The sequence below is a fragment of the Croceitalea sp. W27 genome (genome assembly GCF_055693185.1).
In genome coordinates this window covers 57,282-172,624 of record NZ_CM146327.1, presented here as the reverse complement: position 1 = coordinate 172,624, position 115,343 = coordinate 57,282, and the positions used below count along the sequence as shown (strand labels likewise).

Sequence of the window (115,343 nt, the reverse complement as noted above, 5' to 3'; positions counted from 1 at the left end):
TTAGGTAAATCTGTTAAAAGACTATTTTTATCGGTAAAATGCATATTTTATCGTTGAAATTACTTACTTTTGTAATGAATGAATTCATTTATTAACCAAAATTTTTAGTTACGATGAACACTAGAAAATTATTTTTTGGATTTTTGGCTGTTGCTGTATTAGCAGTAGTTTCTTTATCTACAACTATTACGATTGGCGACAATCAAGAAGTAGGCGTAAAGAAGAGTACAATTAAAATTTAATTATTTTAATCAAAGGGCAATACTATTATTGCCCTTTTTTCGTTTTGTTAGCTGATAACTACTTAACAATGCCTGGGAAAACCAAATTTAATCAGCTTGCAAAAAAAAGAATTATCTTAGAATCTTTTTTGGCATTTCTAATATTATGTGCTCCTTTCATAATTAAAAGTCATGACTACTTTCCGCAAGACTCAATAGAACCGATAGATTTTTTCTTTTTTAAACTAGGCGCAAATGGGTTTGAAAATATCGAAACACATGTGTGGTTCATTTTGAATAAATTTGTCCCTTTCTACTTACTTATACTTTGGTTTTTGACCTGCAAACATTGGTGGTATCATATTATTCTTATACCAATAACTATGTATGCCTTTCAACTATTTGAATTGTATTATTCTGAGGATGATGTCATAGATAGTGAAAATATTCTCTGGATTTTACCTGTGTGTATGGTGGTAATCCCCTTTGTGTATTTTATTAGGGTGAAACTTTACGACAAGCATGTGCATGGTATAGACCTAAAAGCTATGGATGAAGAACTGCAAATACTCAAAGCCAAAGAAGAATTACGTAAAGAACGCGAGAAACTAGAGCAACGTAAAGAGACACTCTCAAAAAAGATTTAGTTAGAGGCCTGTTTTACAGTTTGTAATTTATAGGTTCCAAAAACCGTCATGTCGACAGAGCTCAACACATACTGTCATTTCGAACGGAATGAAGTGAATGTGGTAAATCTAAAAACACCTCACCTATAAGTAATTGTTTATATGGGATTCCTTAATCGCAGCAGGACTGCTCATTTCGAAATGACTCGAAAAGCAACTCCTCTTCATTTCGAGTTTTTTAATAGTTATGAGTTAACCTATTTCGACAATACTTCGACGGGCTCAGTATGACATTATTTTATACTTTTTATACAGGCTCAAATAATTATAATTTTTTGAATAGCTTTACAGTAAGGTATAAATCAAATTTTCAGTTTAACAACTAATGGCGCAACCATCCTCACCGTTTAGCAAACAGCAACTATTACCTCAAGAAGAAACTTTAGAAGTCCTTAAACAAAAGGGAGAACTTTTTATTGGGCTGCCCAAAGAAAACCAATTTCAAGAAAAACGTATCTGTCTTACCCCTGATGCTGTTAATGCGATAACCGCACATGGGCATCGCGTTCTTATAGAGGCTGGTGCAGGTGAAGGTGCCAATTATTCAGACTTAGATTACACCAATGCAGGTGCCGAAATTTCGAAAGACATGAAAAAGGTTTTTGCCTGCCCTATTGTTTTAAAAGTAGAGCCCCCTACCCTTGCGGAGATTAGCATGTTGAATCCGCAGACGATTATGATATCCGCGCTCCAAATAAAAACTCAAAACAAAAAATATTTTGAGGAGCTTGCCAAAAAACGAATCACGGCCATTGCTTTTGAGTACATCCGTGATGAAGACGGTAAATACCCTGCGGTGCGCTCGCTGAGTGAAATAGCCGGTATATCTTCTATTCTAGTGGCGTCAGAACTTATGGCAACCACCAATAAGGGCAATGGTCTTATGTTCGGTAATATTAGCGGTGTGCCACCGGTAGAGGTCGTTATTATCGGTGCTGGTACCGTTGGAGAATTTGCCGCACGTTCTGCACTCGGGCTCGGTGCAAACATTAAAGTGTTCGATAATTCTATTACCAAGCTTAGAAATATTCAGACCAACCTCAATAGAACAATTTATACTTCTACCATACAACCAAAGAATTTACTTAAGGCACTAAAACGTTGCGATGTCGCTATTGGTGCCACAAGGGGTCAAGATAGATCTCCCGTGGTAGTATCTACTTCTATGGTAGAAAACATGAAAAAAGGTGCGGTTATCATTGATGTGAGTATCGATACCGGTGGTTGTTTTGAATCTTCAGAAGTTACTACACATGCAGAACCTACTGTAGAAAAATATGGCGTACTCCATTACGGAGTGCCCAATATTCCTTCAAGATATCCAAGAACTTCTACTATTTCTATAAGTAATATCTTTACGCCCTATTTGCTTAAGTTAGGCGAAGATGGTGGTTTAGAACATTCCCTTCGATTTGATAAAGGTTTGCGTAATGGGCTCTATATGTACCATGGCATTCTTACCAACAAATCTGTAGGTGACTGGTTTAACCTCTCTTATAACGATATCAACTTTTTAATTTTTTAATTTTAATGGCTTTTATAAAACGTTTGGGATGGTACCTCGTTGGGGTTTCAATAGGGCTTGTCTTTTTGGCATTTATTCTAAAAAAGAAATCTGGTGAAGAAGGTATCGATTTTTGTTACCTGCCCAATTGTAGAACTTTAAAAGATTTTCGTTCTAAATCCATCTCTTACTCCGATTTGGCACAAGAGCAAATAGAAACTATTGGTTTAGATAGTTTATTTATTTCACAGGCTTTTACCGATGGTAATGTTGACTTTGGCAAAAGTGATACCAAGGCACAATCTTGCAAAACATATTTCGTAAATTTTGAAGAAAAGGAAATCGAATTAAAAAATTGCGAAACCAACATCATAATCGAAAAAATCACACTAGACCAATAAGACTATATCTTTCTACGTTCCCGCTCCCTTTTTAAAAGTCCGAGTTCTCGTGTCGTTTGTCCGGCCACCGAAGTGTTTTCTTCTGCCCTACGTATTAAATATGGCATTACATCCTTTACAGGGCCAAAAGGTAAATACTTGGCAACATTATACCCATGATCTGCCAGATTAAATGAAATATGGTCGCTCATTCCAAAAAGCTGCCCAAACCACACCCTTGAATCTTCATTGGCAACCTGCGCATTTTTCATCAATTCCATCAAGCGATAAGAGCTTTCTTCATTATGCGTACCAGCAAATAGGGAAATAACATCAAGGTGCTCTAGCATATATGCAAGGGCAGCATCAAAATTTTCATCGGTTGCTTGTTTAGAAGCGCAAATTGGGGTGGGATAACCAAGTTCGTTGGCTCTTTCATTTTCCTTTTCCATATAGGCGCCACGCACCACTTTCATTCCTATTTTAAATCCATCGGCCAAGGCTTTTTGATGCAGTTCTTTTAGATAATCCAATCTATCCCAGCGATACATTTGTAGCGTATTAAAAACAATGGCTTTCTTTTTATTGTACTTGCGCATCAAGTCTTCTACCACCTGGTCCGCGGCATCTTGCATCCAGCTTTCTTCACCATCGATCAATAACGAAACATCTAAATCATAGGCTTTTTGGCACACCTTATCAAACCGATTTATTACCCGTTGCCACTCTTGAGATTCCTCCTCAGAAAGCTCTTTTCCCTCTCCTATTTTTTGATAAAGCGCAAATCGACCAAACCCTGTAGGCTTAAATACTGCAAAAGGAATCGCATCTTTCTCTTTTACAAAATCAAGAATCTTTAAAATAGTTTCCAACGCACTGTCAAAAGGATCATCGCCTTCTTGCCCTTCGACAGAATAATCCAATACGGAGCAAACTCCTTTTTCATACATTTTGTCAACCACTGGTAGACAATCTTCTTCATTGACTCCCCCACAGAAATGGTCAAATACGGTTGCCCGAATAAGACCTTCAACCGGCAGATGTGCTTTAATGGCAAAATTGGTCATTGCCGTACCGATTCGCACCAAAGGCTCGTTGGCAATCATTTTAAAAAGGAAATAGGCACGCTCTAATTCTGAATCTGTTTTTAATTGAAAAGCTGTTGCTGTATTCTCAAAAATTCGCTGCATATTTTGCAAATTGATAAAGAATCAAAGATAAGCACGCCTTTCTTATTATTATCAATAAAATAAGTCTTTATTTTATAGCATATTTGAGTTCATGGAGACCGTATCAGCATCAACATATGATGTTCATTTTACCGAAGTAGCAAAGGCAACTATTCGTCAGCATGCAAGAAACACTACTTATTCAAAGGTTTTTCTTTTAGTCGATACAAATACCAGAAAACTTTGCTTGGACAAATTTGAAGCGATTGTCGATTTTAAGATTGATGCCATTATTGAGATCAAACCTGGTGAAGAACATAAAACCATAGCTACTTGCTTAGAAGTCTGGCAACAGTTATCAGATTTAGGGGCCGATAGAAAAAGTTTGCTAATAAATCTTGGTGGCGGTGTTGTTACCGATTTAGGAGGTTTTGTAGCTTCCACCTTTAAAAGAGGGATAGATTTTATAAACATACCCACTACTCTTTTGGCAATGGTAGATGCATCAATCGGTGGAAAGACTGGGGTTGATTTGGGTGTTTTAAAAAATCAGGTTGGGGTAATCAACCAACCGGTCATGGTCTTGATTTTTCCGGAATTCTTGGCAACATTAGAAGAAAGACAACTTAAGAGCGGATTTTCTGAAATGCTTAAACACGGTTTAATAAGTGATTCTACATATTGGGAAGAACTTATCAATACAAAAGATTTTTCTTCGACAGATTTTATTCGAAAATCGGTAGCCATAAAAAATAGCGTCGTTCTGCAAGACCCTATCGAAAAAGGGATACGAAAAAAACTGAACTATGGCCATACCATTGGGCATGCGATTGAATCTTATTTTTTAGATAGCCCTCATTTAAAAACGCTCTTGCACGGGGAGGCCATTGCTATCGGGATGATTTTAGAAGGATACTTTTCCCATGAACTGTCGGGCCTTTCAAAATTAGACTTGAATGAAATAAAGAAAGCTTTTTTGAGTCACTTTAAAAAAGTTGATTTTACAGATCAGGATATCGAAATCATAATAGATTTACTAAAGCACGACAAGAAAAATACACATGGCAATGTGAACTTCGTACTCTTACAAGAAATAGGAATACCCATTTTAGATGTTAAAGTGCCACTAGAATTATTCAAGAAAGCATTTGCTTACTACAAAGAATAACTGTTACGTATACTAAATACTTTAATTGACAACTCTTTAAAAGGCCAGCACCAAAAAATTCATAGCTTAGGTAACCTAAACCTAAAACACCTACTATGAAACGTGTTATTGTAGATTATAAAAGACTTGACCACACCGTTGCAGCATTATTAATAGACCTATATCCGCATGGTTACGGTGATGAAGACATCATTATACTTAGAAAACCCAATGGAGAAGTTGTTGAAGCCGTAGAGATTAAAACCGATGATACAATTTACCTTGTAAAAATTAGTAATAGCCTTTCTAACTTCATAGCGACCTTTGAAGATACCATTGAAAAAGAACTTGAGAACAAACCTGCTGAAGGAGTTCTTGAAAACAACCAAGAATCGCAGCTAGAAGCAGAAACTGATTCTGATCTTGATATCTCAGAAGATTTATATTAGTTATGACCTAGGTATCGGTCCTCTATAATTTTTCTATGGTGTTTTAAATGCCCACACATAAGAAACCCAAGTGCGCGCACACTCATTTTACTATCACTGGCAACTCCGAAACGCATTAACTCCTCATCGTTCAAAGATTCAAATAATGTAATGGTTGCCATCCTCACAGCTTTAAATTCGTTTGTAATTACCATTTTACCTTTAGAGTTCGCTCTACTCTGCGGAACAAATAAATCTTGATCAAAACCGGGTAATGGGGTTTTATCGTTTCTAGAAAAACGTAAAGCGCGGTATTGAAAAATCCGTTCGGTATCGATTAAATGAACAAGGGCTTCAGCTATCGACCACTTTTTTGGAGCATATGCAAAGTCCATTTTATCATCAGGAAGAGCAGCAATGAAATCAACTAAGGAGGCCAAGCCAGTCTTTAAACCATCCATTAAATCAGTTTCACCCAATATATCAATGTACGGTTGGTAATAACTGTTATACTCAGAAACATCTAAATCTCTACTATTCATCAAACCTTTTATAGCTCATTAAAAATAGTATGCATTAAGCGCTTTTTATCATTGATGCTTTCCTCTAAAGAAATCATGGTTTCGGTTCTACTTATTCCATCAATATCATCAATTTTAAAAATGATGTTTTTGGCATGTGTAGTATCCTTAGCTCTAATTTTACAGAAAATATTGAACTTACCCGTCGTAATATGAGCAACGGTTACATTAGGTATTTGGGCCAAACGCTCTAATACGAACTTTGTTTGATGGGTCTTTTCAAGAAAAATACCAACATATGCTATAAAAGAGTATCCCAGTTTAACATAATCCAATGTTAAAGAAGAACCTCTAATTATACCGGCTTCCTCCATTTTTTTAACCCTAACATGCACTGTTCCCGCTGATATCAATAACTTTTTGGCAATATCGGTAAACGGTGTTCTGGTGTTGTCGATTAACATATCCAGAATCTGATGATCTATTTCGTCAAGCTTTACTTTGTTCATTTCAATATTATTTTCAACAAAATTAATGAATTAGAGAATAAAACGTAAGAAAACATTATTTTTTTTGAATATTATGTAAGAAAAAGATGGTTTTTAACTTTTCCGGTACGAGAATTAAACTTTTATAACATTAAATACCCAAAAAAATATGTCTTTTTTACTAACGAACCCTGGCATTTCAATTTAGCTTATTTACAATCATGAACCCAAATAGGCATTTACACTCCAAATTTTGCAGACGAAAATTCACATTTTCATCCCACTAACCGTGTTTTGAATTATTAATTTTTATTACATTGAAAATCAGATGTTTATTATTCCTTACCTATACTTAAAATCATGCTAAATTTTATTTAAGACAATATTAGCACTTCTTCTAAATTCAATATTCTAATTTTACGATAAAGAATTATTTACAATTGTGAATTCAGAAATTTCAAATAGACTTCAAAAAGTAATTTCCCATTTCGAACTGACATCTGCTAAATTCGCAGACGCCATAGCTGTGCCCCGTTCTAGTGTATCACATATACTTAATAATAGAAATAAACCAAGTCTTGACTTTATCCTTAAAGTTATTAAGGTGTATCCTGAGATTGATTTGTATTGGTTATTGGAAGGTAAAGGTGACTTCCCCTCCCCCAGCCAAAGAAAAAACCAGTCTCTTCCTTCCAAAATCGAGACCCTATCAAACAAAAGTTCAAATACCACAAAAGAACCTGAAAAGCTCTCAAGTAATTCGCAAAAAGAAATTAATAAGGTGGTGATTTTTTACAAAGACGGTACTTTTGAATCGTATAATCCTAATAAATAGGTTTTATATGGATAAGTATTTTAGTACTTTTCGGCCATGAAAAAACCCCTACTCCAGTTATTGATACTGTACCTTATGTTTTCTTGCCAAGAAGCCCCCGAGAGAAATTGCAAAGACTTTAAAAATGGTGCTTTTAGCTTTACCAGCGTTGTTGAGGGGGATAGCCTTACCACTACTTTCGTTAGAAAAGATGGTATCGAAATCGATTATTTTAGAAATCAAATCGATACTTCAAGTGTTAGATGGATCAACGATTGCGAATATATCTTAAAGCAATTGAACCCGAAAAACAAGCAAGAAGAAAAGTCTATTCATATAAAAATCTTGACAACTACCGATAGTTCTTATACATTTGAATTTAATACTGTGGGAGATTCTAAAAAACTAAGAGGAACTGCCATTAAAAATGACTAACCATGTTTGAAATTTTTACTAGTCCAGATGCATGGATTGCACTGCTCACACTAACTTTTCTTGAAATTGTTTTAGGTATTGATAATATTATTTTTATCTCAATTGCAGCGGGCAAACTAGAGAAAAAAGATAGAAAGAAGGCCACCAATATTGGGCTTGTTCTCGCTATGGCCATGCGTATAGTGCTCCTCTTCGGAATCACGTGGCTTACATCGCTAAAGAAGCCATTTTTGGTACTTAGCGAGTCTTGGATTCATGGTGGAATAAGTTGGCAAGCCCTAATTCTCTTTCTAGGTGGTCTTTTTCTGCTTTATAAGAGCACTAAGGAGATACGCGAGAAAATTGAGGACAAAGGTCATGACGAAAGAGAAGTAAAAAAAGGGCAATCTAACTCTTTGACAAAGGCCATCATACAAATAACCATAATTAATATTGTCTTTTCATTTGACTCTATTCTTACGGCCATCGGAATGACAAATGGCATTTCCCCCAATCCAAATGACGCATTAATCTTGATGATTATAGCGGTTGTTGTCTCTGTTTTAATAATGATGTTGTTCGCAAACCCGGTCGGGGAATTTGTAACTAAACACCCATCTATACAAGTTTTAGGATTGTCTTTTCTAATATTGATCGGCTTTATGCTTATTGCAGAAGCGGCCCACTTATCGCATTTGGTGGTTTTTGACCAAGAAGTTGGCACGATTCCGAAAGGTTACCTGTACTTCTCCATCGCATTCTCATTAATGGTAGAGTTCTTTGATATGCGGATGAAGAAAAATAAGAAACCTGCCGAAGAAAAAATATTGGAAGATTAGACACAAATGAAAACTCAAGTTTTATGATATAAAAAGCCCGCTTAGACGCGGGCTTTTTATTTAATTTGAATTTTGTTTAGTGAACTAGTTTGGCCTACTGAAAGCAACCTCAGGATTTTCACTTTTCTGTTTTTCAAACAATCGCTGCTGTTGTTTTACCGTCATGGTACTACCGTCATGACTCCATCCTGGAGGTCCAAAAACATACATAAGCTTGTGGGAAAGTTTTGGAGATTTTTTCATATCCATCCAGATATCCTTGAATTCATGGGTTAGTATTACAATGGGGTTGTTAGAGTTTGGGGCATGAATAACACCGTACTTAACATCAATAGAATCATCTAGCGGCAGCCAAGTTCCAAATAGCTTATCGAATATGTTTAAAAATCCACCATGGTTTTTATCTAAATACTCGACATTTTGGGCATGATGGACCTGATGCATTGTATGTGTATTCATGAATTTTTCAAAAATACCAAGCTTAGGGAGCAACACCGTATGCAACTGAAATTGCCATAAGGCCTCGATACCTAAACAGAATACGACCATTTCAGGAGAGAAACCGATTGCCGGCATCCACATATAAAATAAAGGCTTATACAAAAGGGTAAACCAACCGTTACGCACTGCTGTTCCTAAATTGAAGTTATCTGATGAATGGTGCACAATATGAGCTGCCCAAAGAATACGAATTTCGTGATTGGCCCTGTGAAACCAGTAATAGGTGAAATCATCAGCTAATTGGCATAAAAGCCAAATATACCAGGCATAACCAAAAGATTTATACCCCATAATATTGGTTCGCACCCCGTCTATTAAAGGATTGAACAGCTCATACACGTAAGTAAATATTACAATTGCAGATACTACTTTTAACAAAGCCGCTAAAATAGCGGAGCCAAGACCCATAAAACCACTTGCGAAAAGATCGTTCCAGTCATACAAATCATGATGTTCGTCATGATTTTTACTATATGTTAATTCCAATAAGATGAAAATGATAAAACAAGGACCTCCGTAAACAAGAGGATTGGTAAAATCCATAAAAAAGCTATTTTAATTCAAATATAAACATCTTAAATGCCCATTCATAAACTGTTGAATATTTAGATGGCAAACACATACTATTACTCGTTATTTGCTAAACAAAGATGTGTAAAACAGGTATGTTCATATTAGAATAAAGTTGTTTGCGATTCTTCATCACTATCTGGTTTGTTTGTATTTTCTCCATCTACATTTTCTTCTTCAACAACTTCTATCTCATTAGGTGACTGTACTTGGGGTTCTTCATAAGGGAGCGATTCCAGAGCGTTTATATTTTTAACCTTATCACTGGTAAGTTGATTGCCAAGGGCTTTAATTCCTTTGATAGCAATAAAATCTTCAACGTCTACTTCATGATTGGCCTTAGCTTCTTTACCTCGTGGTTTCACAAATTCTAGTTCTACAACTGGCCTCCAATCCGTAGATATCAATTCGAGTTGCGATTTGGGATGTTCGGTAATTATCAAATCTTCTCTATTGGCATTTTCAATCAAGAAGCGTTTTATGTAGTAGCGCTCTTTCTCACCATCGTAATAAATGGCAGAAATTGGTTTGTCCGGATTCCATTTTTCAAGAACGATCATATCGTCGTCAAAACGAGCATTTAAATCAGGAACAATTGTTTTTACAAACCCTTTCTGATTTACGACCAGTAATAAGTCATCTGGTCGAAACTCTCCGAGCAGCTCTCCTCTTTCATCCACATTCAAGCGCTGTACAATATCATCGAACCAAATTTTACGCGGTTTTAAGGTAGAAAGTCCTTTTTCTTTTAATTCGATTCGCTTAACAGGATATTTTGTGACAATATTTCCTTTGGAAGTTCTCCCTTTTATTAGAACATCAGCGAAGTCGATATCCCATTTTAGCTTTTTGATACTCCCTGATTGCCTAAGGTGCACTGTGATTACTTCTGCCTCGCCGTTGGGGTTTGCTGAAAAATAAAGCACATCAGAATTCGCATTACCATTGGTGAGGTCATACATTTTGTCTCGCGTAATACTCGTAACATTGAAACGCTTGATATAACTAGGACCTCCCCTGCCATCTTTATAAATCATGTTGAATGTAGTGCGTTTATCCTTTTTCTTAAACACGGCTACATGAATAATATTCTTATCAACAAAAATTTTGGAGTCCACCTTAGTGACCATCATCTCACCTTTTTTGGTAAAAACAATAATATCATCAATGTCACTACAGTCAGTAACATATTCATCGCGCCTTAAGGATGTACCTACAAAGCCTTCTTCGCGATTTACATAGAGTTTTGTATTCCGGATGACCACTTTTGTGGCCTCGATATCGTCGAATATTCTGATTTCGGACTTACGCTCACGCCCCTGTGCATATTTCTTTTTGAGTTCCTGAAAATAGTCGATGGCGAAATCTACCAAATTGGCCAGAAAATTCTTCGTTTCCGCTATTCTATCCTCTAAACTATCTAAATGCTGCTTGGCCTTGTCTAAATCGAATTTAGAGATTCTTTTAATTCGTATCTCCGTCAGTCGAACGATATCCTCTTCGGTAACAGCACGTCGTAAATGCTTGGTGTGCGGTTTAAGGCCTTTATCGATAGCGGCAATAACACCCTCCCAAGTCTCTTCTTCTTCAATTTCACGATAAATACGGTTCTCGATGAATATTCGCTCAAGAGAAGCAAAATGCCACTGTTCTTCCAGTTCGTTGAGTTGAATCTCTAGCTCTGCCTTAAGAAGTTCTACCGTACTATCCGTTGACCTGCGTAACATTTCAGTAACGCCCATGAAAATAGGCTTGTTGTCTTCTATGATACACCCAAGTGGCGAAATAGAAGATTCACACGCAGTGAAGGCATACAAAGCATCTATGGTTTTGTCTGGGGAAATTCCTGAGGGCAAGTGCACCAAAATTTCAACTTCAGCCGCAGTATTATCCTCAATTTTTTTGATTTTTATTTTGCCTTTGTCATTGGCCTTAAGTATAGAATCTATTAAAGAAGAAGTATTGGTTCCGTAGGGTATCTCTTTAATAACCAATGTATTCTTATCAATATTTTCTATTCTTGCTCGAACTCTTATTTTTCCACCGCGAAGACCATCGTTGTAGTTGGTAACGTCTATAATTCCGGAGGTAGGGAAATCAGGATATATCTTAAAACTTTTTCCTTTTAGATGCTTTATGGATGCATCTATCAATTCAACAAAATTATGGGGTAACACTTTTGTCGAAAGACCGACCGCAATACCTTCTGCACCTTGAGCCAACAGCAAGGGAAACTTAACGGGTAAATTAACCGGCTCCTTTTTTCGGCCATCATATGAAAGTTGCCATTCTGTAATCTTAGGACTAAAAATAACCTCCAGAGCAAACTTAGAAAGTCTAGCTTCGATATACCTTGAAGCGGCCGCCCTGTCTCCGGTAAGAATGTTACCCCAGTTGCCTTGGGTGTCAATCAATAAGTCTTTTTGGCCAATTTGCACCATTGCGTCTGCAATACTGGCATCTCCATGAGGATGATATTGCATCGTATGTCCAACAACATTGGCTACTTTATTATAACGCCCATCATCGAGTTCTTTAAGCGAATGCATAATTCTTCGTTGCACAGGCTTAAATCCGTCTTCTATGGCAGGTACCGCTCGTTCAAGAATTACATAAGAAGCATAGTCTAAAAACCAATCTTTATACATGCCCGTTACCCGGGTCAGCGCATCGTCAGGGGCTCCCTCGTTATTCGAAAAGCCTTCTGTCAATTCTTCATTTTCATCCATGTATTAAACAAATCTTATTATTATGATTTACAGTTGATTTTCTTCAACCAAATCAAGTTCTACTTTAAGGTTTTTAATTATAAATTCTTGACGGTCGGGTGTATTTTTACCCATGTAGAATTTCAATAATTCTTCAATGGACATCGCTTTATCTAACATTACAGGTTCTAATCTAATATCGTCACCGATAAAATGCTTGAACTCATCAGGAGAGATTTCGCCCAATCCTTTAAATCGTGTTATTTCGGGTTTGCCTGTAAGTTTCTCAATTGCGTTTTTTCGTTCTTCTTCGCTATAACAATAAATCGTTTCCTTTTTATTTCTTACCCTAAAAAGTGGAGTTTGCAAAATGTATAAATGATTCTCTTTGATTAGTTCAGGAAAAAACTGCAGAAAAAATGTAATCAATAGCAAGCGAATATGCATTCCATCAACATCAGCATCAGTTGCTATCACAATATTATTGTACCGAAGGTCTTCCATAGAATCTTCGATATTGAGTGCAGCCTGTAGTAAATTAAACTCTTCGTTCTCATAAACAATCTTCTTAGACATGCCGTAAGAATTCAGAGGTTTACCTCTAAGACTAAAGACCGCCTGCGTATTTACATCCCTAGATTTGGTTATAGACCCAGAAGCAGAATCTCCCTCGGTTATAAAGAGCGTGCTTTCCAATCGTCTGTCCTTCTTCATATCTTGCAAATGCACCCGACAATCACGTAATTTTTTATTATGTAAACTTGCTTTTTTTGCGCGGTCTCGGGCCAATTTTCGAATACCCGATAGCTCTTTACGTTCTTTTTCGGCCTGCACAATTTTTCGTTGCAAAGCCTCAGCAGTTGTCGTATTCTTATGAAGAAAATTGTCTAAGTATTTCCCTATAAAATCGTTGATGTAGGTCCGTACGGTAGGCAAATCGCCTCCCATGTCCGTAGAACCTAATTTTGTTTTTGTCTGGCTCTCAAACACGGGCTCCATTACTTTTATGGCGATAGCAGAAATAATAGATTTTCTAATATCCGAGGCGTCATAATTTTTGCCATAAAAATCGCGAATGGTTTTTACAATAGCCTCTCTAAAAGCCGCTTGATGCGTTCCGCCCTGTGTGGTATGTTGTCCGTTTACAAAAGAATGGTACTCTTCGCTATATTGCGTTTTACTATGTGTGATAGCAACTTCAATGTCATCTCCCTTTAAATGAACTATCGGATAAAGAAAGTCTTCTTGATTGTTATTGTCTTCTAGTAAATCTTTAAGGCCATTTTCTGAGTGAAACTTCTCGCCATTAAAGACAATGGTCAATCCCGGATTTAAGTACACATAATTTTTGAGCATGCGTTCTACATACTCGTTTCGATATTTGAACTTTTTAAAAATAGCCTCATCAGGAATAAAACTTACATGGGTACCCCTTCGCTTTGTAGAATCTGTCAACTCTTCGTTAACTAGGTTACCCGCTTTAAACTCTGCTGATTTAGATTGTCCATCCCTTATCGATTCAACCCTAAAGTAATTGGAAAGTGCATTGACCGCTTTTGTACCGACACCATTTAACCCAACGGATTTTTTAAACGCCCGGGAATCATACTTGCCGCCCGTGTTCATTTTAGAAACCACATCAACCACTTTACCTAACGGAATACCACGGCCATAGTCTCGAACCCTTACTTCACTGTCTTTTATTACAATTTCAATGGTCTTACCCGCACCCATCACAAACTCATCGATACAATTGTCTAAAACTTCTTTTAAAAGAATATAGATTCCATCATCAGCGGATGAACCATCACCAAGCTTACCAATATACATTCCTGGGCGCATACGAATATGCTCTTTCCAGTCGAGGGAACGGATATTGTCTTCGGTATAATTGGTGTTTGCCATTAAAAATGGGATTATCCCAGCTAATATAGAATTTAGGAGGAAAAATCAAAATGTTACCTCGGGAAAGTAATCAACAAAAGCAAAAAGGATTGTTGATAGCTTATTCCGAACAAAGTCCTGATGCAATTTCTTCCGCTGTTGGGTTAAAAGCATTATCAGAAATATCAGTTTCAATTTCCATATCAGTTGCGAATAATTGCTGAAGGCCACAAAAGTCATTCAATTTTGGGTTAATTCTAGCCGAAATAAATTCAACCTCTATTAAATTAGTAAAACCACTGATGCTTTCTAATGAAGCATTGCCAAAAATACTGACGCCAGTGTTCGCCTTTTCCAAACTTAAAAATCCATTAATATTAGTTATGTTTGAATTACGTTCTATACTTATTCTACCTGCTTCTTTTAAACTATCAAAATTATTCAATGTAGTGGTTCCAGTATTATCTGTAAAATAAAAATTTTCAATTTTTTCTAATTTAGAAAACCCACTCATTTCATTTAAATTCGTATCATTTAATCTTAAAGAATTTAATTCTTTAACTTCATCAAATCCTGTAATAACTGATAAACTATTACAGTCCATTATATCTACGACTGAGGCTATAGTCAATTTTTCAAATCCAATTATACTCTGCATATTTGGATTATTTAAAATAGAAAAATGAGTGTCAATTGAATTCAGTTCGTGAAAAGAGTCTAAAGCAAAAGAACCTTCGTTATCAATAATAAGAAGGCGATTCATTATTTCTAAAAGGGAGAAACCGCCTATGTATTCGATTTGTGGATTTTCTATAAAAACAAAACTTTCAATTTCCAAAACATTGTTAAAAGTGTCTACATTTTTTAATGAGTTATTGTCAGCAATTTGAATAAACTCTACTTCAGAAAGGGCATCGAATTGATTTATTGATTGTAAATTCTCATTATTGTTAATACTCAAAAATTCACTCATTCGAGAAAGATTACGCAACCCCCCCAAATCATTTAGAATCAAATTATCTGAAATAATTACAACTCCATTAACTTCAATTAGTGTTTCTAATCCACCTAAGTTTTCTAACTGATCTGCATTATTAATCCATAATGAGCCTACTTTTTCAATTGTAGACAGTGGATTTAAATTTGATATGTTCGAAGCTGTAGATTGATTTCCACCACAAAAAAGTCTACCAGTTATTTCTGTATATCCTAATGCTCCAAAATCATTAACCTCTTGTTGAGATGTTAAACCAATATCACCTTCAAATACCTTAGCAATAGGCGCTGGCTCTAAAGTGGCAAACTGTTGTTGGTTACCATAAGCAATTCCTTTACTATTAATTGCGTAGGTTCGAATAAAATATGTGGTATTTCCTTCTAAACTTGAAAGTGTCGTTGTAAATGCTCCATCACCAGAACCAACAGCTTGTTTATTATCATTTACTGTAGGGTTTGCTATTGTGTTCCACACAACTCCTCTTTCTGTTACATTTGCTCCGCCATCATTTAAAATTGTACCACCTACTATTGCCGAAGTTTCTTCAATTTCTGTTATTACTGACGTTGATAAACTTGGAAGGTTTATTATAGGCTCTTCAATCTCTTCGTTAGAATCTGAAGAACATCCTATAAAAAGAAATAAGACAATTGTTATGTAAAAAGTATTTTTCATGTTTTTGAGCTAGCAAAGTTTGGTTTAGAAATTTAATAATTACTAGACGAAGAATATATTGTATTCGATATAAATTAAAAAAATCAGACTAAACATTAAACCTAAAATGCATTACATCACCATCTTTAACGATATACTCTTTGCCTTCAACGCGCATTTTACCCGCTTCTTTTACTTTTGCTTCACTACCAAAAGAAATATAATCTGCAAATGAAATCACCTCTGCTCTAATAAACCCTTTCTCAAAATCTGTATGGATTACTCCCGCCGCTTGCGGTGCTGTAGCCCCCACAGGAATTGTCCACGCTCGCACTTCTTTAACCCCTGCCGTAAAATATGTTTCAAGATCCAATAATTTATAGGCACCACGAATCAACTTTGCCGAACCCGGTTCTGAAAGACCGAGGTCTTCTAAAAACAGTTGTCTCTCGTCAAAGGTTTCTAATTCCGTAATGTCCGCTTCGGTTCCTACCGCTAAGAAAATAACTTCAGCATTTTCATTGGCAACTGCCGCTTTTACTTTATCGACATAGGCATTGCCATTTACGGCGCCATCTTCATCTACATTACAAACATACATTACGGGCTTGTCGGTAATTAATTGCAATGGTTTTACAAATTCAATCTTATCATCGTTACTAATTTCAATGGCCCGAACAGATTTACCTGCCTCTAAACCTTCTTTTAATAAAGTGAGCACCGTAGCTTCTTTTTGAGCTTCTTTATTTCCGGTCTTAGCCGCTCTTTTTACTTTATCCAGCTTTTTCTCTACACTTTCTAAATCTTTAAGTTGAAGTTCCATATCAATCGTTTCCTTATCCCTAATAGGGTCCACAGAACCATCTACATGTACAATATTGTCATTGTCAAAACAGCGCAAGACATGAAGTATAGCATCTGTCTCCCTGATATTGCCCAAGAATTGATTGCCCAATCCTTCACCTTTACTGGCCCCTTTTACCAAGCCGGCGATATCTACAATCTCAACCGTTGCAGGAATTACCTTTTCAGGGTTCACCAAATACTCTAATTGCTGTAATCTGGTGTCCGGTACATTCACTACTCCAATATTAGGTTCAATAGTGCAAAAAGGAAAATTAGCACTTTGCGCCTTGGCATTCGATAAACAATTAAAAAGGGTTGATTTACCAACATTTGGCAATCCGACAATTCCAGCTTTCATCTTAAAGTTTTAAGGCTGCAAATATATATTGAAGTTTTGTTTTTTGAGGTGAAAATGTGGCCGTTAGTCGATTTGCCTTGAAATTTTAAGTTCTTTCTATACTAAAACCAATGTTTGTAGGTTTAATTATAAGCCTCAACCAAATCGCATGTATAAAAATTACTTCGATGTAGCCTATATTGTTGATGACAGTAAGCTCATGGCAAAACTGCATTCCAAGATCATCAACAAACTAAATATTTCTCAAGAAGTCAAGGACTATTGCAATCCCATCGACGCGTTGAAAGGTTTGGTTAAAGACATTACTCAAAAGAAAACAGCGCTTTTATTATTGGATTTAGATATGCCTAATGTTGATGGCGCTAATTTTTTAGAAATACTATCACAATTAGATGTAGACCCAAGAAAACTTAGTGTTTACATAATTAGTTCCACTTTAAAAGACCATTTACACAAAGAAATTCTTTACCATAACTTCGTGCGCAGGCATATTGTAAAACCGCTTAAGAAAGAAGACTTGGTGATACTACAACTAAAAAAGCTACATGAAAGAAATCGGCAGATTGCAAGCTGATGATTATGTATTCTAAATTCCTTTGATTAGAGAATAAAGCAAAATAACAATCACCGTTAGGATACCGAAAATCGCAATTGCAGACAGTAGGCATCCGATGTTTTTCCAAACACCTTTGTATTCTTTTTCTTCTTCTTGCATAAAAAAACCCGAACCATAGCGATTCGGGCAAAATTAATCGTTTTTAATACTACCCATCAGGGTGCATAAACTTTTGCTTTCCTAAAAGTTGCTCCTCTGTTTCTACCCTACCTTCATCGGGCACACAACAATCAACTGGGCAAACAGCGGCACATTGTGGTTCTTCATGAAAACCCATACACTCCGTACACTTATCAGGTGCAATATAATAGACTTCATCACTTATCGGTTCTTGAACCTCCTCGGCATTTACCGCTTTACCATCTGGCAACACTACATCTCCTTCTAAAGAAGTACCATCGCTGTAGCGCCACTCGTCCGCTCCTTCGTAAATTGCCGTGTTTGGACATTCAGGTTCGCAAGCACCACAATTTATACATTCATCTGTTATAATAATCGCCATAATTTTCTTTTCTTTTGCTGAACTAGATTCAGCATCGCTTACTTTTGCACAAAAATAAACCCCACTAATTTAGTGTACAAATATAATGACAGTAGACAGTGCTATATTGCAAGCTTTTGTTAAACTCGGTAACTTTCTTGTTGATTTTTGTGATAATAAAAGTGATACCGATTCTCCCTGGAACAAACGTCTTCAAGAAACAATCATAACTGCTGGCCACCAAAACGGATGGTTTACCGAAGATAATGTGCTGCATGCCCTGAAACAATGGGGTAGCTTACTAAGCCAAGAGAATTTACAAAAATGGTTGTCTAAATACCCCGAAAATGATAAAAGTGTCGCTAAAACCGTGGCTATAATAATGGCGGGCAATATTCCGCTTGTTGGTTTCCATGATTTTATTTGTGTGTTATTGACTGGAAATAAAGTGCAAGCAAAGTTATCTTCAAATGATAAAGCTTTACTTCCCTTTTTGGCAGATTATCTAATTAATAAAAACAGCACGCTAAAAGACAGGGTTCTTTTCACGAACGAGAGATTACAAGATTTTGATGCGGTAATTGCTACCGGAAGTAACAATACGGGGCGTTATTTTGAATACTATTTCGAAAAGCACCCCAATATTATTAGAAAAAATCGTAATTCCATTGGCATCTTATCTGGCTCTGAAACTAAAGAAGAACTAGCACTACTTGGCGAAGATATTTTCAGGTATTTTGGTTTAGGGTGTAGAAGTGTTTCTAAGTTATTTGTTCCTAAATCATATGACTTTACCGGTTTCTTTGAGGCCATTTTTGAATTTGAATGGGTGCTCAATAGTAGTAAATACATGAATAATTATGACTACAATAAAGCCGTTTACCTCATGTCAGATTTCAAATTATTCGATAATAACTTTATACTTTTAAAAGAAGATGAGGGTTATGGCTCACCAATAGGAACTTTATTTTACGAATATTATGACACTGAAACAGAATTGAACGCAAAACTTAGAACCCAAAAAGACCAATTGCAGTGTGTTGTTTCAAATGGGTCGGTCGAAGGTTCTATTTCTTTCGGAGCTACACAGCGACCAAGTCTAAACGATTACGCAGATGGCGAAGACACCATCAAATTTATTTTAGAATTATAAATCATGGTTTCCTATTTTTCATTCTCTTAAATTTTAAGACCTTTACGGCTCAAATTTTAAGACAAGGCAACTACACCGATCACCCAAATATTAAAGACAACATAGATGAAAAAACATAATTTTAGCGCAGGACCCTGTATTCTTCCGCAAGAAGTAATGAAAAAAGCCGCAGAGGCCGTAATAGATTTAAATGGAAGTGGTCTTTCATTGATAGAAATATCACATCGAAGTCCAGCTTTTGTTGAAATTATGGAAACCGCACGTTCTTTAGCTTTAGAACTGTTAGGCTTATCGGAGAAAGGATATACGGCGTTATTTCTTCAAGGTGGAGCGAGTACCCAATTTTTAGCCGTTGCTTATAATTTGTTGGAAAAGAAAGCGGGCTATTTAAATACAGGCACATGGAGTTTAAAGGCCATAAAAGAAGCGCGTTTGTTCGGCGATGTTGTTGAAGTAGCTTCTTCGCAAGAGAAAAACTTCAACTATATTCCAAAGGGGTATGACATTCCGAAGGGGTTGGATTATTTTCATCTCACTTCTAACAACACTATATTCGGAACGCAACTAAAAGAATTCCCAACAGTTGACTGTCCGCTGATATGTGATATGAGTTCCGATATTTTTTCCCGCCAGCTAGATTTTTCAAAATTCGATTTGATTTACGCCGGAGCCCAAAAAAATATGGGTCCTGCCGGTACGACTTTAGTGGTTGTAAAAGATGCTATTTTGGGTAAGGTTTCAAGAAAAATCCCTTCCATGTTAGACTACAAAACCCATATTAGTAAAGACAGTATGTTCAATACGCCACCTGTGTTTCCAGTCTATGTATCTATGCTAACAATGCAATGGTTAAAAGATTTGGGCGGTATCTCAGCTATTGAAGAAACCAATGAAAAGAAAGCAAATCTTATTTATTCTGAAATTGATTTAAACCCGGTATTCTCAGGTTTTGCTGCCAAAGAAGATCGTTCAAATATGAATGCTACTTTTAATATAACCGATGATACCTTAAAAGAAACTTTTGACAAAAATTGTAAAGAGGCAGGCATCAATGGCTTAAATGGTCACAGATCAGTAGGTGGTTATCGCGCATCTATGTATAATGCGCTGTCCTTAGAAAGTGTGGGCATTTTGGTAGATATTATGAGTGAATTAGAACGTAAAGGGTAATTAAATGATGAAGGTTTTAGCCAACGACGGAATATCTGCTTCTGGAGTTCAAAAATTAGAACAAGGTGGTTTTGAGGTATTGACCACCAAAGTAGCACAAGAACAGCTAGTTAATTTTATTAATGAAAATAATGTCAATGCACTATTAGTACGGAGTGCTACCGAGGTTAGAAAAGAATTGATCGATGCTTGTACTTCATTGCAATTGATTGGTCGTGGCGGGGTTGGAATGGATAACATTGATGTAGCCCATGCAAAATCGAAGGGAATTCATGTTATTAATACCCCAGCGGCATCTTCAGAGTCCGTCGCCGAATTGGTTTTCGCACATTTGTTCAGTGGGGTTCGCTACTTGCACGATTCTAATAGAAATATGCCACTTGAAGGAGATAGTAAGTTTAAACAATTGAAAAAGTCATATGGTGGTGGTTCTGAATTAAGAGGTAAAACTATCGGAATTATAGGCTTCGGAAGAATTGGCCAAGCTACTGCGAAAATCGCCTTGGGCATTGGCATGAAAGTTCTTTTTACAGACAGTAATATTAAGGAGTTGGATTTGAGTTTAGATTTTTACAATGGTCAATCCTTAACGTTTCATCTAAAAAGCAATAGCTTGGATGACGTTTTAAAGCATTCTGATTTTTTGACCTTACATGTTCCCGCTCAGAAGGAATATATAATTGGCGCTCAGGAATTTTCTAAAATGAAGGATGGTGTTGGTATCATAAACGCTTCTAGAGGTGGCACTGTTGATGAAGTTGCCCTTGTAGATGCCTTAGAGACAGGTAAAGTTGCTTTTGCCGGCTTAGATGTTTATGAATCTGAACCTAATCCAGAGATAAAAATTTTAATGCATCCCAAAATTTCGCTTACACCACATATTGGTGCGGCTACCAATGAAGCTCAAGATAGAATAGGTTTAGAACTTGCAGACCAAATTATCGAATTGCTTCAATAAAGTCGATTTTACCACCTTTTCTTTGTAAAGTGGTTCTTTTTTGTACATTGTAACCTTTATTCTAAACACTATAAAAATGTCAGGATTATTAGATTTAATAAATAGCCCAATAGGCAAACAACTAATTAGCGGTGTTGCCGGTCAAACCGGTCAGCCAGAAAACAAAACAGCGGATGTGCTTGCAATGGCCATGCCTTTGATTATGGGCGCCATGAAAAAAAACACCTCTACCCCTGGTGGAGCGCAAGGACTCATGAATGCCCTTTCTTCTAAGCATGATGGAAGCATCTTGGATAACCTTGGAGGTTTATTCGGTGGTGGTGTAGACCAATCGGTAATGGATGACGGTGCAGGAATTTTAGGTCATGTTTTTGGTTCTAAACAGCCTCAAGTTGAAAACGCTTTAAGTAGTAAGGCGGGTATTGATGCAGGTTCCGTAGCACAAATATTAAAAATTGCTGCCCCTATACTTTTAGGTTATCTAGGAAAACAGACGAGGCAACAAAACGTATCTAGCCCAGATGCTTTAAGTGGTCTTTTAGGTGGTCTAATGGGCGGAACAAAAACTGCAAACAAACAGCAATCTTTAATTGAGTCGTTTTTAGACTCTGACGGCGATGGCAGTGTAATCGATGACCTAGCTGGTATGGTACTCTCTGGCGGAAACCAAAAGAAAAGCGGACTTGGAGGCCTTTTAGGAGGTTTGTTCGGAAAATAACATCAAACTATAGTATTTAACAAGCCGTTTAGACATTCTAAGCGGCTTTTTTTATATTTTAAGGGTATGAAAAAGAATATTTTAAATCTATTTACTGCACTCTTATTACTTAGTACATCTTTAAGTTCTTGTGGTACCCAAAAAGAAGCTTTGGCCATTTCTGATAAGGAAAAAGAAATCTTTGCTTCGCAATCAGAGGAACCTGTTGAAATTTCAGATGAAAAAACGGAATATGAAATCATTATTATTGAACCGGGTTTTAACATTTGGCTGCAAAGTGTGGCCAGACCAGAAGGTTACTATTCGAAATCTTTTTTAGAAAATCGTAATCAAATACTGGTACTCAATTGGAATCAAAGAGTTTTACAACCAAATAGATTCAATCCAAATTTATACGAACTACAAATAAATTATGACCCCCAAATAGATTACGGCTACGAAGTGAATTATAAACTCTATAATTATTTTGTATTCTTTCAAAGAAGATACAATCAACGCCTAGGCCCTTTTTTACCTCGAATATAATCTTGTAAATTTGCCATCGAAAATCTAATGATGGAGAAACTTAAAAAGCGTTGGGGTATAGACTCCAACTTTCAAATAATCATAATTTTTATTGTTTTTGCTATTACTGGTAGTGTTTCGGCAAAACTTGCCGCTCCCGTTACAGAGTTTATTGGTATTACAAAAGAAAATATATCTGGCTGGATCTATTGGCCAATCAGAATTCTGCTTATTTTTCCGATTTACCAAGTGTTATTGGTGTTTTTTGGATGGCTCTTTGGGCAATACAAGTTCTTTTGGGCTTTTGAAAAGAAAATGTTGAAACGTCTCGGTCTAGGGTCGTTCATATCTTAGTTTTGTGATTTAATTAACACTCTTGCACTCTGAATTTTAACTAGCTTTGTCGAGTGAAACCGATTGTTCGAACATTAGGTCTATTTCTATTTGCAGCCTTATTACTCTTTAAGGTTGCCGGTTTACATTCCTTTACACATATAGAAAACACTGACGAAATCAGTGATTGTGTGGTTTGTCATATGGCCACTGAAGAACAAGAAGATGTTTCCTTTTTACCAATAGATTTAAATCTGGAATTTTCAAACTTCTATTACCTCACAGAGGGAAATGTTTTTGCATACCAGTTTTTAAATGGAAAAACATACCTTACATTTCAATACAGTAGGCCCCCACCTTTTCTAAGCCTCATTTCCTAGATTAATTCTTCAGCCCTTTTGGGTTAATTCTCTTATTAATGTCCTTTTATGATGAAAGTGCTTTTTATAGCATTGTTCTGTTTTACAGTATCCTTTGCACTTGCGCAAGATTGCAAGAGTAGCTTGTCGGGTGTCGTTATAGACTATCACGATAAAACTCCATTAATGAATGCCAACATTCAGACTTTGGATGGAGGTATCAAAATAATCACCGACATAAACGGTGAATTTACAATTTCAAACTTATGTGATAAGACTTACACTTTTGAGATCAGTCATCCAGAATGTAGCACTACCCTACTGAATGTTAACATAAAAGGCAAGACAAATATTGATATAAAACTTGAGCATCATTTAGAAGAGCTCGAAGAGGTGAAGGTTATAGGAAGTTCTATAAAACAGACAAATTCTGCCCAGGAGGTTTCTTTAGACGTTCAAAAACTAGAAGAATTCAGTAGTGGTACCTTAGGTGATGCCTTAAGCCAGATCTCAGGCGTATCCATTTTAAGTACCGGTGCAAATATTGTTAAGCCGGCTATTCATGGTCTTAATGGTAGTAGGGTCTTGTTGTTGAACAATGGGGTACGAATGCAAGATATGGAATGGGGCGATGAACATGCTCCTAATGTAGATCTCAATGCTGCCGGTTCTGTCTCTGTAATAAAGGGAGCCTCAGCTTTGCAGTATGGCGGTGATGCTATTGGTGGTGTTATTTTAATGGAGCAATTGCCTTTTACCAAAACCGATTCTTTGTATGGCAAAACAATTTTAAATGGAGTTTCAAATGGCCGTGGTGGTTCAGCTAGCACCGAGTTGGTTCGTACCTATGAGAATGGTTGGTTTTTAAAAGGTCAGGCTTCTTATAAACGTATTGGAGATAGAGAGGCACCTGACTATATACTTTCAAACACAGGAATTCAAGAAATAGGAGCTTCGTTGGCAACTGGTAAAAATCTCTTTGAATGGGGTTGGAATCTAAATTATTCATTCTACGATGCTGAAATAGCAATTTTACGTTCTTCGCATGTCGGTAATGTTGATGATTTGATTCGATCTATTAACACGCAACAGCCCTTGTTTATACGTCCGTTCACTTATGATTTAAACAATCCAAGGCAAAAAGTTACCCACCATTTGGCCAAACTGAGTTTTTACAAACGTTTTGAAGGTCTGGGAAAATGGAATCTACAATATGATTTTCAAAGTAATAATCGCCTTGAATTTGATGTTCGTAGAGGAGAATCAGATGACAGACAGTCCCTGGACTTAGCGTTGACAACCCATAGTTTAACAACGGATTTTAAATGGGACGCCAATAAAAACTATGAATTTAAGACCGGACTATTACTCCGCTATCAGAATAATTTTGCGGATCCTGCCACGGGAATCAGAAGATTGATACCTGATTATGACAAGTATGATGCGGGAGCGTTCATCATTGGAGAATTCAATGTTGATGACAACATTACCTTGGATGCTGGGCTACGTTACGATTTTAGTAAAATAGATGCCAAGAAATTTTATCAAACCTCTCGATGGGAGGAGCGCGGTTATGATCAAGATTTTCAAGATTTAGTAATTGATGATTTTGGAAATCAATTATTGGTCAATCCTATTTTTGATTATCATAATTTTTCAGGCTCAGTAGGGCTTCAGTACCGTAAAAATAATTTTTCAACGCTAAGGGTAAACTATGCCCTTGCACAACGCGCACCGAACCCTGCAGAGTTGTTTAGTGATGGATTGCATCAGTCTGCCGCTCGTATAGAACTTGGCGACCTGAGACTTGCTAGTGAAACATCCCATAAATTTTCAGTTGCCAAAGAACGTGACTATGGTTCTTGGGGTTATTCCATAGAACCCTATATCAACTTGGTATCAGATTTTATGCTCTTGGAGCCGACCGGGGTGGAGTTTACCATTCGAGGTGCGTTTCCTGTTTGGTCGTATAGGCAAACAAGGGCACGTCTACTAGGTATAGATGCAAATATCTATACGGAGTTAACCAATAACTGGAAAACGGACCATTCTTTTTCAATTGTAAAGGGAAAAGACATTTCTAAAGAGACTGCTTTAATAAACATACCCTCAGCGAATTTTAGAAACAGCCTAAGCTTTAACAAAGAAAACTGGAAAAATTTAGAACTTCGATTAAGCAGTGAATATGTTTTTAGACAGAATGAGGTTCCTGATAATTTAATCGTTTTCTCCCCTGAGCAGCAGCAAGAAGTTTTATTGGAAATTAACACGGCGCCTGAGGCGTATCATTTGCTCAATTTTTATTCGAAAGCTGAATTTGATTTAGGTAAGAAAAATAGGCTGACAACGAGTCTTATAGTAAACAATTTACTCAATACAAATTTTAGAAACTATTTAAACAGGCAGCGATTTTTTGCTGATGATTTAGGTAGAAATATCATATTACAATTAAAATTCAATTATTAAGATGAAAACAATTAAATCCCAATTATTAAAAATGAAAACTATGAAAACAACTAAATTTTTAGCATTATTTGTACTCGGAGGAGTATTATTAAGTTCTTGCTCCAATGATGACGAAGGCAATCCGGAACCTGTAAATGAGGAGGAAACAATAACCACGATCATTGTGACCTTGAGCGGCGGTATGAATGGAGATATTATATTACGAAGTCAAGATTTAGATGGTGATGGACCAGATGCTCCTGTAATTACTGTTTCAAACGACCTAGAAGGTAATACAACCTATACCGGAACTATTCAGTTTTTAAACGAAACGGAAAGTCCTGTTGAAGATATCACCGAAGAAGTCGAAGAAGAAGATGAGGAACATCAAGTTATTTACAGTTCAACAGGTTCTATTGCTAGTGTGGCCACTACTGATGTTGACGGCAATGGAAATGCGTTAGGACTTACTTTTCAATTGGCTACAAATACTGCCGGTGCTGCTTCTTTAACCGCGACATTAAGGCATGAGCCTACCAAACCAAATGACGGTACTTTAGCCGGGGCTGGTGGAGAAACCGATGCAACGGCAACATTTGATCTATTAATAACTAACTAAAGCCTATAAAAAGAGCCGCTAAAAGCGGCTCTTTTTATATATCGATTATTTTTTTTGCTTTTTTTCCACTCAGCAAATAGGTATATACCCACATAATCGTAAAAGTGGGAACTACATCTAGACCCGGTATCAATTCTTCTACAAAGGTCACAACACCAGCTGCTTGACCGAGTTTTCCTTTATACATTCGTGTCATTAACCAACCTGCAAGAGGTGCCCAAATCACATCAGAGAACTCACCTATACCCGGTAAAACAAAAGAGAGCATACCTAAAGCGTCAAACAATAGTCCGAGGAAAAGATTCCTGATTTTTTTATCCTTTAATTTTGACATACGTGAAAAATAGTAATTCTTATGTAAATTAAAACAAAAGGAGTGCCAAAGTTATTAATGCAAACGAGACGTAACCAATTTTAAAAACTCATTACGTGTTTCTATTTTTTCAAATTGTCCTCTGAAACCAGATGTAGTGGTCACTGAGTTTTGTTTTTGAACACCGCGCATCATCATACACATATGAGAAGCTTCAATTACAACAGCAACCCCTTTAGGCTTTAGAGTAGTATTTATACATTCTAAAATATCATGGGTCAATCGCTCTTGAACCTGCAATCTTCTGGCAAAAACGTCAACAATTCGCGGTATTTTGCTCAAGCCGACGATATGTCCGTTAGGAATATATGCAATATGCGCTTTCCCAAAAAAGGGTAACATATGATGCTCGCAAAGCGAGTACAACTCGATATCTTTAATGATAACCATGTCATCATAATCCTCCTTGAACATGGCACCTTTTAATATTTCAGCGGCATCTTGTAGATAGCCTTGGGTAAGAAAAAGCATTGCTTTTGCTGCTCTTTCAGGGGTTTTTACCAAACCCTCCCTTGAAACATCCTCCCCTATTTCATCGATTATTTTTGAAAAACGGTCTTTTACTTCGTTGGTAACTTCAATGTTGTATTCTTCTAAATTTTTATATGGTGCCATATTAGGTTTTAAGTGTATTCAATTTATTTGAGTAGTACTTATTTAACTTGTCTATCTTAGGGTTAATAATAACCTGACAATAACGTTGGTTTTTATTGACGTTATAGTAATTCTGATGCTCTTCTTCCGCATTATAGAAAGGTTTTTCTTCCGATACGGCAGTAACTATGGGCGAATTAAAAACATTTTCTTTTTCAAGTAAAGCGATAAAACTTTCCGCTGCCTGTTTTTGCTCCTCAGTGGTATAAAATATCTCACTTCTGTACTGTGTGCCAATATCGTAGCCTTGTCTATTCAAAGTCGTGGGGTCGTGTGTGGCAAAAAATATTTCCAGCAATTCATCATAAGTTACCTCCGAAGAATCAAAAGTAATCTTTATCGCCTCGGCATGACCCGTACGTCCTGTGGTAATTTCTCTGTAAGCAGGATTTTTAATCGTTCCGCCCGTAAAGCCTGAAACAACTTCTTTTACCCCTTTCAATCTCTGAAAAACGGCCTCTGTACACCAAAAACATCCGTTGGCGAAAATGGCTACTTCTCTTCTATTTCTATTTTGTTCACTCATTTTATGTAAATGTTAAACAATATTATTAATTATACAACAGCTTTCACGGTTTTAACTTTTGCTTAATAGTCGTAAAAAAAATTATTTATCTTTTCGATTAAGTTTTTTTTACCAATTGCAACTTATGCTTACTTTCATCTTTTGATTTTAATTCTATGATACAGGCATCAAATATCCAAAAATTCTATGGAAACCTTCAGGTTTTAAAGGGTGTGGATATTGAAATAAAGAAAGGAGAGGTTGTATCAATTGTGGGTGCGTCAGGAGCCGGAAAAACAACCTTATTACAGATTTTAGGTACTTTGGATATTCCAACGAATAAGGCCGAAAGCAGTATCAAAATAAACGATGTCAACACCAATACCTTAACAGATAAGGCCTTGGCAAAATTCAGAAATGAACACATTGGTTTCATTTTTCAATTTCATCAGTTATTGCCCGAGTTCACAGCTTTAGAAAATGTTTGCCTACCAGCTTTTATTAAAAAAACGGCTAAAACAGAAGCTGAAAAAAGAGCAAAAGAGCTCCTTAATTTTTTAGGTCTATCAGAACGAATACACCACAAACCAAATGAACTTTCTGGTGGAGAGCAGCAACGGGTAGCAGTCGCACGGTCTTTAATAAATAATCCATCTGTAATTTTTGCCGATGAACCAAGCGGTAACCTTGACTCTGAAAGTGCCGACAACCTACATCAGCTATTCTTCGATTTAAGAAAAGAGTTCGGTCAGACTTTTGTTATTGTGACCCATAATGAAGAACTAGCGAATATGGCCGATAGAAAATTGGTAATGGTAGATGGCTTAATTCAAGGTTAATATGTTAAATGAAATTTTTGAGTTTTTTAAAAACCCAGAATATACAGAGCTTAACAAAGATAACAAGACGAAAACAAAAATGTTTTTTACCCTGACCGCTATAACAGTGACTTTCAGCCTACTACTAGGCATGCTGGCAGGCCTTATTACAAGTATTGTTGGTTATGATTATGAGGGTCACGCAGTAATGGACATGTTTGAGGCTTATTCCCCCTTATTGCTATTTTTTCTTGTTGTAATTGTAGCTCCGGTAATAGAGGAGTTCATATTTCGAGGCCCGCTAGGCTTTTTTAAAAACTCAAAATACTTTAAGTATGCGTTTTATAGTTCAGTTTTGTTATTTGGGGTAATCCATATCGGTAATTTTCAAAATATTGATGGCTATTATTGGTTGATTCCCGTTTTAGTGGCCCCACAAATCTCTGCGGGTATTTTTTTAGGTTTTATCCGAACCAAACTCGGCCTACTATGGTCAATGCTCTTACATGCTGCACATAATCTAATTCTAATCGGTCCCTTCATTATAATGAAACTTTTAGATATCCCTTTTGAATGAACAGTTCTGAATTAAAATCTTTCTTAGATGAAAAAGCGGAACAATATGAGCACCCTAAATTTTTAGAAAGTGACCCTTTGCAAATACCACACCGGTTTACTAAAAAAGAAGATATTGAAATAAGTGCCTTTCTAACGGCAACAATAGCCTGGGGAAATAGAAAAAGTATCATAAACAATGCATTAAAATTGATGCAGCTATTGGATAATTCACCTCACGATTTTGTTTTAAATCATACAGAATCAGATTTAGACAACTTATCAAATTTTGTTCATCGCACTTTTAATGGGGATGATTTAAAGTATTTCATCAAAGCCTTGCGGCATATTTATTGTAATCATGGAGGGCTTGAATCCGTTTTCACCGAACATCAAGAAGCGCAATCAGTTCAAGGAACCATAAGCAAGTATAAGGAATGTTTTTTCGAGTTGGAGCACCTGCAGCGTACACAAAAACATGTTTCTAACCCATTAAAAGGTTCCGCTGCAAAACGCATCAATATGTTTTTAAGGTGGATGGTACGTCCATCGAACAAAGGTGTTGATTTTGGTTTGTGGAAAGCTATTTCACCTTCAAAGCTGTCTTGCCCATTAGACGTTCACTCAGGAAATGTTGCCAGGAAGTTAAAGCTATTGAAGCGTGGACAGAATGATGCCAAAGCACTTGCGGAATTGGACAACAACCTACGAAAACTAGACCCTAACGACCCTGTCAAATATGATTTTGCCCTGTTTGGGTTAGGCGTTTTTGAAAAATTTTAAGGATTATAATACTAAATCATCCTCCAAAGCCGAACTCGGACTCGAAATTTAAAGCCTGCTTCTTTCCACCTTCAGAAATGGATTTGTAAATGGCTTCTACAATCATCATATCTCTCTTGCCCATTTCACCAGGAACCAAATTTGGGGCATCAAAAAGAATATGTTTCGCAAAATCATCCATTTGTAGTTTTTGTTGACTTTCTTGTTTAAAGTTTAGCTCGCCTTTTGAGGTTCTTCCTGCTAGCGGAATATAAGTGCTCGCCGGATCCAATTCGAACCAACCCCTTTCACATTTTGCATGTAACCTATTTGCACTTATGTTATGTGATGTCATGATAGTACCCACTACCCCACTTTTAAATTCGAATTGTGCCGTTATCGTTTCATCTGTATCTTTAAAATATTCTGGTCTGGTACTGAATTCTTGTGCAGAAACGGAAACTGGATTTTCTCCTGTACTATAAACTATGGTCTGAATAGCATACACCCCCATATTCATTAAAGCCCCTCCACCAGAAAGCTTCTTATTTAAACGCCATTGCTCTGGGTTACTGCCAGAATAATAGCCTGCATCCGCAGAAATATACCTGACATTACCAAAGGTTTTTTCTCTTACAAATCGTTTTACTTCTTGTGTGTAAGGTTCGGAATGTAAACGATAACCAATTCCCAACTTAACATTGTTTTCGCTGCACGCATTTATGATGGCATCACATTCTTCAACATTCATTGCCATTGGCTTTTCGCATATCACATGTTTACCGGCTTTTGCTGCCCTTATAGAAAAATCGGCATGCATAGAATTGGGTAGTACTACATAAACTACATCAATTTCTTTGTTATCCTTTATGGCATCAAAATTATCATAGTTATAGATGTTTCCCTCAGGTATATTATACTTCGACCCCCATATTTTTTCTTTATCCGGGCTTCCTGTAACTATTCCGGCCAGATAACAATGTTTCGTATTTAACAAGGCTGGTGCCAATTGGTACGTGCTATAGCTACCAAGCCCTACAAGGGCAATTCCTAATTTCTTTTTATCTGGCTTACTGCCCATTGCACAGGCCAATGGCATATGAGCGGTCAGTGCTGAGCCCCCCAATCCTTTTGCTAAAGTAGTATTAAACTTTCGTCGTGTTATTTTTCTCATGATGATGAATTTCTTCTCTTAAAGATATAAAATTGATATACAGCTGAGCTACTAAGATGTTTCTGGCTCAAAATCCTTATTTTTAGAATTCAACTAACGCACTTATTTAAATGAATAAACCAGTTTTATTTACGTTATGCCTTTGCTTTACATTATTGGCATTTTCTCAAGAACGTAAACTACCGATTGATACCACTGTCACTACACAACATAGTGCCACTATCAACGGTATAAGTTTTACGTATACAGCAACTACAGGCACACAACCCGTTTGGGACGAAGTGGGTAAACCAATAGCTTCGCTTCACTATACCTACTACACCAGAAATAATATTAAAAATAGAGCTGACAGACCTTTATTGATTTCTTTTAATGGTGGCCCAGGTTCGGGTTCGGTATGGATGCATTTGGCGTATACAGGACCGAAAGTCCTAAAGATTGATGATGAGGGATATCCTGTTCAACCTTACGGTGTGAAGTCAAATCCATTTTCTGTACTTGATGTGACCGATATCGTTTATGTAAATCCCGCCAATACCGGATATTCAAGAACAATTCCAGAAACTGGTAAAGAGGTTGATCGCGATAAGTTTTTTGGCATAAATGCGGATATTAAATACTTGGCCGAATGGCTAAATACATTTGTTACAAGAAATAATAGATGGCGTTCCCCAAAATATATTGTAGGGGAAAGCTATGGTGGTACCCGGGTTATGGGTCTTTCATTGGCTTTGCAAAATCAACAATGGATGTATCTCAATGGGGTTATCATGGTTTCACCGGCCGACTATAAAGTTATCAGGGTGGGCGGCCCCGTTTCGAGTGCTTTAAACCTCCCCTACTTTACGGCTGCGGCATGGCATCATAAAATGTTACCGACAGAACTGCAGAATAAAGATTTGTTAGAAGTGCTGCCCGAATCTGAGTCCTATACTATAAATAGCCTTATACCTGCTATTGCAAAAGGTGGTTTTATCTCTGATGCTGAAAGAAAAGAAGCCGCTCAAAAAATGGCCTATTATTCCGGATTGAACCAAGAAGATATTTTAGACCACAACTTAGATGTGCCAACCTCTTTCTTTTGGAAAAATCTTTTGAAAAATAAAGGAGATTTTACCGTTGGCCGTTTGGATAGTCGTTATAAAGGAATCGATAAAAAGTCAATCGGATCGCGACCCGATTACAATTCTGAACTTACCTCTTGGCTGCATAGTTTTACACCTGCCATAAATTATTACTTGCAGGAAGAGTTAAATTTTAAAACGGATATCAAATACAATATGTTTGGTCCGGTGCGGCCATGGAACAATGAAAATGATGAAACGCGCGATAATTTGCGACAGGCTATGGCTCAGAATCCTTACCTAAACGTTCTGGTGCAATCGGGCTATTATGATGGGGCAACGACTTATTTTAATGCAAAATATACCATGTGGCAGGTTGACCCAAGTGGTCGTATGAAAGATCGCTTTGAGTTTAAAGGGTACCGCTCAGGGCACATGATGTATTTAAGGCGAGAAGATTTACAAAAAGCAAATGACGACATCAGGGCTTTTATAAAACGTACTACCAATACAGGCAAAAGTGCCAAATATTAATAAAATGAAAACTAAGCTATTAATAACCGTAGTCCTATTTACAACCATTCTTATAGGGCAAACAATACCATCTAAAGAATGGCAAATAAAAACGGCTCTTATGGCTGTGCCGGCAGATTATAAACAGGGTGCAAAAGTTTATGGCTATGATGCTTCAGGTAATTTTACGACTTTAAGAGAAGGTACCAACGATTATATTGCCTTGGCCTCTGACCCTAAAAAAAACAATTTCTCAACAGCTGCGTATCACAAAGATTTAGACGAATTTATGGCTCGAGGCAGGGCTTTAAGAGCTGAAGGAAAAGAATTTCAAGAGATCTTTGATATTCGGGAAAAAGAAGTAAAATTGGGCAAACTGAGATTGCCCGATAAAACAACGCTTTGCGTTTTTACCGGGGTCGTCAACAAAGAAACCAAAGAAATCGAAGATGGTTACCTAAGGTATGTTTTTTATGTTCCGTTCGCCACAGGAGCATCTACTGGCCTGCCTACCTCACCTGCGCCTCCAGGTCATGCGTGGCTAATGAATCCAGGTACGCACAGGGCACATATTATGATTAGTCCTCCAAAAAACTAAGTTTTTGCTACAATCGACAATTATGTTCAAAATAAAAATACTCGTGCTACTAAGCTTCTTTTCTTTTTTAAAAAAATCAAACGCTCAAGATTGGGCAAACTTGGCTAAGTATAAATCAGCAAATGAAAAATTGCTGGCCGAACCAGCCGATGAAAATCGTGTTGTATTTATGGGGAATTCCATTACCGAGGGTTGGACATCGTCTTTTTTCGAAAATCCCTCTTATATCAATAGGGGAATCAGTGGTCAGACCACCCCTCAAATGTTACTTCGCTTTCGGCAAGATGTAATCGCATTACAACCAAAAGTGGTTCTCATACTGGCAGGCACGAATGATATTGCGGGTAATACGGGTCCGATGACCTTAGAAGAGATTAGAGATAACATCCTTTCAATGGTAGAATTAGCAGAAGCTAACAGCATTTGGCCTATTGTATGCTCCGTGCTTCCAGCATATGATTACCCTTGGAGACCGGGCTTAGCGCCGAATATCAAGATTCCGAAACTAAATACAATGCTAAAAAATATAGCCGATCAAAAAGGAGTCCAATACTTAGACTATTTTAGTGCAATGGCAGATGATAGAAATGGTTTGCCTTCAGCACTTACAACAGACGAAGTTCATTTAACAAAAGAAGGCTATGAGGTTTTAAGTAAAATGGCTAACGAAGCAATAGGGAAAGCTTTAAAAGAATAAGCTCTAAATGAACCGAAGCTTAGTCAGTATTGTTATTCCATTTAGAAATACAGATCAATATTTATCGGAATGTCTTGATTCTATTTTAGCACAGACTTATCAGAATTGGGAGGTTATTGCCATAAATGATCATTCTACCGACAATAGTTTAGTACTGGTTAACAGTTATGCGGAGAAAGATAATAGGATTAAAGTTTTTGCTAATACAGGTCAAGGTATCATTCCTGCACTGCAGCTAGCCTATTCTAAAAGTTCGGGGAATTTTATTACCCGAATGGATTCAGATGATATCATGCAACCTAATAGACTCCAAGTGATGGTGGAATCTTTATTACAATATGGCAAAGGAAACGTGTCGGTAGGGCAAGTACACTATTTCTCTGACCTAGGTATTAGTGATGGGTACTCAAGATATGAGAAATGGCTTAACGGATTAACCGAATTGGGAACCAATTACGCTGAAATTTATAAAGAATGTGTTATTCCGTCACCGTGTTGGATGGTATATCGAGAAGATTTTGATATTTGCGGAGGCTTTCAGTCTAACCGTTACCCTGAAGATTACGACTTAACCTTTAGGTTTTATCAGCATAACCTAAAAATAATTCCTTGTAATGAAGTCCTCTTGCTTTGGCGTGATTACGATACGCGTACCTCAAGAACACATGAGCACTATGCCCAAAACTATTTTTTAGATATTAAACTGCATTATTTTCTGCACTTAGACTATAATGAGAAAAGACCTTTGGTTGTTTGGGGCGCTGGTTTTAAAGGTAAGAAAATTGCAAACGGGCTTATTGAAAAAAATATTGATTTTTTCTGGTTATGCGACAATCCAAAAAAAATAGACAAAAAAATATATGGCCAAGAATTGCATCACTTTTCGAAATTAGAGTCTTTGACCGATCCTCAGAGTCTAATTACGGTTGCTAATACTTCCGCCCAATCAGACATTAAAGAATATTTAAAAAGCCTACATCACCAACAGGCATTTGACTATTTCTTTTTCTGCTAAATAACGAATATTACCAAACTCTTAACAAGCAATCCTTAATTGGTAAACTTATTAAAACTGTATATTTACGCAATTAAATAGCGGAATGCAGTTTAAACATCCAGAAATTCTTTGGGCTCTTTTTTTACTTCTGATTCCTATAATCATTCATCTTTTTCAACTAAGACGGTTTAAGAAAACACCTTTTACCAATGTAGCTATGCTGCAAAAAGTTGTTTCAGAATCTAGAAAAAGCAATAGTCTAAAAAAATGGTTGCTTTTACTCACCAGACTATTCCTTCTCGCGTGCCTTATTCTTGCATTTGCGCAACCATTCTTTGCAAAAAGTATTGCCCTTAAAGAAAAAGAAATGGTTATTTACTTGGACGATTCTTTTAGCATGCAGGCAAAGAAAGATAGGTTTACGTTATTGGAACAAGCTGTTCAAGAGCTGCTAAAACACATTCCACCAACATCTAAATTCAGCCTCTTCACGAACAATAAAACTTTTAAGGATATTGAACTGAAGAATGTTCAAAATAAATTATTGACTTTAGATTACGGCTCAAAACAGCTTACCTACAATGAAGTTGTACTCAAGGCAAAGACGCTTTATAGTAAAAATTCAAACACCCAAAAAAAACTAATTTTTATTTCAGATTTTCAAGAAAAAGCGATAAACCAAGCTACCGATTCCATTCAAGATATTTCGGTGCATCTCGTAGATTTTAAACCAGATTCTTTTGAAAACATTTCAATTGACTCGCTATACCTCAAGAACACTTCAAAAGAACAAATAGAACTCAACATTAAAGTTACTGGAATACCTAAGGATGAAAGTATACCTATATCTATTTTCAACGATGCTAAGCTCATTGCAAAAACTGCGGCAACTTACAGCCCTAATGGAGTTTCGGTCACTACTTTTTCACTTCCAAAAAACGAACTTATTAAAGGTCGCGTGTCACTATCTGATAATGGACTGGCATATGACAACAACTTCTATTTTAATATAGATGAAAAGGATAAAATAGAAGTATTGGCCATAAGTGAATCAAAAGCTACCTTTTTGGAAAGAATTTTTTCTGAGGAGGAATTTAACTTTCTAAATTTTGAGCTTAAAGACTTGAATTATAGTGCAGTAAACAATAAAAATCTAATCATACTTAATGGGCTCAATGCCATACCAACTAGTTTACAAACCGTATTAAGTGCCTTCTATGAAAAAGGAGGAAGCTTAGTGATAATACCATCAATAGATTCAGATATTACAACCTACAACCCATTTTTATCCAATCAATTTACTACTAGGTTTACTTCAAAGATCGAACAAAAGCAAGATATTACAACTATCGCCTTTGACCATCCTTTATTTCAAAGCGTATTTGAAAAAAAGGTCACCAATTTTGAGTATCCCCAAGTAAGTACGTATTGGCAGGTTAGTTCGAATAGTCCCAAAGCTTTATCCTTCGCAAATGGAGCTCCATTTTTACTGGCGAACAAAAATGTGTACATTTTTACTGCTTCATTGGATAACGAAAATTCAAATTTTATTAATGCCCCGCTAATCGTTCCCACTTTTTACAATATTGGAATTAATAGTCTAAAAATACCCTCATTATATTATACGATCGGGGCTTCAAGCACGATTGAAATCTCAGAGAAAATTGAAAAAGATAGAGTGCTAAAAGTGGCCAAACCGGGTATAGAATTTATTCCCTTACAACAATCATTTTCAAACAAAGTGAGACTCACCTTCAATGATAACCCAAAAGAAGATGGAACATACAGTTTGTTGGGTGCTCAGGACACCCTTAAAAACCTAAGTTTTAATTTTAGTCGTGATGAAAGTGTACTTCGCTACCGTGATATCACAGTATTAAATGCTTCAACGATACAAAAGAGCGTTACTAACCTATTTGAAAAATTAGCTAAAGACAACTCCATTACCCAATATTGGAAATGGTTTATTATTTTTGCACTGGTCTTCGCATTGGTAGAAGTGCTGATACAAAAATTTCTTGCATGAATATACTTCTAAGGTCTGCAACAATTATCGATTCAAACAGCCCTTCCATTCATCTAAAAAAGCGAGATATTCATATTAAAGATGGTGTAATACAGACGATTGCATCGAAAATTGATTCCCCAAAAGGAGCAAAAGAAATTAAATTAGATAACCTTCACATATCGCTTGGGTGGTTCGATAGCAGTGTAAGTTTTGGTGAACCAGGTTTTGAAGAACGTGAAACTATCGCAAACGGATTACAAGTCGCCGCATCTAGCGGTTTTACCAATGTCGTATTGAACCCCAATACCAACCCAACACCAGATTCCAGCTCTGATATTATATTTTTAAAGGAACGCAGTAAAGGGTACGCAACCACGCTGCATCCTATGGGCAATTTTACTGCTAATGGAGATGGCGCGCATTTAGCAGAATTATACGATATGCAGAATGCTGGAGCGGTCGCCTTTTATGATTATAAAAGTTCTTTAAAAGATGCAAATCTTTTGAAAATAGGGTTATTGTATGCCCAAAATTTTGATGGTTTAGTATTATCATACCCTGAAGAACTTCAAATAAAGGGAAAAGGAACCGTTAACGAAGGAGAGATTTCAACAAGATTAGGTTTAAAGGGAATTCCTTCGCTTTCTGAAGAATTGCAGCTGGTAAGGGATCTTTACATTTTAGAATATGCTGGCGGTAAGCTACATATACCAACGGTTTCTACATCAAATGCCGTCAAACTTATTGCCGATGCCAAAAAGAAAGATCTAAATGTTACAGCAAGTGTAGCAATTCACAATCTTATGCTGTCGGATAATGAATTGGAAACCTTTGATTCGAACTATAAGGTAAGACCACCTTTACGAAGTCAAAAAGACTGTAAGGCCTTATTAAAAGGACTTCAAACAGGAACTATAGATTTTGTTACTTCAGACCATACTCCGATAGATATCGAACAAAAACGTGTCGAGTTTGATAATGCCGAATTTGGCAGTATTGGTCTAGAAAGTGCCTTTGGCACCTTAAATACACTGTTTTCCATAGAAGAAACTATCGCCCTATTGACTAAAGGAAAAGAGCGATTTGGAATTGAAAGTTCAAAATTAAAAGAAGGTGAAATCGCCTGCCTAACCCTTTTTAATCCGGATGGGGAATTTACTTTTGAAAAGGCCCACATTAAATCCACCTCAAAGAACAGTATATTTTTAGGGAAATCCTTAAAAGGCAATGTATACGGCTGCGTTAACAACAAAAAAATCACACTCAATTAATCTTGGAAGAAGAAGCATCCAAAGGAAAAACAGCGGCCTTAGTAGCACACTTCACCTTAGTGGGTTGCCTTATCGCAATCACAATGAACCTTGAGCCAAAAAATGATTTTGCCCGTTTTTACATTAGGCAAACTTTTGGTTTGTATATTACGTTTCACACCCTAGTGATCTTTTTAAATTATACCGCTATCCCTTTCGCCTGGGAGGTACTTTTTATAATTTACTTTGGGCTTTGGGTTTTTAGTTTTGCAGGAGTATTAAAAAACAAGAAAAGTCAAATTCCCATAGTTGGGGAATACTTTCAAAAATGGTTTACTTTTATTCAATAAATATAACCAATGACCCCCACCAACTTATCTTTAGAACATTTAATACGACCGGCCACACAATCATCAACTGAAACTCCAGTGCTTTTTATGTTGCATGGCTACGGAAGTAACGAAGAAGATTTGTTCTCTTTCGCAAGCGAATTGCCCGAAGAACTTTTTATAATTTCCGTACGTGCACCTTATGACTTAGAGCCTTACGGGCACGCGTGGTATGCCATCAATTTTGATGCGGACCAAGGCAAATGGAGCGATGATGAACAAGCTATAACATCTCGAGATAAAATTATCGCCTTTATTGAAGAAGCCTGCAAAGCTTATAAGCTTAATACGGAAAATGTAAGTCTTCTTGGTTTTAGTCAAGGCACCATTTTGAGTTATGCCGTAGCACTCTCCTACCCTGAAAAAATTAAAAACGTTGTGGCGCTTAGTGGTTATATCAATGAAAAGATTCTATTGGAAGGGTTTCAAGCCAAAGACCACTCAAAACTTAACTTCTATTGCTCTCATGGTCAAGTGGACGCCGTCATTCCGGTTGAATGGGCCCAGCTTGCACCAGAGTTTCTATCAAATCTTGGTATCGAAAATACGTATGAAGAATTTCCTGTAGGGCACGGCGTAGCCCCTCAAAATTTCTATGCCTTCAAAGACTGGTTAAAAAATAAAATCTAATTGCTTCGCGAATAAAGCAAGTGGTCTACCAAAGTAAAATCGATACCTAAATCATCTTTAAGTTCGTATTTTATTATAAGGTCGCCCCAATATTGACCGTCCGAAAAATCGGCTACTATCCACTTATGGTTCAATACCTTTATTTTGTTGATTTTAAAATCACTGTTCATGCCTTCATACGGAATTAGAGGATTATCCCCCTTTTTCTCATTGGTTTCGAGTAATTTATCTTCTATGTAACGCGTAGGGTTCTCAAGTTCTAAATGATCAAGATATGCCAGTGCATCATCATTATTTTCCAAAGAAAAATACTGCATGTCCAGAACCTTTAATTGTGAAGTTTTTACAGAATCTTTTAACTGTTCCACTTCTGTTCTCAGCTTATTTATCTCGTTCAGATTTATCCGCTCCATTTTTCCACTATTCACAATCATATATAGTGCAATTAATGCGGCAAAGACAAATAGATATAAAAAAATATTCTTTTTCATTAAATCGTAATTTTTAAATTATCATAGGCCAAATGTACATTATCTGGTAGGTTCTCTTCAACTTCATCATGAAAACCTAGCAAATGGCTGATATGGGTAAAATAGGTTTCAACCGCGCCCACTTCTTTTGCAAAGGCCAGAGCTTCTTCTAAATTTAAGTGTGAAATATGGGGTTCTAAACGTAATGCATTTACCACCAGAACCTTGCATCCTTTTAGTTTTTCAAGTTCGGTTTTTGAAACAGTCTTTACATCCGTTAGGTATACAAAATCACCTAAACGATATCCCAAAATGGGCAATTTGTTGTGAAGTACTTCTATTGGGGTCACTTTGAGTCCATTCAAATCAATAGTATCTTCTTTGCTTACGAGGTTTATGGCCACAGCAGGGGCTCCAGGATATCTGTTTTCTTTTGCAAAAATGTAATCAAAGCGCCTTTTTAACGAATCAACCACCCTTGAATGCGCATAAATAGGAATGTCACCCTGTCGAAAAAAAAGGGACGAATATCATCAATACCGGCAGTATGGTCAGCATGTTCATGGGTAAATAAAATGGCATCTAATTGATCAATGGGGTTTGCCAATAACTGCTGCCTAAAATCTGGGCCACAATCGATGACGTAATTATAATTTTTCCATTGCACCAACACAGAGACACGCAGCCTTTTATCTTTTGGGTTATCACTTAAGCAAACAGGGTGTTTACTCCCAATTATCGGGATTCCCTGAGAAGTACCTGTACCTAAAAATGTGACTTTTAATGCCTCACTCATTTAAATCAAAATTATAACTTATTTGGCTAAAAGAATTTACTAACTTCTTAACTTTGTTAACAACAAAAAACGAAACATGGCTACGGTTCCTAATAAGGTAAATGAGTTTGAGAATATTCCTTCCATCAAGGCAAAGACCCTTCGAATAAATTTAAATCGGGACATTTATGGCACTTTTGCCGAGATAGGTGCGGGACAGGAAACTGCTAGACATTTTTTTAGAGCAGGTGGTGCTTCAGGTACCATCGCCAAGGCGATGAGCGCCTATGACAAATCTTTTAGTGATGCTATTTATGGTGTTGAAGAAGATGGTCGCTATGTAACCCAAGCCCGTCTAAAAACAATGCTTAAGCATGAGATGCAATTGGTCGAGGAGCGAATTGATAGAAAAAGTAATCCTGATTACCTGTTCTTTTCTTATGCGAATACCGTTGCTACCATTGATTTTTCGAAACGGTACAAAGGGCATGGTTGGATCGGGTTGCGCTTTCAGTTAGACCCTAACCAAAAAGAGCACGACGAAATTATCTTGCATATTCGTTTCAAGCAAAATGAGGCGCGCTTACAGCAAGAAACGCTTGGTATTTTAGGGGTTAACCTTATTTATGGGGCCTTCTTTAAATACAATAGACCCAAGAAACTACTTAAATACCTTTACGATCATATTGATAAGGATACCATAGAAATCGATATGGTAAACTTTACGGGACCTAACTTTAGGGATGTTGATAACCGATTGATGAGCCTTCAATTGATCAGAAACGATATGACCGATGCGGTTATGTTCGGGCCTGATGGAAACAACCTCTTGCCAGCAGCTGTGTTATACAAGAAAAACATTTTGGCCCTACGCGGTAGTTTTAGGCCCGTTACCAAGGTAAATATGGACATGTTTCAAAAATCGTATGATATATTCATACGAGAGCAAACTGTCGATATTGAAAAGTCTATCGTAATTTTTGAAATTACTCTGTCGAACCTAAAAGCATCCGGTGAAATCGATGAACAAGATTTTATGGATCGGGCAGAATTACTCTCTTCCTTGGGCCATACGGTAATGATTTCAAAATTTCAAGAATATTATAAACTGGTAGAGTACTTTAACAACTATACCAAAGCGCGTATCGGCTTGACCATGGGTGTCAACAACTTGGTAGATGTTTTTGATGAAAAATATTACCGTCATTTAAGTGGTGGTATCTTGGAAGCATTTGGGAAGCTGTTCTTTAAAGATTTAAAGGTTTACCTCTACCCCATGAAGAATGCACAGACCGGACAGATTATGACAAGTAATAATGTGAAGGTGCACCCTAGAATGAAGGAGCTGTACAAGTTCTTTAAATACAATGGCAAGGTGATGGATATTATTGATTATGATCCGGATATCATGCATATTTTCTCAAGGGATGTTCTAAAAAGAATTACCAATAATGAAGAAGGCTGGGAAGAAATGCTACCAGAAGGAATTGCCGAAATGATTCAAAAAAAGAACCTTTTTGTACGGAAAGATGCCCCAGAAACAGAAGAAGTAGAAGAAGAATAAAAAAAGCCTGACCGATTGGTCAGGCTTTTTTCTTTAGTTATTTTCTTCTTCAAGTATTTGTTCGGCATGTTGCTTTGCTTTTACCTTGCTTATTACTCTTGAAACCACTCCATTCTCATCAATGATAAAAGTGGTTCTATGAATACCATCGAACTCACGTCCCATAAATTTTTTAGGTCCCCATACCCCAAAAGCATCAATCACCGTATGATCTTCATCGGCCAAAAGAGGATACTCAAACCCAAATTTTTCTCTAAAATTGGCTTGTTTCCGTTGCGAATCTTCACTGACTCCCAAAATTTCATGCCCAGCTTTTTTTAGATACTTTATATTTTCGTTCAAATTACAAGCTTCATTGGTACATGTAGGTGTATTTGCCCTTGGATAGAAAAACACAATAAGTTTTTTACCAACGTAATCAGATAAACTAATCGTGTTTCCGTCTTGGTCTTTTGCTGAAAATTCAGGTACTTTATCGCCAACTTTTAAAGTGTTCATATCGAATTTAATTTTGTTTAAATTATTTTTGATAAAATTAAACAAAAATGACCAAACAGGAAAAAGTAAACTTCACAATTAAGACTTTAGACGAACTTTATCCTACTATACCTATACCATTAGACCACAAAGACCCCTATACTTTACTTATCGCAGTGCTATTATCGGCCCAAAGTACCGATGTTCGTGTCAACAAAATTACTCCCCTACTCTTTGAACGAGCTGATAATCCGTTTGATATGGTCAAAATGTCTGTAGAAGAAATACGGGAAATTATCAAACCAGTGGGGCTTTCACCTATGAAGTCTAAAGGTATTCATGGGCTTTCAGAAATTTTAATCGAAAAATACGACGGTGAGGTACCCAAAGAAATAGCACTTTTAGAAGAATTGCCTGCCGTGGGCCACAAAACGGCCAGTGTAGTAGTGTCCCAAGCCTTTGGTATTCCTGCATTTCCGGTAGACACGCATATTCATCGATTGATGTATCGTTGGGGGTTTACAAATGGTAAAAATGTAGTACAGACAGAAAAAGATGCAAAAAGACTGTTCCCGAAGGAAATATGGAACCGCCTTCATTTACAGATTATTTGGTACGGTCGGGAATACTCACCAGCACGAGGTTGGAATCTGGAAAAAGACGTTATAACTTCTGCAATAGGTAGAAAAACTGTTCTTAACGACTATTATAAAAACAAAAAAACCGCCAAATAGCGGTTTTTTTCCAAAATGTAATGTTCTTTTTAGTTCAAAATAGTTTCGAACTGCGTGTTTTTGTAATCAACGACGTGCATTGATTTCGAAAATCCTAGTAAAAACTGTACCGTTGCTGGTCTAGCCTTTGTGATTTTACAAATTTGTTGTTCTTCAGAGTAAATTTCTTCCATATTCTAGCGTTTTGTTACAATTAGATAACGGCGCTAAAATGGAAATATTGTTGGATTCGTTCTAATGCAAATTAATTCGTTAAAACGATATTATTTCGCTCTACTATCTTTCTTAGGTTAATCAAAGCATAACGCATACGCCCTAAAGCCGTATTTATGCTTACCCCAGTATTCTCAGAAATCTCTTTAAAACTCATATCCTTATAGATACGCATTAGTAAAACTTCTTTTTGATCATCTGGTAACTCTTCGATCAATAAAGTCAAATCAGAATCAATTTGGTCTTTTATCAATTGCTTTTCAGCATTAAGTTTATCATCATGAATAACCGAGAAGATGTTGAAGTCATCGCTGCCTTCAAACTTTGGCATTCTTTTGTTTTTACGAAAGTGGTCAATAATAAGGTTGTGCGCGATACGCATTACCCAAGGTAAAAATTTACCTTCTTCACTATATGAACCTCTTTTTAAAGTTTTAATCACTTTGATGAAGGTATCTTGAAAGATGTCTTCAGTAACATCTCTATCCAATACTTTAGAGTAAATAAAACTTGAAATTCTTTGGTTGTGTCGGTTGATTAAAACTTCTAGAGCCTTTTCGTCTCCAGCAATATAATCTTTTACTAATATCGAGTCTTCGATTTGCAGTTCCATACAAATTACTTTTTGGTTAACATGTAAAGCCTCCTTTTAAAGCTAAAAAGGCTTCTGAGTTATTAGTTATTAAATAAAAAAAGTAATTATTGCTGTATAGGCCTATCAGATTTTAATTACACACCAAATATAGATAGAAGGGGGTCCTTCAAAAAAACTATGTTGTGATATGCGTTATTTTAGATGTCAAAGTTAATAATATAGTCATTAACTACATTCAATCGTATCTTTGAATATTAAATATACGTAAATGCTTTCCCTTAAAGACGTCGACTCAAAGCAAAATATTATCATAAAGGGTGCCAAACTCCATAACCTCAAGAATATAGATGTTGTTATCCCCCGAAATAAACTTGTGGTCATTACCGGATTATCAGGTTCGGGCAAGTCAAGCCTTGCTTTTGACACCTTATATGCAGAAGGTCAAAGGCGTTATGTAGAGAGTCTTTCGTCATATGCACGCCAGTTTTTGGGCAAACTGGATAAACCTAAAGTAGACTATATAAAAGGTATAGCACCCGCAATTGCCATTGAGCAAAAGGTGAACTCTACCAATCCGCGTTCTACGGTAGGCACGACTACCGAAGTATACGACTATTTAAAACTGCTCTTTGCCAGAATCGGCAAGACCATTTCGCCTATCTCAGGTAAGGAAGTCAAAAAAGATGTGGTGACCGATGTGGTGAACCATGTGAAAACGTTTGAGGAAGGAACAAAGCTTTTACTACTTGCACCTATACATATAAAGGAAGATAGGGATAGTTTAAAGTCCTTAGCATTATTTTCCAAACAGGGCTATGCCCGTATAAAATATAAGGGAGAGGTATTACGCATAGACGAAGTTCCCGAAGATATAGGTAAAGACTTTGACCTGGTCGTAGATCGAATTGTAGTCAAAGATGATGAAGACTTTTTAAATAGATTGGGCAATGCCGTGGACAATGCATTTTTTGAAGGTAAAGGAAGATGTGCAATTGAAGTTCTAGAAACTGGAAAACAAATTGTTTTTAGTAATCAGTTTGAGCTCGATGATATGAAGTTCTTAGAACCCAATGTACATCTGTTTAGTTTTAACAACCCCTACGGAGCTTGCCCGCGATGTGAAGGCTATGGAGACGTTATTGGTATCGATGCCGACTTGGTTGTGCCCAACACCGCCTTATCGGTTTATGAGGAAGCTGTTTTTCCGTGGCGTGGTGAAAGTATGGGCTGGTACCGAGAACAATTGGTGAATTCTGCCTACAAGTTCGATTTTCCGATTCATAAGCCTTGGTTTGAATTGTCTGAGGAGCAAAAACAGTTGGTCTGGGATGGTAATGACCATTTTATTGGTATTCATAAATTCTTTGAACAGCTTGAAGAAAAAAGTTATAAAATACAGAATCGCGTTATGCTTTCTCGCTACCGCGGAAAAACCAAGTGTTCCGTTTGTAAAGGGAAAAGACTTCGAAAAGAGGCCGACTATGTAAAAATCAATGGAAAGTCTATCTCCGACATTATTGAACTGCCCATAAAAGATTTGGTCGTTTTCTTTGAAGAACTGCAACTATCGGAACACGATCAGACCATTGCAAAGCGGTTATTAAAAGAAATCAATACCAGACTTGATTTTCTTTCTAAAGTAGGTTTGAGTTATTTGACCCTAAACCGAAAATCGAATTCCCTTTCAGGAGGTGAGAGTCAGCGTATTAACCTAGCAACTTCGTTAGGGAGTAGTTTGGTAGGCTCTATGTATATTTTAGATGAACCAAGTATTGGTTTGCACCCAAAAGACACCGAGAATCTTATTGAAGTTTTAAAATCCCTTCGTGATTTAGGCAATACGGTAATTGTGGTAGAACATGATGAAGATATCATGAAAGCTGCCGATGAAGTTATCGATATTGGCCCAGAAGCTGGAACTTTAGGTGGTGAGGTAGTTGCAACTGGTGCTATGGCCGCCATTTTAAAATCGGATTCCCTAACTGCGCAGTATTTAAACGGTACCAAGGAAATTGAAGTGCCTAAAGAAAGACGTAATTCTCCAAATTACATACAAATTAAAGGTGCACGTGAGAACAATCTTAAAAACATCAATGTCACTTTTCCGCTAAACATGTTAACTGTAGTTACTGGGGTTTCTGGTAGTGGTAAAAGTACTTTGGTAAAAAAGATTTTATACCCTTCTATCTTAAAAGAAACGGGTGGCTATGGCGAAAAAGCAGGGCAGTTTACTAAAATAGAAGGAAAATATACCCAGTTAAAACATGTAGAATTTGTAGACCAAAACCCTATTGGGCGTTCTTCGCGTTCTAACCCAGTTACCTATATAAAAGCCTATGATGATATAAGAGCGCTTTTTGCCTCTCAAAAATTAAGCAAGCTGCGTGGGTACCAAGCAAAACACTTTTCATTTAATGTAGATGGTGGAAGATGCGAAAAATGTAAAGGTGAAGGTGAAATTACGGTAGAAATGCAGTTTATGGCAGATGTACATTTAGAATGTGATGTATGCGAGGGAAAACGCTTTAAAAAAGAAGTGTTAGAAGTTAAGTTTGAAGGTAAAAGCATCAATGACATTCTAATGCTCACCATTGATGACGCAATAGAACATTTTAAAACCTTTAAACAAGATAAAATAATAAAGAAGTTACAACCACTACAAGATGTAGGTTTGGGTTATGTTACTTTGGGGCAAAGCTCTTCTACCCTATCTGGAGGTGAGGCACAACGGATAAAACTTGCCTCCTTTTTGGTAAAAGGAAATACCAAAGAAAAAGCCCTTTTTATTTTTGATGAACCCACTACCGGTCTCCATTTTCATGATATAAAAAAGCTTTTAAAATCTTTTGATGCCTTAATAGACAAAGGCCATTCCGTAATTGTAATAGAGCATAATATAGAACTCATTAAATGTGCTGACTATATTATTGACCTTGGCCCCGAAGGTGGTGCTAATGGTGGTAATTTATTGGCAGAAGGCACACCCGAAGAAGTTATACAAAACAAGGCTTCATTTACAGCTAAGTATTTAGCTGAGAAATTATAGTAAAATATGGTTTCGTTATCGGTTTAGAGCTAAGCCAGCGTTTTAATGTAGCTTAGGTGATGTTATATCATGTTAGTCTAATATTTCTTGAGTCAATATAATTCTACGGATACTCCTTTTATCATCAAATGGTACGATGTCGTCTTCAGATTTAATTTCTTCAAATTCCAAGGTCGGTTGTTTTGAAGTGTTTATTAAATCAACATAAGTTCCATAATCTAGAGTATAGATATTATACCTGACTCCTGGGGTGTCCTTATCCGAATACCCCTTTTTTACTAGGTGTATAACGCGAGCATCGAACAACATTTGAATGATAGGGTGTCTTTCAAGTTCTCTTGACACAAGGAATGACCTGGCTCTTTTATTTCCAATAACCTCATCAATTATTAATCGAATTTTATTGTGCAATAAATCGTTTAGGTTTTTAGATTTATCATTTTCAAACCATTGTCTTCCAGCTTCGATGATTGTTTTTTTGTCAATATTCGTAAGACCTTTCCTTTGCGCATCAAAAAAGGCAATATTAAAAATATTTATAAAATCACGAATTACTCCCTCGGACGCTCTTACTAACTCGTTGAAGGCTGGTTTTCCAGAAAAAGATCCCTGTATAAATTGGTTGACAGTATTTAGTTTCAACTTGTCTTCAAGATAATTTTCTGGTAGCTCAGATTTAATATGCTTATGAAGAACATCGGCAAATGTGCTTGTAATTTCTTCTGGATTTCGGTCAAAGACATAATACTCATCTATGTCCAAATTGGAGCTAATATCGCTGCCAAGTTCAAGACCAATATAGTTGTGCTTATCACGAGGAATAGTAAAATTTGATCGATATTCCAGTGCACCAATTTTCAAAGTAACCATTGGTGCTGGAATAAATGACTTTTTTATGAACTCTGCTAAATATGGTTGTATATCAAAAGGTATTGCAGACCACTCATCAATTATAACAATCAATTCTGTTTCGGCATATTCAAGTACTTTCTTTAGATGGTAATTTAAGTCAGGAAAAACGATTTTTTCATATTCTTCCAAATCAAACTCTACAGTATTTTGTTTGGATGTCCCATAATTACCTCCAGTACCTTGGGAATAACTAGCATCTTTTACACCTATACTAAATCCAGAATTATTTATTACTCCTTCATCTGTTTTGTCAATAGCTACTACCTTTTTGGAACTTTGAATTTCAGATATACTCGAAGTTGATAAATCGGTAAGAGCCTCTAGTGCTAGGTCTGAATTTGAATTTGGATTATGTGCAATATGATTTAGCAAACCATCATAAATTTCGTCTAAAATGTCTTTAAATAATGATGAGCAACGATGCGATAGGCTTAGTTTCGTGTCAGAAAATTGTGGAGAACTTCCAAGTACTCTACAATCTATATAAATTACTGTTTTGTTTAGGTCAGCATCGAACTGATTTTCATAATACTTCAAAATGTGGGTTTTCCCAGTTCCTCTGCGACCAAATAAAATTTGATTGTTATTGTTCATGAGTTGAGGTAAGATTCCAACTTCGACATACGAACTTATCAGTTTATTAATATCTCTTTGCCTTTCTGCTCGTTGAGAGATGCTGGAAACAGCTTGAATTACTTTAATATCTTTTATCATAGTCTATATACTGTAACGCATAGCTGAATAAAGTTTTAATACTTCGACAAGTTTAGAAAAGGTTCCATTTAGCGCATGATAACGAAGTTCGTAGAAAATTCAGACAAAATCTAACGTAAAACCTGTATAGTTCTAAATAGTTTTTAACAGGTAGATTACTCACTTTCTCCTTCGAGACCACTTCAACGGGCCTGCCCGTTCCGCTCAGGCGGGCTCAGTGTGGCATTGAAACTAGTTTACACTTCTATCTTGACTGCGCTTCGACAGAGCCTGTGCTGAGCCTAGTCGAAGTGCTCAGCGTGACAGCTCGAAATGACCAAAACACTGCCCTAAGTCATTTCGAAATGAGAAGCAAAGCTTTGATTGAAAAATCTATAATGTGTACCTATAAATTTCTAATTATCACTTTGCATTTCTGCTATCAACCTAATTATTTCTTTAGTAATAATATCTGCATTCTCTTTTTTTGTAAAAATAGTTTGATGATTTCCATCAACAAAAAATTGTTTTCCATTCGTTGAAAGCTGGGCAAACTCTTTTTGCGCTGCTATGGTCTCGTTTAAGAACTTATCGGGGTCAATACCATTTTTACGGTAAGCCTCTTTATCAATTGCTATCGCGGTGAAAACTCGAATAGGCAATGTACCAAAATCATCTGTCTTGCCCCCCCGCTCTAGTGCAGAATGGTAGCTTTCAATTTCATTCTTATATGCTCTTGTTCGTTTTCCATTAAGTAAAAAGTCTCTTGTTCTAGCATTAATTTCATCTGGTAATCCGTCTCCAGCCAATAATGGCCCTGAAAAACTTTCAAAAAGTCCTACAATACCTAAATCTGCCAAAAACGAAGCCGTACCCAGTAAAAAAAGTGTAGTCTTAAACCTGAATGATGATTTTTTCGCAGCATTTAACCTTTCTACCTGTTCTGGATGTGTGGCATCTATAAAAACTAGCGCTTCAACTTCATCTGGATATAATTCTGCAAAAACGCGTATATATGGTCCTCCCATAGAATGTCCTGCTAAAATGTAAGGCGGTGATTCTCCCGCCTTTTCCAGTAGTTGGTGCAATTCTCTTGCAATTGTTTCTGCACTGCGTGTTACATCACTTTGTTCACTATATCCATTTCCGGCTCGGTCGTAACGCACAACTCGCAAACTATCTTTTAGTCCTTCACTTAACCAATGATAGTATTCTGTTGAAGAACTCGCTCCACCTTCTATTATAACAGTTGGTTTATCATTTTCTATTCCGGTTGGGTGAATATGCAAATCAATCCCATTCACATTAACGAGCTTTCCCATGGGAGGGTGTGCCTCAGGGCCAAATGCTCTAAACGCTAAGCCTGCCAAAACAATTAAACTTATTAGAATACCTATATATTTAAAGGTCTTTTTTAAAATTTTCTTCAGCATTCAAAATTGTTTTTATTGGTCAAATACATTTTCCAACCGCTAATTTCAAAGAAAAACCTTGATAAAACTAGATTATTTAGAAATAAGTTAAAGCCAAACTTCAGATTACGAAATCTATAGTACTTTTAGTGTAATTAAGAAATGTGATGGACATTGAAATACCAAATTGGATTATCATCGCGGGCGGCATTGGTCAAATTTTAACCGCCTTGGTTTATCCGTATATAAGACATAAAGTATTTGATTGGTATACTGATGTAAAACAGCTAAAACCCTTAAACCAAGAAATTGCTAAAACTTACGGTAGGTATATTCAAGGACTAAACTTCTCGTTTGGGCTTATCGCCATCTTAATCCCTTCAGACCTAAAGAACCAAACCAATCTTGCTTTGGCGCTAACAGGTCTTATCGGTGCTTATTGGGTAGGTAAAGTGGCAACACAAATTGCCTATTACCCCATGTATCAAATTCCGCAAAAACCACTCTTTAAATATGGAGGTTATGGTATGAATCTACTGTTCGTTTTCTTCGCAGTAGTCTATACTTTGCTTTTTATTTACAACTTAAATATCTGATTTTAAAGTAGTTAATTTTTTTGGCACGCTGTTTGGTATTACCTAATCGGAAAGTAAATAGTTGCTTTCAGAATTTAAACCTTATAGTATGAAAAAGTTAGTACTTATTATTGCAGCGGTCTTTTTTGGTACAACCATGACCAAAGCTGAAACACTAGAAGATAAGGTTGTTGTTAATGCTTATCGTTATAATAACTCCTTCATCTTCGTAGAAAATGGAGTAACCTTCTCTGTTTATCCAGACGGAGAGTTTGATTTCTACATCGACAATCAAGTAAATGTTGGTGTACGAGGAAGAGTTGGTAATGTCGGCATCACATTCAATTCTGGATTTAATTACAATCCCTTTGTACAGTATGATGACTACGGAGCCATAATTCAAGTAGAAAACGTACCTGTATTTTATGACTACTACGGTCGTGTATCACAAATAGGTGGTGTAGATGTATGGTACAGAAATAATAGGGTTCGTAGAATCGGTGGTCTTAATGTCTTTTACAATGGAGGTGTATTTAGCCACTATACAGGATTCATAAACATTTATAACAGAAACTATGTATACCGTCCGTTTCACAGGTATTTTGCCAGACCGGCCGTTGGGTTCTGTAATGTATGGACAACACCTTATAGAAGATGGTACAACCCAGTTCGTTATACATGGTACAGACCTTATAGAGATAATTTTAGAAGGGCTTATGTAAACAGAGGTAGAGAATACCGATACGACAGGTCTAGAAGAGCTAATATTTACCGTAATGATAATCGCGTAACGGTTAGAGAAAACAGGGGGCGTAGAGGTGATTATGGCAGAAATGACAATAGAATCTCGAAATCTGATAGAAGGTTTGCCGATAACGGACGTAGCTCTAGCAACAGATCTGCGATATCTAGAGGTAAGTCTACAAGACAAGGAGATGTACGAAGAGGAAATGATGTAGTACAACGTTCCAATAGAGGTACAAGCGTAACGAAGCGATCAAATAGAGGTAATAGTGTTACCCAAAGATCGGTAACAAGAACGCCACGTAGTACGTCCATAACAAAAAGGGAAGTTACTAGAACACCTCAAAAGAGAACTGTAAGCAGAAGTACAACAACGTACAGAAAGCCACAGGCTGCGCAGAAGAGAAGTGTTGTAAGCAACAGAAGTACTCAGAAAAGAACGCAAAGTGTTCAAAGAAGTACGCCTCAGAGAAGAACATCGACGGTTAAACGTAGTAGTTCTCCTCAAAGAAAAACAGTAAGTAGAAGTTCTTCTTCAAAAAGAAGTTCAGGTACAAGTTCTAGAAGCAGAAGTTCTAGAATACAATAACAGAATTTGCTCAGCGGAGTTAAAGATGCTTCGACTCCGCTCAGCATTCGAAACACCAACTGTTTTGTTTCTTGCCAAAGCAATTACAAAATAGGGTTAATCGAAGTTTTTAGGTTGGTTAGTTGTTACCCCGTAGTTGGATTTATCCGCTACGGGGTTTTTTATGAGATAGCAAATAAAAGATTTGCGTAATCGAATTAAATCTTGAAAATAATTACAGGTCTTTTGCCTGTTCGAGTGATTTTGAGGAACGAAAAATAATATCGACAACCCGACAAAAGAACTTGACCATTTCTCGTTACATATTTTACGCTTTAGCGTAAAATCCACTCGAAATGACACCGTTTGGTGTTGAGAACATATAACTATGTACGCTTTCTAAAAAGCTTAGAAATGACCCCATTCACATCTTCAGAAATTCTAAGCCGATATACAATGCCTACGTACATCACCACTAGGAGCATAGATTTAAGGATGATATTTAAGATTGGATGAAACGAAAAATACAAATAACTGAACAAGGTGCCCAATACGGCTAAGGTGGCGAAAACTTTACCCGTTGCAATTGTAAACGGTTGAATTTCAAATTTCACGTGCACGTACCAGAGCTTTAAAAGATTAAAAAGACAAATAGCGATAAAGCTTGCCAGAGCAGCACCTTCTAGACCTAATTTGGGAATCAACCATAAGTTTAAAAGAATGGTCAAAACAGCAAGACATACCCCAAACAACAACACGGTTTTATAGTATTTTGAATTGTATAAAATGGCGTTGTTATTACCCAATAACGAATCAAAAACTTTGGCCAAACCAATAAGCAAAACAATATAAAATCCACCTCGGTATGCTTCTGGCAATAATTTATTCAGTTCCTCCAAATTCAAAATAATCAAAAGAAAGAGTATCCCTGAAGCGATGAAAAGCGTTAAAGACGTTTTTTGATATAACTTCTTTAATTCTGAAAAATTAGCCGTATTCAACAGTTCAGCGGTAAGCGGATACGTAATATTGTGCATCGCCCGGGAAGGAACAATAATAACGGTTGCAATAAAAACCGCTACACTGTAATAGGCAACATTTTCAATCTCAATAAATTGATTGATCATTACTTTGTCTATTTCCAATAGAATTAGCGCAGCAGAACCACCAAGAATTATCAATACGCTATAACCCAGTATTTGTCTAGTTTCTTTTGGAAAATTAAAGTCTAGTTTTAAAGTTCTTAAACTATAGGCATAAAATTTAATGATCAAAGTTCTTATAAGGTAAACCCCGACTAGGGCCATTAAAAAGAAGTCAAGTGAAATAATTTCGAAATAATAAAGCCCTAACAAAATCATGATACAGAGCCGCGCGAATACTTCTTTCAAAAAATTACCGAATACCGATTTCAGATGTACTTTACACCAAGCGTAGAACACTTCAAAATAAGCTAGGGCAAAACCTACCAAAAAAATATGCCAAACATAGTTCTTTACGATTGAGTTTTTTTGTGCTAAAAATTCACCGATCTCATTATAAAAAAACCAAGTAGTAAATGCTATCGGAATTAGGGTAATCAAAGGACTCAGCAGCATCATGGTCAGAAAAGCGTCTTTCTCCTCTTCTTTTTGATTGCTGTAGTACTTAACCATAGTATTATGGACTCCGAATGCCAGCAAAGGCATCAAAATTGCACCCGTAGCGAGAATTACACCTACTAAACCATAGTATTCATCAGGTAGTATTTTGGTATATAAAAAGAGGATGTTGATTGCACCAATAGCAAAGCCGATATAAGTTATGGTGGTATTCTTAAGCGACTGTTTTAAGACGATTCCCATCTAATAAAATTGGCGAATTGGCGGGTTAATTCTTTTCTACTATATTTTTCAATTCCTTTCGGATTAAGCTGTAATTTTCCGTTTTGATATAGCTCAAACCATTCTAAAAGTACATTTTTTAAGGCGGACTCATCATTTGAAACCAAACCTACCCCAGAATCTGTCTCTTTTATAATTTCAGCAGCTTCCCATCCTTCCGGACCAATAGCGAGTATTGGCCTTTTAGCATTTAAATATTCAAAGAGTTTACCCGGTAGAATTCCACGTGTTTCAGCTGAATCGATTTCCAATAATAACAATACTTGTGATTTGGGCTGAAGTTCTAAAACCTCAGTATGAGCCAAGTAACCTAATTCGTCCACAAAAGACGCTAAGCCATGTTGTTTTAACGAAGCAAAGACTTCTTTGCCAACTACCCCAACCAATCGAACTTCAAGTGCTTCCTTAAAAGCCTCATTCTCTTTGGTCAATTCACCTAAAACCTTCCAAAGTATTTCAGGGTTTCTATCCGTTAGCAACGAACCAATGTGTGCAATACTGAACTTTTTATCCAATTCAGTTTTGACCACGGCACCATCGTAGCCATTGGTGATAACTTGAATAGGTTTATTGGTTAGTTTTTCAAATTCTTTTTTAGTGTTATTGCTTGTAACCACAATTTTATCTGCCGTACTCAAAACAAGCTTTTCCAATTCTTTGTGTTTCTGACGTGAAGATTTTGTCAATTTTAGCTTCTTATGATAGCCAATAGAGGTCCAAGGATCACGAAAATCAGTAATCCAAGTAATACTTTTTTGCTGTTTTAAACCCAACCCAATTAAATGGATACTGTGTGGAGGCCCAGTAGTAATGACCGTTTTAATGTCCTCTTTTTCGATAAAATCGGACAGAAACTTTATTGATGGTTTTACCCAATATTTTCTGGCGTCGGGTATGAAAAGATTCCCCCTGATCCATAAAAATGTCTTTTCTAAAAACGATTGCTTTTTGTGTTTTTGAATGATACCCGAGCTGATGCGTTGCGTTTTCTTTTTTGAAAATATGGCAGCAAGTTTGTAAGGCTCAAAAATGGGTTGTTTCAGTATTATGATTCCTTCGGGAATTTCAGCTTCTAAAGAAGAATCGTTTATGGGATAATTCGGGTTCTCTGGAACATAAATTATAGGTTCAATATCAAAGTCTCGCAGATATTTTACAAATTTCAACCAACGCTGTACCCCTGGCCCACCAGCCGGAGGCCAATAATATGCTATGATGAGAATTTTTTGCATTATTCCTTCGCTTTACGCTTAGGTTTCCAAACGGTGAATACCAATCCAATTAAAATTACAAGGGCTAGTACAATATTACTTCCTAGTGCCACTTGACTTCCTATTTTAACCACCTCTGGGTTGAATTGAAAAACAATAGTATGTTCACCTGCAGGAACTTTCATCCCCCTTAGGACATAATTGACTTTAATATGTTCTGCTTCTCTACCATCTATTGTGGCAATCCATCCTTTAGGGTAATGCATTTCAGAAAACACAACGAACCCCTCATTCGTATTGGAAGTCTTGTATTCTAAATAATTTGGTCTGTAGTCCACCAATTTTGTTGTAGCCAGGGAATCCACCTCATAAGACAATTTTGTAATTCTTGGGTAGCTTCTTGTGTTGACTATTGCAGTCGTTTTTGAATTTAGTCCTTTTAAACCTTGAATTTCTTCATCGGCATTGTTGACTGGTTCAATTTTTTGGACAAACCAAGCATTGCCATTTCTATCATCATTGACCGCAGGAAAGCTTCTTCCCTCATCGTCTTGCTGAATAATATATTTTACGTTCAGCATATTCAGTACCTCTACATTATTATCATAAAGGTGATACTCAAATAAATCTTCTAGTTTACCCGGTTTGGCCGCATGATAACCGCCAAGAGACTGATGAAAATAAGACGTTCTAGCTCCGTTCACCCCTTCTTGTGGATCAAAAACCCTGAATATTTCTTTATCCTGACGAATGGCATTGTCAAGATCAGAAGCCTGAAAAGGTCTTTCGACAACTCTTGCCCTTACAAAGTCATCTTTATTCACATACCGAAGATTTACCCCGACCAAATCAAACAAAATAAGGGCACCTAAAGCAATAACTACTGCGTTCTTTTTTAGTTTCTCCCTCAAAAATAAAAAGAGGACACCAGCAGTAAGTAACGCATAGATTAAAGAACGTATCGTATCACTAACATAAACAGCTTCTCTATCCCGCTCTATCATGGCCATTAAATCTTCGGGGAAACCTCTTTGTACCATGCTGGCATCTCTAAAGCTTTCAAAATCAAAGAACCCTTTCATTACGAAAATTAAGACAAGTATTCCACCAGTTATGATGCCCGAAAGTTTTAAGGCATTCATTTTTGCCTTCTTTTTTACCGAAGATTTAAACAGCTCCCTCAAACCTAGAATTCCTAAAATAGGAACGCACAATTCAAGTACAATCTGAATTGAAGAGACCGCTCGAAATTTATTATACAGCGGAAAATAATCTATCATAAAATTGGTGAGCGTTGGAAAGTTTTTCCCCCAAGATAAAAACAGGGACAAGATGGTGCCTCCTACAAGCCACAAAACAAACTTTCGCTTTACCAAGAATACGCCCAAAAGAAACAAGAAAAATAGCACGACCCCGATATAAGCCGGGGCGGAAGTACCTGGTTGGTCACCCCAATACAAGGGCAAATCTTTTGAAAACTCTATTGCACGTGTGGGTGGCAGACCTTGCCCAATTAAGAACTCATAAGCTTTAGAATCCTTCCCTAAATCCTCATGATTAGAACCTCCGAACATTCGAGGCACCAACAAATCCAATGATTCCGTTATTCCATAGCTGTAATGGGTAATATAGTCTCTATCCAGGCCATCTTTGATTTCTTTTGCCGAACCATCAGGATTAATGGTAAGTTCCGATTTTCCGCGGGTACTCCAATCCGCATATTCTTTCGTGGCCATCAAAGAGGTTGCATTGGTGGCTATTCCCAATATTACCGCTAAAATTAAAATGCCAACAGAAGTAAAAAAGTGTTTTAGCTGTTTGTCCTTAATTGCGTAAATCAAATACACCAAGCCCAGTATTAACACCAACAGCATAAAATAATAGGTCATTTGGTAGTGATTGGCACTTATTTCCAAGGCCATGGCAATAGCCGTTAAAATAAATCCGAGCAGGTATTTTTTTCTAAAAACAAGCGTAATTCCCCCTAAAACCATGGGCAAATAAGCCAAGGCATGTGCTTTTGCATTATGCCCTACACCTAAAATGATAATAAGATAGGTAGAGAAACCAAAAGCCAGCGCGCCGAGTACTGCAAGGCGATATTCCACTTTCATACAAAGCATAAGAATATAAAAGCCGATAAAATAAAGAAACAGATAGTCTGCCGGGCGTGGTAAAAACCTGATTAAACGATCTAGCTTTTTTACATAGTCATGGGGATAGTTTGCCCCTAATTGATAGGTTGGCATACCACCAAATGCGCTATTGGTCCAATACGACTCAATGCCTGTATTCGCCTTAAAGTTATTACGCTCTTTGGCCATACCCTTGTACTGGGCAATATCTGACTGAAAGATAGCCTTGCCCTGTAAGACCGGATTAAAGTATGCCAGTGCCGTAATTATAAAAAGTGCAATGACAATTAAATTGGTAAAGATTGCTTTAGCGGAAAGCTTCATAGAATGCTGTTGAGTAACCAAAGATCACTCAATTTCTTCAAAATCTATATATTCTCCAACTTTTTTTGACGGATTAGATTTTGGCCTGCTTTTTTTATGGCCAGGAGTCTGTGCTTTTTGTTGCGATTTTGTATGGGTATCGAAATTACCGAATTGTTGTCCAAAACGTTCTTCCGTCTTTTTGACCGCATAGTTAAGAAACTTCGGCGTTAACCACTTTAAAAGTAATTTAACCCCGTAGTATACTAAGATTAGTATTAAAATCGTTTGTAGTAAAACCATATTACTGTTGCTATTGATTCAAAATTACATTGTAAGTATCTCAAACCCACAAAAAGTTTCATAAAATAGTATTAAAATCGGTGCTATGGCCCTTCAAAAAAATATTTTTCTCTTTTTATTTCTACCTCTCTTTTGTGCCGCCCAATATACGGACGTCATAAATTCAAACCGACCAGGGGTATCGGTAAGCGCATATGCTGTTGGCAAAAATGTGGTGCAGGCAGAAATCGGTTTGCTCTATGAAATGCAAGACCATTCGGATATCAATTATGATTCTCAAGTCTTAGGTGGAGATATTTCCCTACGTTACGGACTATTGTTAGAGAAACTTGAATTAAATTATGAAGGTACCTACATAAATCAAAACATCACCTTTAATAATTTGAACCTTGAAGAAACCAGAACGGATTTTAGAAGAAACAGAATTGGTTTGAAATACTTATTGTTCGATCCTTTTAAAAACCCAGAAGCCAATAAGCCTAATTTATATAGTTGGAGGGCCAATAATAAATTTCAATGGAAAAACCTGATTCCGGCGGTTTCGGTTTATGGTGGTGCTACCTTTAATTTGGGTGAAAATCCTTTTTATAGAGAAGATGCCACAATTTCTTATCGTGGTATGGTTGCATTGCAAAGTGCACTTTCGCCAAGGCTGGTCTTAATTTCTAATATCGCTTATGATAGAATCACTACGGACTTCCCTGAATTAAGTTATACCGTTTCATTATCGCATGCCTTTAAAAACCCAAAGTGGAGTGTTTTTGTGGAGCATCAAGGTATTAATAGTGATAGATATAATGATTTATTACTGCGTGGTGGTATTGCGCATTTGTTTAGTCCCAATTTTCAAGTTGATGTTAATTTTGGTGGAAGTTTTAAGACCACTCCTTCTCGCATATTTGCTTCTACAGGACTTTCCTATCGTTTGGATTTTCATAAAGATGAATTGATCCAAACTAAAAGTGACGACAGTAGCGGTAAAATCAAGAAGAAGAGCATGAAGAAGAAAGGTAAAAAGAAAAAGAAGAAAAACGAGCTGGACTTCTAAATCAGAGAAATATTCATTTTTCATCCTTCGCTAATATCCTTAATATTGTAAGGCAATCAAAGTGTCAATTCAAGCGCGGTCGAGAATGGTACCTATTTTATATTAAAAACTTCTCGGCGGCGCTCGATTTGGCATTCACAAACTACAATGCATGGTCACCACCAAAGAAGTACTATCCCCTGCCGATTTTAAGGCTTTTGTAAAATTCCCTTTTTCGCTATACAAAGACAACAAGTATTGGGTACCTCCCATCATTAAAGACGAACTAGAAACTTTTGATAAGACCAAAAATCCAGCATTTAAAAATGCAGAGGCACGATTCTTCCTTGCCTTTCAACAAGGTAAGATAGTAGGTCGGGTCGCAGCAATTGTAAATTGGATAGAGGTCAAAGAACAAAAGCTTAAAAAAATGCGTTTTGGCTGGTTTGATTTTATAGATGATTTTGAAGTTTCGAAAGCCCTACTGCAAAAGGTTAACGAGATTGGGCAAGAGCAGCAACTGGACTATATGGAAGGGCCCGTGGGTTTCTCTAACCTTGATAAAGTAGGCGTTTTGATAGATGGTTTCGACCATATTGGCACTATGATCACTTGGTATAACCACCCCTATTACCAATCTCATTTTGAGGAGCATGGTTTTATAAAAGAAAAGGAGTATTTAGAAAATAAATTTTTGTTTGCCAATGCCGACCCAAAGACTTTTGCCAAGGCAAACATGCTCATTAAAAAGCGTTACGAATTAAGAGAATTGAACTTTACGAATAGTAAAGCTATTATGCCATGGGTAGATAGTATGTTCGATTTATTTAACGACAGTTACTCAAGCTTAGCCTCATTTGTAAAAATTACCGATGTTCAAAAAGAATACTTTAAAAAGAAATACATCAGTTTTATAAATCCTGAATATATCAAGTTCGTTATTGATAAAAATGATAAGCTTGTTGCTTTTGCCATTGTTATGCCCTCATTTTCAGAAGCCCTGCAAAAAGCAAAAGGTAAATTATTCCCTTTTGGTATCTTTCATTTACTACGAGCAAGAAAGCACAGTAAAAATGTTACTTTCTATCTCATTGGTGTTCACCCAGAATATCAAAATAAAGGAGTAACGGCTATAATCTTTAATGAATTTCATAAAACCTTTACAGAAAAAGGTATTGTAGAATGTATACGTACGCCAGAGTTAGAAGAAAATACCGCCATTGCACAAATCTGGAAACATTTTGATCCGTGGACGCATAAACGTAGAAGAACCTATAGAAAAGCTTTGTAGCAAATGGAATCGATATATTGTAAAAATATGTAAAAGCATAAAGATATATTGTATTCGATTTAACAAGGGACTGATTCTTTAAAAAAATACAGAAACTGTAAATTAAACTTAAGGTATCTTGATATTTGAATCGCACCATATAGAACAACCGTTACTAGACTATATTGAGTCTATATTTTACTATAAGGGATATAGGCCTGAACACTCTATTGAGCGCGTTGTACCCACAGGGCATATTTTTCTCATAATTGAGTTAGATGGTATTGAGCGACATACTTATGATAGTAAAACATTAGAACCAAATGGAAGTTTTAAAAATGCATGGGTCTCGGGCATGCAAAAAAAGTTTCTTTCAATTTCGGCGCATCAAAACTCTGAAATGCTTGTAGTACAATTTAAATCTAGCGGAGCCTATCCTTTTTTACATAAGCCTATATATCAACTAAATAATTTGGTAGTAGATGCCAACACACTTTTTGGTGGTAGCATTTTAGAACTAAGAGACCAGGTTTTAGAAACGAAAGCGGTAATCGGTAAATTTAAACTTATTGAAAATTGGTTGGTAGATAAATTTGGTTATGATAAGGTGCCAGATTTAAATCTTGTATCCATCCTCAACCAATTATCGACCAATCCCATATCTGAAGGCAATAACATTGTTAGCACTTACCCTAAAACACAGAAGCATTTGATTAGTCAGTTTAAAAAATATTTTGGATTGACACCTAAAATATTTCATCGTGTTTTCAGGTTTAACGAAATTCTAAAGCAAATACAAAATAAACAGCATTTGCTTTGGTCGCAGATTGCTCATGAATTCGGCTATTCAGACCAATCACATTTTATTAAAGAATTTAAAGAATTTTCTGGATTTAATCCTCAAGAGTTCTTACAATTAGATTACAATAAAGGTGAACCAAATTTTTTTCCTTTAGACCGGCAAGGTTAATTTTTTACTATCACAATTCATTATAACTTTCTTAATTTGTACTTATCTCATTTTAGAAACATGAAGACACATTTACTTCAAATACTATTTCTTTCCTTTTCTGCCATACTATTTGCTCAAAATCCAAATGACAATTCCGCATCACGAATAAAATCGGTTATCGATTCCTCGAAAGCAGATAATATGGTATTGAAACAATCTTTTGAAGTAAACGTTCCCTTAGATTCGGTATGGAATGCCTATGTCACAAAAATAGGATGGGAAAGTTGGGCGGTTCCGATAGCTGAGGTAGATTTTAAAATAAATGGTACCATTAAAACTAATTACAATAGGCTTGGAAAAGTTGGAGATGAATCTACAATTACATTGCATATCATAAATTACATCCCGAAACGGATGTTAACGTTACAAGCCGAACTCACTAAAAATTTCCCGGAATTTATGAAAGAAGATGAAAAAGACTTATTCAATATGATTCTTTTTGAAGAGATGAGTTCATCGAAAACAAAAGTGATTTCTTATGGTATGGGGTATAAAAAAAAGGAAAAATATATGTCGTTGATGAATTTTTTTATTCAAGGGAATGAACAATCATATCTTAACCTGATTTCATATTTAGAAACAGGCAAACCATCTATAAAATACTAAACCTATGGACCAGGCCCTACAAACCATGATTTCTAACATGCCAGAAAAAACTGGTAAATCGTTAGAAGAATGGAAATCAATCCTCAAAACAAAATCATTCACAAAACATTCTGAAGGGGTGAATTTTCTTAAAACAGAGCACAACGTAACCCACGGTTTTGCAAATACTATTGTAACATTATCAAAAGGGGAGAATCAAGCTCCTGTTAATTTGGTAGAAGCGCAATACAAGGGCAAAGAAGCCTTATTTCCTATTTATGAAAAGCTATTAGAAGTAATTAAACCTTTTGGAAACGATATTACCATTACACCCAAAAAAGGAAGCGTGAGCATTATTCGAAAAAGACAATTTGTACTTATAAAACCAGCTACAAAAACCAGAATAGATTTAGGCCTTAAACTAAAAGACAAACCAACCACAGATAGGCTTGGTGATTCTGGCCCTTTCGGTACAATGTGCACACATCGTGTACAATTGACCTCAACAATAGAAATAGATGCTGAATTAATCAATTGGATGAAAGAAGCTTACGAAAAAGCGATGTAACCTACTCCCCCATTGCTGCGGCAACGGCAGCAGACAACCTTTTGTACGTTCCATTTTCCAACCTTTCACGAATACTGGAAAAAGCATCAAGAGTCTCTGAAATGTCTTCCATCGTATGCGTAGCCGTAGGGATTAAACGTAATAGTATCAATCCTTTAGGAATAACCGGATAAACAACTATAGAACAGAAAATACCGTAATTCTCGCGTAAATCCTTTACCAAAGCCATAGCCTCTGGAATACTACCGTTCAAATACACCGGAGTAACACAACTGGATGTAGTACCAATATCAAAACCACGTTCTTTAAGTCCGTTTTGCAATGCATCTACGTTTTCCCACAATTTTGCCTTCAATTGGGGCATTGTGCGCATCATATCCAAACGCTTTAATGCTCCTTTCACGTAAACCATAGGCAATGATTTTGCGAACATTTGGGAACGTAGGTTATATTTTAAATAGTCGATAATTTCTTGGTCTGCAGCTACAAAAGCACCGATACTGGCCATAGACTTGGCAAAAGTGGCCAAATACACATCGATATCGTCTTGTACACCTTGCTCCTCGCCTGCTCCGGCCCCCGTTTTACCTAGTGTGCCAAAACCGTGGGCATCATCGACCAACAACCTAAAGTTGAACTTTTTCTTTAAAGCAACGATTTCCTTCAAAATACCTTGCTCACCACGCATTCCAAAAACCCCTTCGGAGATCACCAAAATACCCCCTCCTGTTTGCTCTGCCATTTTAGTGGCACGCTCCAAGTTTTTTTCTAAACTTTCAACGTCATTATGCATAAAGGTGAATCTTTTTCCCATATGCAGACGTACACCGTCTATAATACAAGCGTGTGCATCAACATCGTAAACAATGATATCATCTTTGGTGACCAAAGCATCCACAACAGACATAAATCCCTGATATCCAAAATTCAATAAGTAAGAAGCTTCTTTGCTTACAAAGGCAGCCAATTCTTTCTCCAATTGTTCATGGAAATCTGTGTGGCCGCTCATCATACGGGCACCCATAGGGTATGCTGAACCATGTTCATGTGCTGCTTCACCATCAACTTTTTTAACCTCAGGTAGATTTGCAAGGCCTAAATAATCATTAATACTCCAAGTGATGACCTCTTTACCTTGGAATTTCATTCGGTTAGATATAGGTCCTTCTAATTTTGGAAATACAAAGTAACCTTCTGCCTGTGAAGCCCATTTTCCTAACGGTCCTTTATTTTCTATAATTCTTTCAAATAAATCTTTCATCTACCTTAAATTGTATGAGTTGCAAAAATATGCAATTTTACTAACGACGCAATGTCTTTATTACAAACAAAAAGCGGCAACTTAAAAGAAGTTACCGCTCTTAAACTTCTTATTTTTTACTTACTTGATATATTGAATTTCTGTTGGAGTTTCTGCATTCTTAGCATCAAAAAACCCTTGATTTTGCATCCACTCATCACTATAGATTTTGCTCATGTAGCGTGACCCATGATCAGGGAAAATTACCACCACATTACTATCTTTTTTAAACTCACCCTCCATACCATATTGCATCACAGCTTGCATTGCGGCACCACTGGTGTACCCAACAAACATACCCTCGGTATGTGCTATTTTACGGGCCATATGCGCACTTTCTGCATCGGTAACCTTGATATAGCGATCTATCGTATTAAAGTCGGTAGCGCTTGGAATTAGGTTTTTACCTAGACCTTCTATTCTGTAAGGATAAATTTCTTCATGATCGAACTCGCCGGTTTCGTGATATTTCTTAAGAACCGAACCATAGGCATCAACTGCTAAAACCTTGATATCTGGATTTTGTTCTTTAAGAAAGCGAGCCGTACCGGAAATCGTTCCACCTGTTCCACTACATACTACCAAATGGGTAATATTACCATTGGTCTGTTTCCAGATTTCAGGCCCCGTGGTTCTATAATGTGCTTCAATATTTAATTCGTTGAAATATTGATTGATATAAATGGAACCTTTAGTCTCTTTATGCAAACGTTTGGCAACCTCATAGTAAGAACGTGGGTCATCGGCACTGACATGGGCAGGACAAACATATACTTGAGCGCCCATAGAGCGCAACATATCAATTTTATCGGGTGACGATTTAGAACTAACCGCTAAAATACATTTGTAACCTTTAACCATGCTTGCCATGGCCAAGCTAAATCCTGTATTGCCAGAAGTGGTCTCGATAATGGTGCTTTCAGCATTCAAAAGGCCTTTTCTTTCAGCTTCTTCAATGATATGAACGGCAATTCTATCCTTAGCTGAATGCCCTGGGTTAAACGCTTCTACTTTAGCGTAGAAGTTACCAGTTAAAGCATCAGCAATACGATTTAGTTTGATAAGAGGGGTATTACCCACTAAATCTAAGACGCTATTATAAGCATTAATGTTATTCTCCATAGTTAAGTAAGGTCTTGTAAATAAAGCCCTAAAGCCTTTATTACAGGTGCAAAAATAACAATTTTTATTTTATCGGATTTTTCCTTCCAAATCTAAAATAAAGGCATATTCCTTCGCTGTCTCCTTTAATGCCTCAAATCTTCCGGAAGCTCCCCCATGCCCTGCTTCCATATTCGTATCCAAGAAAAGTTGATTGTTATCAGTCTTATACTCCCTTAGTTTGGCCACCCACTTGGCTGGCTCCCAATACTGTACCTGAGAATCGTGAAGCCCAGTGGTTACTAAAAGATTGGGGTATTCTTTCGCTTCTACATTATCGTATGGGGAGTAGGCTTTAATATAATCGTAATACGTTTTATCATTAGGATTTCCCCATTCATCATACTCGCCTGTGGTCAAAGGAATACTATCATCTAACATGGTCGTTATAACATCTACAAAAGGCACTGCAGCTATAACCCCATTGTATAGTTCTGGAGCCATATTCACAATTGCTCCCATCAACAAGCCTCCAGCGGAGCCACCCATAGCATATAAATGCTCTGGTGAAGTATACTTTTCTGCTATTAGATGCTTAGATACATCTACAAAATCTGTAAACGTATTCTTTTTGGTGAGTAACTTACCGTCTTCATACCATGGCCTGCCCAAATACTCACCTCCCCTTACATGGGCAATTGCGTAGATAAATCCTCTATCCAATAGACTTAATCGAACCGAAGAAAAATAAGGATCTATTGTTGAGCCATAAGACCCATAGGCATATTGTAATAATGGGCTGCTACCATCTAGCTTAGTATTCTTGTGATACACCATTGATACTGGTACCTTCGTACCATCTGAGGCTGTTGCCCAAATACGTTCTGAACGATAGTTTTCTTTATTAAAATCGCCACCTAACACTTCCTGTTGTTTTAATACTTCACTCTCTTTGGTACGCATATTAAAATCGATAATGGCATAAGGCGAGGTCATGGCATTATAGAAATAGCGCAGCTTTTCAGTATCAAAGTCAAGGTTCGTACTAGCGCCCGCAACATAGGTCTCGCTATCAAAGGGCAAATAGTAACTATCAGAACCATCCCAACGAACAATCTTCATTTTGTTCAAACCATTTTCACGTTCCGATAGCACATAGTAGTCTTTAAAAATATCAATATCCTCTAAAAGAACGTTTTCTCTATGGCCAATAAATTCTGTCCAATTATCAGAAGTTGTGCTGTCTTCGGAGGTCTTCATTAATTTAAAATTGGTGGCATCGTCCTTATTCGTCAAAATATAAAAACTGTCACCATAGTGAGAAATAGAATATTCTAACCCCCTAGTTCGCGGAGAGAAAATTTTAAATTCACTATCTGGAGCATCTGTTGGTATAAATCTGTATTCTGAAGTTAAGGTACTAATAGAGCCAATAACGATATATTTGCGTGATTTCGTCTTATAAACAAAGGTGTTATAGGTATCATCTTCTTCATGGAACACCAATTCATCTTCTTCTGCGTCGGTACCCAATCGATGTTTATAAATTTTATCTGAACGCAGTGTTACCGGATCTTTTTTGGTATAAAATAGGGTTTTGTTATCTGCAGCCCATACAGAGCCTCCTGTTGTATTCTCAATTTTATCTGGATAAATTTCTCCAGTAACAAGGTTCTTGATCTGAATAAAATACTGTCTTCTAGAAACTGTATCGGTACCAAAAGCAGCTAATTTATTATCGGGACTAACTGAAACTCCCCTTAGATTAAAAAAATCATGTGCTGCAGCTAATTCATTGCAATTGAACAAAATTTCTTCCTCAGCATCCAAAGATTCCTTTTTTCGTGAATAAATGGGATATTCTTTTCCTTTTTCATATCGCGTGAGATAATAATACCCATCTCTTTTGTAAGGAACGGACTCGTCATCTTCTTTTATTCTCGATTTCATCTCTAAAAAGAGCTCTTCTTGAAAAGACTTGGTGTGCTTTGTTTGCTCTTGATAATATTTGTTCTCAGCTTCTAAATACGCTATAACTTCATCATTTTCGCGGTCATTTAACCAATAGTAGTTATCCACTCGGGTATCACCATGAATTTCAAGGTTTTTCGGAATTTTCTTTGCTTGTGGTAAAGTCATTGAAGTATTTTCTTTTTTCTCATTTATACAAGAAGCGGCAAAAATAAGGCAGAAAAAAAGAATAGGTAGTTGCTGTATAGCTTGTCTCATTATTTGAATTTTCACCAATTTAGTAATTTTGTCATTGAATTTAATCTTGAAAACTATGTTTGGTGATTTAATGGGTATGATGGGTAAGCTTAAGGACACCCAAGAAAAAGTAAAAGCAACAAAGGCGCGTTTAGATACCGTAATGGTAGATGAAGCCTCATCGGATGGGTTATTAAGAGTTACGCTTACCGCCAATAGACACATAAAGAATATAAGCATTGATGCCAATCTTTTGGAAGACAAAGAGCAATTAGAAGATTATTTAGTGCTTACCCTAAATAAGGCCATTGAAAAAGCAACAGCTATAAACGAGACAGAGCTTGCTGCAGTGGCCAAGGAAGGTATGCCCAATATTCCGGGAATGGATTCGTTATTTAAATAAACGGCAAGCTTTTTGCCCATAGAAAATAAAAAGAAATGAAAACCTTATTATATATTTTTACTTTTCTGTTTTTGGTTCCGAAGGTTTCGGAAACAGAATTGACTTCCGTAGAATGGCAAACAGATTATAAGACTGTTTTAAAACAGGCTAAAAAAAATAAAAAGAATGTATTGGTATATTTTACGGGAAGTGATTGGTGCCCTCCATGTAAGATGCTCAAAAAAGATTTATTTGACACCAATGAATTCCGTGAATTGTCTGCAGAATATGTGCTATTATATGTTGACATTCCAAGGAATAAAGATATCCTTACACCAGAACAATACGCAAAAAATAAGGAGCTACTGCCCAAATACAATAAAAAAGGTGTTTTCCCTTTAATGGCAGTGCTCAGCCCTAATGGGGTATTGCTTGATGATTATTCTGGCTATAGCATGAATGGAGAGGTAAAATACCATCTCGATTTTTTAAAAAAGAATAAATAAAAAAAGCCTCCCGAAAAGGAGGCTTTTTAATGATTGAATAGTAGTGTTTAGTTATTAATCAATCTAAATTCAGTTCTTCTGTTTGCAGAGTGCTCTCTTTCAGTACAAGAAACACCGTCGGCACATCTATTTTTCAATTTTCTTTCTCCGTAACCGTTAGCTACCAATAAGCTAGAGTTAACTCCCTTAGAAATTAAGTAATCGGCAACAGCCTTAGCTCTTCTTTCAGAAAGACTTTGGTTAGATGTTGCGCCACCTCTGGCATCTGTATGAGAAGCGATCTCTAATTTTGTACCAGGATTTTGTTGTAATACAGGCATTAATCTAGAATCGATGATTCTTTTAGCCTCAGCAGTTAAGCTTGCGCTTCCTAAATTCCAGTTGATAGGTAAAGCTTGGTACTCGACCAATGAACATTCAACTTCTTTCCAAGTAGTTAATCCACCTTTAGTTTTTAATACTTCCTTAGTAATCGTCTTAGTTACAGCTGGCACCGTTTCTTCAACAGTGTAGGCGTCTTTATCCAATACCGTTTTAGTAATGGTAGCATATTCAGCAGGAATTACCTCTTCAACAACCTTAGCTGGCTCTAACATTACTCTTTTGGTATATGTAGCATTCTTTACTGAACCGGCAATCTTTTCAGTTGACGCATCATTTGCAAGAACTTGAGTACTTACCGTAGTGTATTCTGCTGGGTAACCTTTATAACACCAGTAGCGACAATCATCAGGATTTCCAGAAGCACAATCTGGGGCTGGCGAACCTAGCTCCCATTGAGCATAGGCTGGTTTAACCTCAATTGTTTCAGAACTGGCTCTAAAACTGGCAGGTGTAATTCTTAAAGAATTTCCTGCTTCTTTAGAAACATAGGATACTGTTTCAGTTCCCCATTTTGCCGGAATTACAGCGAGTCTCTTACCTTCTTCTTTTACCAATACTCTTTCTGTAACTGTCTTGTAAGTTGCAGGAACTGTTTTTAAAACCTTATAAGCGGGCTTTGTTACTACTGTCATTGTTTCATTGGTGTAAACATCAGGGGTAGTACAACGTACATAACATTTACCTGGTTCTGGGTTTGTAGGTAAATCTTGCGCATTAATTGCGGCGGTGGCAAATACTGCCAAAAGAAATAGAACTTTTTTCATAATAGTTAGTGTTACTGTGTTAGTTAATTAAATTTATAGTGATATACAATATATATCCTAATCAATAACTAAGAACCCTATTTCTTAAAAAAGTCACAAAATTTGAAAATAATTTATCAAGTACAAGGAATGCGTTACGAATAATTCAATAAAAATCGCTTAAATCAAAAGTTAGTATCACTTGTAATTATTTAAAATACAATAGTTTATCACTTAACTTCTGATTTTTCGTCGGTAAAAATCAGAATTAAAATAAATTTTCAAGGATTTCTAAAAATTTATGATGCATGGTATTCGTATAATCTAGGTGCGTGACGATTCTTAATTTACCCTGACCCATACTAATGATCGAAATATTATTTTCTTCAAGCTTTTTTACAAACACATCTGCAGAAATTAAAGATTCCTCCACCTCAAAAATGATGATATTCGTTTCTATAGGTTCGACTTTCTTTATTACCTCAAGATTGTTTAGAACAGAACCTATTTCTAGGGCCTTTCGATGATCATCTGCCAATCTTTCAACATGATTATCCAAAGCATAAATGCCTGCAGCGGCTAAGAACCCTGCCTGCCGCATTCCACCTCCCAAAATTTTACGCACCCTTACCGCTTCATGAATAAGTTTTTCGCTACCAACCAAAACGGAGCCTATTGGGCATCCAAGACCTTTGCTCAAACAAACGCTGATTGAATCAAACAATGCACCATATTGCTCAGGTGTTTCACCCTTTGCAACCATCGCATTCCAAAGTCGGGCACCATCCAAATGATATTTAAGATTATTGTCGTCACATACTTTTCTTATTTGTTTTAGCTCATCAAAACTCCAACAAGCGCCACCACCTTTATTGGTTGTGTTTTCAATACAGACCAAACTAGTTAGAGGGCTATGATAAAAATCAGGAGGATTTATACCGGCTTCCACCTGCTCAGCTGTCATCATTCCCCTATTTCCATCTACAAGTTTGCAGGAAACACCACTATTAAAACTAGCACCACCGCCCTCATAATTGTATACATGGGCATACTTATCACAGATCAATTGTTCCCCAGGTTGAGTATGCAATTTTATTGCCGTTTGATTGGTCATACTGCCACTCGGAAAAAATAAGGATGCTTCCATGCCAAACAATTCGGCAACCTTGGCTTCCAATTGATTTACGGTAGGGTCATTTTTAAAGACGTCATCCCCTACTTCCGCATTCATCATCGCATCAAGCATTCCAGCAGTTGGCTTTGTGACCGTGTCACTTATTAAATTTATTTCCATAAAACCGTTTAATTAAAACAGGCCATTCCTATAGGTGAGCCATCAGGAATCGTAGGTGTTGGAATAGCCTGAAACTGCTCAGGATGTGCATAAAAATCACTTATTCTTCGAGACATCTCAGCTTTAATTGGATTTTTTAATCCCGCTAGTGCAATTTTCTGAGAAAGATTTCTAAGCGTTTGATTTGCTATTGCATTTACCTGAGGATGAACTTCTGTATGCGAAGCTAAATTCATTATGTGGAACAACACCCTAAAATTAATGTTTTGCTGAACTTCATTTAAATACGGGTTTTTTATAGACCTATTAATAGTGCTATCAACAAGCGCATCCAAAACCTCCTGCAAGCCCAGATTATCAGTGTCCGTAGCTTTTTGTTGAATAAGTCGAGAAGCACGTTCTGCATGCAGTAATAATCCCAGGGTCATATCTGCGGCAGTTTCTGGCGCAGAAAGTGCATCGAAAGAAACACCAGTCTTTCCTTTCAATGATTCTCTTGACCTGCCATACCCGATTGCCCTTGGTGGAAACAATGCTAACTTTTCACTAGGAATGGCAATCTGTGCAGCATCTAAGGTTTTTAATATACTTTTAAGGGCTTCTTCTTGAGTTGATTTGTTTACCATAGAAACGGTTTTTTGACCATCACCTTTGACTGCATAATTATAATCCAACCCTCCAATTATTTTAGCCACGCCTTCTGTTTGATAGCGATGAAAAAAATAAAGCGGTGCAAAAACATCTTCTAAGACAGAGTTTGGCTCTCCCCTTCTAATATTGTCTATTGAAAAGTTGTTGATAGCTGTTTTCCTGATTTTTAAAACCTCTTCGAGTTCCATGCTTATATTATTTCCATTGTCCCAGAGGTGTGCCAAAGCATGGGCGCCTCCCATTGGCCTTGCGTCTTGGTCAGATATATATCGCAAACCTGCATTTTGAGCATCTTTCAAAATATTCTGCAATCCTTCTTGCTCAGAATTTCTTTGAAAATCGGAATACGAATATGCCACCGTTACTTTGTCCCAATCACCAATATTTACGGCATAAGCCTCCGAAAAGTCAATTTCATCACCATTTAACTTGAATTGAGGGTGAGGATAATCCATAACCGAAGCCCGGCCATTGGTGCTTGCGGCAAAATTGTGGGCAAAACCTAGGGTGTGCCCTATCTCATGGGCAGATAGCTGACGTATTCTAGCCAAGGCCATTTCTAACATAGGCTGGTAGTTATCGTCACGCTCGGCAAAAGGTTTGTTCATCAGCGCCTGGGCTATTAAAAAATCTTGCCGTATTCGTAAACTACCCAAACTCACATGCCCTTTCATGATTTCACCTGTTCTTGGGTCGGTTATACTGCTGCCATAGCTCCAACCTCGTGTGGAACGATGAACCCATTGAATTACATTATACCGCACGTCCATTGGATCTGCATCGTCTGGTAAAATTTTAAGTTGAAAAGCGTCTTTATAGCCGATGGCCTCAAAAGCTTGATTCCACCAACGTCCTCCATCCAATAATGCGGAGCGCACAGGCTCTGGTGTACCATTATCTAAATAATAAATAATCGGGGCAACAGCTTCACTAAGCTCGGCGTTAGGGTTTTTCTTTTCTAAACGATGTCTTGTAATGTAACGCTTTAAAATGGGCTCTTGCACTGGAGTGGCATAATCATAATATGAAAAGGGATAAGATCCACATCTTGGGTCAAATACGCGTTTTTCATACTTCGAATCTGGTAATTCAATTAAGGAATGGTGCTGGGCAACCGTAACCAAATTTGCGTTGGGTGTAACCGATCTGATATAATTTCCTTTGGGTTGTCCCTTAAAAGTTAAAGTGACATCGAATTCTATATTTTTGGGAAAAGCTTTTGTACGTTCTAACGCCAAAGCGCTTTTACTTTTATCAAGGCTATAAGAACCTTGCTTACTACGTTGCAACCTGCCGCTCACGCCATGGGCATCACGCATTAAAAAATCAGTGATATCGATTAAATAGCTTCCTTTCTGTTCCTCAATAATCTTAAATCCATGTAAAATAGATTTTGCGAAGGCCTGTTCAACCGATTTACGTTCTAAGTCATTTTCGGTGAGGGCCCTAAACTTTAGATTCGGCTGAACGAGCATCAATTTTGTTCCTGCTTTTCTAAAAAAAACAACCTGCTCATTACCGAGCTGTCCCCTATCTAAACCAATATCATTGCTGCCGATACCACTACTTAAAGAATATACATAGAGAAATTCCTTTTCTAAATCATCTACTTGTAAATACATCTTATCATTACCATCATCATAGTAAAAGTTGAAATAACCATTAAATTTTTGAAAATTCTTTGTCTTGTCAAAACTTTGGGCAAGTGCAGATGAAATTGAAAATACCACTGCGAAAATAAAAGTCAAGCTGTTTTTCATGTTTGGTTTTATTGGAGTTCTAAATTTATATAAAATTGATTGCCTAGCCATAGAGCAAAGCCTATTTTTGTTCTAAACATTTTATATGGTAACTACAGATCAACATAAAGATCTTATGGATCGCCTTGGCGCGTTAAGGAGGTATCTTTGACATTGATGCCAAGCTTATTCAGATAGAAAACGAAGAGGAGAAAACCTTAGCTCCTGGCTTTTGGGACAATCCGAAAGAGGCCCAAATTCAAATGAAATCTATAAAATCTAAGAAGAATTGGGTTGAAAGTTTTAACTCGGCCAAGACCCTTATCAACGATTTAGAAGTTTTATTGGAATTTCAAGAGGCTGGGGAGGTCGGTGAGGAAGAAGTTTCTGAAAAACACGACAAGGCGGTCGAACTTCTTGAAAATTTGGAATTCAAGAATATGCTTTCGGATGAAGGGGACGAACTTACAGCTGTTCTGCAGATAACTGCAGGTGCCGGAGGTACCGAAAGCTGTGATTGGGCGGCCATGTTGATGCGTATGTATTTGATGTGGAGCGAAAAGAATGGTTATAAAGTAAAAGAGCTAAACTATCAAGAAGGAGATGTAGCCGGAATAAAAACGGTTACCATTGAAATTGAGGGGGATTATGCCTTTGGTTGGTTAAAAGGGGAAAACGGAGTGCATCGTTTGGTCCGAATCTCTCCATTTGACAGTAATGCCAAGCGTCATACTTCATTTGCATCGGTTTATGTTTATCCTTTAGCCGATGATACCATAGAAATTGATATCAATCCTGCTGATATTGAAATTACAACTGCGAGATCTAGTGGAGCTGGTGGACAGAATGTAAATAAAGTCGAAACCAAGGTACAATTGGTTCATAAGCCTACTGGTATTCAGATTTCTTGTTCTGATTCACGTTCGCAACATGACAATAGAGCTACGGCAATGAAAATGTTAAAATCGCAGCTCTACGAAATAGAACTGAGAAAAAAACAAGAAGCTAGACAAGAGATAGAATCCTCAAAAATGAAGATTGAATGGGGTTCACAAATCAGAAATTATGTAATGCACCCTTATAAGTTGGTCAAAGATGTAAGAACAGCTGAGGAAACCGGTAATGTAGATGCCGTAATGGACGGGGATATCGATAGGTTTCTAAAAGCATTTTTAATGATGATGGGGCAAAAAACGGAAGAATAATAAGATTCGGCACAAATATTGTTTTGTACACATCGATTCATTTAACATACATTTAACCAAGCTAGTTTAAACCTTACTCTAATTTTGAAATCCTAATATTATGAAAGCACTACTACAACTTGCTTTTTTATTTTTTCTTTTAAGCATTTATACCGTTGAAGCACAATACGGTTATGGTAATCGCTATGGTAGACAGGGCGGAAGAAGTGCCATACCTCAGGCTCAAACACCTCCAAAAGAACCAGAAGCAAAAACTGCGGACGAAGTAGTTGATGAACAAATGCCCAAAATTTCTGAGTCATTAGAGCTTGACCCTTTTGAAGAAGCTGTGGTTCGTACAACTTTAATAAAGTATGTGCAGAAAAGAATGGAGCTTCAAATACTCAAACTCGAGCCCAAAAAAATGAAAGAAGAATATGAGAAACTTGCAAAGCTTCAAGATGAAGAAATAAAGGCTGGGCTGCCAGAAGAAAAATACAATGCCTACTTGGACTTACAGAAGAACCAATTCAAGGCGAAGAAGAAAAAAAAGAAAAAGAAATCAAAATCCTAATATGAAGAAACTGTTACTTTTAACGCTTGTTTTAAACTTAACAACGTTAATAGCTCAAAGACCCCAAGGCCAGAGACCAAACATAAAAGTAACAGGAAAGGTAATCGAAAAAGGTTCTGGTGCACCATTGGAATATGCCACGCTTGTACTGCAAAGCGTTCGAAACCCACAAGAAGTAACGGGAGGAATCACCAATTTAGATGGTGTATTTGAAGTAGAAGCACCTGCTGGCATGTACAACATATCCGTTGAATTTATTTCATATAAAACATTTAGAAAAGAGAAGCAACTACTCCGTTCAGATACTGATTTAGGTACGATTACCCTTTCCATAGATGTAGAACAACTAGCCGAAGTAGACGTCATTGCCGAACGCACAACAGTAGAATTACGATTAGATAAAAAGATTTATAATGTTGGCAAAGACCTTACCGTTAGTGGTGGTACGGTAAGCGACGTTTTAGACAATGTGCCTTCAGTTTCCGTAGACGTTGAAGGCAATGTTCAACTCAGAGGAAATGATGATGTTCGTATCTTAATCAATGGCAAGCCCTCTGCAATTACCGGTCTAAACAGTACTGATGCTTTGCGCCAACTACCTGCTGAATCTATAGAAAAAGTCGAGGTCATCACCTCTCCTTCCGCTAGGTATGATGCTGAAGGTTCTGGCGGAATCATCAACATTATTTTAAGACGAAGCAAACTACAAGGTTTAAACGGAGCATTGACCACCAATCTAGGATATCCGTACTCCGCTGGCATAAACGGAAATTTAAATTACAGAACCGGAGACCTAAATATTTTTACAAATACAGGGTATAACTATCGACAACGCCCCGGAAATTCTTTTAATTCCACTAATTTTTTCGATACAACGGGTGATTTCACAAATTCCATCAGGGAAGAACGCGACATCGAACGAGAAAGAAAAGGATACAACGTAAATTTTGGAGTTGAATGGTATGTAAATAAAACTTCGTCTATTACGCAGTCCATTTTTCTAAGAAGCTCTAAGAATAGCAGTGAAACAACAAATACCTTTTTTCAAACCGATGCTTTGGGCGATACAAGTTCTGGATTTCGATTTGACCCAGAAACTGAAGATGATAGAACTTTTCAGTATTCTTTGAATTATGATAAACAATTCAATGGCAATTCTGACCACAAATTGACCTTTGCGTTTCAATACGAAACCAGTGATGAATCTGAAGAGTCTTTAATTATTCAAAATGGTTTTGATAGTGAAAGTGTTGCAACCATTGAAGATCAACGCAGGGTGTTTATGCAATCTGATTATGTTGTTCCCATTGGTGAAAACGGCCAGTTTGAACTGGGGTATCGTGGGGACTTTAATAAACTAAATACGGATTATGATGTTGTCTTTATTAGCCCGACCATAGCTGAACTGGGCATTACCAACCCAAGTAATGTACTCGACTATAAAGAGACCATTAATGCAGTATACACCCAATTCGGAACAAAAATTAAAAAATTCTCTTTCTTAAGTGGTCTTCGTTATGAATCTACAAGATTGATTATCAATCAAATTGAAACAGGAGATTTTAATAGAAATAATTTTGATGGTCTTTTCCCCACTTTAAACTTAAACTATGAGTTTAATGAAATGGAAAGCATACAGTTCGGTTATAATAGAAGGATTAGAAGGCCCAGGTCATTCTTTTTAAATCCTTTTCCTTCCAGGTCAAGCCCTACCAATCTTTTCCAAGGGAATCCGAACTTAACCCCATCATTTTCTAATCAGGTGGATTTTGGATACCTAAAACGTTATGAAAAGTTAACCCTCAACAGTTCTATCTACTTCGCAAGAGCTACAGATGTTATTACATTCATTACCGAAGATACGGGAGAGGATACTGTTTTTGACGGCGAACAGGTAAGTATTATTAGAAGAACACCTGTAAATCTTGCAAAGAATGATCGTTATGGTTTTGAAATGAATGCCAATTACCGACCAACAAAAAAATGGAACATTAATGGTAATGTCAATCTTTTCAATCTGATTACTCGAGGTGATTTTAATGGCCAAAACTTTGATGCCGAAAACCTAAGCTGGTTTGTTAGACTTAACAATAAGATTACCTTACCAGGAAAAGTAGATTGGCAAACCAGATTGTTCTACAGGGGACCTTCTGAAACCGCACAAACAAAAATTCAGGGTATATTCTCTATGAGTTTGGCCTTTAGTAAAGACTTATTTAAAGAAAAGGCTTCCCTTGCATTTAATATAAGTGATGTTTTTAATAGCCAAAGAAGAGTTAGTGAGACAGTAACCCCATTTTTCAACAGTGATAGTGAATTTCAATGGAGAGTGCGCAGCTTCAATATTTCTTTCACCTATCGCTTTAACCAAAAGAAGAAACGAAGCCAAGGAAGACAGGGTGACGACGGGGGGGAGAAGAATTTGAAGGATAATAAAACAAAAAAGGAGCCAAATGGCTCCTTTTTTTATTCGTTGCGCTTAGCTCTTTTAGCCTCGCGTCTTTCTTTCCACATTTCCAGTAAATTTCCACCTAACCAATAAGGAACTACAAAAGTTAATAGAAAAATCATTAACCAGAATCCAATCGTAAGTATGGTCAAAAAAGCTAAAAATCCGAGATATTGGTCAAACTCTACCATGAAAATTTAATTTATACTACAAAGATACCTTGAAAAGGTGCAAAATTGCAAATCAGTTGCTAATAAAATTTTAAAACTATACCCAATCTCCAAAAAATAAAAGGACTAAACTTTACCTTTGTTACCATAATTACGGAACTATGAGTTATAGAATTGAAAAAGATACGATGGGCGAAGTAAAGGTGCCATCAGATAAATATTGGGGTGCTCAAACGGAACGCTCAAGAAATAACTTTAAAATTGGTGCGCCGGCCTCAATGCCCTTAGAGGTTGTTTATGGTTTTGCTTATCTAAAAAAAGCCGCCGCTTATACCAATCACGAACTGGGTGTTTTGCAAAAAGATAAGCGCGACCTTATTGCTGCGGTATGCGATGAAATTCTAGAAGGCAAACATGATGACCAATTTCCTTTGGTCATTTGGCAAACTGGTTCAGGTACCCAAAGCAATATGAACGTGAATGAAGTTATTGCCAATCGGGCTCATGAATTAGCGGGTAAAAAGATTGGCGAGGGAGAAAAAACCATACAACCTAATGATGATGTAAACAAATCACAATCATCAAACGACACCTTTCCTACGGGAATGCATATTGCTGCCTACAAAAAGATAATTGAAGTTACCATACCTGGAGTACAACAATTACGGGATACCCTTGCCAAAAAAGTGAACGAATTTAAAGATGTAGTAAAGATTGGGCGTACACATTTGATGGATGCCACTCCCCTAACCTTAGGGCAAGAATTTTCAGGTTATGTTTCGCAACTAGACCATGGTCTAAAGGCGCTCAAGAATACCTTGCCCCATATGAGTGAACTAGCACTTGGTGGAACCGCTGTAGGTACGGGTCTGAACACTCCTGAAGGCTATGCTGTTCTAGTTGCAAAGTATATTGCCGAGTTCAGTGGACTTCCCTTTGTAACTGCAGAAAATAAGTTTGAGGCCTTAGCTGCCCATGATGCCATTGTTGAAAGTCATGGAGCACTAAAACAGTTAGCCGTTTCCTTAAATAAAATTGCCAATGATATTAGAATGATGGCTTCTGGACCGCGTTCGGGAATTGGGGAAATTATAATTCCTGCTAACGAACCTGGTAGTTCGATAATGCCTGGTAAAGTCAACCCTACACAATCTGAGGCATTGACGATGGTCTGCGCACAAGTCATCGGAAACGATGTTGCCATTAGTGTAGGCGGCACCCAAGGGCATTATGAATTAAATGTGTTCAAACCAATGATGGCCGCAAATATTTTACAATCTGCACAACTATTGGGCGATGCCTGCGTAAGTTTTGATGTAAACTGTGCTTCGGGTATAGAACCCAATCATGAAACTATAAAGACATTATTGAATAACTCTTTAATGTTGGTGACTGCATTAAACACAAAGATTGGCTACTACAAAGCTGCTGAAATTGCTAATACCGCTCACAAGAATGGAACAACCTTAAAAGAGGAAGCGGTTAATCTAGGCTATGTTACACCTGAAGAATATGATGAATGGGTAAAACCTGAAAAAATGGTAGGAAGCCTTAAATAGATTTTCAAGAAGTTTTCAAAGAAAAAAGGGACGCTCGTTAGAGACGTCCCTTTTTTATTACGTGGATAGTGTTTACGTAATTTATTTTAACGTGAATTTTGATGTGCCTAATAATTTCAATCCATCGTCATATACATTCACCATATAGTTTCCTTTTTGGAAATCTCCAGCTGGTTTATTTACATAATCACATACGTCTAAGGCCCCATTCTCATAATAGAATTGTGTTCCTTTCGTATAAGAAATTGAAGCACCACTCTCATTAGACTTGCTCAAGCTCTCACCTAAGATATTACCCTGTGGGTCTAATACTTCGATAAAGAATTCTCTATCTCCTGCCTGAGCAATGGTATTTGGAGCTACAGTGAAACATACTCTAAATTTATCGGTTGCTTTGGCTCTAGATGTTGAAACTAATTTCCCACTGCTTCTTTCTTTTACTGCATCAACACTTTGTGTAGTCAAGTTTAAAGCTGAACCTCTTTCTACGGCATCAGCTAATTGTGTATTCTGCACAACTAAAGAATCGTTGAATACGGTTTGCTTCTCCAATTCAACGAATGTACTATCTCTTTGCATAGCCAACATAGTATTAGACTGTGACAACGAATCAACTTGTCTCAATAACTCTTCACGCTCTGCTTTTAAAACACTTACTTGTCTTCTGTATCTAGAAAGTGAAGCAATATCAGCTTTCATACTTTGTACAGAATCAATGTACTGCGCAATGTTATCTCTTGCAGCTACCAACTCTTCGTTTGTAGCATTGCTTTCTAAAATTGCTTTGTCATACTCTGATTTAAGATTATTTAAATCTTCAACTACCAACTCTTTTTCTTGAGTAAGTGCTGCGGTGTTCTTCTTGTTCTCGTTATATTGAGTTACCGCGAAAATGATAGTTCCTAGTAGGATAACCCCTAATAGACCTGCTATCACTTTTAAACTGTTGTTACTTTTAGTGTCTGTCATAATAATTTGATTTTAATATCTTTCTTTTAAACAAACCTATATTGTTTGCTTCTGGTCTATTTACGTGACAAGATTTCTTTTGGATGTTTTAAATAATTAAAATGTTAATTTTTTTTCTCCAACCTAGTCATAATGTACCTTTAAAGAGAATGTTAAACTTTTGTAAAGTGACTAAATCTAATGTCTATATCGTTCTGCTTCTTTTCTTTTTGATTGGATGTAAGGAGAAATCTTCTCGAAAAACAACTCAAAAATCGGTCATGACGGTTGAAGAAGATGTGAAAATACATCCTATAGAACATGCAACTGCAGTCTTAGAGTGGAAGGAATTTACCATTTATATTGATCCAGTTGGCGGTCTTGAAAAGTTTAAGCCTTATGCAGAACCAGACCTTATTTTGATTACTGATATACACGGTGACCACTTTAGTTTGGAAACGCTTCAAGCTTTGAATACCGAGAACGCTAAAATCATAGTCCCCCAAGTTGTTGCCGATAAAATACCTGAAGAATTTACTCCACAGATCGATGTGCTTAACAACGGGGAGTCAAAAGAACGTTTCGGTATTACCGTCGAAGCCATACCAATGTATAATTTGCGAGAAGAAGCCCTAAAGTTTCATACGAAAGGTAGAGGTAATGGTTATGTCTTGAATATGGATGGTAAACGCCTTTATTTTTCCGGCGATACTGAAGACATTGCTGAAATGAGAGCTCTTAAGAATATAGACATGGCCTTTATCTGTATGAACCTTCCCTATACCATGACTGAGGAAAGTGCAGCCGATGCTGTTCTTGAGTTTAAACCAAAGCAGGTTTATCCATACCATTATAGGGGCCGACCAGATGTTAGTGATGTGACCAAGTTCAGAACCCTCGTTCATAAAACCAATCAAAAGATTGAAGTAGTGCAGTTGGATTGGTATCCAAATAACGATTTGTAGTAAGAAATATACTACAATACTATTTTCAGCGTTCGTTATTTGAGCACTCTTTTCAAGTTATGTTAAATGGCCTTTGAAAACATAGAATGGGTATACAGCAATTCTGCCTGCAATACAGTTAGATATGTATTGGGAAAAAAAACCAGTAATACGATTGCCTGTATCGGTATAAATCCCAGTACTGCAAGTCCAAATGATTTAGACAATACACTTAAATCAGTGAAACGTATCGCCGCTTTTAATGGCTATGACGGTTGGGTAATGTATAACCTATATCCACAACGAAGTACCGACCCTAGCCTTTTGGATAAAGAAGTAAACCATCATTTGCGCTTGAAAAATAGTTATGCCATTAAACAATCGATTTTAGAATTAAAAATTGATACCATATGGCTCGCCTTTGGTAATCTCATAGAATCACGCACATACCTTTCTCTTTGTATGCTAAGCATCCATGAAAACTTAAAAGACCTAAACTTAAATTGGAAAATAATCGGTGTTCCAACAAAAAAAGGACATCCTGCTCATCCGTTATATAAAGCAACAAAATCAGAGTTAAAAAAATTTAATGTTGAAAACTACGTTAATACAAAGCTAAAACCAATCATTCATCAAATGAAACAGGATTGAATTCATAAAAACCAACATGCAATACTAGCCTAAACCCCATGAAATATCTTTACATTCTTTTTATCTTTTTAAATCCATTTTTCCATTATTCAAAAGAGTCAAGTGCCTGTGATAACCTATACTCTAAAGTAACTTATGCCCTTTCACATTCTAATAAGGCCCTTAGCGCAACAAATTTTGAACATCAAATGTATTATGCCGAACGAGCACTTATCGCGATGGAAAAAGCGGAAGCGCTACGAAATGATTGCGGATGCAGTGAAGCAGAAGACAAAACCTTTTCTATTTTAAAAAACCTGAATAAAGCTATTGAACCTGTAGATTGGGATGCCGGCAGGTTTTTTACAAAAAAATCAAAGTCCCTAATCAATGAATTAATAACTGCTTTAGACGAATGTAGCATGTCAGAATTACAAAAATCTGATAGTGAGGATGATACTGCTTCTAAGTCTTATTCTGAAGAAGAAAGTTCAAGTGAGGCAATTGAATCTTCTTCAAATCTTGAGAATCAAGATCTGGAAACCTTGCAATTGGCAAAATACATTTCTAAAGTGGATAAAAGCCTTCAAGCGGCAGAACAAGAACTGAATAGATTGCTTAAAACACTAAATGCCGATGAACCTAAATCATCGAGCGCAGTAGAGCTACAAAAGAAAATGTACGTTGACCGAAGCAAAAGACTACTTCAAAAGACTTTAGAAAAATTAAAGACCGAAAATTAACGAATCAGTTTTTTGTACTTGATACGTTTTGGCATTAAATCGCCCCCTAAACGTTTCTTTTTGTTCTCTTCATAATCGGAAAAAGAACCTTCAAAAAAATAGACTTGAGAATCGCCCTCGAAAGCCAAGATATGTGTGCAAATTCGATCTAAAAACCATCTATCGTGCGAAATAACAACTGCACAACCGGCAAAGTTTTCTAGCCCCTCTTCCAAGGCTCGCAATGTATTTACATCTAGGTCATTGGTAGGCTCATCCAATAAAAGTACATTTCCTTCTTCCTTTAAGGTCATCGCTAAATGAAGGCGGTTACGCTCTCCTCCGGACAGCATACTAACTTTTTTATTCTGTTCGCTTCCTGAAAAGTTGAACCGACTTAAATACGCTCTCGAATTCACTTGTCTGCCCCCCATCATGACCAACTCTTGACCATCGCTAAAATTTTCCCAAATCGATTTATCTGGGTCAATGTTAGAATGACTCTGGTCTACGTAGGCCAATTGGGCGGTATCACCGACAACAAATTCGCCCTTATCGGCTTGTTCTTCACCCATTATCATTCTAAATATTGTTGTTTTACCAGCTCCATTCGGGCCAATAATACCAACAATACCGGCTTGGGGAAGGTTAAAGTTTAAATCTTCATAAAGCAATTTATCGTCATATGCCTTGCTCACTCCTTTAGCCTCAATAACATTTGTTCCAAGCCTGGGACCATTAGGAATATAAATTTCTAATTTTTCGTCAAGTTGTTTTTGATCTTGACTCATGAGTTTATCGTAATTCTTCAACCTAGCTTTCTGCTTGGTTTGGCGCCCTTTGGCCCCTTGACGCACCCATTCTAATTCTCTTTCTAAAGTTTTTTGACGTTTTGATGCTTGCTTGCTCTCTTGCGCCAATCGCTTTGATTTTTGGTCTAACCAACTTGAGTAATTTCCTTTCCAAGGAATACCTTCTCCCCTATCCAACTCTAAAATCCAACCGGCAACATTATCCAAAAAATACCTATCGTGAGTAACTGCAATTACGGTTCCTTTATATTGCGCCAAATGATGCTCTAACCAATGAACAGATTCTGCATCTAAATGGTTGGTTGGCTCATCTAATAATAAGATTTCCGGTTCTTGAAGCAATAATCTACATAAAGCCACACGCCTGCGCTCACCACCTGACAACACGCCTATCTTTTTATCTGAATCTGGTGTGCGCAGGGCATCCATTGCTATTTCGAGCTTAGTATCAAGTTCCCATGCATTACTTGCATCAATCTTATCTTGAAGTTCCGCTTGTTTATCCATGAGTTTTTGCATCTTGTCTGCATCCTCATATACCTCGGGCAAGCCAAACATGTCGTTTATTTTGTTGTACTCATCTAGAATCGCAACCGTTTCGGCAGCACCTTCTTTTACGATTTCAAGCACCGTTTTATTCTCGTCTAATTGTGGCTCCTGTTCAAGATAGCCCACTTTATAACCAGGTGAAAAAACCACATCGCCCTGAAAGTTTTTGTCGACCCCAGCTATAATTTTTAATAAGGTGGACTTACCAGAACCATTGAGACCAAGAATACCAATCTTAGCACCATAAAAAAAGCTCAGATAAATGTTTTTTAAAACCGGTGTGTTTGCATTTTTGTATGTCTTGGTTACCCCAGACATTGAGAAAATGACTTTTTTATCGTCTGACATTGTCTATTTTGAAATTAAAATTGGAAGAAAAATTAAAAACTATACACGCCCCTTTAGTGCATTAAAAACCCAAGCGATGGCAAAAAAACCAACGCCCACGGCAGCAAAACCATATCCAGCTACTTCATCATATTTAAAGGCACCTAAGGCAATCATTCCCATTCCCACAAAAATCATTATAAAAACTGCCCAACTCAAAACTGTATTTTTATCCTTCAATTCGCTCTAATTTTATGTGTAAAATCAAATATCGTAAAAAATGAACAACCTTTTGCCATATTTTAATTTTCAAAAGGAAAACTAACACCGGTTTTTTGACGTATCGTATCCAACAAATTAATAAGTTCTAGACTATTCTTATGAGACCATAAGGTGCTTTCAGTCTTGTTTTCCTTTATACAATTATTAACCTCGATAATTTCATAAGTATAGCCTTTGCCATTTGTAGGTAACTCATAGTGCCGAATTTCGTTAGCTGCCTTTAAATGATATCCTTGAGTTTCATGAAATCGTGGGTCTAATGTAATGCTACCTTTTGTTCCTGAAATTTCAGCGCTCATTCTCGATTCATTGGCCAAACTACTATGCAATATGGCCTGCGCATTTTCATATTGAAAAATAACGGAGGTTTGAATTTCGGTTCCGTCATCATTGAAATTTGAGATTGCTTCTATTCTTTTAGGCATGCCCAAAAGCAAATACGAAAGAAAGACCGGATAAATTCCGATATCTAGAATAGACCCCCCCGCCAAATCCAAATTAAGGAGCCTTGATTCCTTCGACTTATCCAAAGCGTAAAAGGCAAAATCAGCATTAATATATCGGAGATCCCCTAGAGTCCCACTTTCTGCAATGCCTTTTACTTTTTGTATCGTAGGGTTAAACCGCGACCATAATGCCTCCATTAAAAACACCTTATTCTCTGAGGCGGAAGCTATCATTTCTTTAACCTCCTTAACATTAATACCTAAAGGCTTTTCGCACAATACGTGCTTACCAGCCTTCATTGCCCTAATGGCTAAATCTTTATGAAAAGTATGTGGGGTAGCAATATAGATTACATCAACATCAGGACAGGCAAATAAATGGTCGTAGTCATCAAAAATGTGAGGTGTCTTGTACACATCTGCAAAAGCAATAGCCCTGTCCATATTTCTAGAACCTACCGCAGTAAGTTCTGCATCAACAACTTGCATTAAATCATCTGCGAACTCTTTTGCAATCTTACCCGGACCGACTATTCCCCATCTTATCTTACTTTTCATAGTGCTATAAACAAATCAGTATTAGTGCTTATCTTTAAGCCATAAACGTAACAAGAATTTCATTTATGGACATCAAGTTCAATAAAAACGAAGACCAAAATAAGCTAAAAGTATCAGAACTAAGAACACGATTTGCCAAGGTCAAACTAGGTGGAGGTAAAAGCCGTATCGAAAAACATCATGCAAAAGGAAAAATGACCGCAAGAGAGCGAATTGATTATCTTTTGGATAATGCTAAAGATGCGATTGAAATTGGGGCCTTTGCCGGTGAAGGAATGTATGAAGAGCATGGTGGTTGCCCATCAGGTGGTGTTGTTATAAAAATCGGTTATGTTCAAGGCAAACAGTGTGTGATAGTTGCCAATGATGCGACCGTTAAGGCCGGGGCTTGGTTTCCCATTACTGGAAAGAAAAATTTACGCGCCCAAGAAATTGCTATCGAGAATAAACTACCGATAATTTATTTGGTTGATAGTGCCGGAGTTTACTTGCCCATGCAAGATGAAATTTTTCCCGATAAAGAACACTTCGGTCGGATTTTTAGAAACAACGCCATTATGAGCAGTATGGGAATTACCCAAATTTCTGCCGTTATGGGAAGTTGCGTTGCTGGGGGAGCTTACTTACCAATTATGAGCGATGAGGCTTTAATTGTAGACAAAACGGGTAGTATTTTCTTAGCAGGAAGTTATTTGGTAAAAGCGGCAATCGGCGAAAGTATTGATAATGAAACTTTGGGCGGCGCTACCACTCATTCTGAAATAAGTGGTGTAATTGATTACAAAACGAAAGACGATGCAGAAGCTTTATCGATCATAAAAAATATAATGGGTAAAATCGGGGACTTTGATAAAGCAGGATATAATCGTACTACATCTAAATTGCCTACCAAGAAGCAAGAAGACATTTATGGTATTTTGCCCGCTTCACGTTCTGACCAGTATGATATGTTAGAAATTATTGAAAGGCTTGTCGATGATTCAAAATTTGACCAGTACAAAGCTGATTACGGAAAGACCATTCTGACCGGCTATGCCAGAATTGATGGATGGGCAGTAGGTATTGTTGCTAATCAAAGAAAAGTAGTGAAAAACGGAAAAGGTGAAATGCAATTTGGCGGTGTTATTTATTCTGATTCTGCAGATAAGGCCACCCGATTTATAGCCAATTGTAATCAAAAGAAAATACCCCTAGTATTTTTACAAGATGTTACCGGATTCATGGTAGGAAGCAAAAGTGAACACGGCGGTATCATTAAAGACGGTGCAAAAATGGTCAATGCTGTAAGTAACTCCGTTGTACCGAAATTCACAATTATTATCGGCAACAGTTATGGAGCGGGCAATTATGCTATGTGCGGAAAAGCTTATGACCCTAGATTAATCGCTGCCTGGCCAAGTGCAGAGCTAGCCGTTATGAGTGGTAATTCAGCAGCTAAAGTATTGTTGCAAATTGAAAAAGCCTCCTTGGAAAAAAAAGGTGAAAAAATTACTCAAGAAAAAGAAGCAGAACTCTTTAAAAGCATAAAAGACCGCTATGATAATCAAGTTTCTCCCTATTACGCTGCGGCTCGTCTATGGACGGACGCCATTATTGACCCCTTGGATACCAGAAAGTGGGTTTCAATGGGTATAGCGGCAGCCAACCATGCTCCAATTGAAAAACAATTTAATTTGGGGGTTTTGCAGGTGTAAATTATCTAGTTGCTAATTTGTCCCCTACATTTATTTTAAAAAGCTTCTGATTGACATTTTTTAAAGAAAGTTTAAAAGTCTTTACCTCTTTCCGCTGTGCCTTAGTTCCATAATTATAGTAAACAGTTGCCTTTAGGTATGTCGGACTCAAACTTTTATTTCCCAAATAATTTACATTTATACTCCAAGTCCCAGGAAGGGCATAATCCAATAAATATTCCGTTGTATTATACCCATAGTCTTTTTCTCTATAAATAGTTTCTGAATTATCTGCTAAACTATGCTTCCAAGTATAATATTGTTTACCAGGATTTACAAATTGCAAATCAAATTCGGCTTCACTGTCATTCCATTCAAATACCAACCTTGTCCCATTAAAGTCTTCCTTTGCAATATACAAGTCCTTAGCTTCTTTCCCCTTAACAATTGAAGTTTTGTCTAAGAATAAAAAATTATTGTACTCACGCTCCAATATTGGTCCAAAACCTAAAGAATCTAATTTCAGCAAATTATTTTCAACTAAATGAATATATCTTGTATAAATAGCGGCTGCTTGAGTAGAGTTTCTTAGCTCTCTATAACTATTTGCCAAATCCAAATATGATTGTGCATAATTGGGTCTCAGCTTAAGCACTTTTTTATAGATTAAATTAGCTTTTTCATATTCACTCTGTTCTTGGAATTGATAAGCCAAAGCTTTTAGTAATACTGGGTTGTCTTCAAAAAGGAATTTGTTAGACGCAACAATATTATCGGCAAAAGAGTTTTCATTCCACTTTTCCCTAAAATATTTTTGCATATCCAAAGAAAAATATGGCAAGCTGCTATATTGTTTTGCATATTTAGTATAGACCTTTTTCGCCTCGTCTAGAGAATTGCTTGCCTCGATTTCTTGAAAATATGTAGGCATATTTCGTTTAAGTTCCTTAGCACTTAAAATAGTGCCGGACAAAAAATTATTTCTTAGTCTGGCCCTATCAAATACTTTATTCGACTTTGGGCTCCCAGCTACTGTATTGATTACAACTACCCCGCCAGCACCAGCGCTGCCGTATTGAGTAGTAGTTGCAAAATTACTTAGAATTGCTAAACGCTTAATATTCTTAACTTCTAACCAAATAGGGGCGTCATTAAAAATTTGTCCATCTACATCGAATATTGCAGCCCTTGGATTAAAAAGAGAATTTCCACCTCTAATAAATACTTTACCACTATTTAAACTACTACTCACACCTGTGCCAGCATTACTTAGTGCAACCACTCCTGGATCATTACTTCTTTGCCCAGTGATATTAGTCAGTTGTGTAGATGTTCCTGCTCCTGGCCCAAAAGCTCCCAAACAAGTTCCCTCAACACGAACACCTGAAAACTCATTTCTCAATAAATCAAGAATACATACCGCTACAGAATTGATTTCATCTTCATATAAAAATCGAATGTTACCTGCAGCGGTTTCTGCATTTAAATATCCAAAAGCAGTTCTTATTAAATTTTGATTAGTTGGGTACTCCAAGGCTAAATCCGATTGAGATTTTCTGTTACTTCCAACAACAACAACCTCATCTAATTCTTCAATATCTGGAACCATCGTAACATTTAATATTCTTGTAACATCTTCTACTTTTATACGTATAGTTTTCATTCCCTGATAGCTATATGTAATTATGGTTCCTACATTTGCTTTGAGACTGTATTTCCCTTCTTTATTGGTGAAAATAGATTCCGATTCGTTTTCTACCGATATTGAAACATTAGCCATTGGTACTAAACCATCGCTTACTTGGCCAGTAATATTTTTAGGAATACTTTGGGCAATACAGAATGATGCGGAAAACAAAAATAGAAGGATTAACTTTTTCATAACCAATTTTTATACCTTGAAAATACAAAATTTGAATTATTTATTTGTCTCTTTCTATAAGTAAATTTAGCTAACTAGTTACCTTGATGTAATTTAACTCTTGGTATAAGCAATAATTCTGTTTGTCTGCCATTCACATATCTAAATCCGTCTTCACCATAAAAACCTGCTTCTTCAAGCATAATTCGAATGTCTCTTTTCCATTCAGGAATGGTAATCGTAGTATTTAGTTCGATGGCATAAACCGTATTTGGATTTAACGGATAGTTTTCACCATCATCTTTCATTACCCCGCCTTGAGAATCCCACATACCAATTGTAGTACCCGCAGAGTGCCCATATGAACCAAGCGGATGCGTATAAATTGCTGGTCTTATACCACTAGCTTTAGCTTCGGCCAAAGATTTTGCCAAAATTTGATTTCCCGTTTTACCTTTAATCATGTTCTTGGTTAAAAAATCCTGAACACGATTTCCATCTTTAAGACCATTAACCAAAAAGTCAGGAGCACTTTTTTCTTCAGGTCTGAGCACATAAGCCAATTCTTGACAATCCGTATTTAGGCGTAAATAAGTAATTCCGAAATCACAGTGTAACAAATCGCCCGGCAGAATTACCATATCATCGGGCCTACCGGAAAATGAATACAAATGACCGACCAATTCTTCACTTGTTCTTTGTACATCTACTGTAGGGTGAAACCAGGTTTTTAAACCCAAGTCCGTTACTTTTTGCCGCATCCACCACTCCACTTTAGTCGTAGTTGTAATACCAGGAGTAATCACTTTTTCGGAAAATGCTTCGGCTATAATATCATGAGTAATAGCTACCAATTGGTTATAGATTATCATTTCACGTTTGGTACGAGTTTCTATCCAACGTACTGCTAACTGCTCTGCTGAAACGACTTTGTTTTTGTACTTGCTTGGAAGATTCTTAATAAACTCATCATAATCGGTTTTATCCAACCCATCTGCAATATTGTGGTCTTTAGAAAAGTTTAATCCAATTTTACTAGGATTCCGTTCTTCTATAAGCTCCATTAATCGTTTCCATTGATTAGGCTCCTTTTCTTTGTCCCAAGCAGATTGAATACTCTTACCAACATTATACCTGGCAACGGCAAGTTTATCAATTGTATTCTTTTCTTTATTTCTATAAAAAACCAAAATAGTTCTGCGCCGTGCATTTAACCACTTGGCTGGGAGCATAGTACGTAATACAGGATCTTCATTATATTCTCTTGAAATTAGAATCCACATATCAATATCCGTCTTATCCATCAATTGTGGCAAAAGGTTATTAAAACGGTCTTCTAAAATTTCATCTACTACCCTAGCCCGTTCATTTTCGGGCAATATCTGTTGTGATGTTAAAAGAAAAGGAAGAATAAAACTAAGTATTAGCAGCGTATTTTTCATTTGGGTTAATTGATAATGAAAAATACGAAATATCAGTTCTTTACCGATGTAGAAAGTGTTTTGAAACGCAATACTTTTCCGTTGGCACTTTCAATAAACTTTTTAATACGTAGAACGACTTTAGGCTTTTCATATTTAGATAGGTACTTTAAACTCTGTATTTTCTCCAATATATTATCGGTGTTAATTTTGCCTTCAACTACTAAAACCAATTTTTCACCTAAAGATTCATCGGGTATTCCGGCAACAAAAAAACGATTATCAATAATTTTTGAGAGTTTTAGTTCTATTTGTTCGGGAATCAATTTAATCCCTCCGGAATTAATTATTGTATCGTATCTACCTAGCCATTTAAATTCGGTATTAGAAATTAATTCTACTACATCATTGGTAATCACTTCTTCAGTGGAAATCTTTGGGGCATTTATAACCAAACATTCTCTTGAATCTTGAACAACGGTTACATCTGGAAGGGTTACGAATTTGTCAGCTTCGAGCTTTCTAACGGCTATATGTGTTATAGTCTCGGTCATACCATAAGTTTCGTAAATAGATGTATTTAAAGGGCTTAGTTGATTTCTCAGTTTTTGATTGAGTGAGGTTCCCCCTAAAATAAGCTTATCAATTAGTTGTAATTTTTTTAGTGAATTTTGAGCTTGAAGCGGAATCATAGCTCCAAAATCATAAGTTTTTATAACTTCTCTTAATGGATTTGAACTCGGTTCAACGCTATCCATTTCCAGACCTAGAACCATAGCTCTTACCAGCATCATTTTACCTGCAATAAAATTACATGGTAAACAAAGCAAAGCAGAATTTCCCGCTTTTAAGTTGAAAAAACTTCCCGTAGCCAATGCAGAATTGACCATCTGTGTTTTTTGAAGCCGAATTTGTTTTGGTGTACCTGTTGACCCAGAAGTAGAAACCGTAAGTGTTTTAGATGTACTCAACCAGTTGAGTAGAAAGTTACCAATAGAAACTTCAAAAGGTTCTCCTTCTTTAACTAAACTATATGCAACTTCTTTAAGTTCTTGAACAGAATACGACTCGCCATTAAGTTTAAACTTCGGATGGATTTCCATTCTCAACAGCTAAAAATTCTTCTTTACTCATGACTTTTCCAAAAAGTCTTTCCTTCCAATCGGTCCATTTATATTTTTTTGAAAAAATGAATAGTAAAATTGGAAATACAATAAAAACTGGAACTAAAACATCCCAACCCAGTACTGGGTCAGAAACATCTCTATATATTGAATCTGTTGTAAAAGCGGTCCAATCTGCAGTTACCAATAGTGCTGCTGTTAAATTATTTGCGGCATGAAAACCTAAAGCAAGTTCGAGTCCCTCATCCATTAATGTCATAATTCCCAGAAAAAAACCAGTACCTATGTAAAAAACAAGTATTCCGTAGCCAAGTTTCTGAACTTCAGGATTAAAAATATGTAACAATCCAAAAACTGATGATGTTACGATTAAAGGTATCCATTTGTTTTTTACAGCGATTCCCAATCCTTGTATTACATAACCTCTCATAAAATATTCTTCCATACTAGTTTGTATCGGAATTAATGCTATCGCAATCGCGGCCAGTATCAAAAACTTTTCAAGCTTAAAGTTTAAAACGTAATCATCCGGAGATAGGTAAATATCCAATAAAATAAATAAAATTGAAACTATAGCCCATAATGAAAATGCGAAAATTATTCTTTTCCAATCTATCTTTTCTCTTGAGGTTGTCAAAGATTTAAAGGATTGCTTATGAACGTATTTAACAAAAATAAATAAGAATAAAATGCCGAAAACAAAAGCTAGTAGCATCAAGAATAGAAAAACATTAGCTCCAAGCAATTCAGACATTCCACTTGGAGTTGTCACTAAAGAATCAAGCCCTGACTTTGATATTAAAGCAATTACTAAAGGAATTCCTCCTATAAACTGCCAACCAAAAACAACTGCAATAATACCTACTACGTATCGCCAGCCTTCATGCAATCCTTTATACCCCTGTTCTATATACATAACTGTTCTATTATATCTGGCTGCCAAGATAAATCTTTTCTATAAAACAACTTGCCTTTTGCTACATGCAAAGGGCTTTCAAAATTGTTGGTAAAGAGACTACCGGTTCCCAATCCTTGTGGTAAATTACTTTTGAGGGTGTATGTCCATTGTGCAATTGCATTTAACCCAATATTACTCTCTAAGGCACTTGTAATCCACCATTTTATATCAAGCGCTTCTGCTAGGTCTATCCATTCTTGTGAACCTTTATAACCGCCAACCAAACTTGGTTTAAGAATAATATATTGGGGCTTTATGGATTCAAGTACTTTTCGTTTTTCCTGTAAACTCGTAACGCCGATTAATTCTTCATCTAGAGCAATAGGTAACGGGCTTGTTTTGCATAAACGGGTCATCTCTTGCAAGTTACCTGGCTTTATTGGCTGTTCAATGGAATGTAATTCAAACTGGGATAAGGTTTTTAACTTAGATAAGGCTTCCGTTGGTTTAAAAGCGCCATTTGCATCAACACGCAGTTCAATTTCTTCTTTGCCATATACCTCTCTTATGGAACTTAGCAACGACAGTTCAGTCTCAAAATCAATGGCCCCTATTTTCATTTTAATACAGGTAAAGCCAGATTCAAGCTTTTCTGAAATCTGTTCGAGCATGAATTCTTTGCTACCCATCCAAATAAGTCCATTTATTTCAATAGGAGACTCATTTAATATGAAATTACTTGGGTAAAGATGAAATGGATTTTTAGCTCGAAGCGATAAAAAAGCCTGCTCTAAACCAAACTGTATTGAAGGAAAATCTATTAGCTCTATTAATAAATTTTTGAGACCTAGATTTATGTTTTCACAGACCCAGATTAACTTTTCTTCATAATGTGGAACATCATCAAAACTTAAACCTCTTAAAAGCCCGCACTCTCCTATTCCATAATTTTGGCCGTTCTTTAAAATTAAAAACCAAGTTTCTTTTTTCTTTAAAACACCTCTTGAAGTTCCACTTGGGCGTTTAAAAATAAGCTCATGACGTTTGTAGAATGCTATCATCTAGTTCAAAATTAGCTATATTTTAAGCCTAAATAAACTCTTATGGCAAGAATTGATGGAAAAACAGTTTGGATTACCGGAGCATCTTCAGGTATTGGAGAGGAACTAGCATATCAACTTGCTTCTAAAAATTGTAGACTCATCTTGTCCGCTAGGCGAAAAGAAGCACTTGAAGAAGTTAGAAATTCTTGTATTAATAAAAGTAATGTCTTTGTACTTCCATTAGATGTCACTGAATTTTCCATCATGGAAAATAAAGTGAAACAAGCCATAGAACTCGTTGGAAAGATCGATATTCTAATCAATAACGCCGGTATTAGCCAACGGTCTTTAATCGCAGAAACCGATTTTAGTGTGTATCAAAAAATGATAGATGTCGATTATTTAGGTACGGTTGCATTGACAAAAGCCATCTTACCCTACTTTGTAGCCCAAAAATCAGGTCACTTTATCACCGTAAGTAGCTTAATGGGTAAATTTTCTTCTCCCTATCGTTCCGGTTATTGTGGGGCCAAACATGCTTTACACGGCTTCTTTGACGCTTTGCGCATGGAACATGAAAAAGACAATATCGATGTAACCATGATATGCCCAGGTTTCGTAAATACCAATATTGCAAAAAGTGCGCTTACCGGTGATGGTTCTGCTCAAGGTGAAAATGACAAGGCCACTGCAAATGGAATTTCGACTACTAAATTAAGTCGCAAAATGATAAGGGCGATCGAGAAAAAGAGTTATGAAGCTTATATAGGTGGAAAAGAAACCAAAGGTGTTTATGTAAAACGTTTTTTTCCAAAACTGCTTCACAAGCTAGTTTTAAAAAGCGAAGTCAAATAAATTATTTAAAGTTGAACCAAAACCGGACACCTTCGCCGGTTTTATCCACATTCAATTTTGACTGTAATTGATTCACCAAACGATTCATTAAACGAATACCCATTGAAGAATTTGCACGTTCATCCGTATCCTCTGGTAAGCCTACCCCATTATCAGTATATTCAAAATACCCCTGATCACCGTTCTTTCTTAAGTGTATATAAATTTTACCATTTTCATCACTTTCCGGAAACGCATATTTAAAAGAATTAGAAACCAATTCGTTTAAAATTAATCCAAAAGGGATGGCTCTATCAATATCTAACTCAGTACCCTCGGCATCGATAGTAATACTGATATTATGACCGCCCTTCTTGTATACCGATTGCACACTATTAATAAGACTTTCAATGTATCCCTGCATTTCAATAACCGAAAGGTCTTCGTTCTGATATAATTTTTGATGGATAAGGGCCATGGCTTTCACCCTACTCTTACCTTCTTCAAGTGCTTCAATCGCAGCTTTACTTCTTGTATTTTTTGTTTGAAGGCTAAGCAGACTCGAAACCATTTGTAAATTGTTCTTAACCCTATGGTGAATCTCTTTAAGTAAAGAATCTTTTTCTTTTAGTGAATCTTCAATAATATGCTTTTGCTGAGCTATTAATCGCTGGTTTTTAATACTCTTTAAATAAGCATAAACTAAACCTGCAAAACCAAGTAAGGTGAAGATTAAAGAGATAATTACAAGATTTGTACGTTCGCTTTGTTGTTGTAATTCGCTTCTGAACTTCTCATTAGAAGCCTTTTGTTCATTTACCAATCTACGCGAATTCTCTAGGTCAGAGGTACCCACAATAGCAACTAATTGCTGCTTTAAAATTGACTGTTCATTAGCTTTTAAAGAGTCTGAAATTCGTTGGTTCTTTTTATAGAAAGTGTTAGCTGTTCTATAATTTTCAGTTTTATCATAATAGCTTGCCAATAAATGATTCAGGTTTAATTGCTGTTGAATGTCCTCAACCTGATAAACCTTGTCAAGGTGTTTTTTGGCCGTTTTGTAATTTCCAAGTTGCAAATGTGCATTGGCAAAACTTAAGGTGTTGTCAACCAATTGATCTGCATATTTGCCATTACTGAATTCTTCGAAAATTTTTAAACTTGCCTGCAAATGCGGTAGGGCCTCTTTGTACTGTTTTAGGCCGACATAACACTTACCAATATTCCCTTCAATTTCTGCATTTAAAAATTCAATATCAAAAAGATCACTTTCCGTTTTTTGGATAGTGATATCATTAACTGCAACCTGTAAAAAACCACTTGCTTTATTTAATTCTCCTATTGCGGTCGGTTCTGATTTCTCTAACCTTAAAAAATTTCCGATCTTATTGTGGTATTTAGCTTTTCCTAAGTGGTCGTTATCTGCAATTGTAGGGCCAACAGTCTGAACATATTTATTCATCGCTCGTCTGTAAAGCCCCATTTTTTCATAAATGTCATAAAATGCAACGCCTTCTGTAAAGCCCAATTCGATTTTTTCTTCCCTGACCTTAATCTGTTCATCGAACATTTTAAGTTCTCTATAGTTTTCATCTAGTAGGGTCAGTAAAATTTCTAGGGGCTTTTGCCCTAATGTGTCTTTACTTTTCGGTAATTCTTTTGCAAAAGCGATACTCTTGTTATAGTCACCGATATCAAAATACAACTGGGCTTTAATAAGTTTGTACAGTCTAATGGCGGAAGAATCATTTATTTTCTCGGCACTATTTAAATACACTTTTACATCGTCTAACCAATCATAAGCTGAATCTTGTGTGTATCTATTAGGGGTTTCAAAAAAGAAATCGAACTTTTCTGAAGCACTTTCGCTATCCCTAAAAGCTTCAAGCAAATCAACCTCTTGTTTTTGAATAGATTGTGCAGCTATGTACCCAAATGAAAAAAGGGTAATTAGAAGATATATTTTAGCTTGCTTTGGCATTATTTGCATTCTATACTTTAGAAAACGTTTCATATTCAAATAACTTGTATTTGGTATGAATCATGTTCAAAATAATCTTGAGCATCATAAAAACGATGTTCTACGTCGAAAATCTCTAAGGTTTAATGCCAAAGGCACTAATGAATAGTTAGTTTGAGGAGATTTTAACAACAACTTAAACATCATATCTAAAAAAAGACCATACAAAAAGTATAGTCCTTTAAATATTATAATGTCGTAAGATTTGGCACATGATAAATTTCTATCAAAATTAGGATGAAACGCATGCCTTGGTTCGAAAATGTTGTGAAAGTGCCAAATTATGTTGTGAAACTAACGCTGTCATATGTGAAAGCGCATTTTATCGATGTTTTATGCATTTTAAAGACTATCCGAGAGCTATACTACAATTTAGAAACAAAAAAAAGCCTTATCGCTTATGATAAGGCCCTTTTACGAGAACACTATATGAAAATGAAAAAATTTACTTTCTTAATTAGTACGTAGTAAATGTATTGTAGCTTGAGAATGAAAAGAAATTATTGTTGTGAACTTGCTATTACATGTGGTTTATACTTCTAAAAAGCATTTCTGTTCAACATCATTAAACAAAAAATGCCCTTGAAAGGGCATTTTAATATCTAAAATATCTTGTTCTTAAGAGTTCATTGAAGAAATAATAAATTCTTTAAAATCTTTAGAAATTGGAATCAAGGTATTATTGATCATAATATCCTTTGAGTTAATAGCATCAATATGATCCACATTAACGATGTACGACTTATGGGCCCTGTAAAACTTTCCCTTAGGTAACTTTTCCAAATAATCCTTTAAAGGAGATCTAACCAAGAATTTCTTGTCAACAGTATTGACCTCTAAATAAACATTATCAGCTTTTATAAACTGAATGTCACCAAACTGTATTCGATAATATAGATGTTGTTTTTTGACGAAGATAGAGTCTTTTAATACTGAATTGGACATAAAACTGTCTCCTTCATCATTGTCAACATCGGTATTATTATTTGTTTTGTTCGAATAATTAAAATTTGATAGGGCAATTTCAATAGAGGTATAAAGGTCTTGTTGCTCAAAAGGTTTTACCAAATAACCATCGGGTTTGACCGTTTTAGCATTTTCTACTGTTGCCTTATCAGAATTGGAAGTAACGAATACAAAAGGTATGTTATATACGTCTCTTATGTGCTTGCCTAAGTCTATTCCGGTTTTGTCGGATGCTAGTATTATATCTATAAGAACCAAATCTATATGATTGTTCTTTAAAACCTCAACTGCCTGTTCGTATACAATCACATTGTCTACAACTTCATAACCTATTTCCTCTAACATGGATTGCATGTCATCTGCAATAATGACATTATCTTCTACAATAAGAATCTTTATGGGGTGTTCCAAAATAAGTTGGTTTACATTATTCTTTAGAATAAAATTACGAAAAATAATTAACTGCTACGTAAAACAGAAAGGATAGCAGGAATGTACTTAACGCAAGTTTCTTTAATTCAGTATCTAGTTGAGCAGGAACTTTGGTTACATGTACTTTTTTTAGATGAAAAATAATAGGAATATAAGCCACAAAATAAAAAAGTTGAGTAGTACTTTTAATACTAATAAAATGGAAGGTTAGCATTGCTGCAAGGCTAATTAAAATTAGTGCGTAGTGGTATTTTTTTCCATTTTGAAAACCCATTTTAACTACCAATGTGTTTTTACCATGATTTCTATCGGAATCAACATCCCTAAGATTATTAAGGTTTAAAACTCCGACACATAAAGACCCGATAGCTATTGCAGGTAATATTGCCAAATAATCTATCGTCTTAGTGTAAAGAAATAAGCAGCCCAAAACGCCTAGCAATCCAAAAAACATAAAAACAAAAATATCTCCTAAACCTCTATATCCATAAGGGCTGTTTCCCATTGTGTAGCGAATTGCAGCCCAAACGCTAAATCCTCCCAAGGCAAGAAAAAGAAGTTGGTTAAGCCAGTTCTCAATACCAAAAGCCCTATAAATTAATAGAAGCGTGAGACAAAGACAAAAAACAACACTAATCACTATTCCAGATTTAAGCTCTCCTTTTTTTAAGGCACCACTTTGTAAAGCTCTTTTAGGGCCTACACGGTCATCTGAATCGGTGCCTTTAACCCCATCGCCATAGTCGTTGGCAAAGTTTGAGGTGATTTGAAAAGCCATGGTCGTTAGCAGTGCTAGGCAAAAAACAACCATGTCAGTATAACCTTGAAGATTCGCAAGGGCCGTTCCCACTAAAATACCTGAAATGGATAAGGGTAAAGTTCTAAGACGAGCAGCGCTTACCCATGCTTTTAATTTATTCAATTAAAACGGGTCTTCAATTTTTACACGCTTTCCATCTTGATAAGAGGCAACAAAGGCATCTTTAAAGCCCATATTTACAAGCTGTTTTCTAAAGCGTCGTGCTTCCTCTAAAGTTTCAAAGTTACCCAAAGAATAGGCATAAAACGGATTTGTTTTTACAAATAAAGTATTCGTAAGTGCCTCAGAGGCCAAAGTAGCGTTATTTTCAACAAAAGACTTTACCTGAACCGAATATATTTTTTCTTTTTCTAAAAATTCCTTTGCCAAGTAAAACTCCTTAACTAGGCTTAATTCTTCATTTCTTTCTTTAAGAAAATTAATTCGGGTTCTGAATGAGTTTATGCTATCTTCGGCTTCGGCCAAGACTTCTTGACCTCTAAATTCATTCGAAGTTCTAAGACCGGAGAAAAATGCCCAAAAACCAAATGTCAACAACAAAAAGACTAAAGTAATACCGGCCAACACATTACGCTGTATTCGAAGTTTTCTAAGGTCTTTATTTTTGAAACCTACTTGATCCAATAATCGCTCATTGATTATTTGTGATTTCTCAATATCCTTGTGTAAATCCAGTAAATCGCTCTCCTCTATAAATGGCATATATAAATGGATATTAATTTTGATTAATAGGCTCTAAACAGATAACTATCAACCACTTAAATGTATAGATTTTTACAAATGTAAAATATTTGACCCAAGAAAAAAATAAAGCCAGATTAAATCTATTTATAACCGTTAAAAAGCAAGTTTTTACCTACAAATAAGGACTGGTAGATTACTCAACCAAACGAATTCCATTAGGTTCTATAAGAATTTTTCGCTCTCGGTAAAGTGTACCTACCCCTTTTTTAAATGCCTTTTTACTAAGCTGAAGTTCTTGTTTTATTTCTTCAGGAGAAGATTTATCGTGCAAGGTTAAAAATCCGTCTGCTTGCTTAATCTTTTCTAGTATTCGTTGTGCAGTGGGTTCTAGCATCTTTTGACCAATGGGGAGTAAGGATACATCCATTTTTTTATCTTCCCTTATATTTTTTATGAAGCCCGTAATGCTATCGCCTATTTGTATTTCTTTAAATACATCGCTAAAGAACAAAAGGCCTTTGTGCTTATTATCTACAACAGCTTCCCATCCCAAATCGGTTTTTCTACTTATTAAAAGTGAAACTTCATCATTTACATTTTTTGTGATGTTTTCGTTATCAAGAAATTTATCCAACTTATTAGATGCCGTTAATCGAAACGATTGTTCGTCTAAATAGCAATGGACTACATATTTTTTTCCTTTCTCCATTTTCAAGCGTTGTTCACGAAAAGGAACCAACAAATGCTTTTCTAGACCCCAATCCATGAATGCCCCATAAGTACTTAACTCCGCTACCTCTAAAAAAGCGAACTCATTTCTAATAATAAAAGGTTTCAGTGTTGTTGATACAGGTCGTTCACTACTATCTAAATAACAAAAGACCGTTAATTTTTGACCAATTTCTATAGGGTCTGGCACGTATTTATTGGGTAATAATATCTCAGTACCCTCGTCGTCGCCTAAAAAAAGCCCTACGCTCGTACTTCTCAATATTTCTAGCGTGTTGAAATTTCCTAACTGTATCATTCGGTAAAAGTAGAAATAAAAAAACCGCCCAAAATTCTGAGCGGTCAAATATCTCTATAAAATTTGTTTCTAGTTATAAACAGATTCCTTTTTAAAATGTCTTGCCAATTGGTAATAGATTACTGCACGGTGTTTGTTCTTTTCAGACTTGCCATACTTTTCTATTACAGTGTTGATAGCATCCATTAGTTTTGGACTATCGGCAAGACCTAGTTTTTTCATTAAAAAATTCTTCTTTACCGTCTCCAGTTCTTTGTCATCACTACCCGAAACTTTTGAGGCATCAAGGTTGTAAATCGCTGGGCCTAATCCAATAGCAACTTTGGTTAGCAAGTCCATGTCAGGGGTTTCGCCAAATTTGCTTTTGATGTCAGCGGCATACTTTTCAATTAATTCGTCTCTTTTACTCATGATTGTTAGTGTTCTTATAGTTTACAATTCTTCTAAGATATAAAATCAAAGTAACCAAGCAAAATTTTGTCATTTAACTCTCGAGGAGTAAAAACCTCCAATACTTTTGGTTGTTCTGAGTTAAGGTAAAAATCTAACAATTTTTCTTTAAGCCGAATTTCATCTTTAGCACTTTCATATTCGAAACCGTACTGCTTACATAAATGCTCCGCATTCATACCATGCCGGGTCTCAAAAAAGGTTGAAAAGTTTTCTGAATCTTCTGCTCCTGGTAAAATCCTAAAAATTCCACCGCCGGAGTTATTGATCAAAATTATTCGAAAATTCTTTTTGACATAACTGTTCCAAAGGGCATTACTGTCATAAAAAAAACTCAGATCACCTGTAATCAAAAGTGTTGGTTCGTTCTCGTAGATAGAAGCTCCTATGGCCGTAGATGTGCTGCCATCGATACCACTTGTACCACGATTACAAAATAATTTTAAGGAAGGGTTAATATCAAAAAGCTGGGCATACCGCACAGTAGAACTGTTCGCTAGATGTACTTGATAAGTATTGGGGATACTATTTAAAACCTGATGAAAAACAGAAAAATCGGTAAACGGAATTTCTTCAAGATACCTACTCCTTTTAGCTTCATATGAATTTTTAACCGAGTTCCATTTATCAAAATAAGTACTATTTACAGTTTTATTATCCAATAATAAAGCCTCTAAAAAAGCGCTCGTATTGGTTTTAAAATGATGTGATAAAGAAAAATAGGTATCATAAGCCTTTACCTCATCTACATGCCAATGGTGCTTAGGAGTGTAGGTTCTTAAAAAAGCCTTGATTTTTTTTGAAACTACTAAGCCCCCAAAGGTCAGCAAGATGTCTGGCTGTAAATCTTTAAACTGTTCGTCGGTATTTTTAGATTTTTCAATAGGAAAAATAATACTATCTATACTTTGAAAACAATTTTGATGATGTAGGTTAGAGGTTGTTTCAGTAAAAACAAGTACCGAGAGATCATTAGCTAGAACTGCCAATTGCTCTTTTTCTATTGCATTAGGATGGTTAACCCCGACAAGTACCATTTTCTTTTTTGAAGAATTCCAAAGGTCACGATACTTTTTGATGTCATTTAAAACACTGTCATTACTTTGTATACCATCGTTTGGGTTTTGGTATGCTTCGCCAACATTTTGAGTATCATACAGCGGTTCTTCAAAAGGTACATTGATATGAACAGGAAGTTGTTTATCTAAAACTACATGAAGCGCTTCGTTTACTTCAGAAGCATTGTAGTTTTCGATTTCTTTCTGTTGCTGCTCCAACAAATGAGGGGCATAGCGCTCTATGCGCTCTTTGGCATGACTAACATCGAGCTTAAGATTTGCCGAATAACCAATATGTCTATGAAAAACATGATCTTGACGAATGGTTTGTCCATCACCTACGTCAATCTTATAGGGTGGTCTATCAGCAGAAATTACCACCAATGGTATCGTGCTATAAAATGCCTCTGCAATTGCGGGATAATAGTTTAACAAAGCGCTTCCAGAAGTACATACAACAGCGACAGGGTTTTGTTGCTGCAGTGCCATACCCAATGCAAAAAATGCGGCACAACGCTCATCTACAATACTAAAACAATTAAAAAAAGGATTTTCGGTGAAACTGATAGTCAGGGGTGCGTTTCGCGATCCTGGGGAAATTACAATATTCTTTATCCCCCTAGCTTGACATGCTGAAACTACAGCTATAGCCGAGGGTATATTTGACTGCTTCATGCCTGACAAAAATACGAACTGAAATAACTAAAACCGAGAAAAAAACCGTTTGGTTACAGCAAACTAAGTATTGTTTTGCTTTTATGCTGGGTTTCCATCCATTCACTTTCGGCATTGGACTCCTCCGTGATACCTCCCCCAATAAAAATGCTCGCTTTTGTGTCTTCGAGTTTCATAGAACGCAAATTCACACATAAATGCGTTTTTCTAGAAACCCCAAGATTAAGTTCGCCTAGAAAACCGGTATAAAACTCCCTATCATAATTTTCGTTCGCAATAAGAAATTCTTTAGCTGCAATCTTGGGCATACCACAAACAGCGGGAGTTGGGTGTAAGGCATCGATAATGCTATTCAAACCAAGTTCTTTTGGCAAAGAGCCGGTTATAAGAGATTTTAAATGCCATAGTTTACCCGCTTTTACTGAAGCTGGCTCAGTTACATTGGTATCAATTAGTTTATCTGAAAGTGCATCTACAATGTAGTCGGTTACCAATTGTTGCTCTTCCACTTCTTTAGAACTCCATTGGGGAGCTTGATTACTTTGTACAGGAAGTGTTCCTGCTAATGAGGTAGTTGTTAAAACGGCTCCATCTATTTTAAGCAAGGTTTCCGGTGTGGCTCCTAACCACATTCCTTTTTTTGGATGATACCATAGGTATTTAAAAGCTTCAGGATAGTAGTTCAACAATGCCTCAAATAACTTAAAAGCATCTTTTTTAGTTTCTGAAATTAACCTACGTGAGACAACCACCTTTTTCAAAGCCCCATTTTTAATAGAAGCCAGCGCCTTATTCACCAAATCTAAATGGAATTCCTTTCCATTATCAGTTGAGCCAATAATCTGATCTGGTACCGCAGGCGTTATTTCATAATCCGCCTGTAGTATTTTTTTACTCGAAAGTAGTATTGCTTTTTCTTTAGAATCGAATGGTGCAAAAACAAAACCAGATTCAGAAAAGTCTGAAGTATACACTAAATTAGAAGTATTGGGGAGTATAGCTTTTACCAAAAGTTCATTGGGCTTCTGATAAATAACAAAAGGGAAGTCTTTCTCTTTTTGAAAACGGGCTTCGGCAAAGAGTTGATGAAAATCTTTATTTTTTTGGGAGGGCAATTGTAGTTAATTTACAGTTAGAAATCAGTTCATCAGCTTCATTGGTCACCTTAATTTCCCAGAGTTGTGTGGTTCTGCCTTTATGGATAATCTGTGCTTTGGCATATACAAAACCCTCACTTATGCTTTTCACATGATTGGCAGAAATTTCTATGCCTCGAACATAAAATTTATTTCCATCTAAAAAGATATAAGAAGCTGCACTACCCACACTTTCGGCCAAAGCTACTGTTGCGCCACCATGCAGCACTCCGTCTGGCTGATGAACTTTAGAATTAACAGGCATTCTTGCAATTAGAAAATTTTCTCCTACATCCACAAACTCAATAGCTAAGGTTTCCATTAAGGTTCCCTTGCAAATTTCGTTACAAACGGAAAGTATTTTTTCTTTATGCTGGTCCATTATTATTTTTTGTAAAATTAAGCATTACCCCTATAATAAAAGAGGCTATTTTTAAGCTATGGAATCTACCAAGAAAACTGTTGCCTATACCAATACGAATTCTTATGAAACTCTTAACAATTTAACCTCACAGACAAAGAACGTTTGGATTGTGTTTCATGGTATTGGTTTTTTAAGTCGTTATTTTCTTAGATTTTTTAAAGAATTAAATCCAAAACAAAACTATATTATTGCACCACAGGCCCCATCAAAGTATTATCTAAATGGGGAATACAAATATGTTGGCGCGAGTTGGCTAACCAAAGAAGATACCCAAACCGAAATGGAGAATGTACTGTCATATTTAGATGCAGTCATGAAATCTGAAAAAATACCAGAAGACAAAAGACTTATTATTTTAGGGTTTTCTCAGGGGGTATCGATAGCCTCAAGATGGATAACAAAAAGAAAGCTAATCTTCGACCGTCTTATTCTATATGCCGGGGGAATACCTTCTGAATTAAAACCCAAAGATTTCAGTTTCATAGATCATAAAAAATCTACAATTCATCTTGTTTATGGTGATACCGATGACTATTTAACCAAGGAACGGCTTAAGCTTGAGAAAGAAAAAAGTGATTATCTTTTTAAGGATAATTACGAAATACGGGTGTTTCATGGCGGGCATGAAATAAAACCCAGTGTATTAAAACAATTTGAATAGCTTATTCTTGAGATTCCTCTATTTCTAATTTTGGATAGTACTCTATTTTTCGTGTAGTATAGGTATTGTCGGGCAATACTATCTTCTTTACCCAGTTTTTTTCCTCATTATCATCAAACTGAAAAACGAATTCTTTGGTAGCTATTGCATTTTTTTGCTTGATGGTTTCTTTTTTCAAAATTCCTTCTTCATCGTATTCGAAAAGATGAATTTCTTGACTAGCAAAGCTGCTTTTAACGAGGTCATTTAAAAACAGTTCTTCATAAATAAGTTTACCACTTTCATCAAAACGCTGTTCAATGGCCTTATTGGGCTCGCCATCTAAGAAATCTTTGGTCAAAACGATTTTCTGGTCTCCCTTCAATTTAGATTTTTTAGTAGATGTTCTAATCGATTTTTCTATGACGCCGTTTGTAAAGCGTGTTTTAGTTCGTTCATTTTTAAAACTTGTATAATCAATCCTTGTTTCATCTACTGCATTTTCGTGAGAAGTGATGATTTTGAAAATTCTGTCCTCTTCCCCGAAAATAAATTCTTGCTGTTCTAAGAATTCTTTATCGTAAGATATAATTTGCTCTTTTATTATTTTTTGCCCTGTAGTATCGATTTCATAAAAATTTGCCATTGAGCTTGCCTCATCCAACACATTGTCTTTATAGCTCTCCATTCGTTTTTCCAATAAAAAACCATTGGCGTATTTATAGGTGGTAATATCTTGATCGGCTTCATTGTATGCAGTGGTAGACTTTATTAAAAAACCCTCTTCGTTAAATTCAAAAACTTCTTTACCGTAAGCCGTAATAACGGTACAGGTTTTTACATTGCCGTTCAAATCAAAATCGGCTAACTTAAAAAGTTTTAAGTCTTGCGCAAAAGATTGAAAACTAAACACTAAGCACATCAAAATGATAGAGGGGTAACTTTTTATCATACTACAAAAATACTCTGATTTAAAACAAATGGAAAGCAAATGAAGTGCCAAACATCGAAATTGTGCTCAATAGAATAAATTCTACTTGAATTTTCGCTCAGGATGCAATGCTTTTATATCTAAAGTAGTTTTAGAGTTAGCAATTAACTGAGCGACTAAACTACCTGTTATGGGCCCTAAACTCCACCCCATCATAGCATGGCCTGTAGCGATAACAAGGTTTCTATATCCAGAAGCCTTACCGATGTAAGGTAGACCATCTGGGCTCACTGGTCGTAACCCACATTGCGCTTCTGCCCTATCATTTTGAGAGATTTGAAGGCCCTTAAAATAGTTTGAAGCATTATTTGCTATTGCTGCTACTCTTTTCTTTCTAATCTTTGAATTTATGCCTGAAAATTCCATAGTACCCGCAAAACGCGTAAAACCTTCCATAGGCGTTACCGCTATTTTTGCTTCCATTAGTATGGCAGACATTGTAATACCCGTTGGTTCTTTTACATCGATTCGATACCCTTTACCTGCCTGAATTGATAGGGAAATTTCTAGTTTTTTGGCCAAGTTCGATGACCATGACCCTGCAGCAAAAACTACGTCATCGGTCTTGTATACATTTTTAGTTGTTTCTATGGTAGCGATTTTTCCATTTGAAGCTGTGACATTTACAACTTCTTCATTCCTGTAGATACGAACTCCTTTCCCCTCAAGATAGTTCTTCATCTTTCGCATAAACTCATTTGGTGTGGTATGCCCATCGCACTCATAATGCACAGCACCTAAGGCGTTTACAGAAATATTTGGTTCTATTTTCCGTATCCCCTCAGCGTCTAATTGCTTAACTTCCAAACCTAAAAATTTAGCTTTCTCGGCTACTAGCATCTCGTGGTCTCCTTCAGCTTGGGTTTGGTAATACATCAGCAAGCCTTTACGTTCAAGGTGGAAGTTTCCTAAATCTCCGGATGCTTTAATATCCATAAACAACTCTCTGCTCAACACATTAAGGTCTTTGATCAAAGGAATTGCTTTTTCAACCTTTTCTTTAGTTGACGACTTCTTAAAATACCAGGCCCATTTAATAAAATCCTTATCTAGCCTTGGCTTCATGTAAAAAGGACTACTTGAATCAAACATATACCGTAATCCTTTCGAAATCATTCCTGGAGATGCCATGGGAATAATATGACTTGGCGTTATATACCCTGCATTTACATAAGATGCCCCAGAATTCATGTCAGATTTATCTATTATGGTAATGTCATGCCCGTCTTTCTCAAGATAATAAGCCGAACACAGCCCGATAATTCCGCCTCCAATAATTATAATTCTTTTGCCCATTCAAATAACTTGAAATCCGTGTGCGTACGGATCATCTTCGGTATCTATCGTAATAGTATTTTCACCATATATTTTTGCCCAGCCTTTTATGCTGGGAACAATAGCTTTGACGCCGTCTAATTGTGTCTCACGCTCTATTTTTCCTATAAAAGTAGAACCTATATAACTCTCATGAATAAACTCCTCTCCTACTTGCAACTTACCTTTTGCATATAGTTGGGCTAGTCTTGCGGAAGTGCCAGTTCCACAAGGCGAACGATCAATTGCCTTATCACCGTAAAAAACTGCGTTTCTACCTGAAGAATTTACATTCAAGGGATCTCCTGTCCAAAGTATATGGGAAACGTCGCGAATTAAATCATTTTCTGGGTGAATAAATTGGTCTGGGTATTTTTCATTTATCAGATTTCTAATATTTTGCGAAAGATGAACCAACTTGCTTGCTGAAAAATCTTGTACTCCGCTAAAACTGGTTTGCGGATCAATAATGGCATAAAAATTTCCGCCATAGGCAACATCAAAAACTAACTCTCCTAATTCAGTACAGTTAACTTCCAATCCTTCATGAGCTAAGTAACTTTTTACATTAGTAAGTTTTACCCATTCAACTTTGTCTTTTGGCTTATGATATTCTATTTCCACTAAACCCGCCGGTGCTTCCATTCTAATTTTCCCAAGAACTTTAGGAACAATTAGACCTCTTTCGATAGCTATTGTAATAGTTCCAATAGTTCCATGCCCACACATAGGCAAACATCCAGATGTTTCGATAAACAATACCGAAACATCATTATCGGGATTATGTGGTGGATATAAAATGCTTCCGCTCATCATATCATGTCCTCGTGGCTCAAACATTAACCCGGTTCGTATCCAATCGAACTCTTTTAAAAAATGTAGTCGCTTTTCATTCATTGAAGAACCAATTAGATTCGGTCCTCCCTCAACAACCAAGCGAACTGGATTTCCACATGTGTGGGCATCTATACATTTAAATTTATGGAGCGTCATTCTTCAATTATCGTTTACTATTGTTTTGAATCAAATCACCATTTAAAGTTCTGTTGATTTCGAGTGGATTATCATCTTGAAGCTCCAGCGGTAGTAATTCATTTGGCCAATTTTGAAAACTTACCGGTCTTACCCACCTGTATATGGCCTGTGAACCAACAGCACCGAACCGACTGTCAGTCGATGCCGGATATGGCCCACCGTGTTGCATAGCCGAACAAACCTCTACTCCGGTAGGAACACCGTTAAAAATTAAACGCCCTACCCTGTTTTGAAGAGCGGCAACTACTTCTTTATAGTCGAAAATTTCATTGCTTTCAGAAACAATAGTTCCTGTTAATTGTCCTTCTAAAACAGTTATTGCACTTTCGAGTTCCTTTATGCTACTGCATTTTACAATCATCGAAAACGGCCCAAAAACTTCATTTTGCAATGATTTATTCGCTATAAATGTAGAACCCGAAACTACTGCCAATGCCTGATTTGCGTAATTATCTGAACTGTCATCTAAACTAGCTTTTATTTGCACACCGGTCTCACTTTGAACTTTAGACTTATTGGCCTGGTAATTCTTCTTTATTTGAGGGTTCAGCATACAAAAAGGCTCTACTTTTACTATTTCCGTGGCCAATTCTTCAATAAATGAGTCCAACTCAGGACCATCTACGGAAAAAAGCAACCCAGGATTAGTGCAGAACTGTCCTGCTCCCAAATTAATCGAACCAGCGTAGGTCTTTGCCCAAGTTTTGCCTTTCTCTTTTAATGCCCGAGGAAGAAATACAACTGGATTTACGCTTCCCATTTCGGCAAAAACAGGTATTGGTTCTTCACGATTAGCTGCCATATCATAGAGTGCTCTTCCTCCTTTAATACTTCCTGTAAAACCGATTGCTTTCGAGAGTGGATGTTCTACCAACTTCTTGCCAACTTCGATACCGCTGCTATTGAGGTTAGAAAAAACACCATTTGGCATTCCTGTTTTCTCTGCTGCCTTTATAATTGCCGAGCCCACTAATTCTCCAGTACCTGCATGCATGGGGTGACTTTTCACCACAACTGGACAGCCAGATGCTAATGCACTTGCCGTATCTCCTCCGGCCGTAGAATAGGCCAAAGGAAAATTACTAGCTCCAAAAACCACTACTGGCCCTAGAGGCAGCATCATTTTTCGTAAATCAGGCTTTGCCATAGGAGCTCTATCGGGCAAAGCTGTATCAATTGTTGCTTGTACCCAAGAACCTTCTTCTATTAAATTCGCAAACATTCTTAATTGACCAACCGTTCTTGCGCGTTCCCCATTTGCCCTACCCTCAGGTAGACCGGTTTCTTCGCAATATACCTTTATCAGTTCATCGCCTAAAGCGTCTATCTCAAGGGCTATTTGGTTTAGAAAATCAGCTTTTCGCTTCCCTGGCATAGTTTTGTACACTTTAAAGGCATCATGAGCTAATCGCATAGCTTCGTCAACTTCAGCATCAGAGGCTTCATAAAACTTCCAATAATTTTCGGTATTCGATTCTGGGTTGAATGTGCCGAAGGTTTTGCTTCCTAAACTGGAAAGCTTATTTCCGATATAATTTTTTCCTGTAATCATAATGATTTGTAATCTGGTAGATCAGGTCTAGTTTTAACTCCTTGTTCGATGATTTCGAGTACTCGTTCTCTTTCAGGTCCTTGTAAAGGAAGCCTTGGTGCCCTTACATTCTCTGTTCCAATACCCGTAGCTACCTCGGCCAGTTTAATATTTTGAACTAATTGCGGATTAATATCTAGCTCTAACAAAGGTAAAAACCAACGGTAAATACGTATCGCCTCATCTATCCTTCCCGCTTTAGCGAGTTCATAAATAGCTACCGTTTCTCTTGGAAACGCGCAAACCAAACCTGCAACCCACCCATCAGCTCCCATTAGAATACTTTCTAAGGCCAAAGTATCTACCCCACAGAGAATTTTCAAACGATTTTTGAACCTATTTTTAATTCGTGTGACGTTAGAAACATCTCGAGTAGATTCTTTAACCGCCTGAATATTGTCAAGCTTTAAAAGTTGATCTAACATATCTAAGGTTACCTCAATTTTATAATCTACTGGGTTATTGTAAATCATAATTGGCAAATCGGTGCTTTTAGCTACCGTTTCAAAATAGGTTACAGTTTCGTAATCAGTTGATTTATATCGCATTGGAGGTAGCATCATTAATCCATCAGCTCCATATTTACTGGCGTTATCAGCCGCCTTGATAGCATCTTTCGTAGACTGTTCCGCTATATTTATAATTACAGGCAACCTTCCATCTGCCAAACCTACAGTTGTTTTAATTAAAACACGTTTTTCGTCATCGGTAAGCGTACTTGCCTCACCCAAGGTTCCGCCAAGTACAAGTCCATGAACACCTGCATCAATTTGCGCCTTTATGTTTACGGCGAACATATCTAAATCCAAGGTATCGTCATCCGTGAATTTGGTAGTCACAGCGGGCATAACACCCTCCCAATTGAAATACATTTTTACAGTTTTAAAATTCTTAACAAGATACATAAAGCTTTGAAAAGTAAATTAACTGAGAATCATCAGTTTATTAATCTTTTAGTTATTTTTGGCCAACTTCATTTTTAAATTTATCTAATGAAAAAAGTATTTTTAATTGCTGTAGGTTTAGTAGCTGCATGCAATTCTTCTCAAAAAACTATTTCTACTAAAGAGAATATTGTTACAGTGCAGCAAGCAGACCCTGTAACATATGCAGCAACCATTACCGAAGATGAATTGAAAGAGCATTTGTATACATATGCATCTGATGAGTTTGAAGGCCGAGAAACAGGCAAACCCGGGCAGAAAAAAGCAATCGCCTATTTAAAGAAACACTATGAAACACTCGGTGTTCCCGCGGCACAAACCAATGGTGATTATTTTCAGAAAGTGCCTTTGGAAATTGGAAAAGTGCCTACAGGCAGCATCAAAATAAATGGAAATATCTATGAGTTAGGTGAAGACCTTTTAACATTTACTTCGGCACAAGGTAATCCTCAAGAAATAGTTTATGTCGGCTATGGAGTTGAAGAAGAAAACTACTCAGATTACAAGAATTTAGATGTTACGGGCAAAATTTTGTTAATAAAGTCTGGTGAACCAATGAATGATGATGGCACCTATGTGCTTTCTGGTTCTGATGAAAAATCGGTCTGGAGCAATATGTCAGAAGCAATGGGTAAAAAATCTGCCCTTGCATTTTCTAAAGGGGCCATTGGAGCCTTGTATTATGATGGTCAAAATTTCAGCCGTTTTAAGCGCTATTTTGATTACATGAAAACCAATGACGCTGGTAGAATGGGCCTTGCCGCTGAGACATCAGAAAACTTTATCGTACTTCTAAACGAAAAAGCGGCATCTGCATTGAAAGATGATATCAATAGCGATAACAAACCCGCTAAGCTACCTGTAGATTTACAATTGGAAGTGCAAAGTGCAAACGATAAAATTGACTCAGAAAATGTTGCTGCAATTATCAAAGGTTCTGAAAAGCCTAACGAATATCTTATCATATCATCTCACTTAGACCATATCGGGGTAACCGCGGACGGACAGATAAATAATGGAGCTGATGATGACGGTTCTGGTAGTGTGGCGCTCTTAGAAATTGCCGAAGCTTTTAAAAAGGCGGTAACAGAAGGTAACGGACCCAAGAGGTCAGTTGTTTTTCTTCACGTCACGGGAGAGGAAAAAGGGCTTTTAGGTTCAAAATATTACACGGATTACAATCCGATTTTTCCGCTTGAGCAAACAGTGGCTAATTTAAATATTGATATGATTGGTCGTATCGATCCGAAAAGAGAAGGTAATAGAAACTATGTTTATCTCATTGGATCAGATAAACTTAGCACCGAACTTCATGAGCTTTCTGAAGAAATTAACGCTAAATACACCAATATAGAATTAGATTACACCTTTAATGATGAAAACGACCCTAATCGTTTTTACTATAGAAGTGACCATTATAACTTTGCTAAGAACAATATTCCGATTATCTTTTATTTTAACGGTACACATGCCGATTATCATAAACCCGGGGATACGCCTGATAAAATAAACTATGACCTGCTAGAAAACAGAACCAGACTAGTATTTCATACTGCTTGGGAAATAGCAAATAGGGATAAAAAACCAGAAGTGGATAAAGCTTCTAAATAAGTAAAAACCTTCGAAAACGAATAAAGCCTCCTAATTAGGAGGCTTTATTTTTGTTGGGGTGGAAGACCGGGTTCGAACCGGCGACCCTCGGTACCACAAACCGATGCTCTAACCAGCTGAGCTACAACCACCATTTTAACGGTTGCAAATGTAATTTTTTTTGTTCTATCATTCAAAATAAAAGTTTGGATTAATAAAAAATTAAGTACAATTATTACTAACTTCCTTACTTAATGTAAAATAGGGAGTTTCATTTAATGATATTATTGTTTGATTTTTATTCAATCGCTAAAAAAAGACTGTTTTTCATCCTGATATTCTTTTTTTGGTCTTTCCACTTAATATCGCAAACCAATACAAGAGACAGTTTACAACTAAAACTCAAGTTATTTTCCGAAAGCGCCGTAGAGACAACAGAATATGTTTCCATTTTAAACAAACTTGCACACTCTTACCGGTTTACAAACCCTGATAGTTTAAAGTTTTACGCCGACAAAGCTCTGAATAGTAGTCAAAGAATATCTTATTTTGATGGGGAAATAGAGGCCAGCATACGACAAGGAGACTATTATTCTGATGTCGGAAATCCTAAAAAAGCCAATGAGGTCTACAAATCAATTCAAAATCAATTACTAATCAACGAGCATCCAAAATTATTGGTGGAACTTTTAAAGAGCATGTCTTTAAACTATTTTTTTAATGAAGACATAAAGAAAGGTTTTGATAGCTCTTATGAGGCGATAAGTATTGCCAAGAATAATAATCTTAAAAGAACAGAAGCAACATTAAGGCATAATCTAGGCTATGTATATTGGTCAAATAATTTGTACGATGAAGCTCAAGAAGAATATATTATTGCCGACAGTCTCTGGAATATATCGGGAGACCCAATGGATCTGGCAATTACAAAATCAAATATTGCTCTAAATGCCTTAGACAAAGGAGACTTGAAAATGGCAAGGGTTTACATAGATAAAAGTATTGACTTTTTGGCAAAAACACAAAATCTTTTATGGATCTCAAGAACTTATAGAGTGAATGCTAGATACTTTGTTGCCAAAAGTATGTTTGATACCGCTCTAAGTTGGAATCTTAAATCAGACAGTATACTTAGACTCATAGATAACCCGAGGGATGAGCTGCAGGCAAACGAGCTCTTTTCCAAAATTTATATCAATAAGAATGAGTTAAAAAAGGCGGAACCATATATCGTTGAAATGCACTCGCTTGCTGAAAAAATAAACGACCAAAGATTTATTAAACAGTCCTATTTTTATTTGAAGGAGCTAGAGTTTCAAAGAGGAAATCTTGTGAAAATGATTACCTATCAAAGGGCCTTTGACAGCCTAAGTCTAAAGATAGATGAAGCTGGTAAAATTAATAATCTAAAATTTTTAAGAGCTAAACAACAATTTGAGAAAGAGCAGCTACGGATAAAACTAGAAAATGAGAAAAAACTCTCACAACAGAAATCGGTTAACCGGGTTATCGTTTTTGCGCTGATCATATCCTTGATCATAACAATGCTCATACGTCAAAATAATAGGAATCAAAAAGAGGCAAATAGAAAACTCAAAGAGATAAATAGCACTAAGGACAGAATATTCTCTATTATCGGCCATGACTTAAAAACACCTCTAAATACATTAAAAGAGCTACTTGAATTATTTAAAGACAAAGCTATTTCACCTAAAGAGATGATAGCCTTAACCCCAAGAATTCAAAATAATGTAGATTACAGTACTTTCACCCTCAACAACCTACTCTATTGGGCTCAAAGCCAAATGGACGGCATAAGGGCCGACCCTTCTAAAATGAACATCACAAAGATAGTAACCGATACCATTGCTGTTTTCAGCAATGAAGCCCTTAAAAAAAATATTCAAATAAGAAATAGAATAACGGGGGAGTCTATTGTAGATTTCGACTGTGAGCATCTTAGAATAATCTTTCGAAACCTTATAAGCAACGCCATTAAATTTACTCCTGATAATGGGGAAATAGAAATTTGTTCTCACAGTACTTCCCTCCATACCACAATTAAAATTTGCGATACGGGCATTGGCATCGATGAAAATACATACTCCAAACTTTTTAATCAAGATAAGATGTATTCGACCAAGGGCACAAACAATGAAAAGGGAACAGGTCTTGGTCTTTCCATATGTAAGGAACTACTTCAAAAAAATAATAGTCTGCTTAAAATTGAACCCAATTCACCGGATGGAAGTTGCTTTATAATTACAATTCCTAAAACCTGAAATATACCAAAAACATCGACGAAATACAGGTTTTTAATGTCAAAACACACAAAATTCGGTAGTTCACAACAATTGTTAGTACCCCAGCGACATGTAAAGTACATTTACTTTTGAAACCTACCATTGGTCAATATGAATACGCTTATTCCAAAAACTGTTTGGAAATTCATTTTAAAGAACATTCTCTTCTGTATGTTCTTTGGTATTGCCCTACCATCTATTCACGCGCAACAGCAACAAATCGATAGTGTTTCCAATATTATCAGAGAATTACGGTTAAAAGAGGGGTTTTCAGAGAAAGATAGTTCTTACATTAAAGCTATTATTAGTCTTGGTCAATATTACCGTTTTTCAAATTCGGATAGCCTTTTAACAATTTCTAAGAAGGCCTTAAACTTAAGCATAGCGACAGATTATAAATATGGTATTATTGAAGGTTACGCCCTTTACGGTAATTACTACTCTGAAAAAGGTAAAAGTGCAATCGCTCTAGAGAACTATGAAAAAGCCCTCTCCATTGATAAAACTGGTATGAAAAAAAGTCAAGAGCTCGACTTAATAAACAATATTGCTAGTGAATATGGGTATCTAGGAGACTATTCTAAAGCTTTAAGTAGTTATCTAAAAGGTATAGATTTGGCCACCGAAATAGATGATAAATTCCTTTTATCAATAATAAATGAAAATATTGCCGGTCTTTATACATCTCAAAAAGACTATGCACAGGCTTTAATGTTCTACGAAAAAACGGTAACCATTAATGAGGAAATTGGCGAGGAGATTCCGTCAGCTCAGACTTTTAGCAATATGGCATGGACCTATTCGCAAATGAAAAGGTTTGACTACGCAATGTTTAACGTAAATAAGGGTATCTCGGTCTTCGAAAAACATCAAATTCTTGATTGGCTGGCTTTTGCCTATGAAGTTAAAGGACGAATTTACCTTGACCAGAAAAAATACAAATGGGCCTTATATTGGTACGAGCAGAGTAATCTTATCCATGATAAAATAGATGATAAAAGGGGTCAAATCGATATGTTAGATGGAATTTCACAAACCTATTTAGGTCTTGAAAAAGATAGCTTAGCAATGGTATATGCTAAAAAAGGGTACGCAGTGGCCAATGCAATAAACTCTATTAATGGTCAAAAAGACTGCGCCAATACCCTCTATAAGATAAGTAAAAAGAATAACGATTATACCAACGCCCTACTATATCATGAGTTACATAAGAAACTATCAGATTCTTTAGCAAGAGATGATAATAAGAAAAGTTTATCACTTTTAAAGGCCAAGTTAAACTATGAAAAACAAAAGGAGTTGCTTATCGAAGAGAATGAAAAAGTTCTTGCCAAGCAGCGTATCATAATCTATTCAACCTTATCGATCGTTCTGATACTT

At 36.5% G+C, this 115,343-nt stretch carries 107 protein-coding genes, 1 tRNA gene and 1 pseudogene (1 of these 109 only partly in view); 55 read left to right on the top strand and 54 right to left on the bottom strand.

The window, feature by feature from the left end; all coding sequences use genetic code 11:
- The first annotated feature begins 113 nt into the window (after positions 1 to 113).
- The 4 genes from ACZ1GR_RS00830 (at position 114) to ACZ1GR_RS00815 (ending at position 2,812) form a co-directional block, all read left to right on the top strand.
- Positions 114 to 242, top strand: a complete 129-nt coding sequence (locus ACZ1GR_RS00830; RefSeq protein WP_472610379.1) for a hypothetical protein — start codon at positions 114 to 116, stop codon at positions 240 to 242.
- Positions 243 to 604: 362 nt separating this feature from the next.
- A complete protein-coding gene (locus ACZ1GR_RS00825) occupies positions 605 to 868 on the top strand; it encodes a hypothetical protein (RefSeq protein ID WP_472610378.1) in 264 nt (87 codons plus the stop codon).
- Positions 869 to 1,232: 364 nt separating this feature from the next.
- Entirely contained in the window at positions 1,233 to 2,432 is a 1,200-nt protein-coding gene (locus ACZ1GR_RS00820) for an alanine dehydrogenase (protein WP_472610377.1), read from the top strand.
- A 5-nt stretch (positions 2,433 to 2,437) separates the two neighbouring features.
- A complete protein-coding gene (locus tag ACZ1GR_RS00815) occupies positions 2,438 to 2,812 on the top strand; it encodes a DUF4258 domain-containing protein (protein ID WP_472610376.1) in 375 nt (124 codons plus the stop codon).
- A gap of 2 nt (positions 2,813 to 2,814) precedes the next feature.
- Here the strand turns inward: ACZ1GR_RS00815 and ACZ1GR_RS00810 are convergent, their stop codons facing one another.
- Positions 2,815 to 3,981, bottom strand: coding sequence for a proline dehydrogenase family protein (locus tag ACZ1GR_RS00810; protein ID WP_472610375.1), 1,167 nt, complete (start codon positions 3,979 to 3,981; stop codon positions 2,815 to 2,817).
- Between the two features lie 91 nt (positions 3,982 to 4,072).
- On the opposite strand from ACZ1GR_RS00810, the gene aroB reads away from it, so the two are divergent.
- Together aroB and ACZ1GR_RS00800 are read left to right on the top strand one after the other, a co-directional pair.
- Positions 4,073 to 5,128: a 3-dehydroquinate synthase gene (gene aroB, locus ACZ1GR_RS00805; protein ID WP_472610374.1), complete on the top strand. Its 1,056-nt coding sequence runs from the start codon at positions 4,073 to 4,075 to the stop codon at positions 5,126 to 5,128.
- A gap of 95 nt (positions 5,129 to 5,223) precedes the next feature.
- On the top strand, positions 5,224 to 5,556 hold the full coding sequence (locus tag ACZ1GR_RS00800) for a hypothetical protein (RefSeq protein ID WP_472610373.1): 333 nt from the start codon (positions 5,224 to 5,226) through the stop codon (positions 5,554 to 5,556).
- Here ACZ1GR_RS00800 and ACZ1GR_RS00795 read toward each other — a convergent pair.
- Positions 5,553 to 6,077 (bottom strand): DinB family protein, encoded by a 525-nt coding sequence (locus ACZ1GR_RS00795; protein WP_472610372.1) that lies wholly within the window; start codon positions 6,075 to 6,077, stop codon positions 5,553 to 5,555. The genes ACZ1GR_RS00800 and ACZ1GR_RS00795 overlap by 4 nt on opposite strands.
- A gap of 8 nt (positions 6,078 to 6,085) precedes the next feature.
- Positions 6,086 to 6,565, bottom strand: a complete 480-nt coding sequence (locus tag ACZ1GR_RS00790) for an Lrp/AsnC family transcriptional regulator (RefSeq protein WP_377765128.1) — start codon at positions 6,563 to 6,565, stop codon at positions 6,086 to 6,088.
- Between the two features lie 421 nt (positions 6,566 to 6,986).
- Between ACZ1GR_RS00790 and ACZ1GR_RS00785 the strand changes: the two genes are divergently transcribed.
- From ACZ1GR_RS00785 to ACZ1GR_RS00775, 3 genes are read left to right on the top strand one after another with little or no spacing between them, the layout of a single operon-like run.
- A complete protein-coding gene (locus ACZ1GR_RS00785) occupies positions 6,987 to 7,379 on the top strand; it encodes a helix-turn-helix transcriptional regulator (RefSeq protein WP_472610371.1) in 393 nt (130 codons plus the stop codon).
- A gap of 36 nt (positions 7,380 to 7,415) precedes the next feature.
- A complete protein-coding gene (locus ACZ1GR_RS00780; RefSeq protein ID WP_472610370.1) occupies positions 7,416 to 7,793 on the top strand; it encodes a DNA topoisomerase IV in 378 nt (125 codons plus the stop codon).
- A gap of 2 nt (positions 7,794 to 7,795) precedes the next feature.
- Entirely contained in the window at positions 7,796 to 8,611 is an 816-nt protein-coding gene (locus ACZ1GR_RS00775) for a TerC family protein (protein ID WP_377765133.1), read from the top strand.
- A gap of 84 nt (positions 8,612 to 8,695) precedes the next feature.
- Here the strand turns inward: ACZ1GR_RS00775 and ACZ1GR_RS00770 are convergent, their stop codons facing one another.
- The 5 genes from ACZ1GR_RS00770 to ychF form a co-directional block, all read right to left on the bottom strand.
- Positions 8,696 to 9,655, bottom strand: a complete 960-nt coding sequence (locus ACZ1GR_RS00770) for a sterol desaturase family protein (protein WP_472610369.1) — start codon at positions 9,653 to 9,655, stop codon at positions 8,696 to 8,698.
- A gap of 131 nt (positions 9,656 to 9,786) precedes the next feature.
- Positions 9,787 to 12,411 (bottom strand): DNA gyrase/topoisomerase IV subunit A, encoded by a 2,625-nt coding sequence (locus ACZ1GR_RS00765; RefSeq protein ID WP_472610368.1) that lies wholly within the window; start codon positions 12,409 to 12,411, stop codon positions 9,787 to 9,789.
- Positions 12,412 to 12,438: 27 nt separating this feature from the next.
- On the bottom strand, positions 12,439 to 14,295 hold the full coding sequence (locus ACZ1GR_RS00760) for a DNA topoisomerase IV subunit B (protein ID WP_377765137.1): 1,857 nt from the start codon (positions 14,293 to 14,295) through the stop codon (positions 12,439 to 12,441).
- Positions 14,296 to 14,395: 100 nt separating this feature from the next.
- Positions 14,396 to 15,946 carry a hypothetical protein gene (locus ACZ1GR_RS00755; protein ID WP_472610367.1) on the bottom strand — a complete coding sequence of 517 codons (1,551 nt, stop codon included), beginning with the start codon at positions 15,944 to 15,946 and terminating at the stop codon, positions 14,396 to 14,398.
- 88 nt (positions 15,947 to 16,034) lie between these two features.
- Complete coding sequence (gene ychF / locus ACZ1GR_RS00750; protein ID WP_472610366.1) at positions 16,035 to 17,129, bottom strand: redox-regulated ATPase YchF; 1,095 nt, start codon at positions 17,127 to 17,129, stop codon at positions 16,035 to 16,037.
- Between the two features lie 148 nt (positions 17,130 to 17,277).
- Here ychF and ACZ1GR_RS00745 point away from each other — a divergent pair, with 148 nt between their 5' ends.
- On the top strand, positions 17,278 to 17,703 hold the full coding sequence (locus tag ACZ1GR_RS00745; RefSeq protein WP_472610365.1) for a response regulator: 426 nt from the start codon (positions 17,278 to 17,280) through the stop codon (positions 17,701 to 17,703).
- Positions 17,704 to 17,893: 190 nt separating this feature from the next.
- Here the strand turns inward: ACZ1GR_RS00745 and ACZ1GR_RS00740 are convergent, their stop codons facing one another.
- Positions 17,894 to 18,247, bottom strand: coding sequence for a 4Fe-4S dicluster domain-containing protein (locus ACZ1GR_RS00740; RefSeq protein ID WP_472610364.1), 354 nt, complete (start codon positions 18,245 to 18,247; stop codon positions 17,894 to 17,896).
- Between the two features lie 85 nt (positions 18,248 to 18,332).
- Here ACZ1GR_RS00740 and ACZ1GR_RS00735 point away from each other — a divergent pair, with 85 nt between their 5' ends.
- From ACZ1GR_RS00735 to ACZ1GR_RS00695, 9 genes are all read left to right on the top strand, one after another.
- Positions 18,333 to 19,379 carry an acyl-CoA reductase gene (locus ACZ1GR_RS00735; protein ID WP_472610363.1) on the top strand — a complete coding sequence of 349 codons (1,047 nt, stop codon included), beginning with the start codon at positions 18,333 to 18,335 and terminating at the stop codon, positions 19,377 to 19,379.
- Positions 19,380 to 19,484: 105 nt separating this feature from the next.
- Positions 19,485 to 20,549, top strand: a complete 1,065-nt coding sequence (gene serC, locus ACZ1GR_RS00730) for a 3-phosphoserine/phosphohydroxythreonine transaminase (protein ID WP_472610362.1) — start codon at positions 19,485 to 19,487, stop codon at positions 20,547 to 20,549.
- Positions 20,550 to 20,556: 7 nt separating this feature from the next.
- Positions 20,557 to 21,507: a D-2-hydroxyacid dehydrogenase gene (locus ACZ1GR_RS00725; protein WP_472611839.1), complete on the top strand. Its 951-nt coding sequence runs from the start codon at positions 20,557 to 20,559 to the stop codon at positions 21,505 to 21,507.
- A gap of 76 nt (positions 21,508 to 21,583) precedes the next feature.
- The gene (locus tag ACZ1GR_RS00720; protein WP_377765150.1) at positions 21,584 to 22,225 is read left to right on the top strand and encodes a DUF937 domain-containing protein; all 642 of its coding nucleotides are present in this window, start codon (positions 21,584 to 21,586) and stop codon (positions 22,223 to 22,225) included.
- 66 nt (positions 22,226 to 22,291) lie between these two features.
- Positions 22,292 to 22,750 (top strand): DUF6146 family protein, encoded by a 459-nt coding sequence (locus ACZ1GR_RS00715; RefSeq protein ID WP_472610361.1) that lies wholly within the window; start codon positions 22,292 to 22,294, stop codon positions 22,748 to 22,750.
- A 30-nt stretch (positions 22,751 to 22,780) separates the two neighbouring features.
- Positions 22,781 to 23,083, top strand: coding sequence for a DUF6787 family protein (locus ACZ1GR_RS00710; RefSeq protein WP_472611838.1), 303 nt, complete (start codon positions 22,781 to 22,783; stop codon positions 23,081 to 23,083).
- 53 nt (positions 23,084 to 23,136) lie between these two features.
- A complete protein-coding gene (locus ACZ1GR_RS00705) occupies positions 23,137 to 23,442 on the top strand; it encodes a hypothetical protein (protein ID WP_472610360.1) in 306 nt (101 codons plus the stop codon).
- 48 nt (positions 23,443 to 23,490) lie between these two features.
- Positions 23,491 to 25,887: a TonB-dependent receptor gene (locus ACZ1GR_RS00700; protein ID WP_472610359.1), complete on the top strand. Its 2,397-nt coding sequence runs from the start codon at positions 23,491 to 23,493 to the stop codon at positions 25,885 to 25,887.
- Between the two features lie 40 nt (positions 25,888 to 25,927).
- Complete coding sequence (locus ACZ1GR_RS00695) at positions 25,928 to 26,485, top strand: type 1 periplasmic binding fold superfamily protein (RefSeq protein WP_472610358.1); 558 nt, start codon at positions 25,928 to 25,930, stop codon at positions 26,483 to 26,485.
- A gap of 34 nt (positions 26,486 to 26,519) precedes the next feature.
- Here ACZ1GR_RS00695 and ACZ1GR_RS00690 read toward each other — a convergent pair whose 3' ends face one another.
- Genes ACZ1GR_RS00690 through msrA form a run of 3 tightly spaced genes read right to left on the bottom strand, consistent with a single transcriptional unit; the run spans position 26,520 to position 28,038 of the window.
- A complete protein-coding gene (locus ACZ1GR_RS00690) occupies positions 26,520 to 26,819 on the bottom strand; it encodes a hypothetical protein (RefSeq protein ID WP_377766783.1) in 300 nt (99 codons plus the stop codon).
- Positions 26,820 to 26,873: 54 nt separating this feature from the next.
- Positions 26,874 to 27,473: a GTP cyclohydrolase I FolE gene (gene folE, locus ACZ1GR_RS00685; RefSeq protein WP_472610357.1), complete on the bottom strand. Its 600-nt coding sequence runs from the start codon at positions 27,471 to 27,473 to the stop codon at positions 26,874 to 26,876.
- 1 nt (position 27,474) lies between these two features.
- On the bottom strand, positions 27,475 to 28,038 hold the full coding sequence (gene msrA / locus ACZ1GR_RS00680) for a peptide-methionine (S)-S-oxide reductase MsrA (protein ID WP_472610356.1): 564 nt from the start codon (positions 28,036 to 28,038) through the stop codon (positions 27,475 to 27,477).
- A 155-nt stretch (positions 28,039 to 28,193) separates the two neighbouring features.
- Here msrA and ACZ1GR_RS00675 point away from each other — a divergent pair, with 155 nt between their 5' ends.
- Genes ACZ1GR_RS00675 through ACZ1GR_RS00665 form a run of 3 tightly spaced genes read left to right on the top strand, consistent with a single transcriptional unit; the run spans position 28,194 to position 30,173 of the window.
- A complete protein-coding gene (locus tag ACZ1GR_RS00675) occupies positions 28,194 to 28,856 on the top strand; it encodes an ABC transporter ATP-binding protein (protein ID WP_472610355.1) in 663 nt (220 codons plus the stop codon).
- A 1-nt stretch (position 28,857) separates the two neighbouring features.
- Positions 28,858 to 29,412, top strand: a complete 555-nt coding sequence (locus ACZ1GR_RS00670; RefSeq protein ID WP_472610354.1) for a CPBP family intramembrane glutamic endopeptidase — start codon at positions 28,858 to 28,860, stop codon at positions 29,410 to 29,412.
- Positions 29,409 to 30,173 (top strand): TIGR02757 family protein, encoded by a 765-nt coding sequence (locus tag ACZ1GR_RS00665; protein WP_472610353.1) that lies wholly within the window; start codon positions 29,409 to 29,411, stop codon positions 30,171 to 30,173. The genes ACZ1GR_RS00670 and ACZ1GR_RS00665 overlap by 4 nt, the downstream gene beginning before the upstream one ends.
- Positions 30,174 to 30,189: 16 nt before the next feature.
- Here ACZ1GR_RS00665 and ACZ1GR_RS00660 read toward each other — a convergent pair whose 3' ends face one another.
- A complete protein-coding gene (locus ACZ1GR_RS00660; protein ID WP_472610352.1) occupies positions 30,190 to 31,326 on the bottom strand; it encodes a Gfo/Idh/MocA family protein in 1,137 nt (378 codons plus the stop codon).
- Positions 31,327 to 31,436: 110 nt separating this feature from the next.
- On the opposite strand from ACZ1GR_RS00660, the gene ACZ1GR_RS00655 reads away from it, so the two are divergent.
- The 8 genes from ACZ1GR_RS00655 to ACZ1GR_RS00620 all read left to right on the top strand — a co-directional run bounded on the left by ACZ1GR_RS00655 (position 31,437) and on the right by ACZ1GR_RS00620 (position 39,472).
- Positions 31,437 to 32,924 (top strand): S10 family peptidase, encoded by a 1,488-nt coding sequence (locus ACZ1GR_RS00655; RefSeq protein ID WP_472610351.1) that lies wholly within the window; start codon positions 31,437 to 31,439, stop codon positions 32,922 to 32,924.
- A gap of 4 nt (positions 32,925 to 32,928) precedes the next feature.
- Entirely contained in the window at positions 32,929 to 33,501 is a 573-nt protein-coding gene (locus tag ACZ1GR_RS00650; protein ID WP_472610350.1) for a hypothetical protein, read from the top strand.
- A 22-nt stretch (positions 33,502 to 33,523) separates the two neighbouring features.
- Entirely contained in the window at positions 33,524 to 34,198 is a 675-nt protein-coding gene (locus ACZ1GR_RS00645; RefSeq protein WP_472610349.1) for an SGNH/GDSL hydrolase family protein, read from the top strand.
- Positions 34,199 to 34,205: 7 nt separating this feature from the next.
- Entirely contained in the window at positions 34,206 to 35,213 is a 1,008-nt protein-coding gene (locus ACZ1GR_RS00640) for a glycosyltransferase family 2 protein (protein ID WP_472610348.1), read from the top strand.
- Between the two features lie 85 nt (positions 35,214 to 35,298).
- On the top strand, positions 35,299 to 37,221 hold the full coding sequence (locus ACZ1GR_RS00635) for a BatA domain-containing protein (protein ID WP_472610347.1): 1,923 nt from the start codon (positions 35,299 to 35,301) through the stop codon (positions 37,219 to 37,221).
- Positions 37,218 to 38,474: a dihydroorotase gene (locus ACZ1GR_RS00630; protein ID WP_472610346.1), complete on the top strand. Its 1,257-nt coding sequence runs from the start codon at positions 37,218 to 37,220 to the stop codon at positions 38,472 to 38,474. The genes ACZ1GR_RS00635 and ACZ1GR_RS00630 overlap by 4 nt, the downstream gene beginning before the upstream one ends.
- Positions 38,475 to 38,476: 2 nt before the next feature.
- Positions 38,477 to 38,803, top strand: a complete 327-nt coding sequence (locus tag ACZ1GR_RS00625) for a hypothetical protein (protein ID WP_472610345.1) — start codon at positions 38,477 to 38,479, stop codon at positions 38,801 to 38,803.
- A 9-nt stretch (positions 38,804 to 38,812) separates the two neighbouring features.
- Entirely contained in the window at positions 38,813 to 39,472 is a 660-nt protein-coding gene (locus ACZ1GR_RS00620) for an alpha/beta hydrolase (RefSeq protein WP_472610344.1), read from the top strand.
- Here the strand turns inward: ACZ1GR_RS00620 and ACZ1GR_RS00615 are convergent.
- Together ACZ1GR_RS00615 and ACZ1GR_RS00610 are read right to left on the bottom strand one after the other, a co-directional pair.
- Positions 39,469 to 39,963, bottom strand: a complete 495-nt coding sequence (locus tag ACZ1GR_RS00615) for a hydrolase (RefSeq protein WP_472610343.1) — start codon at positions 39,961 to 39,963, stop codon at positions 39,469 to 39,471. The two genes, ACZ1GR_RS00620 and ACZ1GR_RS00615, sit on opposite strands and share 4 nt — an antisense overlap.
- Positions 39,963 to 40,738: pseudogene (locus ACZ1GR_RS00610) on the bottom strand (MBL fold metallo-hydrolase). Before ACZ1GR_RS00610 ends, ACZ1GR_RS00615 begins: the two are co-directional and overlap by 1 nt.
- Positions 40,739 to 40,814: 76 nt before the next feature.
- Here ACZ1GR_RS00610 and ACZ1GR_RS00605 point away from each other — a divergent pair.
- Positions 40,815 to 42,281, top strand: a complete 1,467-nt coding sequence (locus ACZ1GR_RS00605; protein ID WP_472610342.1) for a TonB-dependent receptor — start codon at positions 40,815 to 40,817, stop codon at positions 42,279 to 42,281.
- A gap of 33 nt (positions 42,282 to 42,314) precedes the next feature.
- On the opposite strand, the gene bcp is transcribed toward ACZ1GR_RS00605, so the two are convergent.
- Complete coding sequence (bcp, locus tag ACZ1GR_RS00600) at positions 42,315 to 42,779, bottom strand: thioredoxin-dependent thiol peroxidase (protein ID WP_472610341.1); 465 nt, start codon at positions 42,777 to 42,779, stop codon at positions 42,315 to 42,317.
- Positions 42,780 to 42,826: 47 nt separating this feature from the next.
- On the opposite strand from bcp, the gene ACZ1GR_RS00595 reads away from it, so the two are divergent.
- Positions 42,827 to 43,492, top strand: a complete 666-nt coding sequence (locus ACZ1GR_RS00595; RefSeq protein ID WP_472610340.1) for an endonuclease III domain-containing protein — start codon at positions 42,827 to 42,829, stop codon at positions 43,490 to 43,492.
- Between the two features lie 29 nt (positions 43,493 to 43,521).
- Here ACZ1GR_RS00595 and ACZ1GR_RS00590 read toward each other — a convergent pair whose 3' ends face one another.
- Together ACZ1GR_RS00590 and ACZ1GR_RS00585 are read right to left on the bottom strand one after the other, a co-directional pair.
- On the bottom strand, positions 43,522 to 43,665 hold the full coding sequence (locus tag ACZ1GR_RS00590) for a hypothetical protein (protein ID WP_377766763.1): 144 nt from the start codon (positions 43,663 to 43,665) through the stop codon (positions 43,522 to 43,524).
- A 71-nt stretch (positions 43,666 to 43,736) separates the two neighbouring features.
- Positions 43,737 to 44,318 carry an RNA polymerase sigma factor gene (locus ACZ1GR_RS00585; RefSeq protein WP_472610339.1) on the bottom strand — a complete coding sequence of 194 codons (582 nt, stop codon included), beginning with the start codon at positions 44,316 to 44,318 and terminating at the stop codon, positions 43,737 to 43,739.
- A gap of 250 nt (positions 44,319 to 44,568) precedes the next feature.
- On the opposite strand from ACZ1GR_RS00585, the gene uvrA reads away from it, so the two are divergent.
- Positions 44,569 to 47,346, top strand: a complete 2,778-nt coding sequence (gene uvrA / locus ACZ1GR_RS00580; RefSeq protein WP_472610338.1) for an excinuclease ABC subunit UvrA — start codon at positions 44,569 to 44,571, stop codon at positions 47,344 to 47,346.
- Between the two features lie 72 nt (positions 47,347 to 47,418).
- Here the strand turns inward: uvrA and ACZ1GR_RS00575 are convergent, their stop codons facing one another.
- Both ACZ1GR_RS00575 and ACZ1GR_RS00570 read right to left on the bottom strand, forming a co-directional pair.
- A complete protein-coding gene (locus ACZ1GR_RS00575; protein WP_472610337.1) occupies positions 47,419 to 48,972 on the bottom strand; it encodes an ATP-binding protein in 1,554 nt (517 codons plus the stop codon).
- Between the two features lie 395 nt (positions 48,973 to 49,367).
- Positions 49,368 to 50,384 (bottom strand): alpha/beta fold hydrolase, encoded by a 1,017-nt coding sequence (locus ACZ1GR_RS00570; RefSeq protein WP_472610336.1) that lies wholly within the window; start codon positions 50,382 to 50,384, stop codon positions 49,368 to 49,370.
- Positions 50,385 to 50,530: 146 nt separating this feature from the next.
- Here ACZ1GR_RS00570 and ACZ1GR_RS00565 point away from each other — a divergent pair, with 146 nt between their 5' ends.
- Positions 50,531 to 50,959, top strand: a complete 429-nt coding sequence (locus ACZ1GR_RS00565; RefSeq protein WP_472610335.1) for a hypothetical protein — start codon at positions 50,531 to 50,533, stop codon at positions 50,957 to 50,959.
- An 88-nt stretch (positions 50,960 to 51,047) separates the two neighbouring features.
- A complete protein-coding gene (locus ACZ1GR_RS00560; protein ID WP_472610334.1) occupies positions 51,048 to 52,271 on the top strand; it encodes a hypothetical protein in 1,224 nt (407 codons plus the stop codon).
- Between the two features lie 365 nt (positions 52,272 to 52,636).
- On the opposite strand, the gene ACZ1GR_RS00555 is transcribed toward ACZ1GR_RS00560, so the two are convergent.
- The 4 genes from ACZ1GR_RS00555 to ACZ1GR_RS00540 are packed head-to-tail and all read right to left on the bottom strand — an operon-like array spanning position 52,637 to position 58,085.
- Positions 52,637 to 54,094: a lipopolysaccharide biosynthesis protein gene (locus ACZ1GR_RS00555; protein WP_472610333.1), complete on the bottom strand. Its 1,458-nt coding sequence runs from the start codon at positions 54,092 to 54,094 to the stop codon at positions 52,637 to 52,639.
- Positions 54,079 to 55,365 (bottom strand): glycosyltransferase family protein, encoded by a 1,287-nt coding sequence (locus ACZ1GR_RS00550; protein ID WP_472610332.1) that lies wholly within the window; start codon positions 55,363 to 55,365, stop codon positions 54,079 to 54,081. The genes ACZ1GR_RS00555 and ACZ1GR_RS00550 overlap by 16 nt, the downstream gene beginning before the upstream one ends.
- Positions 55,365 to 57,803: a YfhO family protein gene (locus ACZ1GR_RS00545; RefSeq protein WP_472610331.1), complete on the bottom strand. Its 2,439-nt coding sequence runs from the start codon at positions 57,801 to 57,803 to the stop codon at positions 55,365 to 55,367. Before ACZ1GR_RS00545 ends, ACZ1GR_RS00550 begins: the two co-directional genes overlap by 1 nt.
- Positions 57,804 to 57,827: 24 nt before the next feature.
- Positions 57,828 to 58,085 carry a DUF4834 family protein gene (locus ACZ1GR_RS00540; RefSeq protein ID WP_472610330.1) on the bottom strand — a complete coding sequence of 86 codons (258 nt, stop codon included), beginning with the start codon at positions 58,083 to 58,085 and terminating at the stop codon, positions 57,828 to 57,830.
- Between the two features lie 85 nt (positions 58,086 to 58,170).
- Here ACZ1GR_RS00540 and ACZ1GR_RS00535 point away from each other — a divergent pair, with 85 nt between their 5' ends.
- The 5 genes from ACZ1GR_RS00535 to ACZ1GR_RS00515 all read left to right on the top strand — a co-directional run bounded on the left by ACZ1GR_RS00535 (position 58,171) and on the right by ACZ1GR_RS00515 (position 62,547).
- Positions 58,171 to 59,133 carry a transporter gene (locus ACZ1GR_RS00535; protein WP_472610329.1) on the top strand — a complete coding sequence of 321 codons (963 nt, stop codon included), beginning with the start codon at positions 58,171 to 58,173 and terminating at the stop codon, positions 59,131 to 59,133.
- A gap of 151 nt (positions 59,134 to 59,284) precedes the next feature.
- The gene (locus ACZ1GR_RS00530) at positions 59,285 to 60,403 is read left to right on the top strand and encodes a GTP cyclohydrolase (RefSeq protein ID WP_472610328.1); all 1,119 of its coding nucleotides are present in this window, start codon (positions 59,285 to 59,287) and stop codon (positions 60,401 to 60,403) included.
- A 118-nt stretch (positions 60,404 to 60,521) separates the two neighbouring features.
- On the top strand, positions 60,522 to 61,352 hold the full coding sequence (locus tag ACZ1GR_RS00525; RefSeq protein WP_472610327.1) for a helix-turn-helix domain-containing protein: 831 nt from the start codon (positions 60,522 to 60,524) through the stop codon (positions 61,350 to 61,352).
- A 60-nt stretch (positions 61,353 to 61,412) separates the two neighbouring features.
- Positions 61,413 to 62,000, top strand: coding sequence for an SRPBCC domain-containing protein (locus ACZ1GR_RS00520; protein WP_472610326.1), 588 nt, complete (start codon positions 61,413 to 61,415; stop codon positions 61,998 to 62,000).
- A 4-nt stretch (positions 62,001 to 62,004) separates the two neighbouring features.
- Positions 62,005 to 62,547, top strand: a complete 543-nt coding sequence (locus tag ACZ1GR_RS00515) for a DUF5655 domain-containing protein (protein WP_472610325.1) — start codon at positions 62,005 to 62,007, stop codon at positions 62,545 to 62,547.
- A 1-nt stretch (position 62,548) separates the two neighbouring features.
- Here the strand turns inward: ACZ1GR_RS00515 and ACZ1GR_RS00510 are convergent, their stop codons facing one another.
- From ACZ1GR_RS00510 to ACZ1GR_RS00500, 3 genes are all read right to left on the bottom strand, one after another.
- Positions 62,549 to 63,808: an aminotransferase class I/II-fold pyridoxal phosphate-dependent enzyme gene (locus ACZ1GR_RS00510; protein ID WP_472610324.1), complete on the bottom strand. Its 1,260-nt coding sequence runs from the start codon at positions 63,806 to 63,808 to the stop codon at positions 62,549 to 62,551.
- 120 nt (positions 63,809 to 63,928) lie between these two features.
- Positions 63,929 to 64,969, bottom strand: coding sequence for a PLP-dependent cysteine synthase family protein (locus ACZ1GR_RS00505; protein ID WP_472610323.1), 1,041 nt, complete (start codon positions 64,967 to 64,969; stop codon positions 63,929 to 63,931).
- Between the two features lie 69 nt (positions 64,970 to 65,038).
- On the bottom strand, positions 65,039 to 67,177 hold the full coding sequence (locus tag ACZ1GR_RS00500; RefSeq protein ID WP_472610322.1) for a S9 family peptidase: 2,139 nt from the start codon (positions 67,175 to 67,177) through the stop codon (positions 65,039 to 65,041).
- Positions 67,178 to 67,232: 55 nt separating this feature from the next.
- On the opposite strand from ACZ1GR_RS00500, the gene ACZ1GR_RS00495 reads away from it, so the two are divergent.
- Together ACZ1GR_RS00495 and ACZ1GR_RS00490 are read left to right on the top strand one after the other, a co-directional pair.
- Complete coding sequence (locus tag ACZ1GR_RS00495; RefSeq protein ID WP_472610321.1) at positions 67,233 to 67,559, top strand: YbaB/EbfC family nucleoid-associated protein; 327 nt, start codon at positions 67,233 to 67,235, stop codon at positions 67,557 to 67,559.
- Between the two features lie 35 nt (positions 67,560 to 67,594).
- Positions 67,595 to 68,044 (top strand): thioredoxin family protein, encoded by a 450-nt coding sequence (locus ACZ1GR_RS00490; RefSeq protein ID WP_472610320.1) that lies wholly within the window; start codon positions 67,595 to 67,597, stop codon positions 68,042 to 68,044.
- A gap of 47 nt (positions 68,045 to 68,091) precedes the next feature.
- Here the strand turns inward: ACZ1GR_RS00490 and ACZ1GR_RS00485 are convergent, their stop codons facing one another.
- From ACZ1GR_RS00485 to ACZ1GR_RS00475, 3 genes are all read right to left on the bottom strand, one after another.
- Positions 68,092 to 69,192 (bottom strand): OmpA family protein, encoded by a 1,101-nt coding sequence (locus tag ACZ1GR_RS00485; RefSeq protein ID WP_377766740.1) that lies wholly within the window; start codon positions 69,190 to 69,192, stop codon positions 68,092 to 68,094.
- 247 nt (positions 69,193 to 69,439) lie between these two features.
- Positions 69,440 to 70,465, bottom strand: a complete 1,026-nt coding sequence (locus ACZ1GR_RS00480; protein ID WP_472610319.1) for a threonine aldolase family protein — start codon at positions 70,463 to 70,465, stop codon at positions 69,440 to 69,442.
- An 8-nt stretch (positions 70,466 to 70,473) separates the two neighbouring features.
- The gene (locus tag ACZ1GR_RS00475; RefSeq protein ID WP_472610318.1) at positions 70,474 to 72,876 is read right to left on the bottom strand and encodes a zinc-dependent metalloprotease; all 2,403 of its coding nucleotides are present in this window, start codon (positions 72,874 to 72,876) and stop codon (positions 70,474 to 70,476) included.
- 85 nt (positions 72,877 to 72,961) lie between these two features.
- Here ACZ1GR_RS00475 and prfB point away from each other — a divergent pair.
- From prfB to fumC, 4 genes are all read left to right on the top strand, one after another.
- A protein-coding gene (gene prfB, locus ACZ1GR_RS00470) for a peptide chain release factor 2 (protein ID WP_377766737.1) occupies positions 72,962 to 74,060 on the top strand; the annotation gives its coding sequence in 2 pieces (ribosomal slippage) (positions 72,962 to 73,024 and positions 73,026 to 74,060; 1,098 coding nt in all).
- Positions 74,061 to 74,160: 100 nt separating this feature from the next.
- Complete coding sequence (locus tag ACZ1GR_RS00465; RefSeq protein WP_472610317.1) at positions 74,161 to 74,613, top strand: hypothetical protein; 453 nt, start codon at positions 74,161 to 74,163, stop codon at positions 74,611 to 74,613.
- 1 nt (position 74,614) lies between these two features.
- A complete protein-coding gene (locus tag ACZ1GR_RS00460) occupies positions 74,615 to 77,155 on the top strand; it encodes a TonB-dependent receptor (protein ID WP_472610316.1) in 2,541 nt (846 codons plus the stop codon).
- Positions 77,156 to 77,393: 238 nt separating this feature from the next.
- The gene (gene fumC, locus ACZ1GR_RS00455) at positions 77,394 to 78,791 is read left to right on the top strand and encodes a class II fumarate hydratase (protein ID WP_472610315.1); all 1,398 of its coding nucleotides are present in this window, start codon (positions 77,394 to 77,396) and stop codon (positions 78,789 to 78,791) included.
- Positions 78,792 to 78,872: 81 nt separating this feature from the next.
- Here the strand turns inward: fumC and ACZ1GR_RS00450 are convergent, their stop codons facing one another.
- Entirely contained in the window at positions 78,873 to 79,760 is an 888-nt protein-coding gene (locus tag ACZ1GR_RS00450) for a hypothetical protein (protein ID WP_472610314.1), read from the bottom strand.
- Positions 79,761 to 79,927: 167 nt separating this feature from the next.
- Here ACZ1GR_RS00450 and ACZ1GR_RS00445 point away from each other — a divergent pair, with 167 nt between their 5' ends.
- The 3 genes from ACZ1GR_RS00445 (at position 79,928) to ACZ1GR_RS00435 (ending at position 82,056) form a co-directional block, all read left to right on the top strand.
- Entirely contained in the window at positions 79,928 to 80,704 is a 777-nt protein-coding gene (locus ACZ1GR_RS00445) for an MBL fold metallo-hydrolase (RefSeq protein ID WP_472610313.1), read from the top strand.
- 66 nt (positions 80,705 to 80,770) lie between these two features.
- A complete protein-coding gene (locus ACZ1GR_RS00440; RefSeq protein ID WP_472610312.1) occupies positions 80,771 to 81,334 on the top strand; it encodes a DUF1643 domain-containing protein in 564 nt (187 codons plus the stop codon).
- Between the two features lie 38 nt (positions 81,335 to 81,372).
- On the top strand, positions 81,373 to 82,056 hold the full coding sequence (locus ACZ1GR_RS00435; RefSeq protein ID WP_472610311.1) for a hypothetical protein: 684 nt from the start codon (positions 81,373 to 81,375) through the stop codon (positions 82,054 to 82,056).
- On the opposite strand, the gene ettA is transcribed toward ACZ1GR_RS00435, so the two are convergent.
- The 3 genes from ettA to ACZ1GR_RS00420 all read right to left on the bottom strand — a co-directional run bounded on the left by ettA (position 82,053) and on the right by ACZ1GR_RS00420 (position 85,009).
- A complete protein-coding gene (gene ettA / locus ACZ1GR_RS00430; RefSeq protein WP_472610310.1) occupies positions 82,053 to 83,744 on the bottom strand; it encodes an energy-dependent translational throttle protein EttA in 1,692 nt (563 codons plus the stop codon). The two genes, ACZ1GR_RS00435 and ettA, sit on opposite strands and share 4 nt — an antisense overlap.
- A 39-nt stretch (positions 83,745 to 83,783) precedes the next feature.
- Positions 83,784 to 83,963 carry a CAL67264 family membrane protein gene (locus ACZ1GR_RS00425; protein ID WP_377766728.1) on the bottom strand — a complete coding sequence of 60 codons (180 nt, stop codon included), beginning with the start codon at positions 83,961 to 83,963 and terminating at the stop codon, positions 83,784 to 83,786.
- 62 nt (positions 83,964 to 84,025) lie between these two features.
- Entirely contained in the window at positions 84,026 to 85,009 is a 984-nt protein-coding gene (locus ACZ1GR_RS00420; protein WP_472610309.1) for a Gfo/Idh/MocA family protein, read from the bottom strand.
- 65 nt (positions 85,010 to 85,074) lie between these two features.
- On the opposite strand from ACZ1GR_RS00420, the gene ACZ1GR_RS00415 reads away from it, so the two are divergent.
- Positions 85,075 to 86,703, top strand: a complete 1,629-nt coding sequence (locus ACZ1GR_RS00415; RefSeq protein ID WP_472610308.1) for an acyl-CoA carboxylase subunit beta — start codon at positions 85,075 to 85,077, stop codon at positions 86,701 to 86,703.
- A 1-nt stretch (position 86,704) separates the two neighbouring features.
- On the opposite strand, the gene ACZ1GR_RS00410 is transcribed toward ACZ1GR_RS00415, so the two are convergent.
- The 5 genes from ACZ1GR_RS00410 to ACZ1GR_RS00390 form a co-directional block, all read right to left on the bottom strand.
- Positions 86,705 to 88,564: a carboxypeptidase-like regulatory domain-containing protein gene (locus ACZ1GR_RS00410; RefSeq protein WP_472610307.1), complete on the bottom strand. Its 1,860-nt coding sequence runs from the start codon at positions 88,562 to 88,564 to the stop codon at positions 86,705 to 86,707.
- Positions 88,565 to 88,638: 74 nt separating this feature from the next.
- Positions 88,639 to 89,985 (bottom strand): M24 family metallopeptidase, encoded by a 1,347-nt coding sequence (locus tag ACZ1GR_RS00405; RefSeq protein ID WP_472610306.1) that lies wholly within the window; start codon positions 89,983 to 89,985, stop codon positions 88,639 to 88,641.
- A 32-nt stretch (positions 89,986 to 90,017) separates the two neighbouring features.
- The gene (locus ACZ1GR_RS00400; RefSeq protein WP_472610305.1) at positions 90,018 to 91,067 is read right to left on the bottom strand and encodes an AMP-binding protein; all 1,050 of its coding nucleotides are present in this window, start codon (positions 91,065 to 91,067) and stop codon (positions 90,018 to 90,020) included.
- The gene (locus ACZ1GR_RS00395) at positions 91,045 to 92,004 is read right to left on the bottom strand and encodes a lysostaphin resistance A-like protein (protein WP_472610304.1); all 960 of its coding nucleotides are present in this window, start codon (positions 92,002 to 92,004) and stop codon (positions 91,045 to 91,047) included. Before ACZ1GR_RS00395 ends, ACZ1GR_RS00400 begins: the two co-directional genes overlap by 23 nt.
- On the bottom strand, positions 91,995 to 93,047 hold the full coding sequence (locus tag ACZ1GR_RS00390; RefSeq protein ID WP_472610303.1) for an o-succinylbenzoate synthase: 1,053 nt from the start codon (positions 93,045 to 93,047) through the stop codon (positions 91,995 to 91,997). Before ACZ1GR_RS00390 ends, ACZ1GR_RS00395 begins: the two co-directional genes overlap by 10 nt.
- 42 nt (positions 93,048 to 93,089) lie before the next feature.
- On the opposite strand from ACZ1GR_RS00390, the gene ACZ1GR_RS00385 reads away from it, so the two are divergent.
- Entirely contained in the window at positions 93,090 to 93,884 is a 795-nt protein-coding gene (locus tag ACZ1GR_RS00385) for an SDR family oxidoreductase (protein WP_472610302.1), read from the top strand.
- A 1-nt stretch (position 93,885) separates the two neighbouring features.
- On the opposite strand, the gene ACZ1GR_RS00380 is transcribed toward ACZ1GR_RS00385, so the two are convergent.
- The 9 genes from ACZ1GR_RS00380 to ACZ1GR_RS00340 all read right to left on the bottom strand — a co-directional run bounded on the left by ACZ1GR_RS00380 (position 93,886) and on the right by ACZ1GR_RS00340 (position 103,513).
- Positions 93,886 to 95,877, bottom strand: a complete 1,992-nt coding sequence (locus tag ACZ1GR_RS00380) for a histidine kinase dimerization/phosphoacceptor domain -containing protein (RefSeq protein WP_377766717.1) — start codon at positions 95,875 to 95,877, stop codon at positions 93,886 to 93,888.
- A gap of 624 nt (positions 95,878 to 96,501) precedes the next feature.
- Positions 96,502 to 97,260, bottom strand: coding sequence for a LytR/AlgR family response regulator transcription factor (locus ACZ1GR_RS00375; RefSeq protein ID WP_377766716.1), 759 nt, complete (start codon positions 97,258 to 97,260; stop codon positions 96,502 to 96,504).
- 34 nt (positions 97,261 to 97,294) lie between these two features.
- Positions 97,295 to 98,203, bottom strand: coding sequence for a 1,4-dihydroxy-2-naphthoate octaprenyltransferase (menA, locus tag ACZ1GR_RS00370; protein ID WP_472610301.1), 909 nt, complete (start codon positions 98,201 to 98,203; stop codon positions 97,295 to 97,297).
- Positions 98,204 to 98,803, bottom strand: a complete 600-nt coding sequence (locus tag ACZ1GR_RS00365) for an SPOR domain-containing protein (protein ID WP_377766714.1) — start codon at positions 98,801 to 98,803, stop codon at positions 98,204 to 98,206.
- A gap of 175 nt (positions 98,804 to 98,978) precedes the next feature.
- Positions 98,979 to 99,812, bottom strand: coding sequence for a CvfB family protein (locus ACZ1GR_RS00360; protein ID WP_472610300.1), 834 nt, complete (start codon positions 99,810 to 99,812; stop codon positions 98,979 to 98,981).
- A 69-nt stretch (positions 99,813 to 99,881) separates the two neighbouring features.
- Positions 99,882 to 100,223: a DUF2853 family protein gene (locus ACZ1GR_RS00355; protein ID WP_377766712.1), complete on the bottom strand. Its 342-nt coding sequence runs from the start codon at positions 100,221 to 100,223 to the stop codon at positions 99,882 to 99,884.
- A 32-nt stretch (positions 100,224 to 100,255) separates the two neighbouring features.
- Positions 100,256 to 101,995, bottom strand: coding sequence for a 2-succinyl-5-enolpyruvyl-6-hydroxy-3-cyclohexene-1-carboxylic-acid synthase (gene menD, locus ACZ1GR_RS00350; protein WP_472610299.1), 1,740 nt, complete (start codon positions 101,993 to 101,995; stop codon positions 100,256 to 100,258).
- A gap of 53 nt (positions 101,996 to 102,048) precedes the next feature.
- Positions 102,049 to 103,110: a chorismate-binding protein gene (locus ACZ1GR_RS00345; protein WP_472610298.1), complete on the bottom strand. Its 1,062-nt coding sequence runs from the start codon at positions 103,108 to 103,110 to the stop codon at positions 102,049 to 102,051.
- Positions 103,091 to 103,513: a PaaI family thioesterase gene (locus ACZ1GR_RS00340; RefSeq protein WP_377766709.1), complete on the bottom strand. Its 423-nt coding sequence runs from the start codon at positions 103,511 to 103,513 to the stop codon at positions 103,091 to 103,093. The genes ACZ1GR_RS00345 and ACZ1GR_RS00340 overlap by 20 nt, the downstream gene beginning before the upstream one ends.
- 58 nt (positions 103,514 to 103,571) lie before the next feature.
- On the opposite strand from ACZ1GR_RS00340, the gene ACZ1GR_RS00335 reads away from it, so the two are divergent.
- Positions 103,572 to 104,216, top strand: a complete 645-nt coding sequence (locus ACZ1GR_RS00335) for an alpha/beta hydrolase (RefSeq protein WP_472610297.1) — start codon at positions 103,572 to 103,574, stop codon at positions 104,214 to 104,216.
- Position 104,217: 1 nt separating this feature from the next.
- Here the strand turns inward: ACZ1GR_RS00335 and ACZ1GR_RS00330 are convergent, their stop codons facing one another.
- The 5 genes from ACZ1GR_RS00330 to ACZ1GR_RS00310 form a co-directional block, all read right to left on the bottom strand.
- Positions 104,218 to 105,147 (bottom strand): hypothetical protein, encoded by a 930-nt coding sequence (locus ACZ1GR_RS00330; protein WP_472610296.1) that lies wholly within the window; start codon positions 105,145 to 105,147, stop codon positions 104,218 to 104,220.
- 81 nt (positions 105,148 to 105,228) lie between these two features.
- Positions 105,229 to 106,482 carry an NAD(P)/FAD-dependent oxidoreductase gene (locus tag ACZ1GR_RS00325; protein WP_472610295.1) on the bottom strand — a complete coding sequence of 418 codons (1,254 nt, stop codon included), beginning with the start codon at positions 106,480 to 106,482 and terminating at the stop codon, positions 105,229 to 105,231.
- Positions 106,483 to 107,493 carry a 4-hydroxyproline epimerase gene (locus ACZ1GR_RS00320; RefSeq protein WP_472610294.1) on the bottom strand — a complete coding sequence of 337 codons (1,011 nt, stop codon included), beginning with the start codon at positions 107,491 to 107,493 and terminating at the stop codon, positions 106,483 to 106,485.
- A gap of 7 nt (positions 107,494 to 107,500) precedes the next feature.
- Entirely contained in the window at positions 107,501 to 109,087 is a 1,587-nt protein-coding gene (locus tag ACZ1GR_RS00315; protein WP_472610293.1) for an aldehyde dehydrogenase (NADP(+)), read from the bottom strand.
- Positions 109,084 to 109,998 carry a dihydrodipicolinate synthase family protein gene (locus tag ACZ1GR_RS00310; protein ID WP_472610292.1) on the bottom strand — a complete coding sequence of 305 codons (915 nt, stop codon included), beginning with the start codon at positions 109,996 to 109,998 and terminating at the stop codon, positions 109,084 to 109,086. The genes ACZ1GR_RS00315 and ACZ1GR_RS00310 overlap by 4 nt, the downstream gene beginning before the upstream one ends.
- Positions 109,999 to 110,118: 120 nt before the next feature.
- On the opposite strand from ACZ1GR_RS00310, the gene ACZ1GR_RS00305 reads away from it, so the two are divergent.
- On the top strand, positions 110,119 to 111,681 hold the full coding sequence (locus ACZ1GR_RS00305; protein WP_472610291.1) for a M28 family metallopeptidase: 1,563 nt from the start codon (positions 110,119 to 110,121) through the stop codon (positions 111,679 to 111,681).
- 54 nt (positions 111,682 to 111,735) lie between these two features.
- Here ACZ1GR_RS00305 and ACZ1GR_RS00300 read toward each other — a convergent pair.
- A tRNA-His gene (locus tag ACZ1GR_RS00300) sits at positions 111,736 to 111,812 on the bottom strand.
- Positions 111,813 to 111,938: 126 nt separating this feature from the next.
- On the opposite strand from ACZ1GR_RS00300, the gene ACZ1GR_RS00295 reads away from it, so the two are divergent.
- Together ACZ1GR_RS00295 and ACZ1GR_RS00290 are read left to right on the top strand one after the other, a co-directional pair.
- Positions 111,939 to 113,942: a sensor histidine kinase gene (locus ACZ1GR_RS00295; RefSeq protein ID WP_472610290.1), complete on the top strand. Its 2,004-nt coding sequence runs from the start codon at positions 111,939 to 111,941 to the stop codon at positions 113,940 to 113,942.
- Positions 113,943 to 114,074: 132 nt separating this feature from the next.
- A protein-coding gene (locus ACZ1GR_RS00290; protein WP_472610289.1) for a tetratricopeptide repeat-containing sensor histidine kinase crosses the window boundary here: on the top strand, positions 114,075 to 115,343 show its 5' portion. 816 nt of this gene lie beyond the right edge of the window; only the first 1,269 of its 2,085 coding nucleotides appear in the window; it begins with the start codon at positions 114,075 to 114,077; the stop codon falls past the right edge of the window.

Coding starts and splice junctions, on each gene's coding strand:
- ACZ1GR_RS00815 (WP_472610376.1), top strand. CDS start 2,438: ATGGCTTTTATAAAACGTTTGGGATGGTACCTCGTTGGGGTTTCAATA.
- ACZ1GR_RS00780 (WP_472610370.1), top strand. CDS start 7,416: ATGAAAAAACCCCTACTCCAGTTATTGATACTGTACCTTATGTTTTCT.
- ACZ1GR_RS00710 (WP_472611838.1), top strand. CDS start 22,781: ATGGAGAAACTTAAAAAGCGTTGGGGTATAGACTCCAACTTTCAAATA.
- ACZ1GR_RS00515 (WP_472610325.1), top strand. CDS start 62,005: ATGGACCAGGCCCTACAAACCATGATTTCTAACATGCCAGAAAAAACT.
- ACZ1GR_RS00635 (WP_472610347.1), top strand. CDS start 35,299: ATGCAGTTTAAACATCCAGAAATTCTTTGGGCTCTTTTTTTACTTCTG.
- ACZ1GR_RS00360 (WP_472610300.1), bottom strand. CDS start 99,812: ATGATACAGTTAGGAAATTTCAACACGCTAGAAATATTGAGAAGTACG.
- ACZ1GR_RS00770 (WP_472610369.1), bottom strand. CDS start 9,655: ATGGATTTTACCAATCCTCTTGTTTACGGAGGTCCTTGTTTTATCATT.
- ACZ1GR_RS00330 (WP_472610296.1), bottom strand. CDS start 105,147: ATGATAAAAAGTTACCCCTCTATCATTTTGATGTGCTTAGTGTTTAGT.
- ACZ1GR_RS00790 (WP_377765128.1), bottom strand. CDS start 6,565: ATGAACAAAGTAAAGCTTGACGAAATAGATCATCAGATTCTGGATATG.
- ACZ1GR_RS00450 (WP_472610314.1), bottom strand. CDS start 79,760: ATGACAGACACTAAAAGTAACAACAGTTTAAAAGTGATAGCAGGTCTA.
- ACZ1GR_RS00545 (WP_472610331.1), bottom strand. CDS start 57,803: ATGAAGCTTTCCGCTAAAGCAATCTTTACCAATTTAATTGTCATTGCA.
- ACZ1GR_RS00505 (WP_472610323.1), bottom strand. CDS start 64,969: ATGGAGAATAACATTAATGCTTATAATAGCGTCTTAGATTTAGTGGGT.
- ACZ1GR_RS00660 (WP_472610352.1), bottom strand. CDS start 31,326: ATGAGAAAAATAACACGACGAAAGTTTAATACTACTTTAGCAAAAGGA.
- ACZ1GR_RS00760 (WP_377765137.1), bottom strand. CDS start 14,295: ATGGCAAACACCAATTATACCGAAGACAATATCCGTTCCCTCGACTGG.
- ACZ1GR_RS00385 (WP_472610302.1), top strand. CDS start 93,090: ATGGCAAGAATTGATGGAAAAACAGTTTGGATTACCGGAGCATCTTCA.
- ACZ1GR_RS00755 (WP_472610367.1), bottom strand. CDS start 15,946: ATGAAAAATACTTTTTACATAACAATTGTCTTATTTCTTTTTATAGGA.
- ACZ1GR_RS00810 (WP_472610375.1), bottom strand. CDS start 3,981: ATGCAGCGAATTTTTGAGAATACAGCAACAGCTTTTCAATTAAAAACA.
- ACZ1GR_RS00340 (WP_377766709.1), bottom strand. CDS start 103,513: ATGGACCAGCATAAAGAAAAAATACTTTCCGTTTGTAACGAAATTTGC.
- menD (WP_472610299.1), bottom strand. CDS start 101,995: ATGAAGCAGTCAAATATACCCTCGGCTATAGCTGTAGTTTCAGCATGT.
- msrA (WP_472610356.1), bottom strand. CDS start 28,038: ATGAGTGAACAAAATAGAAATAGAAGAGAAGTAGCCATTTTCGCCAAC.
- ACZ1GR_RS00800 (WP_472610373.1), top strand. CDS start 5,224: ATGAAACGTGTTATTGTAGATTATAAAAGACTTGACCACACCGTTGCA.
- ACZ1GR_RS00475 (WP_472610318.1), bottom strand. CDS start 72,876: ATGAAAAACAGCTTGACTTTTATTTTCGCAGTGGTATTTTCAATTTCA.
- ACZ1GR_RS00595 (WP_472610340.1), top strand. CDS start 42,827: ATGACCAAACAGGAAAAAGTAAACTTCACAATTAAGACTTTAGACGAA.
- ACZ1GR_RS00655 (WP_472610351.1), top strand. CDS start 31,437: ATGAATAAACCAGTTTTATTTACGTTATGCCTTTGCTTTACATTATTG.
- ettA (WP_472610310.1), bottom strand. CDS start 83,744: ATGTCAGACGATAAAAAAGTCATTTTCTCAATGTCTGGGGTAACCAAG.
- ACZ1GR_RS00740 (WP_472610364.1), bottom strand. CDS start 18,247: ATGGCGATTATTATAACAGATGAATGTATAAATTGTGGTGCTTGCGAA.
- ACZ1GR_RS00830 (WP_472610379.1), top strand. CDS start 114: ATGAACACTAGAAAATTATTTTTTGGATTTTTGGCTGTTGCTGTATTA.
- ACZ1GR_RS00605 (WP_472610342.1), top strand. CDS start 40,815: ATGGCTACGGTTCCTAATAAGGTAAATGAGTTTGAGAATATTCCTTCC.
- ACZ1GR_RS00465 (WP_472610317.1), top strand. CDS start 74,161: ATGAAAGCACTACTACAACTTGCTTTTTTATTTTTTCTTTTAAGCATT.
- ACZ1GR_RS00615 (WP_472610343.1), bottom strand. CDS start 39,963: ATGAAAAAGAATATTTTTTTATATCTATTTGTCTTTGCCGCATTAATT.
- ACZ1GR_RS00715 (WP_472610361.1), top strand. CDS start 22,292: ATGAAAAAGAATATTTTAAATCTATTTACTGCACTCTTATTACTTAGT.
- ACZ1GR_RS00410 (WP_472610307.1), bottom strand. CDS start 88,564: ATGAAAAAGTTAATCCTTCTATTTTTGTTTTCCGCATCATTCTGTATT.
- ACZ1GR_RS00670 (WP_472610354.1), top strand. CDS start 28,858: ATGTTAAATGAAATTTTTGAGTTTTTTAAAAACCCAGAATATACAGAG.
- ACZ1GR_RS00825 (WP_472610378.1), top strand. CDS start 605: ATGTATGCCTTTCAACTATTTGAATTGTATTATTCTGAGGATGATGTC.
- ACZ1GR_RS00325 (WP_472610295.1), bottom strand. CDS start 106,482: ATGGGCAAAAGAATTATAATTATTGGAGGCGGAATTATCGGGCTGTGT.
- ACZ1GR_RS00520 (WP_472610326.1), top strand. CDS start 61,413: ATGAAGACACATTTACTTCAAATACTATTTCTTTCCTTTTCTGCCATA.
- bcp (WP_472610341.1), bottom strand. CDS start 42,779: ATGAACACTTTAAAAGTTGGCGATAAAGTACCTGAATTTTCAGCAAAA.
- ACZ1GR_RS00640 (WP_472610348.1), top strand. CDS start 34,206: ATGAACCGAAGCTTAGTCAGTATTGTTATTCCATTTAGAAATACAGAT.
- ACZ1GR_RS00380 (WP_377766717.1), bottom strand. CDS start 95,877: ATGAAACGTTTTCTAAAGTATAGAATGCAAATAATGCCAAAGCAAGCT.
- ACZ1GR_RS00460 (WP_472610316.1), top strand. CDS start 74,615: ATGAAGAAACTGTTACTTTTAACGCTTGTTTTAAACTTAACAACGTTA.
- ACZ1GR_RS00720 (WP_377765150.1), top strand. CDS start 21,584: ATGTCAGGATTATTAGATTTAATAAATAGCCCAATAGGCAAACAACTA.
- ACZ1GR_RS00550 (WP_472610332.1), bottom strand. CDS start 55,365: ATGCAAAAAATTCTCATCATAGCATATTATTGGCCTCCGGCTGGTGGG.
- ACZ1GR_RS00315 (WP_472610293.1), bottom strand. CDS start 109,087: ATGATTACAGGAAAAAATTATATCGGAAATAAGCTTTCCAGTTTAGGA.
- ACZ1GR_RS00395 (WP_472610304.1), bottom strand. CDS start 92,004: ATGTATATAGAACAGGGGTATAAAGGATTGCATGAAGGCTGGCGATAC.
- ACZ1GR_RS00500 (WP_472610322.1), bottom strand. CDS start 67,177: ATGAGACAAGCTATACAGCAACTACCTATTCTTTTTTTCTGCCTTATT.
- ACZ1GR_RS00355 (WP_377766712.1), bottom strand. CDS start 100,223: ATGAGTAAAAGAGACGAATTAATTGAAAAGTATGCCGCTGACATCAAA.
- folE (WP_472610357.1), bottom strand. CDS start 27,473: ATGGCACCATATAAAAATTTAGAAGAATACAACATTGAAGTTACCAAC.
- ACZ1GR_RS00765 (WP_472610368.1), bottom strand. CDS start 12,411: ATGGATGAAAATGAAGAATTGACAGAAGGCTTTTCGAATAACGAGGGA.
- ACZ1GR_RS00390 (WP_472610303.1), bottom strand. CDS start 93,047: ATGATAGCATTCTACAAACGTCATGAGCTTATTTTTAAACGCCCAAGT.
- aroB (WP_472610374.1), top strand. CDS start 4,073: ATGGAGACCGTATCAGCATCAACATATGATGTTCATTTTACCGAAGTA.
- ACZ1GR_RS00440 (WP_472610312.1), top strand. CDS start 80,771: ATGGCCTTTGAAAACATAGAATGGGTATACAGCAATTCTGCCTGCAAT.
- serC (WP_472610362.1), top strand. CDS start 19,485: ATGAAAAAACATAATTTTAGCGCAGGACCCTGTATTCTTCCGCAAGAA.
- ACZ1GR_RS00310 (WP_472610292.1), bottom strand. CDS start 109,998: ATGTATTTCAATTGGGAGGGTGTTATGCCCGCTGTGACTACCAAATTC.
- ACZ1GR_RS00540 (WP_472610330.1), bottom strand. CDS start 58,085: ATGGTTTTACTACAAACGATTTTAATACTAATCTTAGTATACTACGGG.
- ACZ1GR_RS00295 (WP_472610290.1), top strand. CDS start 111,939: ATGATATTATTGTTTGATTTTTATTCAATCGCTAAAAAAAGACTGTTT.
- ACZ1GR_RS00535 (WP_472610329.1), top strand. CDS start 58,171: ATGGCCCTTCAAAAAAATATTTTTCTCTTTTTATTTCTACCTCTCTTT.
- uvrA (WP_472610338.1), top strand. CDS start 44,569: ATGCTTTCCCTTAAAGACGTCGACTCAAAGCAAAATATTATCATAAAG.
- ACZ1GR_RS00560 (WP_472610334.1), top strand. CDS start 51,048: ATGAAAAAGTTAGTACTTATTATTGCAGCGGTCTTTTTTGGTACAACC.
- ACZ1GR_RS00695 (WP_472610358.1), top strand. CDS start 25,928: ATGAAAACAACTAAATTTTTAGCATTATTTGTACTCGGAGGAGTATTA.
- ACZ1GR_RS00735 (WP_472610363.1), top strand. CDS start 18,333: ATGACAGTAGACAGTGCTATATTGCAAGCTTTTGTTAAACTCGGTAAC.
- ACZ1GR_RS00530 (WP_472610328.1), top strand. CDS start 59,285: ATGGTCACCACCAAAGAAGTACTATCCCCTGCCGATTTTAAGGCTTTT.
- ACZ1GR_RS00480 (WP_472610319.1), bottom strand. CDS start 70,465: ATGGAAATAAATTTAATAAGTGACACGGTCACAAAGCCAACTGCTGGA.
- ACZ1GR_RS00690 (WP_377766783.1), bottom strand. CDS start 26,819: ATGTCAAAATTAAAGGATAAAAAAATCAGGAATCTTTTCCTCGGACTA.
- ACZ1GR_RS00415 (WP_472610308.1), top strand. CDS start 85,075: ATGGACATCAAGTTCAATAAAAACGAAGACCAAAATAAGCTAAAAGTA.
- ACZ1GR_RS00365 (WP_377766714.1), bottom strand. CDS start 98,803: ATGCCATTTATAGAGGAGAGCGATTTACTGGATTTACACAAGGATATT.
- ACZ1GR_RS00490 (WP_472610320.1), top strand. CDS start 67,595: ATGAAAACCTTATTATATATTTTTACTTTTCTGTTTTTGGTTCCGAAG.
- ACZ1GR_RS00665 (WP_472610353.1), top strand. CDS start 29,409: ATGAACAGTTCTGAATTAAAATCTTTCTTAGATGAAAAAGCGGAACAA.
- ACZ1GR_RS00590 (WP_377766763.1), bottom strand. CDS start 43,665: ATGGAAGAAATTTACTCTGAAGAACAACAAATTTGTAAAATCACAAAG.
- ACZ1GR_RS00700 (WP_472610359.1), top strand. CDS start 23,491: ATGATGAAAGTGCTTTTTATAGCATTGTTCTGTTTTACAGTATCCTTT.
- ACZ1GR_RS00725 (WP_472611839.1), top strand. CDS start 20,557: ATGAAGGTTTTAGCCAACGACGGAATATCTGCTTCTGGAGTTCAAAAA.
- ACZ1GR_RS00630 (WP_472610346.1), top strand. CDS start 37,218: ATGAATATACTTCTAAGGTCTGCAACAATTATCGATTCAAACAGCCCT.
- ACZ1GR_RS00420 (WP_472610309.1), bottom strand. CDS start 85,009: ATGAAAAGTAAGATAAGATGGGGAATAGTCGGTCCGGGTAAGATTGCA.
- ACZ1GR_RS00820 (WP_472610377.1), top strand. CDS start 1,233: ATGGCGCAACCATCCTCACCGTTTAGCAAACAGCAACTATTACCTCAA.
- ACZ1GR_RS00320 (WP_472610294.1), bottom strand. CDS start 107,493: ATGACGCTCCATAAATTTAAATGTATAGATGCCCACACATGTGGAAAT.
- fumC (WP_472610315.1), top strand. CDS start 77,394: ATGAGTTATAGAATTGAAAAAGATACGATGGGCGAAGTAAAGGTGCCA.
- ychF (WP_472610366.1), bottom strand. CDS start 17,129: ATGAAAGCTGGAATTGTCGGATTGCCAAATGTTGGTAAATCAACCCTT.
- ACZ1GR_RS00435 (WP_472610311.1), top strand. CDS start 81,373: ATGAAATATCTTTACATTCTTTTTATCTTTTTAAATCCATTTTTCCAT.
- ACZ1GR_RS00745 (WP_472610365.1), top strand. CDS start 17,278: ATGTATAAAAATTACTTCGATGTAGCCTATATTGTTGATGACAGTAAG.
- ACZ1GR_RS00400 (WP_472610305.1), bottom strand. CDS start 91,067: ATGGAAATCCATCCGAAGTTTAAACTTAATGGCGAGTCGTATTCTGTT.
- ACZ1GR_RS00570 (WP_472610336.1), bottom strand. CDS start 50,384: ATGCTGAAGAAAATTTTAAAAAAGACCTTTAAATATATAGGTATTCTA.
- ACZ1GR_RS00555 (WP_472610333.1), bottom strand. CDS start 54,094: ATGGGAATCGTCTTAAAACAGTCGCTTAAGAATACCACCATAACTTAT.
- ACZ1GR_RS00565 (WP_472610335.1), top strand. CDS start 50,531: ATGGACATTGAAATACCAAATTGGATTATCATCGCGGGCGGCATTGGT.
- ACZ1GR_RS00645 (WP_472610349.1), top strand. CDS start 33,524: ATGTTCAAAATAAAAATACTCGTGCTACTAAGCTTCTTTTCTTTTTTA.
- ACZ1GR_RS00335 (WP_472610297.1), top strand. CDS start 103,572: ATGGAATCTACCAAGAAAACTGTTGCCTATACCAATACGAATTCTTAT.
- ACZ1GR_RS00495 (WP_472610321.1), top strand. CDS start 67,233: ATGTTTGGTGATTTAATGGGTATGATGGGTAAGCTTAAGGACACCCAA.
- ACZ1GR_RS00585 (WP_472610339.1), bottom strand. CDS start 44,318: ATGGAACTGCAAATCGAAGACTCGATATTAGTAAAAGATTATATTGCT.
- ACZ1GR_RS00510 (WP_472610324.1), bottom strand. CDS start 63,808: ATGAAAGATTTATTTGAAAGAATTATAGAAAATAAAGGACCGTTAGGA.
- ACZ1GR_RS00650 (WP_472610350.1), top strand. CDS start 32,929: ATGAAAACTAAGCTATTAATAACCGTAGTCCTATTTACAACCATTCTT.
- ACZ1GR_RS00620 (WP_472610344.1), top strand. CDS start 38,813: ATGACCCCCACCAACTTATCTTTAGAACATTTAATACGACCGGCCACA.
- ACZ1GR_RS00675 (WP_472610355.1), top strand. CDS start 28,194: ATGATACAGGCATCAAATATCCAAAAATTCTATGGAAACCTTCAGGTT.
- ACZ1GR_RS00485 (WP_377766740.1), bottom strand. CDS start 69,192: ATGAAAAAAGTTCTATTTCTTTTGGCAGTATTTGCCACCGCCGCAATT.
- ACZ1GR_RS00795 (WP_472610372.1), bottom strand. CDS start 6,077: ATGAATAGTAGAGATTTAGATGTTTCTGAGTATAACAGTTATTACCAA.
- ACZ1GR_RS00405 (WP_472610306.1), bottom strand. CDS start 89,985: ATGAAAAATACGCTGCTAATACTTAGTTTTATTCTTCCTTTTCTTTTA.
- ACZ1GR_RS00305 (WP_472610291.1), top strand. CDS start 110,119: ATGAAAAAAGTATTTTTAATTGCTGTAGGTTTAGTAGCTGCATGCAAT.
- ACZ1GR_RS00775 (WP_377765133.1), top strand. CDS start 7,796: ATGTTTGAAATTTTTACTAGTCCAGATGCATGGATTGCACTGCTCACA.
- ACZ1GR_RS00575 (WP_472610337.1), bottom strand. CDS start 48,972: ATGATAAAAGATATTAAAGTAATTCAAGCTGTTTCCAGCATCTCTCAA.